At 72.7% G+C, this 114,345-nt stretch carries 97 protein-coding genes and 3 pseudogenes (1 of these 100 only partly in view); 71 read left to right on the forward strand and 29 right to left on the reverse strand.

Annotated elements, in window-relative coordinates; genetic code table 11:
• The 6 genes and pseudogenes from ACFPZN_RS16080 to ACFPZN_RS16105 all read left to right on the forward strand — a co-directional run.
• Positions 1-320, forward strand: a pseudogene (locus ACFPZN_RS16080) (hypothetical protein); the annotation flags it as partial.
• Positions 320-1,525: a beta-ketoacyl-[acyl-carrier-protein] synthase family protein gene (locus tag ACFPZN_RS16085; protein ID WP_378282768.1), complete on the forward strand. Its 1,206-nt coding sequence runs from the start codon at positions 320-322 to the stop codon at positions 1,523-1,525. The pseudogene ACFPZN_RS16080 and the gene ACFPZN_RS16085, both read left to right, overlap by 1 nt.
• Positions 1,522-2,415, forward strand: a complete 894-nt coding sequence (locus ACFPZN_RS16090) for a beta-ketoacyl synthase N-terminal-like domain-containing protein (protein ID WP_378282769.1) — start codon at positions 1,522-1,524, stop codon at positions 2,413-2,415. The genes ACFPZN_RS16085 and ACFPZN_RS16090 overlap by 4 nt, the downstream gene beginning before the upstream one ends.
• Complete coding sequence (locus ACFPZN_RS16095; RefSeq protein ID WP_378282770.1) at positions 2,412-3,212, forward strand: SDR family oxidoreductase; 801 nt, start codon at positions 2,412-2,414, stop codon at positions 3,210-3,212. The genes ACFPZN_RS16090 and ACFPZN_RS16095 overlap by 4 nt, the downstream gene beginning before the upstream one ends.
• 28 nt (positions 3,213-3,240) lie before the next feature.
• Complete coding sequence (locus tag ACFPZN_RS16100) at positions 3,241-3,945, forward strand: SDR family NAD(P)-dependent oxidoreductase (RefSeq protein ID WP_378282771.1); 705 nt, start codon at positions 3,241-3,243, stop codon at positions 3,943-3,945.
• The gene (locus tag ACFPZN_RS16105; protein ID WP_378282772.1) at positions 3,942-4,997 is read left to right on the forward strand and encodes an LLM class F420-dependent oxidoreductase; all 1,056 of its coding nucleotides are present in this window, start codon (positions 3,942-3,944) and stop codon (positions 4,995-4,997) included. The genes ACFPZN_RS16100 and ACFPZN_RS16105 overlap by 4 nt, the downstream gene beginning before the upstream one ends.
• Positions 4,998-5,009: 12 nt before the next feature.
• On the opposite strand, the gene ACFPZN_RS16110 is transcribed toward ACFPZN_RS16105, so the two are convergent.
• Genes ACFPZN_RS16110 through ACFPZN_RS16140 form a run of 7 tightly spaced genes read right to left on the reverse strand, consistent with a single transcriptional unit; the run spans position 5,010 to position 13,347 of the window.
• Positions 5,010-6,185 carry a nucleotide disphospho-sugar-binding domain-containing protein gene (locus ACFPZN_RS16110; protein WP_378282773.1) on the reverse strand — a complete coding sequence of 392 codons (1,176 nt, stop codon included), beginning with the start codon at positions 6,183-6,185 and terminating at the stop codon, positions 5,010-5,012.
• Entirely contained in the window at positions 6,170-7,174 is a 1,005-nt protein-coding gene (locus tag ACFPZN_RS16115; protein WP_378282774.1) for an NAD(P)-dependent oxidoreductase, read from the reverse strand. The genes ACFPZN_RS16110 and ACFPZN_RS16115 overlap by 16 nt, the downstream gene beginning before the upstream one ends.
• Positions 7,161-8,726, reverse strand: a complete 1,566-nt coding sequence (locus tag ACFPZN_RS16120) for a carbamoyltransferase C-terminal domain-containing protein (protein WP_378282775.1) — start codon at positions 8,724-8,726, stop codon at positions 7,161-7,163. Before ACFPZN_RS16120 ends, ACFPZN_RS16115 begins: the two co-directional genes overlap by 14 nt.
• A gap of 4 nt (positions 8,727-8,730) precedes the next feature.
• Positions 8,731-9,861: an aminotransferase class I/II-fold pyridoxal phosphate-dependent enzyme gene (locus tag ACFPZN_RS16125; RefSeq protein WP_378282776.1), complete on the reverse strand. Its 1,131-nt coding sequence runs from the start codon at positions 9,859-9,861 to the stop codon at positions 8,731-8,733.
• Positions 9,858-10,865: an agmatinase gene (gene speB / locus ACFPZN_RS16130; RefSeq protein ID WP_378282777.1), complete on the reverse strand. Its 1,008-nt coding sequence runs from the start codon at positions 10,863-10,865 to the stop codon at positions 9,858-9,860. Before speB ends, ACFPZN_RS16125 begins: the two co-directional genes overlap by 4 nt.
• Positions 10,862-11,887 (reverse strand): methyltransferase domain-containing protein, encoded by a 1,026-nt coding sequence (locus ACFPZN_RS16135; protein WP_378282778.1) that lies wholly within the window; start codon positions 11,885-11,887, stop codon positions 10,862-10,864. The genes speB and ACFPZN_RS16135 overlap by 4 nt, the downstream gene beginning before the upstream one ends.
• A 47-nt stretch (positions 11,888-11,934) precedes the next feature.
• Positions 11,935-13,347: a 4-hydroxyphenylacetate 3-hydroxylase N-terminal domain-containing protein gene (locus ACFPZN_RS16140; protein ID WP_378282779.1), complete on the reverse strand. Its 1,413-nt coding sequence runs from the start codon at positions 13,345-13,347 to the stop codon at positions 11,935-11,937.
• A gap of 228 nt (positions 13,348-13,575) precedes the next feature.
• Here ACFPZN_RS16140 and ACFPZN_RS16145 point away from each other — a divergent pair, with 228 nt between their 5' ends.
• From ACFPZN_RS16145 to fabG, 4 genes are read left to right on the forward strand one after another with little or no spacing between them, the layout of a single operon-like run.
• Complete coding sequence (locus ACFPZN_RS16145; protein WP_378282780.1) at positions 13,576-14,715, forward strand: beta-ketoacyl-[acyl-carrier-protein] synthase family protein; 1,140 nt, start codon at positions 13,576-13,578, stop codon at positions 14,713-14,715.
• Entirely contained in the window at positions 14,715-15,752 is a 1,038-nt protein-coding gene (locus ACFPZN_RS16150; protein ID WP_378282781.1) for a beta-ketoacyl synthase N-terminal-like domain-containing protein, read from the forward strand. Before ACFPZN_RS16145 ends, ACFPZN_RS16150 begins: the two co-directional genes overlap by 1 nt.
• Positions 15,749-16,018 carry an acyl carrier protein gene (locus ACFPZN_RS16155; RefSeq protein WP_378282782.1) on the forward strand — a complete coding sequence of 90 codons (270 nt, stop codon included), beginning with the start codon at positions 15,749-15,751 and terminating at the stop codon, positions 16,016-16,018. The genes ACFPZN_RS16150 and ACFPZN_RS16155 overlap by 4 nt, the downstream gene beginning before the upstream one ends.
• Positions 16,015-16,761: a 3-oxoacyl-ACP reductase FabG gene (gene fabG, locus ACFPZN_RS16160; RefSeq protein ID WP_378282783.1), complete on the forward strand. Its 747-nt coding sequence runs from the start codon at positions 16,015-16,017 to the stop codon at positions 16,759-16,761. Before ACFPZN_RS16155 ends, fabG begins: the two co-directional genes overlap by 4 nt.
• 309 nt (positions 16,762-17,070) lie before the next feature.
• On the opposite strand, the pseudogene ACFPZN_RS16165 reads toward fabG, so the two are convergent.
• A pseudogene (locus ACFPZN_RS16165) lies at positions 17,071-17,724 on the reverse strand (LmbU family transcriptional regulator); the annotation flags it as partial.
• 191 nt (positions 17,725-17,915) lie between these two features.
• Here ACFPZN_RS16165 and ACFPZN_RS16170 point away from each other — a divergent pair.
• The 10 genes and pseudogenes from ACFPZN_RS16170 to ACFPZN_RS16215 form a co-directional block, all read left to right on the forward strand.
• A complete protein-coding gene (locus ACFPZN_RS16170; protein ID WP_378282784.1) occupies positions 17,916-18,764 on the forward strand; it encodes an acyl-CoA thioesterase in 849 nt (282 codons plus the stop codon).
• A 136-nt stretch (positions 18,765-18,900) separates the two neighbouring features.
• Complete coding sequence (locus ACFPZN_RS16175; RefSeq protein ID WP_378282785.1) at positions 18,901-20,409, forward strand: ABC transporter substrate-binding protein; 1,509 nt, start codon at positions 18,901-18,903, stop codon at positions 20,407-20,409.
• Positions 20,409-21,344, forward strand: a complete 936-nt coding sequence (locus ACFPZN_RS16180; protein ID WP_378282786.1) for an ABC transporter permease — start codon at positions 20,409-20,411, stop codon at positions 21,342-21,344. The genes ACFPZN_RS16175 and ACFPZN_RS16180 overlap by 1 nt, the downstream gene beginning before the upstream one ends.
• Complete coding sequence (locus tag ACFPZN_RS16185; RefSeq protein WP_378282787.1) at positions 21,341-22,144, forward strand: ABC transporter permease; 804 nt, start codon at positions 21,341-21,343, stop codon at positions 22,142-22,144. The genes ACFPZN_RS16180 and ACFPZN_RS16185 overlap by 4 nt, the downstream gene beginning before the upstream one ends.
• Positions 22,141-22,977, forward strand: coding sequence for an ABC transporter ATP-binding protein (locus ACFPZN_RS16190; RefSeq protein WP_378282788.1), 837 nt, complete (start codon positions 22,141-22,143; stop codon positions 22,975-22,977). The genes ACFPZN_RS16185 and ACFPZN_RS16190 overlap by 4 nt, the downstream gene beginning before the upstream one ends.
• Positions 22,968-23,759 carry an ABC transporter ATP-binding protein gene (locus tag ACFPZN_RS16195; protein ID WP_378282789.1) on the forward strand — a complete coding sequence of 264 codons (792 nt, stop codon included), beginning with the start codon at positions 22,968-22,970 and terminating at the stop codon, positions 23,757-23,759. Before ACFPZN_RS16190 ends, ACFPZN_RS16195 begins: the two co-directional genes overlap by 10 nt.
• Complete coding sequence (locus ACFPZN_RS16200) at positions 23,756-24,958, forward strand: aminotransferase class I/II-fold pyridoxal phosphate-dependent enzyme (protein WP_378282790.1); 1,203 nt, start codon at positions 23,756-23,758, stop codon at positions 24,956-24,958. The genes ACFPZN_RS16195 and ACFPZN_RS16200 overlap by 4 nt, the downstream gene beginning before the upstream one ends.
• A gap of 70 nt (positions 24,959-25,028) precedes the next feature.
• Positions 25,029-27,005: an asparagine synthase (glutamine-hydrolyzing) gene (asnB, locus tag ACFPZN_RS16205; RefSeq protein WP_378282791.1), complete on the forward strand. Its 1,977-nt coding sequence runs from the start codon at positions 25,029-25,031 to the stop codon at positions 27,003-27,005.
• Between the two features lies 1 nt (position 27,006).
• Positions 27,007-28,422, forward strand: a complete 1,416-nt coding sequence (locus ACFPZN_RS16210; RefSeq protein WP_378282792.1) for a pyridoxal phosphate-dependent decarboxylase family protein — start codon at positions 27,007-27,009, stop codon at positions 28,420-28,422.
• 122 nt (positions 28,423-28,544) lie between these two features.
• A pseudogene (locus ACFPZN_RS16215) lies at positions 28,545-29,228 on the forward strand (SAM-dependent methyltransferase); the annotation flags it as partial.
• A gap of 145 nt (positions 29,229-29,373) precedes the next feature.
• Here ACFPZN_RS16215 and ACFPZN_RS16220 read toward each other — a convergent pair.
• From ACFPZN_RS16220 to ACFPZN_RS16245, 6 genes are read right to left on the reverse strand one after another with little or no spacing between them, the layout of a single operon-like run.
• Complete coding sequence (locus ACFPZN_RS16220) at positions 29,374-30,693, reverse strand: glutamine synthetase family protein (protein ID WP_378282793.1); 1,320 nt, start codon at positions 30,691-30,693, stop codon at positions 29,374-29,376.
• Positions 30,690-31,568 (reverse strand): type I pantothenate kinase, encoded by an 879-nt coding sequence (locus ACFPZN_RS16225; protein ID WP_378282794.1) that lies wholly within the window; start codon positions 31,566-31,568, stop codon positions 30,690-30,692. Before ACFPZN_RS16225 ends, ACFPZN_RS16220 begins: the two co-directional genes overlap by 4 nt.
• Positions 31,558-32,301 (reverse strand): HAD family hydrolase, encoded by a 744-nt coding sequence (locus ACFPZN_RS16230; protein ID WP_378282890.1) that lies wholly within the window; start codon positions 32,299-32,301, stop codon positions 31,558-31,560. Before ACFPZN_RS16230 ends, ACFPZN_RS16225 begins: the two co-directional genes overlap by 11 nt.
• The gene (locus ACFPZN_RS16235; protein WP_378282795.1) at positions 32,291-33,112 is read right to left on the reverse strand and encodes a transglutaminase-like domain-containing protein; all 822 of its coding nucleotides are present in this window, start codon (positions 33,110-33,112) and stop codon (positions 32,291-32,293) included. The genes ACFPZN_RS16230 and ACFPZN_RS16235 overlap by 11 nt, the downstream gene beginning before the upstream one ends.
• Positions 33,109-34,365 (reverse strand): ATP-grasp domain-containing protein, encoded by a 1,257-nt coding sequence (locus tag ACFPZN_RS16240; RefSeq protein WP_378282796.1) that lies wholly within the window; start codon positions 34,363-34,365, stop codon positions 33,109-33,111. The genes ACFPZN_RS16235 and ACFPZN_RS16240 overlap by 4 nt, the downstream gene beginning before the upstream one ends.
• Positions 34,362-35,375 carry a ketoacyl-ACP synthase III family protein gene (locus ACFPZN_RS16245; protein WP_378282797.1) on the reverse strand — a complete coding sequence of 338 codons (1,014 nt, stop codon included), beginning with the start codon at positions 35,373-35,375 and terminating at the stop codon, positions 34,362-34,364. Before ACFPZN_RS16245 ends, ACFPZN_RS16240 begins: the two co-directional genes overlap by 4 nt.
• A gap of 250 nt (positions 35,376-35,625) precedes the next feature.
• Here ACFPZN_RS16245 and ACFPZN_RS16250 point away from each other — a divergent pair, with 250 nt between their 5' ends.
• The 3 genes from ACFPZN_RS16250 (at position 35,626) to ACFPZN_RS16260 (ending at position 38,472) form a co-directional block, all read left to right on the forward strand.
• Positions 35,626-36,975, forward strand: a complete 1,350-nt coding sequence (locus ACFPZN_RS16250) for a tetratricopeptide repeat protein (RefSeq protein WP_378282798.1) — start codon at positions 35,626-35,628, stop codon at positions 36,973-36,975.
• An 82-nt stretch (positions 36,976-37,057) separates the two neighbouring features.
• Complete coding sequence (panB, locus tag ACFPZN_RS16255; protein WP_378282891.1) at positions 37,058-37,927, forward strand: 3-methyl-2-oxobutanoate hydroxymethyltransferase; 870 nt, start codon at positions 37,058-37,060, stop codon at positions 37,925-37,927.
• On the forward strand, positions 37,924-38,472 hold the full coding sequence (locus ACFPZN_RS16260) for a flavin reductase family protein (RefSeq protein WP_378282799.1): 549 nt from the start codon (positions 37,924-37,926) through the stop codon (positions 38,470-38,472). The genes panB and ACFPZN_RS16260 overlap by 4 nt, the downstream gene beginning before the upstream one ends.
• Positions 38,473-38,636: 164 nt before the next feature.
• On the opposite strand, the gene ACFPZN_RS16265 is transcribed toward ACFPZN_RS16260, so the two are convergent.
• Positions 38,637-39,686, reverse strand: coding sequence for a P1 family peptidase (locus ACFPZN_RS16265; protein WP_378282800.1), 1,050 nt, complete (start codon positions 39,684-39,686; stop codon positions 38,637-38,639).
• A 136-nt stretch (positions 39,687-39,822) separates the two neighbouring features.
• Between ACFPZN_RS16265 and ACFPZN_RS16270 the strand changes: the two genes are divergently transcribed.
• The 4 genes from ACFPZN_RS16270 to ACFPZN_RS16285 all read left to right on the forward strand — a co-directional run bounded on the left by ACFPZN_RS16270 (position 39,823) and on the right by ACFPZN_RS16285 (position 43,437).
• A complete protein-coding gene (locus ACFPZN_RS16270; RefSeq protein WP_378282801.1) occupies positions 39,823-40,197 on the forward strand; it encodes a DUF4440 domain-containing protein in 375 nt (124 codons plus the stop codon).
• A gap of 115 nt (positions 40,198-40,312) precedes the next feature.
• Positions 40,313-41,755: a cytochrome P450 gene (locus ACFPZN_RS16275; RefSeq protein WP_378282802.1), complete on the forward strand. Its 1,443-nt coding sequence runs from the start codon at positions 40,313-40,315 to the stop codon at positions 41,753-41,755.
• A gap of 34 nt (positions 41,756-41,789) precedes the next feature.
• Positions 41,790-42,782 carry a TauD/TfdA family dioxygenase gene (locus ACFPZN_RS16280; RefSeq protein WP_378282803.1) on the forward strand — a complete coding sequence of 331 codons (993 nt, stop codon included), beginning with the start codon at positions 41,790-41,792 and terminating at the stop codon, positions 42,780-42,782.
• Positions 42,783-42,837: 55 nt separating this feature from the next.
• The gene (locus tag ACFPZN_RS16285) at positions 42,838-43,437 is read left to right on the forward strand and encodes a dTDP-4-dehydrorhamnose 3,5-epimerase family protein (protein ID WP_378282804.1); all 600 of its coding nucleotides are present in this window, start codon (positions 42,838-42,840) and stop codon (positions 43,435-43,437) included.
• 67 nt (positions 43,438-43,504) lie between these two features.
• On the opposite strand, the gene rfbD is transcribed toward ACFPZN_RS16285, so the two are convergent.
• The 9 genes from rfbD to ACFPZN_RS16330 all read right to left on the reverse strand — a co-directional run bounded on the left by rfbD (position 43,505) and on the right by ACFPZN_RS16330 (position 55,413).
• Entirely contained in the window at positions 43,505-44,350 is an 846-nt protein-coding gene (rfbD, locus tag ACFPZN_RS16290; RefSeq protein ID WP_378282805.1) for a dTDP-4-dehydrorhamnose reductase, read from the reverse strand.
• Between the two features lie 55 nt (positions 44,351-44,405).
• Entirely contained in the window at positions 44,406-45,473 is a 1,068-nt protein-coding gene (locus ACFPZN_RS16295) for a glucose-1-phosphate thymidylyltransferase (protein WP_378282892.1), read from the reverse strand.
• Between the two features lie 44 nt (positions 45,474-45,517).
• Positions 45,518-47,101 (reverse strand): cation:proton antiporter, encoded by a 1,584-nt coding sequence (locus ACFPZN_RS16300; RefSeq protein ID WP_378282806.1) that lies wholly within the window; start codon positions 47,099-47,101, stop codon positions 45,518-45,520.
• 73 nt (positions 47,102-47,174) lie between these two features.
• Positions 47,175-48,092, reverse strand: coding sequence for an EamA family transporter (locus ACFPZN_RS16305; protein ID WP_378282807.1), 918 nt, complete (start codon positions 48,090-48,092; stop codon positions 47,175-47,177).
• Position 48,093: 1 nt separating this feature from the next.
• Positions 48,094-50,871 (reverse strand): glutamate synthase-related protein, encoded by a 2,778-nt coding sequence (locus ACFPZN_RS16310; protein WP_378282808.1) that lies wholly within the window; start codon positions 50,869-50,871, stop codon positions 48,094-48,096.
• On the reverse strand, positions 50,868-51,857 hold the full coding sequence (locus tag ACFPZN_RS16315; RefSeq protein ID WP_378282809.1) for an asparagine synthetase A: 990 nt from the start codon (positions 51,855-51,857) through the stop codon (positions 50,868-50,870). Before ACFPZN_RS16315 ends, ACFPZN_RS16310 begins: the two co-directional genes overlap by 4 nt.
• Positions 51,854-53,179, reverse strand: a complete 1,326-nt coding sequence (locus ACFPZN_RS16320; RefSeq protein WP_378282810.1) for a methylaspartate mutase — start codon at positions 53,177-53,179, stop codon at positions 51,854-51,856. Before ACFPZN_RS16320 ends, ACFPZN_RS16315 begins: the two co-directional genes overlap by 4 nt.
• The gene (locus ACFPZN_RS16325; protein WP_378282811.1) at positions 53,154-53,678 is read right to left on the reverse strand and encodes a cobalamin B12-binding domain-containing protein; all 525 of its coding nucleotides are present in this window, start codon (positions 53,676-53,678) and stop codon (positions 53,154-53,156) included. The genes ACFPZN_RS16320 and ACFPZN_RS16325 overlap by 26 nt, the downstream gene beginning before the upstream one ends.
• 619 nt (positions 53,679-54,297) lie before the next feature.
• Positions 54,298-55,413, reverse strand: a complete 1,116-nt coding sequence (locus ACFPZN_RS16330) for an aromatic ring-hydroxylating oxygenase subunit alpha (RefSeq protein WP_378282812.1) — start codon at positions 55,411-55,413, stop codon at positions 54,298-54,300.
• 178 nt (positions 55,414-55,591) lie between these two features.
• Between ACFPZN_RS16330 and ACFPZN_RS16335 the strand changes: the two genes are divergently transcribed.
• The 7 genes from ACFPZN_RS16335 (at position 55,592) to ACFPZN_RS16365 (ending at position 66,247) form a co-directional block, all read left to right on the forward strand.
• Positions 55,592-57,211 (forward strand): 4Fe-4S binding protein, encoded by a 1,620-nt coding sequence (locus ACFPZN_RS16335; RefSeq protein ID WP_378282813.1) that lies wholly within the window; start codon positions 55,592-55,594, stop codon positions 57,209-57,211.
• On the forward strand, positions 57,208-59,382 hold the full coding sequence (locus ACFPZN_RS16340; protein ID WP_378282814.1) for a molybdopterin-containing oxidoreductase family protein: 2,175 nt from the start codon (positions 57,208-57,210) through the stop codon (positions 59,380-59,382). The genes ACFPZN_RS16335 and ACFPZN_RS16340 overlap by 4 nt, the downstream gene beginning before the upstream one ends.
• A gap of 277 nt (positions 59,383-59,659) precedes the next feature.
• Positions 59,660-61,105, forward strand: a complete 1,446-nt coding sequence (locus ACFPZN_RS16345) for an aldehyde dehydrogenase (protein WP_378282815.1) — start codon at positions 59,660-59,662, stop codon at positions 61,103-61,105.
• Positions 61,106-61,201: 96 nt separating this feature from the next.
• Positions 61,202-62,728: a class I adenylate-forming enzyme family protein gene (locus ACFPZN_RS16350; protein WP_378282816.1), complete on the forward strand. Its 1,527-nt coding sequence runs from the start codon at positions 61,202-61,204 to the stop codon at positions 62,726-62,728.
• A complete protein-coding gene (locus ACFPZN_RS16355) occupies positions 62,728-63,465 on the forward strand; it encodes an SDR family oxidoreductase (protein ID WP_378282817.1) in 738 nt (245 codons plus the stop codon). The genes ACFPZN_RS16350 and ACFPZN_RS16355 overlap by 1 nt, the downstream gene beginning before the upstream one ends.
• Before the next feature lie 41 nt (positions 63,466-63,506).
• Complete coding sequence (locus ACFPZN_RS16360) at positions 63,507-64,718, forward strand: CaiB/BaiF CoA transferase family protein (RefSeq protein ID WP_378282818.1); 1,212 nt, start codon at positions 63,507-63,509, stop codon at positions 64,716-64,718.
• A complete protein-coding gene (locus ACFPZN_RS16365) occupies positions 64,715-66,247 on the forward strand; it encodes a class I adenylate-forming enzyme family protein (protein WP_378282819.1) in 1,533 nt (510 codons plus the stop codon). The genes ACFPZN_RS16360 and ACFPZN_RS16365 overlap by 4 nt, the downstream gene beginning before the upstream one ends.
• A gap of 40 nt (positions 66,248-66,287) precedes the next feature.
• On the opposite strand, the gene ACFPZN_RS16370 is transcribed toward ACFPZN_RS16365, so the two are convergent.
• The gene (locus tag ACFPZN_RS16370) at positions 66,288-66,941 is read right to left on the reverse strand and encodes a TetR family transcriptional regulator (RefSeq protein WP_378282820.1); all 654 of its coding nucleotides are present in this window, start codon (positions 66,939-66,941) and stop codon (positions 66,288-66,290) included.
• A 210-nt stretch (positions 66,942-67,151) separates the two neighbouring features.
• Between ACFPZN_RS16370 and ACFPZN_RS16375 the strand changes: the two genes are divergently transcribed.
• The 11 genes from ACFPZN_RS16375 to ACFPZN_RS16425 all read left to right on the forward strand — a co-directional run bounded on the left by ACFPZN_RS16375 (position 67,152) and on the right by ACFPZN_RS16425 (position 79,669).
• Positions 67,152-68,750: an AMP-binding protein gene (locus ACFPZN_RS16375; RefSeq protein ID WP_378282821.1), complete on the forward strand. Its 1,599-nt coding sequence runs from the start codon at positions 67,152-67,154 to the stop codon at positions 68,748-68,750.
• Complete coding sequence (locus ACFPZN_RS16380; RefSeq protein WP_378282822.1) at positions 68,747-69,586, forward strand: enoyl-CoA hydratase/isomerase family protein; 840 nt, start codon at positions 68,747-68,749, stop codon at positions 69,584-69,586. Before ACFPZN_RS16375 ends, ACFPZN_RS16380 begins: the two co-directional genes overlap by 4 nt.
• A 30-nt stretch (positions 69,587-69,616) precedes the next feature.
• Positions 69,617-70,663 carry an LLM class F420-dependent oxidoreductase gene (locus ACFPZN_RS16385; protein ID WP_378282823.1) on the forward strand — a complete coding sequence of 349 codons (1,047 nt, stop codon included), beginning with the start codon at positions 69,617-69,619 and terminating at the stop codon, positions 70,661-70,663.
• Between the two features lie 114 nt (positions 70,664-70,777).
• Positions 70,778-71,764, forward strand: a complete 987-nt coding sequence (locus ACFPZN_RS16390) for a PDR/VanB family oxidoreductase (protein ID WP_378282824.1) — start codon at positions 70,778-70,780, stop codon at positions 71,762-71,764.
• 72 nt (positions 71,765-71,836) lie between these two features.
• Positions 71,837-73,030, forward strand: coding sequence for a thiolase family protein (locus ACFPZN_RS16395; protein WP_378282825.1), 1,194 nt, complete (start codon positions 71,837-71,839; stop codon positions 73,028-73,030).
• 5 nt (positions 73,031-73,035) lie between these two features.
• Positions 73,036-74,013 (forward strand): DUF2889 domain-containing protein, encoded by a 978-nt coding sequence (locus tag ACFPZN_RS16400; RefSeq protein ID WP_378282826.1) that lies wholly within the window; start codon positions 73,036-73,038, stop codon positions 74,011-74,013.
• A 15-nt stretch (positions 74,014-74,028) separates the two neighbouring features.
• Positions 74,029-74,877 (forward strand): glucose 1-dehydrogenase, encoded by an 849-nt coding sequence (locus ACFPZN_RS16405; protein WP_378282827.1) that lies wholly within the window; start codon positions 74,029-74,031, stop codon positions 74,875-74,877.
• A 262-nt stretch (positions 74,878-75,139) separates the two neighbouring features.
• The gene (locus ACFPZN_RS16410) at positions 75,140-76,222 is read left to right on the forward strand and encodes an ABC transporter substrate-binding protein (RefSeq protein ID WP_378282828.1); all 1,083 of its coding nucleotides are present in this window, start codon (positions 75,140-75,142) and stop codon (positions 76,220-76,222) included.
• Positions 76,223-76,255: 33 nt separating this feature from the next.
• Positions 76,256-78,241 (forward strand): ABC transporter permease, encoded by a 1,986-nt coding sequence (locus ACFPZN_RS16415; protein ID WP_378282829.1) that lies wholly within the window; start codon positions 76,256-76,258, stop codon positions 78,239-78,241.
• 1 nt (position 78,242) lies between these two features.
• A complete protein-coding gene (locus ACFPZN_RS16420; RefSeq protein ID WP_378282830.1) occupies positions 78,243-78,944 on the forward strand; it encodes an ABC transporter ATP-binding protein in 702 nt (233 codons plus the stop codon).
• Positions 78,941-79,669, forward strand: coding sequence for an ABC transporter ATP-binding protein (locus tag ACFPZN_RS16425; protein WP_378282831.1), 729 nt, complete (start codon positions 78,941-78,943; stop codon positions 79,667-79,669). Before ACFPZN_RS16420 ends, ACFPZN_RS16425 begins: the two co-directional genes overlap by 4 nt.
• 56 nt (positions 79,670-79,725) lie before the next feature.
• Here the strand turns inward: ACFPZN_RS16425 and ACFPZN_RS16430 are convergent, their stop codons facing one another.
• Complete coding sequence (locus ACFPZN_RS16430; protein ID WP_378282832.1) at positions 79,726-81,132, reverse strand: MFS transporter; 1,407 nt, start codon at positions 81,130-81,132, stop codon at positions 79,726-79,728.
• Positions 81,133-81,343: 211 nt separating this feature from the next.
• Between ACFPZN_RS16430 and ACFPZN_RS16435 the strand changes: the two genes are divergently transcribed.
• The 7 genes from ACFPZN_RS16435 to ACFPZN_RS16465 all read left to right on the forward strand — a co-directional run bounded on the left by ACFPZN_RS16435 (position 81,344) and on the right by ACFPZN_RS16465 (position 87,164).
• Positions 81,344-82,798, forward strand: coding sequence for an aldehyde dehydrogenase (locus ACFPZN_RS16435; RefSeq protein ID WP_378282833.1), 1,455 nt, complete (start codon positions 81,344-81,346; stop codon positions 82,796-82,798).
• A gap of 16 nt (positions 82,799-82,814) precedes the next feature.
• Positions 82,815-83,990: a thiolase family protein gene (locus ACFPZN_RS16440; protein ID WP_378282834.1), complete on the forward strand. Its 1,176-nt coding sequence runs from the start codon at positions 82,815-82,817 to the stop codon at positions 83,988-83,990.
• Positions 83,987-84,403, forward strand: coding sequence for a Zn-ribbon domain-containing OB-fold protein (locus ACFPZN_RS16445; protein ID WP_378282835.1), 417 nt, complete (start codon positions 83,987-83,989; stop codon positions 84,401-84,403). Before ACFPZN_RS16440 ends, ACFPZN_RS16445 begins: the two co-directional genes overlap by 4 nt.
• 107 nt (positions 84,404-84,510) lie before the next feature.
• The gene (locus tag ACFPZN_RS16450; RefSeq protein WP_378282836.1) at positions 84,511-85,152 is read left to right on the forward strand and encodes a TetR family transcriptional regulator; all 642 of its coding nucleotides are present in this window, start codon (positions 84,511-84,513) and stop codon (positions 85,150-85,152) included.
• A gap of 100 nt (positions 85,153-85,252) precedes the next feature.
• Entirely contained in the window at positions 85,253-85,558 is a 306-nt protein-coding gene (locus ACFPZN_RS16455; RefSeq protein ID WP_378282837.1) for a hypothetical protein, read from the forward strand.
• A complete protein-coding gene (locus tag ACFPZN_RS16460; protein ID WP_378282838.1) occupies positions 85,555-85,983 on the forward strand; it encodes a Zn-ribbon domain-containing OB-fold protein in 429 nt (142 codons plus the stop codon). The genes ACFPZN_RS16455 and ACFPZN_RS16460 overlap by 4 nt, the downstream gene beginning before the upstream one ends.
• A complete protein-coding gene (locus tag ACFPZN_RS16465; RefSeq protein WP_378282839.1) occupies positions 85,980-87,164 on the forward strand; it encodes a thiolase C-terminal domain-containing protein in 1,185 nt (394 codons plus the stop codon). Before ACFPZN_RS16460 ends, ACFPZN_RS16465 begins: the two co-directional genes overlap by 4 nt.
• A gap of 102 nt (positions 87,165-87,266) precedes the next feature.
• On the opposite strand, the gene ACFPZN_RS16470 is transcribed toward ACFPZN_RS16465, so the two are convergent.
• Entirely contained in the window at positions 87,267-88,421 is a 1,155-nt protein-coding gene (locus ACFPZN_RS16470; protein ID WP_378282840.1) for an acyl-CoA dehydrogenase family protein, read from the reverse strand.
• A 161-nt stretch (positions 88,422-88,582) separates the two neighbouring features.
• Here ACFPZN_RS16470 and ACFPZN_RS16475 point away from each other — a divergent pair, with 161 nt between their 5' ends.
• The 11 genes from ACFPZN_RS16475 (at position 88,583) to ACFPZN_RS16525 (ending at position 102,005) form a co-directional block, all read left to right on the forward strand.
• A complete protein-coding gene (locus ACFPZN_RS16475) occupies positions 88,583-89,752 on the forward strand; it encodes an aromatic ring-hydroxylating oxygenase subunit alpha (protein WP_378282841.1) in 1,170 nt (389 codons plus the stop codon).
• Complete coding sequence (locus ACFPZN_RS16480; protein ID WP_378282842.1) at positions 89,749-90,594, forward strand: hypothetical protein; 846 nt, start codon at positions 89,749-89,751, stop codon at positions 90,592-90,594. Before ACFPZN_RS16475 ends, ACFPZN_RS16480 begins: the two co-directional genes overlap by 4 nt.
• 132 nt (positions 90,595-90,726) lie before the next feature.
• Complete coding sequence (locus tag ACFPZN_RS16485) at positions 90,727-92,247, forward strand: class I adenylate-forming enzyme family protein (RefSeq protein ID WP_378282843.1); 1,521 nt, start codon at positions 90,727-90,729, stop codon at positions 92,245-92,247.
• 580 nt (positions 92,248-92,827) lie between these two features.
• Positions 92,828-93,721: an SDR family NAD(P)-dependent oxidoreductase gene (locus tag ACFPZN_RS16490; protein WP_378282844.1), complete on the forward strand. Its 894-nt coding sequence runs from the start codon at positions 92,828-92,830 to the stop codon at positions 93,719-93,721.
• A 56-nt stretch (positions 93,722-93,777) separates the two neighbouring features.
• The gene (locus ACFPZN_RS16495) at positions 93,778-95,016 is read left to right on the forward strand and encodes a cytochrome P450 (protein WP_378282845.1); all 1,239 of its coding nucleotides are present in this window, start codon (positions 93,778-93,780) and stop codon (positions 95,014-95,016) included.
• A gap of 71 nt (positions 95,017-95,087) precedes the next feature.
• The gene (locus ACFPZN_RS16500) at positions 95,088-95,282 is read left to right on the forward strand and encodes a ferredoxin (RefSeq protein ID WP_378282846.1); all 195 of its coding nucleotides are present in this window, start codon (positions 95,088-95,090) and stop codon (positions 95,280-95,282) included.
• Positions 95,283-95,941: 659 nt separating this feature from the next.
• Positions 95,942-98,377 carry a sensor histidine kinase gene (locus ACFPZN_RS16505; protein ID WP_378282847.1) on the forward strand — a complete coding sequence of 812 codons (2,436 nt, stop codon included), beginning with the start codon at positions 95,942-95,944 and terminating at the stop codon, positions 98,375-98,377.
• Between the two features lie 35 nt (positions 98,378-98,412).
• Positions 98,413-98,811 carry a roadblock/LC7 domain-containing protein gene (locus ACFPZN_RS16510; protein WP_378282848.1) on the forward strand — a complete coding sequence of 133 codons (399 nt, stop codon included), beginning with the start codon at positions 98,413-98,415 and terminating at the stop codon, positions 98,809-98,811.
• Positions 98,812-98,821: 10 nt separating this feature from the next.
• Entirely contained in the window at positions 98,822-99,196 is a 375-nt protein-coding gene (locus ACFPZN_RS16515; RefSeq protein ID WP_378282849.1) for a DUF742 domain-containing protein, read from the forward strand.
• Positions 99,197-99,278: 82 nt separating this feature from the next.
• On the forward strand, positions 99,279-99,812 hold the full coding sequence (locus ACFPZN_RS16520; protein ID WP_378282893.1) for a GTP-binding protein: 534 nt from the start codon (positions 99,279-99,281) through the stop codon (positions 99,810-99,812).
• A gap of 87 nt (positions 99,813-99,899) precedes the next feature.
• Positions 99,900-102,005 (forward strand): molybdopterin-containing oxidoreductase family protein, encoded by a 2,106-nt coding sequence (locus ACFPZN_RS16525; protein ID WP_378282850.1) that lies wholly within the window; start codon positions 99,900-99,902, stop codon positions 102,003-102,005.
• 705 nt (positions 102,006-102,710) lie between these two features.
• Here ACFPZN_RS16525 and ACFPZN_RS16530 read toward each other — a convergent pair.
• Both ACFPZN_RS16530 and ACFPZN_RS16535 read right to left on the reverse strand, forming a co-directional pair.
• Complete coding sequence (locus tag ACFPZN_RS16530) at positions 102,711-103,604, reverse strand: HpcH/HpaI aldolase/citrate lyase family protein (protein ID WP_378282851.1); 894 nt, start codon at positions 103,602-103,604, stop codon at positions 102,711-102,713.
• A 62-nt stretch (positions 103,605-103,666) separates the two neighbouring features.
• Positions 103,667-104,533 (reverse strand): IclR family transcriptional regulator domain-containing protein, encoded by an 867-nt coding sequence (locus ACFPZN_RS16535; RefSeq protein WP_378282852.1) that lies wholly within the window; start codon positions 104,531-104,533, stop codon positions 103,667-103,669.
• A 340-nt stretch (positions 104,534-104,873) separates the two neighbouring features.
• Between ACFPZN_RS16535 and ACFPZN_RS16540 the strand changes: the two genes are divergently transcribed.
• The 8 genes in view from ACFPZN_RS16540 to ACFPZN_RS16575 are tightly spaced (at most 59 nt apart) and all read left to right on the forward strand, a layout consistent with a single transcriptional unit that may run on beyond the window.
• Positions 104,874-106,310, forward strand: coding sequence for an MmgE/PrpD family protein (locus ACFPZN_RS16540; RefSeq protein WP_378282853.1), 1,437 nt, complete (start codon positions 104,874-104,876; stop codon positions 106,308-106,310).
• Positions 106,307-106,840, forward strand: a complete 534-nt coding sequence (locus ACFPZN_RS16545) for a MaoC family dehydratase (protein ID WP_378282854.1) — start codon at positions 106,307-106,309, stop codon at positions 106,838-106,840. Before ACFPZN_RS16540 ends, ACFPZN_RS16545 begins: the two co-directional genes overlap by 4 nt.
• On the forward strand, positions 106,837-108,093 hold the full coding sequence (locus ACFPZN_RS16550; RefSeq protein WP_378282855.1) for a CaiB/BaiF CoA transferase family protein: 1,257 nt from the start codon (positions 106,837-106,839) through the stop codon (positions 108,091-108,093). The genes ACFPZN_RS16545 and ACFPZN_RS16550 overlap by 4 nt, the downstream gene beginning before the upstream one ends.
• 12 nt (positions 108,094-108,105) lie before the next feature.
• Positions 108,106-109,269 (forward strand): acyl-CoA dehydrogenase family protein, encoded by a 1,164-nt coding sequence (locus ACFPZN_RS16555; protein ID WP_378282856.1) that lies wholly within the window; start codon positions 108,106-108,108, stop codon positions 109,267-109,269.
• Positions 109,270-109,328: 59 nt separating this feature from the next.
• Entirely contained in the window at positions 109,329-110,525 is a 1,197-nt protein-coding gene (locus ACFPZN_RS16560) for an alpha-hydroxy acid oxidase (RefSeq protein WP_378282857.1), read from the forward strand.
• Positions 110,526-110,554: 29 nt separating this feature from the next.
• On the forward strand, positions 110,555-111,391 hold the full coding sequence (locus tag ACFPZN_RS16565) for an amidohydrolase family protein (RefSeq protein WP_378282858.1): 837 nt from the start codon (positions 110,555-110,557) through the stop codon (positions 111,389-111,391).
• 15 nt (positions 111,392-111,406) lie between these two features.
• The gene (locus ACFPZN_RS16570) at positions 111,407-113,038 is read left to right on the forward strand and encodes a thiamine pyrophosphate-binding protein (RefSeq protein ID WP_378282859.1); all 1,632 of its coding nucleotides are present in this window, start codon (positions 111,407-111,409) and stop codon (positions 113,036-113,038) included.
• 44 nt (positions 113,039-113,082) lie between these two features.
• Positions 113,083-114,345 carry the 5' portion of an MFS transporter gene (locus tag ACFPZN_RS16575; RefSeq protein WP_378282860.1) on the forward strand. Its footprint extends 45 nt past the window's final position, so only the first 1,263 of its 1,308 coding nucleotides appear in the window; its start codon is at positions 113,083-113,085; its stop codon lies off the right edge, out of view.

Genomic DNA, 114,345 nt, shown 5'->3' on the forward strand with positions numbered 1-114,345 from the left:
GCGTCCCGCCGCGTGCCGCGCCGGACGCCTTCGGGCGGGCTCCGGACCTGCCGGCGGGGGTGCGGGCGGGCGCCCGCGGGCCCGTCGGGATGCTGCTCGCCGCCGAGGGCGCGCGCGGAACCGCGGTCCTGGAAGGCGTCCCGGTGCTGGACATCCCCGCCCGGCTCGGCCGCTGCTCGGGCGCCCTCGGCGTGCTGCAGTGCCTGGCCGCGGTGGCGCTCTTCGACCGCGGCGAGGCAGGGACCCTGCTCGCCACCTGCGGCGGTGCCGAACGCGACGACGCGGCCGCGGCACTGGCGCTGACCCCTGCGGAGGTGTGATGGACGGCCGTGACGTGGTGATCACCGGGCTGGGGGCGATCTGCTGCCTGGGCCGCGGCGTCCCCCGGTTCTGGGACGGGCTGCTGGCCGGCGGCGGTGACCCGGCGCGGGTCCCCGACCCGCTGGCGCACATGAAGTCGCCGCACAAGTACCTCGTGCCGGAGGAGGCCGTGCCGCGGGAGCCGGTGGCCGTCGCGCACGCGCCCCTGGGCGCCGGGCCCCGCATGGGGGCGGCGGCGGCACGGGAGGCGGTGGCGGACGCGGGACTGGACGCCGCCGCCCTGGAGCGGGCCGCCGTGGTGGTCGGGGTCGAGATGGGCAACGCCGAGATGCACGAGGGCGACCGTCCCGGCCAGGGCCCCGACGGGACGCGGTGGCGGTCGATGACCGTCACCACCGCGGCCGTCAGCGCCGCGGTGGGCTCGGCCGGGGAGAGCCTCAGCGTGGGCAACGCCTGCGCCGCCAGCGGCTACGCGCTCTCGGTGGCGGCCGACATGATCCGCGCCGGGGAGGTGGAGGTCGCGGTGGCGGGCGGCGCCGACGGCGGGTCGCGGGCGGCGCTGGGCGCCTTCAACCGGATGCGGGCGATGGACCCGGTGCGCTGCCGCCCCTTCGACCGGGACCGGGCGGGCACCGTCTTCGGCGACGGCGCGGCGATGGTCGTGCTGGAGTCCGCCGAGCACGCCGCACGGCGGGCCGCGCCCGTCCGCGCCGTGCTCGCCGCCGCCGAGTGGAGCTGCGACGCCCACCACATCACCGCGCCCGAGCCGGGCGGCCGGGAGATCGTCGACACGATGCGGCGCGCGCTCGGCTCGGCGGGCCTGGCGCCCGGTGAGATCGCGGCGCTGATCCCGCACGGCACCGGCACCCCGCTGAACGACGTCATCGAGAGCCGCGCGCTGCGCGCGGTGTTCGGCGACCACTGCGACCGGCTGCCGCTGCTCAACCTCAAGGGGATGATCGGGCACACCGGGGGCGCGGCCGGCGCGTTCGCCGTGATGGCGGGGGTGCTGGCGCTGCGGGACGGTCTCGTCCCGGCCGCGGACCCGCCCGTGGACCAGGACCCCGAGTGCGAGGTGCTCCTGCCCAAGGGCGCGCCCGCGGCCGTCGAAGGGCGCGCCGTGATGGTCAACGCCTACGCGTTCGGGGGCACCAACGCCTCCCTCGTCCTCACCAGGGGCTCCGGAGCGGGAGGTGCCCGATGACCCGGCTCGCGGTGACCGGTGTGGGGCGCGTGCTGCCGCCCGGTGACGAGAGCGGCTGGTTCGACGTCACCGCCGAACTGCCCGGACGGGGGTACGGGCGGCTGCCCCGGGCGGTCCAGTACCTGCTGGCGGCGGCGAACCGGGCCGTCGAGGACCGGGGCGGCCTGCCGGACGCCGGCCGCGCCGCCGCGATCGGCACCAACAACGCCTGCACCGCCATGCTGCACGCGATGAACCGGACGATCATCGAGACCGACGCCGCGCGCATCAGCCCGCTGGCCGCGCCGTTCTTCGTGGTCAGCCTGCCCGCCGGGCGGCTGGCGATCGAGCTGGGGGTGCGCGCCTTCAGCATGACGCTGACCTCGCCGCGGACCGCGGGCCTGGACGCCCTGCGCACCGGGGCGCGGGCGCTGGCTGCCGGGCGCGCCGGGATCCTGCTCGCGGGCGCGACCGAGGACCTGCTCCCGCCCGAGGAGCCCGGCCACGAGCACTCCGACGAGGGCGCGGTGACGCTGGTGTGCGAGGACGCCGCCCGCGTCCCGGACGGCGCCGTGGTGCGCGGCTACTGCGAGACCGCCGCCGGGTTCGTGGGGCCGGACCGTCCGGCCGCCCCCGTGCTGGAGCGCATGTGGGCCTCGGTCGGCGGGGATGGGAGCCGGCTGCCCGTGGAGGCGGTGCTGGACGACTCGCCCGTCGGCGAGCGCGTCGCGGACTGGTTGAAGGAGCGGGTGCCGGGGGTGGCGATCGTCAGCGCGCCCGCCGGCTGCCTGACGCCCGTCGAGCGGGTGGCGCGGACGCTCGGCGACGCGGGGGTGGTCCTGACGGCCGCCGCCGAGGGAAACGTCACCCTCTGCCGGGTGAGTCCGCCGACGGAAAGGAACGGGCAGTGACACTGGTCTCCCTGCGGGGTTCATGGTCGCTGGTGCTGGGCGTCTCGGGCGGGATGGGCGCGGCGATCGCGCGCGCCCTCGCCGCCGAGGGCGGCAACGTCATCGGCGTGCACTTCGACCGGGCCGCCGGCCGCGAGCAGGCCGCCAAGCTGGCGGACGAGCTGCGGGAGTCGGGCGTCGAGGCGCACTTCCTCAACCTCAACATCGCCGCGCCGTCCACCCGGGAGGCCGTGGTGGCCGAGATCGCCGAGCGCACCGGCGGCGCGGGCGTCCGGGTGCTGGTGCACTCGGTCGCCTTCGGGTCGCTCGTACCGTTCCTGCCGGCCGAGGGCGCGGCCAAGGCGATCACCGACCGGCAGATGGCGATGACCGTGGACGTGATGGCGCACAGCCTCGTCTACTGGGTCCAGGACCTGCACGCGGCGGGCCTGCTGCCGAGAGGGGCGAAGGTCTACGGGCTCACCAGCGCGGGCAGCGTCAACGTGGTGCCCAGCTACGGGGCGGTGTCGGCCGCCAAGTCCGCCCTGGAGTCGCACGTGCGGCAGCTCGCGGTGGAGCTGGCGCCCGCCGGGGTCGCGGTGAACGCGCTGCGGGCCGGCACCACGCTCACCGCCGCGCTCGACAAGATCCCCGGCAGTGCCGAGTACGCCGAGCGGTGCCGGGAGCGGAACCCGCACGGCCGCCTGACCGAGACCTCCGACGTGGGGGAGGCGGTCGTGCTGCTGTCGTCGTCCGACTCGTCGTGGATCACCGGCAACGTCATCGGCGTCGACGGCGGCGAACTGGTCGTCGCCTGAGCGGCGCCGCCCTGGAGGGAGAAGGGACATGCCCCTTGTACTGGTCACCGGCGACCCCGCCGGCGTCGGCGGCGCGGTCGTGCCGCGCCTGGTCGCGGCGGGCCACGAGGTGGTCTTCGCCCACCGCGGCGGTGCCGCGGAGGCCGTGGCCGAGATGGCGGCGATGGCGGCCGCCGGCGGCGGGGCGGTGCTGGCCCGCGAGCTGGCCGCCGACGACGAGCCGGAGCTGCGCGCGATGGTCCGCGAGGCGGAGGAGGAGATCGGGCCGCTGGCCGCGGTGGTCGCCTGCGCCGTCGACCGCGTGACCGAGGGCCCCGCGACGGCCGGCCCGGCGGAGGCGGCCGACGCCGTGTCCGGGCCGGGCACGGAGGTCTGGGCGGCCGCGACGGGAGGCATGGACGGCGCCTACCACGCCGTCCGCACGGTGATCTTCTCGTTCGTGCGGCGCCGCGGCGGGCGCGTGATCGCGGTGACGTCCGCCGCGGGCCTGGACGGCGACCCCGACCGGCCGCTGGAGTCGGCCGCGGCGGCGGGCGTCGTGGGCTTCGTCCGCTCGGTCGCCAAGGAGTACGCCGGGTACGGCGTCACCGCCAACGCGGTCGCCGCCGCCCCCGCCGCGGCCGGCGCCCCCGAGACGGCACAGGTCGCCGACGTGGTGGCCTTCCTCGTCTCGGACCAGGCCGCCTCGCTCACCGGCCAGGTCCTGCGCGCGGGCGCGGAGCCGGCCGCGTGAGGCTGGGGGTCAACCTCGGGTACCTGCGGCCCGGACGGCGCCCCGAGGACGTCCTCCTCGTCGCGGAGGAGGCCGAACGGCTCGGCTACTCGGTCGGCTGGGCCGGGGAGGCGACCGGATCGGACGCGGTGTCGCTGCTGGCCTGGCTCGCCGCGCGCACGACCCGGATGGACCTCGGCGCGGGCGTGATGCAGATCCCCGCCCGCAGCCCCGCGATGACCGCGATGACCGCCGCGACCCTCGACACGCTGTCGGCCGGCCGGTTCCGGCTCGGGCTGGGCGTGTCCGGCGGCCAGGTGTCCGAGGGCTGGCACGGGAGCCGCTTCACCGACCCCCTCGGACGCACCCGCGAGTACGTCGAGATCGTCCGGATGGCGCTGGCGCGCGGTCCCGTCGAGTACGCCGGGCGGCACCACACCCTTCCGCTGCCCGACGGGCCCGGCCGCCCGCTGCGGCTCGGGATCCGCCCGCCGCGCGCGAGGGTCCCCGTCTACCTGGCGGCGCTGGGCCCGCGGAACCTGGAACTCACCGGGGAGATCGGCGACGGCTGGCTGGCCCTGTTCCTCGACCCCGCGACCGCCGGGAAGCAGCTCGCGCCGATCCGCGCGGGACGGCGCAGGGCCGGGCTCGGCATGGACGGGTTCGACGTGGCGGCCACCGTGCCGCTCGCGGTCGGCGACGACGCCGAGGCGTGCGGGCGCCACGTCCGCGCCTTCACCGCGCTCTACCTCGGCGGCATGGGGACCCGGGGGCAGAACTTCTACACCGGCCTCGCCGCCCGCATGGGCTACGGGGAAGAGGCCCGCCGCGTCCAGGACCTCTACCTGGCGGGGCGGACCAGGGCGGCGGCGGACGCCGTCCCGCAGGGCTTCCTCGACCGCACGTCGCTGCTCGGGCCCGCCGACCGCCTCGCGGCCCGGCTGCGGGAGTACGCCGCCTGCGGCGTCACCACGCTGTGCGCCATGCCCCTGACGGGGACCGCGGAGGGCGACGCCGCGGCGCAGCGCGTCCTGGCGGACGCGCACGCGCACGCGGCGGTAGTAACACTCTGAGGGGGCGACCCCTCAGACTCCCCGGCGAGGGCGGGCCAGCTTCTCCAGCTCGGGCACGATCTGCGCCGGCGTAGGCAGCGCCGCGACCTCCTCCGCGAGCCGCCGCGCCGCCGTCCGGTGGGCGGGGTCGTCGAGGAGGGCGCGGATCGCCTCCCCGATCGCCCTGATGTTGCCCTGGCCGACGACCCGGCCGATGCTGCGTCCCGCGCCCACGGCCGTGAGCCGCTCACCGAGCGCGAAGGTGTCGCCCCACCCGGGGAGGACCAGTTGCGGGACCCCGATCTCGGCGGCCGTCATGCACGTGGTGGAGCCGCCGTGGTGCACGATGGCGTCGCAGGTGCCCAGGAACAGCTCCAGCGGGACGGGCGCGACCACCCGGACCTGGGACGGCACCGGCCCCAGCGCCTCCTGGAACTCGGGCTCCAGCGTCAGGATCGCCTCCACGTCGGGGAGGCCCGCCACCGCGTCGACGACCCGGCGGACCAGCGGGAGGCCGTTCAGGCTCGTGGTGAGCCTGCCGAAGCTCAGGCACACGCGGCGCCGCTCCGGCGGACGCAGCGCCCAGGCGGGCAGGGGCCCCGAGCCGTTGGCGTGCACATGCCTGATCGCCCGCGCCGGCGGGGCGCCCTCGATCTGGAGCGACGGCGGGGTCGGGTCCAGGGTCAGCACCGGGCCGGGCAGGTCGTCCGCCCCCAGGTCGGCCATCGTCATCGGCAGCGCGCGCCGGGCCAGCCCGTCGGCCTGCTCGGTGAACACGTCCACGCCCCAGCGGTGGTGGACGACGGGCACCTCCAGCAGCGCCCCGATCATCCGCCCGCTGAACTCCAGCGGATCGGTGATGATCAGGTCGGGGTCCCAGGCCCGCGCCAGCTCCAGGTACTGCCGCACCATGGCGCGCGCGTCGTCCACCCAGATCTTGTTGAGCGCGTCCCAGTTGCCGTTGACGTCGCGGTAGACGCCGAGCTCGATGGGTCGGCGCCCGTCCACCAGGTGCCCGGCCATCTGCTCCCGGATGTAGAAGGGCGCGCCCACCGGCCAGGTCGGCAGCCCGGCCCGCTCCGCCACCACGACCACGTCCGGATGCCCGGCCGCCAGCACCCGGTGCCCGGCGCTCTTCAACGCCCAGGCGGTCGGGAAGATCGGGGTCAGGTGGGTCGTGACCGGGGTCGTGATCAGCAGTACGCGCATGCCTCTCCTCGCTGTCCGAAGGCGCGGACCGCCGCACGGGCCCGCTCGTCCGTTCCCGCCGCGACCGCCTCCGCGGGCGGCGTCCCGCGTTCCCGCAGCCCCCGCCAGAGCGCGCCGAAGTCCTCGGTGAACGCGGCGTCGCTGCGCCGGCTGCGCCAGGCCACGTGCGGCGACAGGCGCACCCCGGGGAGGGAGCGCAGCGCGTGGCCGGGTGGGAGCGGCTCGGGATCGGTGACGTCGAGCGTCGCGTGCATCCGGCCCTCCGCGCACAGCCGCGCCAGCGTCCGCTGGCACACGATCTGCGCGCGGCTGATGTTGACCAGGTGCAGCCCGTGCCGCGCCCGCGCCAGGACCTCCGGGCCGAACAGGCCGCGGGTCCCGGTGTTCAGCGGCAGCGCCACGACCGCGTGGTCGGCGTCCAGGACCGCGGTGGGCGACGTCGTGTGCTCGATCCTCCCGGACGGCGGACGCGGGGTCCGGCTGAGCACCAGGACGGAGGCGCCCAGCGCCGCCGCCACCTCGGCCACCCGGCGGCCCGTCTCGCCGTAGCCGGCGACCCCCACGCGGGCGTCCCACAGCCCGGCGTCCGCGGCCACCTCCCGGCCGTCCCAGGGCGACCCGTCCCGCCACTGGTGCAGGAGCATCGCCCCGAGCGCGTACTCGGCCAGCGGTGCCGCGTAACACCGCCAGCTGCGGGTGAGCAGCCGGTCGGCGGGCCAGCGCGGCAGGTCCGCGAAGTCCGCGCCCGCCGAGGTGAGATGCACCCAGGACCAGTCCGCGGCCCCGAGCACGGCCGCCAGGTCGCCCGGCAGCCCGCCGTTGCCCATCTCGTGCGCCGCCACCAGCAGGACGTCGCCCCGCCGCGGCCCGTCCCGCCAGTCCCGCGGCACCGGGCCGCCGGGGCCCAGCTCCGCGGCGAGCCGCGCCCGCGCCTCCCCGGCCAGATGCCGGGGCAGCGCGGTGCGCAGCGCGACCTCAGGTGGCGGCATACCAGTCCCGCCCGACGACCATGTGCGTGATGCCCCGCGACTCGCAGTACTCCACCAGGTGGGACATCCGGTTGATGAACCCGTGGCCGTTGAAGTTGAGGCTGGTGTTGCACAGCACGCCCGTCCCGGTGCGCCGCGCGAACGCCGACAGCAGCGCGTGCTGGGCCGGGTTGCCCTGGGCGGAGACCGTCTGCACCCGCGCCGAGCCGTCCACGTGCGTGACCGCCTTGAGTCGCCGGTCCCTGACCCGCCGGAAGTAGAGCATGTGCGGGTCCTCGAAGTCCTCCTGGAAGGCGTCCCCCAGGTCCTCCACCCGGGCGCACGGCGCGATCGGCCGGTACGGCTCGCGCTGCTTGATGTCGTTCAGCAGGTCGTGCGTCTCCCGGCGGAACGGCTCGGCCAGCAGCGACCGGTTGCCGAGCGCCCGGGGCCCGATCTCCCACCGGCCCTGCACCCAGGCCACCACCGTGCCCCGGGCGATCTCGGCGGCGAGGGCGTCCTCGTCCAGGGGGCGGTGCCGCCACCGGGCGGGGTCGGGCGCGGTGTCCCGCACGAACTCCAGGCCCCCGTACACGTCCCAGTCGATGTACGGGTCGCCGGTGGCGGCGGCATAGGCGTCGATGGCCGTGCCGAGCGCGGAACCGGAGTCGTTGGTGCACGGCGGCACGAACACCTCGGAGAAATGGCCGAGGGCGCGCCACGCCGCGTTCCAGTCGCAGTTGAGCCCGCACCCGCCGGAGATCCGCAGCGGGATCCCCTCCGGCAGGTGCTTGACGGCGGCGTCGGCGAACACGCGGAACAGCCGGTCGGTCAGCACCGCCGCGGCCGTCTTCGCCAGTTCGGACTCCACGCCGCAGTCGTACAGCGGGGAGTCTCGGAACTCGGCCTTCGGGACGGGGAAGAGATTGTCGAGCTTGAGGAGCCGCTCGACGACCTGCGCCACCTCCGGGTCGTCGCTGCCGGGATCGCCGAACGCCGCCAGCGCCATCAGCTTCCCGCTGTCGTTCAGCCGGACGAACCCGCCCGTGAACGTGGGGTCGCAGATCCCGAACAGGGCGGCGAACCGGGCGCCCGGCTGGGCCAGCACGGGGACGGTCCGCACGACGCGGTGGCGGTCGTCCACCAGGTAGAAGGACCCCGTGATGCCCTCCCAGACCAGCACCGCCTGGAGCGGGTGCTCGCCGCGCGGGGCCATCCCGATCGCGCCGTAGATGTGCGACCGCTCGTGCGAGGAGGAGAAGTAGCGGACCGGCTTGCCGAAGAACGAGCTGTCCCTGGCGACGACCGCGTCGGTCCCGAAGTAGCCGGCGCCGAAGCTCCCCCGCACGTGCAGGGCCGAGCGGCCCGCGTCGACCTTGGAGTTCCAGCCGCCGATCGCGACGACGTCGGGCAGCTCGCCGAGATGGTCGGCCAGTTCCAGCAGCGTGACCGGGGTCAGGGTGGAGAAGCGGGCGAAGGAGTCCTTCTCCGACTCCAGCGACATCACCAGGCGGCCGTCGCCGACCGCGGCGACCGCCCCGTCGTGCCCGGGCTTGAAGGCTATGACGAGCATGTCCTCACCTCCGCTCGTCCGCGCGCGTGCGGGCGCTCACCTCGGCCAGCGCGGTCGCGGCGGCCCGGACCTCCTCGGGCGCCCGCGCGAGGGCGACCCGTACGTCGCGGCCGCCGTCGCTGTTGCGGGCCCAGTGGAACGCCTCGCACGGCAGGACGTGCACGTTGTGTTCCAGTAGCCGGATGTAGAACTCGGTCGCGGTGCCGCAGGACTCGGGCAGCTCCAGCTGCGCCACGCTGATCCGGGAGTCGGGCTCCTTCATCACCAGGCCGGCCGGGCCGGTGATCTCGCCGAGCGCCCGGCGGTTGCCCTCCAGCAGCCGGGCCAGCTCGGCGTAGCCGCCGTCGGACGCGTCCCGCGCCAGCCGCGTGATGAGCAGCAGCACCAGCGGGGAGACCGAGAGCAGCACGTCGTCGAATGCCTCGGCGATCTCCAGCTCGGTCCGCTCGCCCCAGGCCAGGAACCCGGCCTTGAGCTCCAGCATCGGCCACAGCTTGCCGGTGTCCTCGATCACGACCCATTCGGCGCCGCTGTCGTCCAGGATCCGGTAGGTGTCGTACTGGGCCCGGACGTCCTGGCCGCGGAAGCAGGTGTCCATCGCCAGGATCCGCCCCGTCTCGGCGCACCAGGAGGCGAGCCGCTCCAGGGGCCCGGAGCCGAGCACCCACCCGGTGGGGTTGTTCGGCGTGGTGACGAACACCGCGCCGACCTCGGGCGGCAGGTCGGCCAGCCCCTCCTCGAAGCGCCGCTCGGCCACCGGGACCAGGTCCAGCCCGCGGGCCAGCAGCAGGTCGGGGATGTTGTCGAAGGTGGGGTGGATCAGCGCCACCGAGCCGGTCCGCTCCGCCAGCGTCCGCGCCACGATGTCCATCGCCACCGAGGAGGAGTAGCAGCTCAGCAGCCGCTCCCCGCCCACGGGCGCGCCGTGCTGGCCGAGGCCGTGCAGGAACGCGCGCTGGGCCTCCTGCTCGATCTCGTGGAACGGGCGCTTGGCCGCCTCGTCGAACAGGTCGCCGAGCTCGGCGACGATCGCCCGCTGGCCGCGGGTCAGCGGCATCCGCGGATGCCCGTCGGAGACGTTGAGGCCGTGCGCGATGGCCCGGTTCTCCAGGGTGGTCAGCTTGCCCGCCGTCATGAGAGCGACCCCGGCCGCGCCGGCACGGCCGCCTCGGGGCGGCGGACCGCCGCGACCTGGCCGAGCAGCTCGAAGGCGACCACGCTCGCCAGGTGGCTGGTGATGTCCGCGTGGTCGTAGGGCGGCGCGACCTCGACGATGTCGATGCCCCGGTAGTCCAGCGGGCCGAGCGCGCGCAGCAGCTCCAGAGTGCGGTCACTGCTGGGGCCGCCCACCTCGGGCGTGCCGGTGCCGGGCGCGTACGCGGGGTCGACGAAGTCGATGTCGAACGACACCATCACGGGACGGTCGCCCACCCGGGCCCGCACCCGCCGGCCGAACTCCTCGGGGTCCAGGCGGGCGAGCTCGCGCCACCGGATCACCTCGTAGCCGAGGGCCTCGGCCGATCCGACGTCCTCGGGATGCACCGAGCCGCGCATCCCCGCCTGGATGCTGCGCGAGGCGTCCACGACGCCCTCCTCCACGGCCCGGCGGAACATGGTGCCGTGGAAGTGCTTGACCCCGTAGTAGTCGTCGAGGACGTCGCCGTGCGCGTCGAAGTGCACCACCGAGACGGGCCCGTGCACCCTGGCCATGGCGCGCATCTCGGCCATGACCAGGCTGTGGTCGCCGCCGAGGAGCAGCGGGAGGACGCCGCGCTCGTAGAACGGCAGCAGGTGCGCCTCCAGCCGCTCGAGGGTGAGGTCGTGGTAGCCGGGGACCACCGGCGCGTCCCCCGCGTCGACCATCGACAGCCGGGTGACGTCGACGCCCGTCTCCGGATTGTGGTCGCGCAGCAGGATGCTGGCCGACCGGATCGCCTCGGGGCCGAAACGCGCCCCGGAGCGGTAGCCGACCGCCGAGTCGGTGGGGACGCCCACCACGGCGACGTCTATGCGGCCGGTGGCCGTCAGCGGGTCCTGGACGTGGGGGAGCCGCATGAACGTCCGGGGCCCGGAGGCGAACCGCGGGCGCCGCATGCTGTCGACGGGCCGGTAGTGCCCGTCCGGGGCACCGGTGCTCATGACGCGCGCCGCCGCAGCAGCCAGCCGACTTCCATGCCGGTGGAGTCCATCGCCGGATCGGTGAGCGAGGACGCGGCGATCTCCAGCCCGCAGTCGGCGAACAGCGCCTCCCACCACGCGCGCGTCTCCAGCCGCTGCCGGGTGAAGGGGTGCATCAGGTAGTAGGCGTTGTAGTAGTTCTGTGCCAGCGGGTGCTTCATCGCCGCCTCGTCGGACGACTGGAGATCGATGTCGACGATCACCAGGTCCAGATCGGGCGCGGCCTCGAACAGCTCGGTGAGCAGCCGCCGCACGCCCTCCTCGCCCTCCTGGCCCAGGACCTCGTGGATCACGAAGGCGAGGACCGCCAGGTCCGGCCGTTCCGCACCGGAGGCCAGCCACTCCAGCGCCCCGGCCTGCTCGACCCGCACCCGGTCGGCGGTGGGCTGCGTGGCGACCCACTCGCGCGCGGCCTCCACCGCCGCCGCGTCCGGCTCGATCCCGACGGCGCGCATCCGCGGGTGGTCGCGGCACAGCTCGGTGAGGTAGACGCCGCTGCCGCAGCCCAGGTCCACCAGCATCCGGTAGTCCCGGCCGGTGGTGGCGAGCAGCTTGCGGACCAGCGGGATCGAGTCGTGCATGCTGATGCCGCAGCTCCCGCTCCCCACGAAGCGGCCGACCCGGGGAGCCGGCGGGGAGCCCTGGCCCAGATGCTCGCCCAGCTCCAGGAACGTGATCCCGTAGCCGCCGATCATCATCTCGTACCAGGGCCGCGCCTCCCCGAAGCGGCGCCCGAGCGGGGTGAGCGTCAGCCGCCCGCCGGGATCGCGCGCGATCACCTGCGCGGCGGCGAGGTAGTCGACGAGGGCCGCGGTGCGCGCGCGGTCCAGACCGCCCCGCGAGGCCACCAGTTCCTCCAGCGTGGTGCCGCGCTCGAAGTCCTCGTCCAGCCCGTGCCGGTGCATGGCGAAGATCATGGAGCTGAGCACGAAGCCCTTGAAGGGCTCCAGGCAGTCGGTCAGGACCCTCTCCTGGATCGGCATGGGCCGTCTCCTTTGCGGTGGGGATGGTCGTGCGGTGGGGATGGTCGCTACGGCTCGCCGCCTCCCGCCGCCAGCGGTCCGCGACCGGCGGAGTCCGGGCCTCGCGCGGCGCCGTAGATGTCGAGGAACTTCCCGGCGAACACGTCCGGCGGCCCGACGAACACCCGTTCGTACAATGCCTGCCGGGCGCCGAACCGGTCGAGTGCGAGGTCGGCGGCGATGCGCAGCAGCCGGCCGTGCTCGGCCGCGCCGACCGTTTCCCGGGAGAAATACTCGGCGTAGAATTCGCGCGCCTCCGAGGAGGGCGCGTCGTCGCCCGGCGAGGGATGCATCACCAGCCCGCTGGAACCGATGGTCTGCACGATCTCCACCGCGCGCGGATAAAGCCGCGAATTGAGCATCGCCGCGCAGGCGAGCGGCGTCAGATCGCAGATCCGGTGGCCGTTCGCGCCCTTCCGCGACCCCGCCTCCGCGGCGGTCACCAGGGAGCGCAGCGTCTCGGCGATCCCGGCCAGCTCGCCCAGCGCGGACCGGGCGGGCGGTGTCCCGTGCCGGCCGGACGCCCGCGCGCACCGATCGGCGACGGCCCACAGGAACTCGGCCTTGACGAACGCGCGCACCGACGACTGGTGCCAGGCGTAGGCCGTCATCTCGGTGCCCGCGCGCAGCCCGTTGGCGGTCTCCAGGTCACCGGCGATGAAGACGCGCGGCCACGGCACCCGCACGTCGTCGAACACGCACAGCGCGTCCATCTCGTCGTAGCGGCGCGCCAGCGGACCGCCGCCGCCCGCCAGCGAGGGCCGGCAGTACAGGGTCAGCCCCGGCGCGGCCACCGGCACCGCGAAGCAGACGGCGCGGGCCTGCTCGTCCTCGCCGAGCGGGCGGTAGGGGTAGATCAGCAGCTCGTCGGCGAACGGGGCCAGCGTGGCCAGCATCTTGGTACCGCGCACCACGATGCCGTCCGCGTCCTCCCGCACGATCCGCAGGATCCCGGCCAGGCCGTCGTCACGCCCCGCCGGCGGGTCGCTGATCGCGTGGGTGAGCACCCGGCGGGCGTCCCGGCTCTCCGCCCAGTAGGCCCGCACGTTGCCGGCGTACGGCCCGAAGTGGTCCGCGGCGCCGGCCCAGGCGGTCACGATGGTCGCCAGGAAGTCGGGGCTGCGCCCGAGCAGGCCGCCGCTGCGCCGGGCCACGGCCTCGAACGCCCGGCCGCGCGCGGCGACCTCCTCCGCGGTCGCGGCCAGCGAGTAGGCCCGCGACAGCCAGTCGCCCGCCCCGCCCGCCCCGCCCGCGTCGTCCAGGAGGCCGGCGAGCTCGCGCGCCATCCCGGCGGTGGCCTCGTCGGTGGCCACGTCCCGGACGGAACGGCCCTCGACCACGACCCTGCGCCCGTCGTCGAGACCGCTCAGATATTGACGTCCCGTACGCGGGAAAGGGAACGCCCCGGCTGTGCTCGACACGATCGGGAACACTCCATTTCTCGTTGATTCGCCCGCGGCTGAAATGCCGCCGTGGCAGGCTAACAAGCGGCCCCGGTGAAAGGCTCGCGGCAGGACCCGGCACCGGTGTTCCCTCGAGTACCGAAGGGTGACCGTCCCGCCGGCGAGACAGCGGGACGACCCGATCCCTTTTGCGCGCCCGGCGGCGCGCATATTGTTCGATGCGCGTTCTGCCGCGCTGGAGAAGCGATGATTTGGGATATCACAGGAATCGGGGCGGTCAGCAGTATCGGAGGCGATCCGGAGGAGATATTCGCCGCGCTGTGCGCGGGCCGGAGCGGGCTGGCCGAGCTGCGCGCCTTCGACCGCGGCCGCTTCCGGGCGACCCGCGCCTACGAGATCGACGACCGCCCGGCCTCCGGCCTGGACGAGCCCGGCCGGGCGACCCGGTGGCTGTGCGCGGCGATCCGGCAGGCGCTCGACGGCGCCGGCCTGGACCACGACCTCACCGGGATCCCGGTGCTGGTGGGCACCACGTTCCGGGAGCAGCGCTCGGCGGAACTGTGGTGGCGGGGGCGGGCGCCGCTCGAGCCGGCCGGGCTCTACTTCGGACCGGCGCTGCGCTCGGAGTTCGGCGCCTCGGTGACGTACACGCCCGCCAGCGCGTGCGCCGCCTCGCTGTACGGGCTGGCGATGGCGACCGACCTCATCGCCCTCGGCCTCGCCGAGACCGCGGTCGTGGCGGGGACCGACGCCATCCCCGAGAGTGCGTTCGGGGCGATCGACCGGGTGCAGAACCGCACCCCCCAGGCGCTGCGGCCGCTGGACCGGGACCGGAGCGGGATGCTGATGGGGGAGGGCGCGGTCGCCGTCGTCGTACGAGCCGCGGACGGTCACGGCGGCCCCGTCGCCGGGCGCGTCCGGGGCGTGGGCGTGAACTGCGACGGCCACCACGCGACGCGTCCGTCCGGGGCGAGCATCGGCCGGGTGATCCGCGACGCCCACGGCCGGGCGGGCGTGAAGGCGGACGACATCGACCTGGTCATGCTGCACGGCACCGGCACCCCGCTGAACGACGTGACCGAGATGGCCGCGCTCGCCGAGGTCTTCGCGGGCCGCGAGGCCCTGCCGTACGTCACCGCCATCAAGTCGATGACCGGCCACACCTGCGGCGGGTCGGGGCTGCTCAGCCTGGTCACCGCGCTGCTGGCGATCAGACGGGGCCGGATACCGCCGATCGCCGGGCTGGTGTCCCCGATCGACGAGGCGGCGGGCTTCGGGATCCCCGTCGGGTGCGTCACCGGTGCCGAGCTGCGCACCGTCCAGGTGGACGCCTTCGGGTTCGGCGGGCTGAACGCCGTCGCGGTGGTGGAGGGGGCGACGCCCTGATGGACCGTCCCACAGTGTCGGTCACCGGCATCGGCGTCTGCGCGCCGTGGGGGGAGGGCCCGGCCGCCGACGGCCTCACCGGGCTCCTGGCCGGCGACATCCCCGCCGCCGCCGAACTGCGGGCCGGCCCCGGCGGGCCCGGAGCCGAGGACGAACGCGGCACCCGCTACCGCGACCGGGCGTCCGAGCTCGCGCTCCGCGCGGTCGGGCCGGCGCTCCGCGACGCCGGGCTGGCGGACGCCCTCGCGGACGGACACGGCGGCGACTCCGTGGCGACCGTCGTGAGCACCGGCTACGGTGCGCTGGAGAACGTCTGCGCCGCGGTCGACACGATCGACGAGCGCTCCTCCACCGCGCTCAGCCCGATGACCGCGCACGCGATGTCCAGCCACGTGGTGGGGTCGTGGGTCACCATCCGGTACGGCCTGCGCGGGCCCTGCCTGACGCTCTGCGACGGCCCGCCCGGCGGGCTCGACGCCCTCTACTGGGCGCGCAACCTGATCCTGATGCGCCGGGCCGAGGCCGCGGTGGTGATCGGCGTGGAGCCGGACACCGCCCCGGTGAGGCGGCTGCTCGGCGACTCCGCCCCCCGCTTCGACGGGGCGGTGGCGGTGGTCGTCGAGTCCCGGGACGCCGCACTGGAGCGGGGCGCCCGCCCCTACGCCGACCTGGGCGGCTACGCGCGCGGAGCCGGGCCGGCGGAGGCCGCCTCCGCGGTGTGGCAGGGCCCGGTCGACCTGTGGCTGCCGCCGGACGCGCCGCCGGACGGTGTGCCGGACGACGGCACGGCGCCGGTCGCGGCCGCGCGCACCATCGATCTCGCGGCCCGGCTCGGCCGGTCCGCGGGCGCGCTCGGCGTGCTGCAGTGCGCGGTCGCCGCGCTGCTCGTCGACGGCGGCGCGGCACGCAGCGCGCTGGCCCGCGGCGGCGGCGCCCAGGGCGCCGACGCGGCGGGCCTCGCCCTACTCGCCCCGCCCGCTCCGGAGCCGGGGCGTGCCCATGCCCGGGCAACCACCGAAGAAAGGGACCCATCATGACGCAGCCCACCGGAAGCACCGCCCAGCTCGACGACGAGGAACTGCGCGGGCTGGTCGCCGAGGCGCTCGAACTGCCCGTCGCCGACGTGACCGACAAGGCCGAGTTCGTCGAGGAGCTCGGCGTGGACTCCCTGATGATCATGGAGATCATGGTCCGCGTCGAGCAGCGGTACGACGTGCAGGTCGAGGACGAGGAGTTCGCCGACGTGCGGACCTTCAGCCACGTGCGCACCCTGCTGGCGGACAAGCTCGCGGCGGCGCGATGACCGACGGCGGCGCGCGGGTCGCCCTGGTGACGGGCGGGTCGCGCGGCATCGGCGGCGCGGTGGTGACCCGGCTGGCCGAGGACGGCTACGACGTCGCGTTCTGCTACCGCGCCGACGCCGGCGCCGCCGAGCGGGCCGCCGAGGCCGCCACCGCCGCCGGCGCCCGCGTGCTCGCCGTCCGGGCCGACGTCTCCGACGGCGCGCAGGCCCGCGCGTTCGTGGAGCGGGCGGCCGAGCGGCTGGGCCCGCCCTCGGCCGTGGTCACCTCCGCGGGCGTCACCCGCGACGCCCTGCTCGCGCGGATGCGGCCGGAGCAGTGGCGGGAGGCCGTCGACATCAATCTCGGCGGGACGGTCAACGTGTGCCAGGCCGCCGTCGGCGGGATGCTCCGGGAGGGTTCCGGGAGCATCGTGACGCTGTCGTCGGTCGCCGGGCGGTACGGCAGCGCGGGCCAGGCCAACTACGCGGCGGCCAAGGCCGGGATCATCGGGTACACCCGTTCCCTGGCCCGGCGGTGCGCCGGGCAGGGCGTGCGGGCCAACGTCGTCTGCCCCGGGCTCGTCGAGACCGACATGACCCGCGATCTGGACGCGCGGGCCCGCGAGGGCATCCTGGGGCGGGTCGGGCTCGGCCGGATCGGTTCCCCCCGCGAGGTCGCCGATCTGGTCGCCTTCCTGCTGTCGGGTGCCGCGGGCTACATCACCGGCCAGGTCGTCGGCGTCGACGGCGGGCTCTCGGGCTAGAGGGCCCCGGGTACGGAAGACCGCGAATGTCCGGGGCGGGGCCCGCGGGGCCCCCCCCCGTGACGCGTCCTTGGCCGCGGACGCCGCGCCGGCGGGGTGGTGCCTGGGGATCCGGGCACGGTGGTCGGACGGTCGGTGGTCCGGCGGACGGTGGTCGCCGGGGTGCCGGGCCGGACCGTCGGCGGCGGCCGGGTGGTGCAGGGCGCGCGGACCGGGCACGGGACGCGACGCCTCCAGCGTCCGCTCGGCCGCCTGGTCGAGCACCTGCGCGATCCAGCTGGTCAGCCCGCTGCCGCGCCGCTCGGCGGCCCGGAGCCAGCGTTCGTGGCGTCCGGAGGGCACCTTGAGGGCCAGCGTGCCGTCGGGCCCGGAGCCCAGCCGGCGCCCGCCCGCCTCATGGTCCTGCAGGTGGCGCCGCAGCCGGTTGCGCGACCACCCCTCCCGCTCGGCGCGGTCCAGCCACTCGTCCTGGTCCTCCTCCGACAGCGAGGCGACCTCGGCGTGGTGCTGCAGGCTCAGCCGCGCGCGGCGCCGTCCCGGCGGGAACCTGCGGGCCACCCAGGCGTAGTTGCGCAGTGTCTGGTAGTCGAGTCCGGAGTCCTCCAGGGCGTACTGGTAGCGGTCGGGGTAGCGGTCCTGGCCGTAGACCAGCCAGTCCCCCTGCCACCAGGTCGCGGAGTCCCACAGGACCGAGAGCTCCGCGCCGATCTCCTTCCAGGCGTCAAGGGGCAGCCGCGGCGGCAGGACCAGGCCCGTCCGCGTGGTCAGTATCTTGCCCGGGGCCGACGGGGGGCGGCCCGGGGGGACGGGGCCGGCGGTCGTCGGACGTGTCGTCGGGAGCGACATGCTGCGATGCCTCCATCGAATTTCTGGCCCGGCACGTTCGGTGCCGGGCCGGAGTTCTCGGTGTCTCGGAGCACATGACGGGGATTTCCCACGCCGAAGATAGGGAGTCCCTGTCATGGGCCTGTCAACTGGACGTCAACGCGCGCGTCGGCGCAGTTGAGGCGGTCGGCGGGACCGGCGGGCAGGACCGCGCGGCCCTCCTTGCACCCCGCTCGGCGGGCGGGGGAGGGTTGCCCAGGAGGGCGGCCGGCAGGCGGAGCACCGGGGCGCTCGCATGGCGCCCGAGCCGGTGGACAGGGAGTGCGAGGATGGCGGATCTGGCGGGAGACACCCAGGTGACCGGTGGGTCCGGCAACTGGAACGCCAAGGTGAGCGACGAGTGGGACCTCTGGGGCCCCAACGGCGGTTATCTGGCGACCATCGCCCTGAGAGCCGCCGGCGAGCACGTTCCAGGGATGCGCCCCGCGAGCCTGGAGTGCCACTTCCTGCGCAGTCCCGCCCCCGGGGGCGTCGAGCTGACGACCGTGACCCTCCGCGCCTCCGGCCGGGCCCATTCGGTCCGCGTGTCGATGACCCAGGCGAACGCGTTGATCCTGGAGGCACTGGTCTGGGTCGTCGAGCCCGGGCTGGACGGCCTTCCGCCGCGCAGCGTCAGCCCGCCCGGGGGACCGCGCCCCGAGGGGCTCGAGTCCTACGAGCGCCTGCTGCCGCCCGCCCACCAGTACCGCGAGCCGTTCTGGCGCCACGTCGAGGAGCGGCCGCTGGACCAGACCCGCCACCTCATGTGGCCGGAAGACCCGAGAGAGGAGTCCATCCGCACCTCCTGGCTGCGGTTCCGCCCCGAGCCGTGCTTCCCCGACCCCTACCTGGACGCCGGGCGGTCGGTGATCGCCGCGGACGTGTTCCCCTTCCTGGCGGCCGTCATCGCCCTGGAGCCCGGCCCCCTGACCCACATCGCCCCCACGATCTCGCTGTCGGTCTCCTTCCACGCCCTCCGGCCGGAGTCGGAGTGGCTGCTGGTCCACACCGAGAGCCCCGCCGCCGGCGACGGCCTGCTCGGCGGTCGCACGTCCATCTGGGCCGAGAACGGGGATCTGGCGGCCTCCAGCCGCGTCCAGATGCTCTGCCGCTCGCTGCGCGGCGCGCGGCGAGGCTGATCCCCGCCCGAGGCCGATCCCCCACGCCCGCCCACCGACCCGCCTTCCGTCCCGCCGGCGAGACACCGCCGGCGCAACCCCGCTACCGAGCCGCGGGCCATCGGCCGCGGCCGCTCCCCGTGGAAGGACCGACATCGTGAAGCGGAGCGCCCGCCTGCGCCTGGCCGCCCTGACGGCCGTCGGCGGCTGCCTCTTGACGGCCTGCTCCCCGGCGGCCGACGGGACGGGCCCGGAAGATCCCGGAACCCTGGTCCTGGGCGGCGTGACCGAGCCGCAGACGCTCGACCTGACCGTGACGCCCAACGCGTCCATCCCCTCGATCCTGCTGGGCAACGTCTACGAGACCCTGGTCGAACGGGACCAGAACGGGGCCGTCAGACCGGGCCTCGCCTCCTCGTGGGACGTCGAGCGGGACCGCCGCCGCTACGTCTTCCACCTGCGCCAGGGGGTGAAGTTCGGGAACGGCGAGCCGTTCACGGCACGCGATGTCGTGTACAGCTTCCGGCGGGTGACCGCCGCCGGGTCCCGCCACCCGTTCCGGCAGCAGTTCGCCGCGGTCTCCGGCGTCGAGGCCAGGGACGACCGCACCGTCGAGGTGAACCTGAAGCGCCCGAGCAACCTGTGGCTGCTCAACCTGGCCGGCCCGGTGGGCGTCATCCTGAACGAGAAGGCCGTCGGCTCGCTGGCGGACCGGCCCGTCGGCACCGGCCCGTTCCGGTTCGACCGCTGGGACCGGGGCAACCGGATCGTCCTGGCCCGCAACGACGCCTACTGGGGCCCCAAGACCCAGTTCAGGAGCGCCTCCTTCCGGTTCTTCAACGACCCCAACGCCCTGAGCAACGCGATGCTCGCCGGCGAGCTCGACATCATCAGCAGCGTCCCGGCGCCCCAGTCGCTGCCGCAGTTCCGGAGCGGGAACGCCTTCCGGGTCACGACCGGCCACACCAACGGCGAGGTCGTCCTCGGCTTCAACGAGTCCCACCCGGCGCTGCGCGACCGGCGGGTCCGCCAGGCCATCACCCAGGCGATCGACCGCGCGGCGCTGCTGAAGACGGTGTGGGCCGGCTACGGGACGCTGATCGGCAGCATGGTCCCGCCCACCGACCCCTGGTACGAGGACCTCTCCAAGCGCCTCCCGTACGACCCCGCCGCCGCCAAGCGCCTGCTGCAGTCGGCGGGGCACGGGGACGGCCTGCGGCTGCGGTTCCGCGTGCCGACCCGCCCGTACGCGACGCAGGCGGCGCAGTTCGTGGCCGACCAGCTCGGGCGGGTCGGCGTGCAGGCGAGCATGGAGCAGGTGGAGTTCCCCGGGCGGTGGCTCGACGAGGTCTTCACCAAGGGCGAGTACGACATGACGCTCATCCTGCACAGCGAGCCGATGGACATCGTGCAGTACGGCGACCCGTCCTACTACTGGCACTACGACAACGCCCAGGTCCGCCGGGCCCTGGCGGACGCCGACGCGGGGACGCCGCAGGAGCAGGTGGCCGGGATGCGGGAGGCGGCCCGCACGATCGCCGACGACGCGGCCAGCTGCTGGCTCTGGCTGATGCCCAACCTGCAGGTCACCACGAAGAGCGTGACGGGCGTCCCGCTCAACGTGGTCTCCGGCGGGTACGAACTCGGCTCCATCCGGAAGTCCTGATGCCGTGGGTGGTGCTGCGCCGCACGCTGATCATGGCGGCGACGGTGCTCGCGGCGTCGGCCGTGGTGTTCGCCGCCTGCTCGGTGCTGCCGGGCGACACGGCGACCGTCATGCTGGGCGAGCGCGGCGACCCGGCGTCGGTGGCGGCGCTGCGGCAGGAGACCGGGACGGACCGGCCGCTGGCCGTCCAGTACGCCGACTGGGCCGCGGGCATGCTCGGCGGCGACTTCGGCACCTCGGTCGTGACCCGCACCGCGGTGTGGCCGCAGATCGCGGACAGGCTCCAGGTCACCGCCTCCCTGGTGGTGACCGGCATGGGGCTGGCCGTGCTGCTGGCGGTGCCGCTCGGCGTGCTGGCGGCGCGGCGGAGGACCGGGCCGCTGATATCGGTGTTCAGCCAGGCGGGGATGGCGATTCCGGTGTTCGTGGCCGGGGTCCTGCTCGCCTACGTGTTCGCGGTGCGGCTGAGGGTGCTGCCCGCCGGGGGCTACGCGTCCCTGGCCGACCCCTACCGGTGGGCCCGGCACATGGCGCTGCCCGCGCTGTCCCTCGGGCTCGTCCAGGGGGCGGTCCTCGTCCGGTACGTGCGCGGCGAGGTGCTGGAGGTCATGGAGCAGGAGTACATCCGGACGGCGCTGGCGACGGGCCGCACGTGGTGGGGCGCGCTGTGGCGCCACGGGCTGCGCAACGCCGCGGTCCCGGTCCTGACCGTCATCGGCGTCCAGTTCGCCGTGCTGCTGTCCGGGGCGGTGATCGTGGAGGCGGTGTTCACGCTGCCCGGCGTCGGCCAGATGCTGCTGCGGGCCGTGGAGGGCAGGGACCTGCTGCTCGTGCAGGGGGTCGTCATGATCCTCGTCGCGCTGGTCCTGGTCATCAACTACGCCGTCGACCTGCTCTGCCTCGCCGTCGACCCGAGGCTCCGGAGGGAACGATGAGACTCGCGGGCTTCCTGCTGGTCGGCCTGGTGGTGGCGGCCGGCCTGGCGTCCCTGGTGTGGGCGCCGCACGACCCGGCGCGGGTCGATCCCGCGCACGCGCTGCTGCCGCCGCTGCGGGACGGCCACCTGCTGGGCACCGACGGGCTGGGCCGCGACGTCTTCAGCCAGGTCCTCGTCGGGGCCCGCGCCACCCTCGCGGTGGGCGTGGTGGCGGTGCTGATCGCGTTCGCCGTCGGGGTGCCGTTCGGGATCGCCGCCGGGATGGCCGGCGGCTGGCCGTCCGAGGTGGTCATGCGCGGCGCCGACCTGATGCTGGCCTTCCCGGCGCTGCTGCTGGCGCTGATCCTGGGCGCGGCGTTCGGCGCGTCGGCGGTCACCGGGATGGTCGCGGTCGGCATCTCCTCGGTGCCGATCTTCGCTCGGGTGGCGCGCGCCGCGACGCTGCGGGTGATGGCCCAGGACTACGTGACGGCGGCGCGGGCCTGCGGGCGCCGCGCCCCGGGCGTCGCGGTGCGCCACGTGCTGCCGAACGTGGCGCCGGTGCTGCTGGTCCAGGCCACGGTGGCGTTCGCGATGGCGGTGCTGGCGGAGGCGGCGCTCTCCTACCTCGGCCTGGGCGTGCAGCCTCCGACGCCCTCGTGGGGGCGGATGCTGCACGAGGACCAGGCGTACCTGTTCACCCACCCCGAGCTGGTCTTCTGGCCCGCGCTCGCCATCGCGCTGACGGTGCTGGGCTTCAACCTGGCCGGGGACGCCCTGGGCGACCGCCTCGATCCCGCGCGGCGGAGGCGGCCATGAGCGGCGCGGAGGGAGTGCCCGATCTGGAGGTCTCCGACCTCGGGGTCCGTTTCGGCGGGACGGCCGCCGTGTCCGGGGTGTCGTTCACGCTGGCGCCGGGGGAGCGGGCCGGCCTGATCGGCGAGTCCGGGTGCGGGAAGTCGGTCACCGCGCTGGCGATCATGGGGTTGCTGCCGTCCGGTGCGCGCGCGGAGGGACGGGTCCGGGCGGCGGGCGAGCCCGTCCTGAACCGGCCCGACCGGGAGGTCGCGCGGCTGCGCGGGGCGTGGATGGCCATGATGTTCCAGGAGCCGCGGACCGCGCTGGACCCGCTGAAGCGGGTGGGCCGCCAGATCGCGCTGTCGGCCAGGGCGGGCCGCGCCGAGTCCCGCGCCCGGGTGCGGGAGCTGCTGGAGCTGGTCGAGACCGATCCGGACGTGGCGCGGGCCTACCCGCACCAGCTCTCCGGCGGGCAGCTCCAGCGGGTGCTGCTCGCGGTCACGCTGGCGCGCGACCCGCGGCTGCTGATCTGCGACGAGCCCACCACGGCGCTGGACGCGCTGGTGCAGCAGCGCGTCCTCGCCCTGATCCGGCGCGTGTGCGCCGCGCGGGGCACGACGCTGCTGTTCATCTCGCACGACCTCGCGGTGGTGTCCGACCTGTGCGACCGCGTGATGGTGATGGACGGCGGCCGGATCGTCGAGAGCGGCCGCACCGCGCAGGTGTTCGACGACCCCGCCCACCCCCGCACCCGGGCGCTGCTCGCGGCGGGCGATCTGGCGGCCTTCGGGCACCGCGAACGGGTGCCCGCGGGCACCGCCGAGGCGGAGGAGGAGCGGGAACGATGGCCCTGACGCCCGTCATCCGGGTGAACGAGGTCGTGCGCGAGTTCCGGCGGCCGCGCGAGTCGCCGTTCGGGCCCCGTCCGGTGGTGCGGGCCCTGGACGGGGTCAGCTTCGCGGTGGAGCCCGGCGAGGCGTACGGGATCGTCGGCGAGTCCGGCTCGGGCAAGTCCACGCTGTCGCGGCTGATCCTCGGGCTGGACCGTCCCACCGGCGGCGGCGTGGAGTTCGAGGGGCGGCCCGTGCTGGAGGTGCCGGCCCGCGATTTGCGCTCGGCCCTCCAGCCCGTCTTCCAGGATCCCCGCTCGTCGCTGGACCCGCGGATGAAGGTCGGCGCGATCATCCGTGAACCGCTGGAGGCGCTGCGGCTGGACGTCGACCGGGCGGAGCGCGTCGCCGAGGTGCTGGAGATGGTGCGGCTGCCCGCGGCGGCGGCCGGCCGGTACCCGCACGAGTTCAGCGGCGGCCAGCGGCAGCGGATCGCGATCGCCCGCGCGCTGGCGCCGCGGCCGCGGGTACTGGTGGCCGACGAGCCGACCTCGGCGCTGGACGTCGGCGTGCGGGCGCAGATCGTCAACCTCCTGCTCGATCTGCTCGACCGGCTGGAGCTGACGCTGGTCCTGGTCTCCCACGACCTCGCCCTGGTGCGGCACGTCACCGAGCGGGTGGCGGTGCTGCGCGGCGGCCGGCTGGTGGAGGAGGGGCCGACCCGGGCGGTCCTGGTGGACCCGGAGGAGGAGTACACGGCACAGCTGATCGCCGCGACCCCGGCGGTCACCTGGAGGAGGCGATGAGCGCGGTGGAGCGCTTCGGGAACACGATATTCGCGGAGATGACCGAGCTCGCCCGGCGCACCGGCGCGCTCGACCTGGGGCAGGGGACCCCGGACGATCCGGGGCCGCCGGGCGTCCTGGAGCGCGCCCGCGGCGCCATCACCGAGGGGATGAACCAGTACCCGCCCACGCGCGGGCTGCCGTCGCTGCGCGAGGCCGTGGCCCGGAGGCGGGCCGCCGACCGCGGCACCGAGTACGACCCCGAGCGCGAGGTGCTGATCTCCTTCGGCGCCACGGAGGCCATCGCGTCGGCGCTGCTCGCGCTGTGCGGGCCGGGCGACGAGGTGGTGATGTTCGAGCCCTTCTACGACTCCTACGGCGCGGGCGTCGCGCTGGCGGGGGCGCGGCGGCGGGTGGTGACGCTGCGCCCCGGGCCGGGGCGGTTCGTCTTCGCCGAGGACGAGCTGCGCGCCGCGTTCGGCCCGCGCACCCGGGCGCTGGTGCTCAACAGCCCGCACAACCCGACCGGGAAGATGTTCGACCGCCGGGAGCTGGAGCTCATCGCCGCGCTGTGCGTCGAGCACGACGTGGTCGCCATCACCGACGAGGTCTACGAGTACCTGGCGTTCGGCGACGTGCCGCACCTGTCGCTGGCGGCGCTGCCGGGCATGCGCTCCCGCACCCTCGCGGTGTCCTCGGCGGGCAAGACGTTCTGCCTCACCGGATGGAAGATCGGCTGGCTGTGCGGCCCCGCGCCGCTGGTCGACGCCGTCCACGCCGTCAAGCAGTACCTCACCTTCTCCGGCTCCGGCCCCTTCCAGGCCGCCGTCGCGGAGGGCCTGGCGGATCCGGGGCCGTGGCTCGGCCCGTACCGGGAGGGGCTGCGCCGCCGCCGCGACCTGCTGGCCGGGACGCTGGCGGAGGCCGGTGTGCGCTGCTTACCGTCTCAGGGCACCTACTACCTCCAGTTCGACACCCGCTCGTTCGGATACGACGACGCGGGCGAGTTCTGCCGCGACCTTCCGCGGCGCGCGGGCGTCGTGGCGATCCCGAGCGGGGTCTTCTACGACTCCGCGGACACCGGCCGGCACCTGGCACGCCTGTCCTTCTGCAAGAGCGAGGCGACCGTCTCGGCCGCCGCGGGCCGCCTGGCCGACTTCGCCCGCGCCCTCAGGGACGGCCGGCCCGACCCGGGGGCACCGGCGCCCGCCTACCTCTGACCCCTCCACGACCGCGGCAGGCGCCGCACCGGCCGGCGCGCCGCTCCAGCCTCACGAAAGGGGCGATCCGATGTGCGGGATCGTTGGCTTCGTTGGACTCGACCTCCCGGCAGACCGGCGGCTGGAGATCATCCGCCGCGGCATGCGGGCCATCGCGCATCGCGGACCCGACGAGACCGGCGTCTACCACAGCCGCGACTACACCCTCGGCACGGTGCGCCTCTCGGTCATCGACCCGCTGCTGGGCCACCAGCCGATGGTGACCGACGACGGCCGGTACGTGGTCGGCTTCAACGGTGAGGTGTTCAACTACATCGAGCTGCGGCGGGAGTTGCGGGACGCGGGGATCCGGTTCCACACCAACTCCGACACCGAGGTGCTGCTGCAGAGTCTCGCCCACTGGGGGCGCGGCGCGCTCGACAGGCTGAACGGCCAGTACGGGCTGGCCTTCTACGACCGGTTGACACGCGAGCTGGTGCTGGCCCGCGACCCGTTCGGCGAGCGTCCCCTCGTCTACACCGAGACCGGCGGCGGCCTCGCCTTCGCCTCCGAGATCAAGGGGCTCTTCGCGCTGCCGGGGGTCGCGCGCGAGATCGATCCCGGCGCACTCCGCCGGGCCGCCCGCTACTGGAGCCCCTTGGCGGGGGAGACGTGCTTCCGGGGCGTGGCGTCGATCCCTCCCGGGCACCTGCTGTCCATCCGGGACGGCCAGGCCGAACTCGTCCGCTGGTACCGCGGGCTGGACGAGCGGGGCGCGCCGCCGGAGACGTTCGAGGAGGGCGTGGCGGGCCTGCGCGAGCGGATGGCCGACTCCGTCCGGCTGCGGCTGCGCGGCGACTACCCCCTCGGCGCGTACATCAGCGGAGGCGTCGACAGCGCGGTCACCGCCTCGCTCGTGGGCCGGCTGCACGACGAGCCGCTGCGGACCTTCTCGCTGGAGATCCCCGATTCGCCGGTCGACGAGGAGCCCTACCAGCGCGCCCTGGTCGACCGGCTCGGCTCGCGGCACAGCACGGTGAAGGTCACCGGCGCCGACGTCAGGGAGCGGTTGCCCGGCGTCGTCCACCAGTGCGAGCAGCCGTTCCACCTCACCGCGCCCGTGGCGTACGCGATCCTGGCCGGGCACGTCGGGGCCTCGGGGACGCGGATCATGCTGGGCGGCGAGGGCGCCGACGAGATCCTCCTCGGTTACGACATCGCCAAGGAGGCCATGATCCTGGATCGGCTCCGCGACACGGCGCCCGCCGAGCTCGCCCCGCTGCTGGAGGGCGTGCTGAGCGACGTCCGGCACAGCGACAGCACCCCGGCCGCGGAGATCCTCTCCTTCTACGCCGGCCGGCTGGGCGGCGAGGACGCGGCCCTGGGCGCGCATCTGCGCCGCTTCGAGGCCGAACCGGTCGACGAGCTGTTCACCGCGGGGGAGGACGCGGGCGGGCACGCGGCGCTGCTGGCGTCGCTGCGCGAGGCCGTGCCGGGCTTCGACCGGGCCGCCCCGGCGGAGCGGTCGGCCCTGGTGGACCTCTACACCTTCCTCATCGGCTACGGCATGACCTGCCTCGGAGACCGGGCCGGGACGGGGTGCGGCGTCGAGGGCCGCTACCCCTTCCTGGACCGGCGGCTGGTCGAGTACGCCTACGCCCTGCCCCGCGAGTGGAAGCTGAACGACGCCTACCGGGAGAAGCACATCCTGCGGGCGGCGTTCGCCGACGAGATCCCGGCGCCGATCGCCGCCCGCGGCAAGTTCGGCATGCGGGTGCCGGGCGTGGAGGCGCTGCTCCCGAGCGGGGAGGACGACTGGGTGTCCGACGTGCTGGCCCCGGAGTCGGTCCGCGCGACGGGCTTCCTGGACGCGGCGGCGGTCGACCGGCTGGCGCGGCGGGTGGCGGAGGGCGTGCCGGACGGCCGCTCCGCGGCGGCCGGCCTCTACGTGCGCGTGCTGACCATCCTGCTGATGGAGCGGTCGCTGGTCCGCGACTACCGGGTCCCGGACGCCGACATCGACTCGATCATGAAGCGGTGCGTGGACGGCGACGAGGAGGTGCGGTGACATGGGCGATCCCGGCATGGACCCCGGCCTGGACGATCTGCGCGACACCGCCGGCGCCGTTCTCGACGAACTGGTGCGCTTCCTCGCCGACTCGCGGTCGGGCGAGCGCCCGGTGGTCTCGACGGCCCCGATCGACGAGGTGGAGAAGCTGCTGGAACTCGGCCGGTGGACCCGTGAGGGGGGCATGGACGCCGAGGACCTCGTGCGGTTCGTGCGGACGTACTGCGGCCTCGGGGCGGCCTACCACCATCCGGGCTACCTCGCCCACCAGATCGCCCCGTCCGACACGCCGGGGATCGTGGCCGACCTGGTCCAGTCCGTCCTGAACAACGCGCCGCTGATCTACGAGCTGACCCCGCCGGGCGCCGCCGTCGACCGCGCGGCCTGGCGCTGGATGCTGGCCAGGGCGGGCTGGGGCGAGAGCGGCACCGGCACCCTCACCCACGGCGGGAGCCTGGGCAACCTGATCGCCCTGGTGGCGGCGCGCGGCCGGGCCGACGAGGACTCCTGGCGGCGCGGCAACCGGGGCCGCCTCGTCGTGCTGGCCGCGCCGAGCGGGCACTACTCGCTGCGCAAGGCCGCGGCCGTGATGGGGCTCGGCGCCGACGGGGTGCGGCCGCTCCCCGTCGACGCCCTCGGCCGCATCCTGGTCGACCGCGTTCCCGAGGAGATCGCGGCGGCGCGGCGGCGGGGCGAGCGGCCGATCGCGCTGGTCGCCAACGCCTGCGCCACCGGCACCGGCCTGTACGACGACCTGGCCGGTCTGGCGGGCGTCTGCCGCGAGCACGCCCTCTGGCTGCACGTGGACGGCGCGCACGGCGCGTCGGCGCTGGTCTCGGACCGGTACCGCCACCTCATGGCGGGCCTGGAGGGAGCCGACTCGCTCACCTGGGACGCGCACAAGATGCTGCGCGCGCCGGTGCTGACCACCGGGGTGCTGTTCCGCGAGCGGGAGTCCTTCGACGGGCTGTTCGAGCAGGACGCCAGCTACCTCTTCGAGCCGCGGATGCGGGACGTCGACCCCGGGCAGCGCACGTTCGAGACCACCAAACCGCCGATCGGCCTCCGGATCGTGCTGGCGCTGGCGATGCGCGGCGAGCGGGGGCTCGCCGAGTACGTCGACCGGCAGTACGACCTCGCGCACCGGGCGTGGGAGAGCCTGCGGGAGACGCCCGGGTTCGAGCTGCCGTACGAGCCGGAGAGCAACGTGCTGTGCTTCCGCTACGGGCCGGCGGGGGACCGGCAGCTCGACCTTCGCCGCCTGATCAACGAGGACGGCGGCTTCTACCTGTCCTCGGTCCGGATCGGCGAGGCGGCGCACCTGCGGGCCGCGTTCATGTCGCCCACCACCGGCGCCGAGGACGTCGACGCCCTGGGAGCCGCCACCGCCAGACTGGCCGCCGCCCTGCGGCCCTGACCGCGCCCGATCGAACCAGCCCGCGACCGCCCTGACCAGCACCGTCCGTACTGGAGGACCGGCCCGTGTCCAGTTTCCCCGAAGGCCCCCCGAGCCACCTCGCGCCCGGGATCGACCCGCACGTGGCGAGCATCGCCCGCATCTACGACGCCTACCTCGACGGCAAGGACCACCTGCCGGTCGACCGGGAGACCGCCGAACGCGTCGCGCGGCGGACGCCGTGGGCCAAGCCCGCGGCCCGGTACAACCGCATGTTCATGGTCCGCGCCGTCGAGGACGCCGTCCGCGGCGGGATCCGGCAGGTCGTCGACATCGGGAGCGGGATGCCGACCGAGCCCAGTTCGTTCAGCGTCGCCCGCGCCGTCGACCCGGCCACCGTCGTCGTCGGTTTCGACAACGACCCGGCCGTGCTGGCGCGGGCACGGGGACTGGAGGATCAGGGCGTGCGGATCCTGGAGGGCGACATCAGGGATCCGCGGCGGATCGCGGCGGGGCTGGAGCCCCTGATCGACTGGACGCGCCCGGTCGCGCTGGTGGCCACCGCGGTGCTGCAGTTCGTGCCCGACCGGCTGGACCCGGTCGGCCTGCTGCGCGTGCTGAGCGACCGGCTGTCGCCCGGGAGCCGGCTGGTGTTCTCCCACTCCTCCACCGACGGCACCGCCCCGGAGGTCGTCGCCGGCGTGGAGGAGGTCTACGGGCGGAGCGCGACCGCCCCCATCACCTACCGCAGCGACGAGCGGATCATGGAGTTCCTCGCGGGCATGAGGCTCCTGGAACCCGGGCTCGTCGCCGTCCAGGACTGGCTGGGGCCCGACCGTCCCGCGCCCCCGGCCGGCCCGGCCGTGCGCGTCGCGGCGGCCGTCGGCGACCTGGACGGTTGGCGGGCGCCCGGCCCCGCACGCGAGGCCGCCCCGGGGGAGCACCCCCGGGGCGGCTCGCCGGCACCCGCGGTCAGACGGCGCTCAGGTAGCGGCCGCGCTCCCAGTCCGACACCTGGGACCGGTACGCCTCGTCCTCCCGCCGCGCGATCGCGCACAGCAGCTCGACGTACTCCTTGCCGAGCACCTCCTGCGCGAACCGGCTGTCGCGCAGCCGCCCGGCCGCGTCGGCCAGATGGATGGGGAGCGGCTCCGCCCCCGGCGCCGTGTAGGCGTCCGTCGACGCCTGGGGGTCCGGCTCGGTCCGCTCGGCGATGCCCGCCAGCCCGGCGGACAACTGGTACGCCTGGACCAGATAGGGATTGGCGTCGGCCGCCGCGACCCGGCTCTCCCACCGGGTGCCGTGGGCGTGCCGGGCCAGGCCCCGGATCGCCACCGAACGGTTGTCGATGCCCCACGTCAGGTTGACCGGGGCGAACGAGTGCTCGGCCAGGCGCTTGTAGGCGTTGGGAGTCGGCGCCGCGATGAGATGCGCTTCGCCCGAGTAGCGCAGCAGGCCCGCCGCGTAGTGCCGCGCCGTCTCGCTGAGCCCCTCGCCCTCGGCGTCGTAGAAGACGTTCTCGGTCCGGCCCGGGCGCCACAGGCTCTGGTGGACGTGCAGACCGCTCCCCGACAGGTCCCCGAACGGCTTGCCCATGAAGGTGGCCAGGCGGCCGTGCCGTTCGGCGAGCTGCTTGACGGCGTAGCGGAAGAACAGCAGGTCGTCCGCCGCCGAGAGCGGGTCCGACGGGGTCAGGTTGATCTCGACCTGGCCGGGCGCGTACTCGCCCCCGCACGCCTCCACCGGCACGCCCGCCTCCTCCAGCGCCGCGCAGATCTCCGCCAGCAGCGGCTCCAGCCGCACGTTGTCGTGCAGGCTGTAGACGGGATTGCGGTCGGAGTCGGGCCGCAGAGTCTCGCGGTCGAGGACGTAGAACTCGGTCTCCAGCGCGAAGAACGGGTCGTAGCCCGCCTCCACGCAGCGCCGCTGCGCGTCGCGCAGGACGGTGCGGGGCGAGAGCCGGACCGGCCCGCCGCGGCCGTCCACCAGGTCGCAGAACACCAGCGCGGTACGGGGCTTCCACGGGACCGTCCGGAGCGTTCCCAGGTCGGGCCGCAGGAAGACGTCGGAGTACCCGTTCTTCCAGTCGTAGTCGCTGATCTCCAGGACTTCCATCGCGTAGTCCCAGGCCAGCACGGCCGAGGAGAGGCCGACATCGCCGGCCAGCCCGTTCTCCCGGAACGAGGCGAGAGGGAGCCGCTTGCCGCGCAGCGCACCGGTCACGTCCGGCGTCGCCAGCTCCACGGTGTCGATCCCGTGGGCGGCGAGGAACTCGTCATGGTCCTGAGTCATCCCGTCCCGCCCTTCCGAAGGGGACCGTGGTCCCGGAGCCGTACGGAGGAGACCGAGTGGTCGTCCCTCTTGGTCACCAGCAGATCGGCGAAGCCCCTGCTGGGGACGATGTTCTCGCGGGCGTTGACGATGTTGACCTCTTCCCAGACGCGCTCGACCATCGCTCTCGACTCCTCCCGGGTCATGGTCCACGCGGGCTGGGTCACTTCCCGCATGCGCTCGGTAATCAGTTGCATGGCGCGGTCAAGGTACCAGGCGCGCACGGCGTCGGGGGCGGCGTCGAGGTAGAGCGTCACGTCGAAGGCACCCTCGGCGACCGCCTCCGCCGTGTCCGGCCGCATCAGCGTGGCCACGTAGACGCCCTCCACCAGGACGACGTCGGGGTCGCGGAGGTGCTGCGCGGCGTCCGGGACGATGTCGTACGAGTGGTGCGAGTACACCGGGACCCTCACCTCGGGCGCGCCGCGCCGCAGCTCGTCCAGGAACTCGCCCGCCCGGCCCAGGTCGTAGGACTCGGGGAACCCCTTGCGGTGCATGATGCCCCGCTCCCGCAACTCGCGGGCCGGCAGGAGGAACCCGTCGGTGGCCACGATCTCGATCCGGCACGGCGCGGCGCCGCTGTCCATCAGCCGGGCCAGGATCCGGGCGGTGACGCTCTTGCCCACGCCGACCCCGCCCGTCAGGCCGATGACGAACGGGCGCCGCGCGCCCGCGCCGCCGGCCCGGGCGGCGCGCGCCGCCTCGGCCAGCCGGGTCAGGTGCCGGGCGACCGGGGCGTAGGTCACGGCGACCGCGGGGGCCACCCCGTCCACGGCCGCCGCGGCGTCCAGCTCGGCGGGGGTCGGCGCGGCGCCGGTCGCGAACTCAGTGGGCACGGTCCCTCCCCTCGGAGCCGGCGCCGGCCTCCTCGGGGACCGGGAAGTGCCCGTCGAGGGCGCGCTCGGTGGCGGCGCGGCTCTCGTGCAGCACGCCGATCATCCCCGCCCGGGCCGCCCCGGCGACGTTGTCGGCGAGGTCGTCGACGAAGACCGCCTCGTGCGGGGCCACCCCCAGCCGCCGGGCGGCGTGCCAGAAGATCTCCGGCTGCGGTTTGCGCAGGCCGATCTCGCCGGAGATCAGCACCTGGTCGAAGGCGCCGTCGATCAGCGTCCGGGGGTAGTCGTTGCCCCAGCTGTTGGACAGCAGCGCGGTGCGGTGGCCCCGGTCGCGCAGCCGCCGCACCGCGGCCAGCAGCCGCAGGTCCACCTCGAAGTGGCCGAACAGCCGCCCCATCAGCCCGGACGGCTCCACGGCCACCCCCGAGACGCGGCGCAGCCGCAGGGCCAGCGCCCGCTCGAAGGTCTCCGGGCCGACCTCACCGCGCTCCAGCGCCGTGATCATTCCGCTGCCGGCCTGCTCGCCGACCCCCGCCCCGCGCAACTCGGCGAGGACGTCCATGACCGCCGCCACGTCCAGTCCCTCGCTGCGCGACCATGCCGCCACCGACGACTCGAAGCCGGTGGTGAGCACGCCCACCCAGTCGATGACCAGCGCGCGCGGCCGTACCGCCGTCGCTGTGATGATGCCCTCCGCTCCCGTCCTTTCGGACGCTCTGCGATCACGGGTAATGCGTCACCAGGTCCGGATACAGCCGCACCATCTCGGTCGCCAGGAACCGCGCGGGCACGTCGTGGAACGTCCCGTGCGTCTGGACGTAGCTGAGGAAGCGCTGCCCCGAGTTGTCGAACTGCTGCAGCATCGCGTCGGACTCGCCGTCGAACTCCAGCGGCGGCACGCCCGCGCGCCGGCACATGGCGCTGTCGAAGATCGGGGTGACCTTGACCCACCGCCCGTGCAGGAGCACCTCCGCGTAGCCGTGCCAGGCGAACACGTCGGTCCGCATCGCCTTGCGGAGCCGCCGGTTGCTGAGGTGGTTGCGGACGTCGGCGAACGCGGGCCTGGCCGCCAGTCCGGACGCCCGGCACAGCGCCGTGTAGACCGCCGACTTCCCGACGCAGTAGCCGAAGCCCGCGGCGAGCACGCTGCTGGCCCGGTAGGTGGACAGGTCGCGGAAGTAGTCGGCGGTGGTCTGGGCTCCGGGCCCGCGCTCGCCGGGCGGGAACCCGTAGCGGATGTCGTCGCGGACGGCGTAGTAGAAGGCGCGCGCCTTCTCCGCGGGCCCGGTGGCCGGGCCGGCGATCGCCTCGGCGGCGGCGCGGATGCTGGGATGGTCGCTGTCGACGTATTCCGCCGGCCTCCGGTACACCAGGACGCGGTCGGTCTGCAGGGCGTCCTCGTTCCGCGTGCCGCCGCCCTCACGCGTGCCGCCGTCGGTTCGCGTGCCCCCTTCGTCCCGCGTGCCGGTCTCGGCCCGCCTTCCCCCAGTGCCGGCAGCGCCGCCGGGTGCGCCGCTGTCGGGTGTGCCGCTTTCGGTCCTCACGAGGTCCTCCTCGCCTCGGCTTGCCGGTGCCGCGGGAGGGCGCCCGCCGCCTGGAACCAGGCGGCCCCCCGCGCGCCCTCGACGTCGTCGAGCAGTCCGGCCAGGTCGGTGTTCCACAGGAGCAGGGATACCCCGAGCACGGCCTGGCGGTTCTGATGGCCGTCGCGGCCCGCCCGGGTGAGGTGCAGCCGGTGCCCGGCCGGCAGGGTGGGCACCTCGGCGGGACGCTCACCGGCCCTGACCGGCACCCACAGCCAGGCGGCCAGCGTGCCGCCCGGACGGGGCGGCGGGACCTCCAGGCCCGCCTGCATCCGCAGGTTCGCCACTTCGAGGTTGGTCCCGGCGTGCACCCGGGCCATCTCCGAGAGCAGGGCCCCCGGGGCCCGCGCGGCGGTCTCCAGGACGACCGGCTCGCCGGAGCCGGTGAGCACGAACTCGGTGTGCGCGACGAAGGAGCCGTCCGCGCCCAGCGCGTCGATGACGCGCGCGTTCAGCTCCCGGGCCTGCGCGGTCAGAGGGTGGTCCGCGGGCACCGTGTACCCGCCGTAGCGCACCCCGTCCTCCAGCCCGAGCAGCGGACCGAGGTAGCCGCCCGCCTGGACGTGCTCGATCCGCCCGTCCCGCACCAGCGCGTTCACATGGTGCAGGCTCCCGTCCAGGTGTTCCTCGACCTGCCAGCCGGGCTCGCCGTCGTGCGCGGCCAGCCAGTCCGCGAGCGCGGACTCCGAGGCGATGATCTCCACGCCGCGCGAGTTCGCCTCGCGGCACGGCTTGACCACCGCGGGCAGGCCGACCGCGCGCGTCACCTCCGCGCGAGCGTCCGGCGAGTTCCGGACCGCGGGGGCGAACGGGAGGAACCTGGGGACCCGCACGCCCGCCGCGCGGAGCCGCTCCTTCATCAGGACCTTGTCGAGGTAGTGCGCCGGGACCGCGGGGTGCCGCGCCGGCAGGCCGAGGGCGGCCCGGAGCCGCGCGCACGCCTCGACGCAGTACTCGTCGTTGGCGACGACCTGCAGTGGCCCTTCCGACGCCATCCGGCGGAGGAGGCCCTCCCAGCCGTCCCGGTCCGCCGCGACGACCTCGGGCACGGGGCCGGGGGCGTCCTCGCGCACGACCGGCCCGGACGTCCCGTCCCGCAGCACGAGGACGCTGAACCGGTCGGCGGGGAAGGCTTCGCGCAGGTCCGCGGTCAGCGGCTGCCGGGACTGGAGCACGACGATCCGCTCCCCGGCCCCCCGCGCCCCGGGAGTCATGGGCCTTCGATCCTCAGGACGGCGCAGGACCAGCTGAACCCCGCTCCGACACCCAGCAGCGCGACCGTCTGGCCCGGTGCCAGAAGCCCCTGCGTGTGCAGCCGGTGCAGCCCGGCGATCTGGTCTCCGGCGCCCAGGTGGCCGACGGTGCGGCCCCAGCTCCACAGGGTGGACTCCAGCGGGATCTCCAGCGGATCCAGGTAGTAGGTGCGCAGCTCGTGGAGCCCGATGAAGGGCAGGACCCAGTGGTCGATCTCCTTCTTGTGGACCTTCGCCTCCTCCAGGGCGGGGGCGACGGTGGCGGCGGCTCCGGCGGTGAACCTGCCGGCCACCTCCTTGAGGTCGTTCCTGGACAGGTACTCGCGCTTGCGCTGCCGGAACGACGGCGTGAAGTCGGAGTTCGGCCGCTCGACGTACCCCGCGTCGCCGCGGTGCAGCCCTTCCAGCGAGGAGTCGCAGCGGATGGTCAGGGAGAGGATCCGGGCGAAGCCGCGTTCGCGCGAGAGCAGCAGCGCGGTGGCGCCGTCGCCGGGGATCAGCCCGTCGTCGTAGTTCCAGCGGCCGCCGGGCAGGTCCCCGAACCGGTCCCCGGTGGTGACCAGCGCGGCGGAGCCGCCCCGGGCCTGCAGGTACGCGACGGCCAGGTCCAGGGAGGTGAGGCCGCCGTTGGACCGCTGGCCCACCTCGAGCACGGGGGAGTGGCCGCCCACGGCGGACCGGTGCACGTACGCGCCGGCGTGCCATCCGCTCAGCCCCTGATTGGAGATGAAGGCATAAAGCGTCAGCGCCACGTCCTCGGGCGCGTGCGATGAGGCGGCGATCGCGTCCCTGGCGGCCTGCGCCGCCATTTCCGCGGGAAATCCCTCGTTGCTGACGGCAATGGATTCCAGCTGCGTTTCTTCGAGGTCCTCGGCGGAGTAGAGCCCGTCGGCGACGACCTGGCTGAGCGGTATAGACGGTGGTATGCGCACTCCCGTGCCACCGATATGGAAGTCGCTCAGAACCATCATCGCCCTTTCGAAGTACGGGAATGGTGGCGCAAGGCTAACCAGGGGCGGTTCCGCCAGTCGAGATCTTCGGCGGGCGGAACGCGGCGGCCGTCCGAGCCGCCGCGCAATTGTGTCAACCGCCGGGCGGTGCGGGTCCCGCCGGCGGGACGGCCCCGGCGGCGCCGTGTGGGTCCGGGGCGCCGGGGTTAGTGTCCTCCGGGAGAGGGGCCGCCCCCGCGGACTCCCGGAAAAGGAACGGAGGGGGCCGCACATGCAGACCGATGAGTACGATCTCCCGCTCAACGCTCCCGACGCCGCCGCCGTCACCGCGCTCCGGCGGTCGGTCGGCCGACTGCTCCGCTTCCGGCACGGAATGCTCGATCCCGTGGAGCCGTGGACGGCCGCGGGCGAGCCGTTCCCTCTGGCCTCGGTCCTGGACGCCTACGTCGGCGCGCTGAGCACCGAAGCGGGCATCGCGGCCGAGTCGGGCGCGAGGTTCGCGGCCGCCCGCCGCGGCTTCGCCGGGCTGGCGCTGACCGACCGCGAACGGGACCACGTCGAGGCGGCCGGGCTGCTGCTGGCGGGCGACCTCGGCGCCGCGGGCGCCGTCCTGGCGCGGATCTCGATGCGGCACCCGCGCGACCTCATCGCCCTGGCGGTCGGCCACCAGGTCGACTTCCTGCGCGGCGACGCGGTCGCGCTGCGCGACCGGATCGGGGCGGTGCTCCCGTTCTCCGGGGAGGATGATCCGCACTACGGGTGCCTGCTCGGCATGTACGCCTTCGGCGCCGAGGAGAACGGGCACTGGGAGTACGCCGAGGAACTGGGCAGGCGGGCCGTCTCCCTGGACGCCGAGAACGTCTGGGCGATCCACGCGGTCGCGCACACCTACGAGATGCGGGCCCGGGGCGACGACGGTCTGCGCTGGATCGAGGAGCGGCGCGGTCAGTGGGACGGCGACAACTACATGCGCCTGCACATCGCCTGGCATCATGCCCTGTTCCTGCTGGAGGCGGGGGACGCCGACGCCGTGCTGCGGATCTACGACCGGACGCTGGCGCCGGAGAAGACCTCCGGGACCGCGCTGGAGATCCTCAACGGATCCTCCCTGCTGTGGCGGCTCCACCTGGCCGGAGCCGACGTCCACGACCGGTTCACGGAGCTGGCGAAGGCGTGGCGCCCGCGGGCGGGCGAACCGTGGTGCGCCTTCAACGACTGGCACGCCGCGATGTGCTTCGCGGGCGCGGGCGACGCGGACGCCGCCGCCGAGCTGCTGCGCTCCCGCGAGAGGTACGCCGCGGAGGCCGGGAGCGCGGAGGCCGAGAACGCCGCCGTCACCGCCGCCGTCGGGCTCCCGGTGTGCCGGGCGATCGTCGCCTTCGCGCGCGGCCGCCATCGGGAGGTCCTCGACCTGCTGATGCCGGTCCGGCGGGAGCTGTACCGGTGCGGCGGCAGCCACGCGCAGCGCGACGTCGTCCACCAGACGCTGCTGGAGGCGGCGCTGCGCGCGGGACGCCGCGACGAGGCCCGGACGCTCGTCGGGGAGCGGCTGGCCGTCCGGCCCGCGAGTCCCTTCAACCGGCGCAAGAAGCTCGAGCTGACCGCGACGGCGGACGCCTGAACGGCGGATGCCCGCCCCGGAATTCCTGAACTCTGAACGGCCGATACGCGTGAACAGCCGACAGGAGGATCGTTCGATGACCATGTCCACGACTGGGACGGGCGGGGCCGAGACGCAGGCTCCGTACGGTTCGGGCGCGGCGCAGGCGACCAGCCGCAAGCGCGTCCGCGTCCACCATTTGCGGCAGATGAAGGAGCGGGGCGAGGTCTGGCCCATGCTCACCGCCTACGACATGTACGTCGCGAAGATCTTCGACGATGCGGGCATCCCGGTGATGCTCGTCGGCGACTCGGCCTCGAACAACGTCTTCGGGTACGAGACCTCCCTCCCGGTCACCGTCGAGGAGCTGCTGCCCCTGGTCCGGGCCGTGACCCGCGCGACCTCCCGGGCCCTGATCATCGCCGACCTGCCGTTCGGGTCCTACCAGGCGTCCCCCGAGCAGGCGCTGGCCGCGTCGGTCCGCTTCATGAAGGAGGGCCGGGCGCACGCGGTCAAGCTGGAGGGCGGCCGCCACTACGCCGAGCACGTCGAGGCGCTGGTCGCCGCCGGCATCCCGGTCGTCGGGCACCTGGGGTTCACCCCGCAGAGCGAGCACATGCTCGGCGGCTACCGGGTGCAGGGCAGGGGTGACTCGGGGGAGGAGATCCTCGCCGACGCGCTCGCCCTCGAACGGGCCGGCGCGTGCGCCGTGGTGCTGGAGATGGTGCCGGCCTCGGTCGCCAAGCGGGTGACGGCGGAGGTGCGCATGCCCACGATCGGGATCGGCGCGGGCCCCGACTGCGACGCGCAGGTGCTGGTGTGGCAGGACATGGCGGGCCTGCGCACCGGCAGCCTCCCCCGGTTCGTCAAGCAGTACGCCGGGCTCGCCGAGACGCTGTCCGACGCGACGCGGCGGTTCGCCGAGGACGTCCGGGCCGGGACGTTCCCCGGCCCAGAGCACTGCTTCGAATGACGTCCGTCGACAACGCGGCGGGGCCGACCCAGTCGGCGTTCCGGCGGGTGATGGGCGCCTTCCCGACGGGGGTGACGGTCCTGGCCGCGATGGCCGGCCGCAGCCCGCGGGGCATGACCGCCAACGCCGTGCTGTCCCTGTCGCTGGACCCGATGCTCGTGCTGGCCGCGGTGAAGCGCGGCGGGCGCTTCGCGAGCACCATGGCGGGCGTCCGGGAGTTCTCCGTGAACGTGCTGGCCGAGCAGCAGCGGGAGATCGCCGACTGGTTCGCCTCGCCCGTGCGGTACGAGGCGCCCGACGAGTTCGCCGCGGTGGCGTGGCGGCGGTCGCGGCGCACCGACGCCCCGCTGCTGGAGGGCGCCGCCGCCCACCTGGACTGCCGCGTGGTGGAGCTGACGCCGGGCGGCGACCATGTCGTGCTGGTGGGCGAGGTTCTGGACTGCGCGGCCGACCATGACCGCAGCCCGCTGGTGTGGTTCGGCGGCGGGTACTGCGGCCTCGACCGTGCGGCGGGAGTCCGCGGGGACGGCGGCCCGCGGGCCTGACCGCGGCGGGCCGAACGGCGAGCCCGTCCCGCCCGGGTGGGCGGGACGGGCTCGTTGCCGCGTCCGGGGCTCCGCCCGCCGTCCCGCTGGCGGGACGGTGCCGGAGATTCTCACGGCCGCGCAGCCGTACGCAGCCGTGCGCGGCCGTACGTGAAAACCGCCGCTCATTCCGGAAAGGCGCTCGGGTAGGCGTCCCTGTAGCTGGGCACCCCCGGCCATCCCTCGGCCCGCAGGAGTCCGCCCAGCGCCGCGCGGACGAAGACGTCCCCCGCCACCGCGAGCAGATCCTGGAAGGCGGCGAAGTCCGGCTCCCTCTCGCCGAGCGACGCGGCGAACGCCGCGTCGCCGTCGGTCAGGGTGTGGACCGGCCGGAGGGTGCGGGCCATGCCGTCGTGGGCGGCCGTGGCCAGCCTGCCGCACCGGCCCCGATCGAGGCGCGCGTCGGTGGCGAGCACCGCCAGCGTCGTGCTGCGCGGCACCCTCCGGTACCCGGTCGTCACCGCCGCCGGTTCCGCGGACCGGGGACGGCGCAGTCCGGCGAACGCGCCCGGCAGCCCGTAGCGCGCCCCGTACAGCTCCCCGGTGCCCGGGTCGACCGGGGAACCGCTGGCGTTCACCACCGCGAGCGCGGCGACGGTGAAGCCCGCCGGCGTGATGGCGCTGGCGGTGCCGACGCCGCCCGCCAGACCGCCGGCGACGGCGCCCGTGCCGGCCCCGACCGAGCCCTGCGCGACCGGCCCGTCCGTCGCCTCCTCGCAGGCGCGGGCGCCCATGGCGGCGTCGGGCGCGGCGCGGAACCGCCCGCCGCGGCCCAGATCGAAGATGCTGGCCCCCGGCACCAGCGGGATCCGCTCGGTGCGGTCGGGGCCGGCGACCAGGCCGTGCCCGTGGTCGGCCAGCCAGCCGGTGACCCCGGCCGTCGCGGCCAGGCCGAAGACCGAGCCGCCCGACAGGCTGATCGCGTGGACGCGCTCCACCAGGTTGCGCGGATCGAGCAGGTCGGTCTCGTGGGTGCACGGCGCTCCGCCGGACACCTCGACCCCCGCCACCGCCCCGTCCGGCGGGAAGAGGACGACCGTCACCCCCGTCCGCCACCCGTCGCCCCGGCGCTGGACCTGGCCGACCCGCACACCCGCCACGTCCACCAGCGAGTCGGCGGGACCGGTCCGCGGCATGGCGACCTCCCCGCCCTCGGTGCCCTTCGTCGTCGGCATCGCCGGCCTCCCGCCCGCTCCGTCGTTTTCTCGTCCCGCCAATGGTGCAAGGATGCGATACGGGACGAGAAGGCATTTCCCGTCGAACCGGTGATTCCGCCGCCCGCCATTGCGGACATCGAGCGAAGAGGGCCTGATGGATTTCGCGGAGACGCTGATTTCCCTGGAATACGAACTGTGGACCGCGATGACCGCGCCGACCCGCCGCGAGGCGTTCTTCGAGGAGCGCCTGATCGACGAGGGCGGCCTCACCGTCATGGCACCGCTGTGCATGATCGACCGGGAGACCGTCCTCAAGGAGGCGGCGGCGGCACCGCCGGTGCTCGAGTTCGAGCTCGACGACCCCCGCGTCATCCGCCAGACCGACGACAGCGCCCTGGTCGTCTACATGATGACCCACCGCCGCGAGGGCCATCCGAAGCTGGTCGGGGGCGTGACGAGCGCCTACCTCCGCCGCGACGGCAAGTGGTGGCTCGCCTACCACCAGGTCACCCCGTACGGCGAGGCGTGAGGCCCCGTCCGCCCGGCCCGGCCGGCCGAGCGGCCGGAACGATCGCGCCCGGTCCGGCGGTGTCTCGCCGGCGAGACACCGCTCCGCGGGCCGGGGCGGATACGGAGGTGGAGCCGTGACCGAGCAGACCGTCCGCCCGCGCAGGGCGCCCGGACCGCGGGGCCTGGAGACGCTGCGGGCCGCGGGGCTGATCCGCACCGATCCCCGCGCGGCCTTCGAGGGGCTCGCCGGCCGCTACGGGGACGTGGTACGGCTCGATCCGCCCGGAATGCCGCCGTACTTCCTGGTCAACGGCCCCGAGGCCGCCGCCCGCGTGCTGGTCTCCGAGCAGGGCCGGTACCGCAAGACGCCCAACGCGCGGCTGCTCGCGCGCGGCCTCGGGCAGGGACTGCTCGCCAACGACGACGCGTCCTGGGCGGGGCAGCGGCGCGCGGTCCAGCCCCTGTTCGCGCGGCGCCACATGGGTCGCTTCGCCGCCCACATGGCCGCGGCGCTGGCGAGCGCGACCGCGGAGTGGGACGGCCGGCCGGACGGCGAGCGGATCGACATGACCGAGGAGATGAACGTCCTGTCGCTGGGCGTGGCCGGCCGCGCGCTGTTCGGCACCGACCTGACCGGCGACGCCGAGGCGGTCCACGAGGCCATCGACGACGTGCTCCGGGCGATCGGCGACGCGATGCGGTCGGTGCTCGCGTGGTGGCTGCCCGCGCGGTTGCCGGGCGTGTCGCTCGACCGGGCCCTGCGGCTCCAGACGGTGCGCTGGCGCCGTCTCGACCGGGCGTCGGCGGCGCTGGACGCGATCGTCGGGGGCATGGTGGAGGAGCGGTCCACCGCCGCCGAACCCGATCCGGGCGACCTGCTCGGGCTCCTGCTGCACGGCCGGGACGCCGCCGGCGCACCGCTGATGAGCCGGGCCAGGGTCCGGGACGAGCTGAAGACGTTCCTGCTGGTCGGGCACGACACCACCGCCACCGCGCTGGCCTGGACCTGGTACCTGCTCGCGCTGCACCCGGAGGCGCGGTCGCGGCTGGAGGCCGAGGTCGACGGGTTCTTCCGCGCGCGGGAACGGTCCGGCCGGGAGCGGCCGGTCGAGGACGCGGCGGAACTGCCGTGGACGGCCGCGGTGGTCCAGGAGTCGATGCGCCTGTTCCCGCCGTCCTGGCTGATCGAGCGGCAGTGCGCGCGAGCCGATGTGATCGGCGGGTTCGCGGTGCCGGCCGGGGCCACGGTGGCGGTCTGCCCGCATCTCCTGCACCGCGACGCCCGCGTCTGGCCGGATCCAGGGACCTTCGACCCGGCGCGCTTCCTGCCCGGCCAGGACGCGGACAGGGACCGCACCGCCTACATCCCCTTCGGCGCCGGGCGGCGCCAGTGCATCGGGCTGGGTTTCGCACTCCTCCAGGCGACGCTGACGGTCGGGACGCTGTCCCGGCGGTTCGCCTTCGACCTGGTGCCCGGGACCGAGGTCGAGGCCGAGGCGACGCTCACGCTCCGCCCGCGAGGCGGCCTGCCGATGGTGCTGCGGCGGCGTCCGGACGGGGCCGCCGCCGGCCGATGAGGCTTTCGGATCGAGTGAAGGGGGACTCGCCCATATGCGGATCTGCACGCGGCGCATCACCGGCCCCAGCGCGTGGGTGGGGGCGGATTTCCAGCCGTCGGACTGGGTGGTCACGCTCGAGCCCGCCGAGCGCGACGAGCTCCTCCAGGCCCTCCGCGGCCTGCCCGCGGACCGGCCGCCGGCGCAGGTGACGGCCGCCGACTTCCCGCTGCCCCGCCTCGCGCCGAAACTGGCCGAGCTGGTGCGGGAGCTGGAGTTCGGCCGCGGTTTCGCCGTGCTGCGGGGCGTCCCGATCGACCTGCCGCCGGCCGAGCAGTACCTCCTGTACTGGGGGATCGTGGCGCACATGGGCACCGCCGTCACGCAGAACGCCCGCGGCGAGCTGATCTCCCACGTGACCGACTACGGCAAGGGCGACCTGAGCGACAACGCCGTCCGGATCTACGAGACCAGCGCGGTCGTGCCCTTCCACACCGACAGCTCCGACATCACCGGCCTGCTGTGCCTGCGCGACGCCAGGGAGGGCGGCGCCAGCGTGCTCGCCTCGTCCACGACGATCCACAACCGGCTGCTGGAGGAGCATCGCGAGCTGCTGGGCGTCTACTACGTCGGGTTCGTCTACGACCGCCGCACCGAGGAGGAGAGCGGCGAGGCCCCCTATTACCGCAATCCCGTCTACGGGTATTTCGGCGACGTGCTGAGCTGCCGCTACTACATCCGCCACTACATCGAATCCGCGGTGCGGAAGTCGCGCATCCCGCTGACCGATATGGAGCGGCTGGCGTTGGACCTTTTCGAGGAGATCGCGCACACCGAGCGCAACCAGGTGAGCATGGAACTGCGTCCTGGCGACCTCCAGTTCGTCAACAACAACGTCGTCGTGCACTCGCGGACGGCCTTTCGTGACTCGCCCGGCCACCGCCGCGACCTGCTGCGGATCTGGTTCAATACCCCGCACGCCCGGAAGATGCCGGAGGGTTTCGCCAGATTCCGTTTCGGCATGCCGCTCATCGCGGAGAACGAGTGAGCGCCGCCTGGTCGCCGATCTTCGCCCGCGGTCGGGAACATGACATTCTGTCGCTGTGGATCCACTCAGCATCGAAGGCGCGTTTCTGTTCACTCCGCGCGTGCATTCCGACCATCGCGGTTCGTTCCATGAGGTGTTCCGGGCGGGAGAATTCAGCGAGGCCACCGGTCACTCGCTGACGACGGCGCAGACGAACTTCTCCGTCTCCGCCCGCGGCGTCCTGCGCGGCGTGCACGTCGCCGAGGTTCCGCCCGGTCAGGCCAAGTACATCACCTGCGTCCACGGCGCGATCCTGGAGGTGGTGGTCGACCTGCGCACCGGTTCCCCCGGGTTCGGGCGCTGGGAGGCGGTCCGGCTGGACGACGAGAACCGCCGCTGCCTCTACCTCGCCGAGGGGCTGGGCCGCGCCTTCATGGCCCTCACCGACGACGCGAAGATGCTGTACATGTGCTCGGAGCCGTACGCGCCCGGGCGCGAGCACGCGGTCGATCCGCTGGATCCCGAACTCGGCATCCGGTGGCCCGAGGACATCGAGCCGATCCTGTCGGCCAAGGACGCGGCCGCGCCCTCGCTCGCCGCCGTGCAGGAGTCGGGAGTGCTGCCCGGTTACAAGGACTGCCTGGAGTACTACGCCAGGACCGGCAGCCCGGCCTGACGGGCCGGGCCGACCGACCGGCCCGGCCGGCCGCCCGGCCTGAACACGCCCCCGGCCCGCGTTCCGCTCAGCGCAGCGCGGGCCACGCCTTGTGGAGCATGTCGCGCCAGTGCGGCATCGGCTCCAGCCCGGCCTCCGCCCAGCGGTCGTGTCCCAGCACGCTGTAGGCGGGACGGGGCGCCGGACGCTGGAAGTTCGCGCTCGTCGTCGGGCGCACCCGGTCCGGGTCGAGCCCCAGCAGGGCGAAGACCTCGCGCGCCAGCCCGTACCAGGTCGTGCGCCCCGCGGCGGTGCCGTGGTAGACGCCCGCAGGGGCGTCCGACAGCGCCAGCGCGATGATCTGGTCGGCGAGAGCGCCCGTCCACGTCGGCTGGCCGTGCTGGTCGTCGACCACCTCCACGGTGTCGCGCTCGGCGGCCAGGCGGATCATCGTGCGGACGAAGCTGGGGCCGTGCGCCCCGTACAGCCACGCGGTGCGCACCACGTGCCCCTGCCCGGTGCCCAGCACGGCCATCTCGCCGGCGAGCTTGGTACGGCCGTAGGCGTTCACCGGCGCGGTGGCCGCGTCCTCGGGGTAGGGGGAGTCGCAGCGGCCGTCGAGGACGTAGTCGGTGGAGATCTGCACCAGCCTGGCGCCGCTGTCCGCGCATGCCGCCGCCAGGACGCCCACGGCGGTGCCGTTGACGGCCAGCGCGGCGTCCTCGTGGGCCTCGGCGTCGTCCACGGCCGTCCACGCCGCGCAGTTGACCACCACCGCGGGCCGGACCCGCCGCAGCGCCTCGTGCACGCCGTCCGGCTCGCACAGGTCGAGGTCGGCGCGGGCCATGGGGGCGACCTCGTGGCCGCGCGCCCGCAGCCGGTCCACCAGGTCCGTGCCGAGCATCCCGGCCGCTCCCGTCACCATCCACGTCATGTGCACCCTCCAGGTCGTTCGGGCCGTCGCCGCGCCGGCCGGTTCCGCCGCGCGGTCATCTGCTGATCTGCACCCTGCTGTGGTCGCCCAGGACGAGCCGGTGCGCGTTGGGCACCCGCGGCGCCGGGACCACCCGGGCCTCCCTGCCGATGAGCGACGACTCGATGCGGCCGACGCCGTCGATGCGGGCGCCGCGCAGCACGATCGAGTACTCGATCTCGCTCCCGATGACGGCGCAGTCGCGGTCGATGGAGGTGAACGGCCCCACGTAGGAGTCGCGGACCAGCGAGCCCGGACCGAGCACGACCGGGCCGACGACGCGCGAGCCGAGGACGCGGGCGCCCGGCCCCACCTCGACCCGGCCGATCAGCTCGCTGGCCTCGTCCACCTCGCCGTCCACCGACGGCTCCAGGCCCTCCAGGACGAGCCGGTTGACCTCGAGCATGTCGGCGACGTTGCCGGTGTCCTTCCAGTACCCGGAGACCAGCGTGGACTCCACCCGGTGGCCGCGGTCGATCAGCCACTGGACGGCGTCGGTGATCTCCAGCTCGTTCCGCCGGGACGGGCGGAGCGCGGCCACCGCCTCGTGCACCGCGGGGCCGAAGAGGTACACCCCCACCAGGGCCAGGTCGCTCCTCGGCCGCTCGGGCTTCTCCTCCAGCCTCACCACGCGGCCGTCGGCGTCCAGCTCCGCCACGCCGAACGGGCGCGGATCGGCAACCTTGGTCAGCAGGATCTGCGCGTGGGGCCGCTCCCGCCGGAACCGGTCCACGAGGTCGTCGATGCCGCCCACGATGAAGTTGTCGCCCAGGTACATGACGAAGTCGTCGTCGCCGAGGTACTCGCGGGCGATGAGGACGGCGTGCGCGAGCCCGCGCGGCGCGTCCTGGCGCAGGTAGGTCACCTCCAGGCCGAACCTGGACCCGTCGCCGACCGCGTCCCTGATCTCTGGTTCCGTGGCGCCGACGACGATGCCGACCTCGCGGATGCCGGCGTTCCGGATGGCCTCCAGCCCGTAGAACAGCACGGGCTTGTTGGCCACCGGCACCAGCTGCTTGGCGAAGCTGTGGGTGATCGGCCTCATCCGGGAGCCGGAGCCGCCGGCCAGGACGAGGGCCTTGATCCGGCGTCCCGCCGCGGGGCGCGCGGGTCCGTCGACCGTGGACATCACCGGCCTCCTTCACTGGGTTCTCGTGCGGTCGCGGTCGTCGTCAGGGTCTTCGGGACGGTCGTGTCCGGGGGAGCGGGCCCGGCCCGGCCGGCGACGCCGGCCCGCGTCAGCCGTCCGGCCTGCGGCGCGGTCATCGCCGTGGTCACCAGCGTCATGATCACGAGGATGCCGAAGAGGCCGGGGGAGATGATCCCGGCGTCCACCCCGATCTTGAGCAGGATCAGCTCCGTCACTCCGCGGCAGTTGAGCAGCAGCCCCAGGGCCAGCGCCGTGGTCCAGGGCCAGCGGTCCGCGCGGGCGGCGAGGGCCGCGCCGCCCAGCTTGGTGGTGATCGCGACGGTGACGAAGGCCAGGCACCACAGCCAGTGCCCGGTGCCGCCGCCCGCGCCGGTCAGGTCGGTGCGCATGCCGATCTCCAGGAAGAACAGCGGCAGCAGGGCCGTCGCGGAGAACCGGCCGAGCCGCTCGGCGGCCCGCACGGCGCCGGGGGAGCGGCGGGGCAGGACCGCCCCGAAGACGAACGCGCCGAACGCGGCGTGCACCCCGATGGCCTCGGTGGTGGCGGCGGCGATCACTCCGCCCGCCATGACCACCGTCAGCGCCACCGCCGACCCGTCCTCGCCGACCGGCCCCGGCCGTTCCAGGACGCCGCGCAGCGCCGCCCGCACGGCCGTCACCATGACGGCGACGAACAGCGCCGCGAGCAGGACGACCGTGGCGCCCGACCCCCCGCCGGTGGCCGCCAGCCCCAGGCAGATCGCCGCCAGCGACCACACGACCAGGTCGGTCGCGGCGGCGGTCCCGAGCGCGAACGAGCCGATGGGCGTGCCGCTCAGTCCGGTGTCGGCGAGGATGCGGGCCAGGACCGGCAGGGCGGTGACGCTCAGCACCGCGCCGAGGAAGATCGCGTAGACGGGGAAGGCGATGCCCCGCCCCGCGTAGACGGCGTAGGTCGGCACGGCGATCAGCAGTCCCGCGGCGAGCGGGAACCCCAGCGCCGCGTAGCCGACGGTCATCAGCGACCGGCGCGCCGTCCGCAGCAGCCCGAGATCGAGTTCGGCCCCGGCCGCCACCATGAACAGCACCAGGCCCAGCTGGGCGAGCCCTCCCATCTTCTGCAGGGATTCCGCGGGGAAGATCCACTCCATGGCGTCCGGCGCCACGGCCCCGAGCAGCGAGGGGCCGAGCAGGAGGCAGACCGCGATCTCGCCGAGCACGGCGGGAGCGCGGAACCGCTGCGCGACCATTCCGCCCAGCCGCGCCGCCCCGAGCACCACCGCGATCGCCAGGAGCAGGTGGAAGCCCTCGCCACCGGGCACGCCGGCCCCCGTGAGGGCGTCCGGGCCGTCCCGTCCGGCCGGTGCCAGCCACCACGCCACGCCCGCGGCCACGACGACCAGCACGGACGTCCCGGCGAAGACGAGGGCGGGGGAACGCCTGCCCTTCGAGGCGGCGCGCGGCGATTCCAGCGTCATGGCGACGTTCTCCTGGATGAGGCGGGTCCGGATGCGGCTCGGCCCGCGGAAGGGGGCACGATCGTGCGGTGTCCGGGTGAGGGACGGCGCCGTGCCGTCCCTCACCAGAGATACGGGATGGCAGAGGCGCGGCGCCACAGCGGCGACGCCGGCGGCGGGCCCCGGCCGGTCGTCCGGCTCATGGCGCTCGCGCCTCCTCCTGGTGCCGGACGGGCGGCGGGACCGCCCGGGCCCGCCGGGGCGGCCGGACGACCAGGGCGAGCCCGAGCAGGATCACCGCGGCCCCGCCCAGCTCGGCGGCGCCGGGCCGCTCGCCGAGCCAGACCCACGCCGCGCTCATGCCCACGACCGGCACCGCCAGCGAGAAGGGCGCGATGAGGCCCGCCGGATAGTGCCGGAGCAGCGTGTTCCACGTGCCGAACCCCACCAGGGTGGCCAGGGCGACCAGGTACGCCAGCGCCAGCGTCGCGCCCGGCTCGAACGAGGTCAGCGCACCGGCGACCGCGTCATGCCCCTCCACCAGGTACGACAGGGCGGCCAGCGGCAGCGGCGGGATGACGCTGGACCACACCAGGAGCCCGAGCCCGGCGGGGGCCCCGGAGGCGCGCGTGCACACGTTGGCGGCCGCCCAGCACACGGCCGAGGCCACCACCAGCAGGAACGGGCCGAGGGGCACCGAGTCGCCGCCGCCGGCCGCGAACAGCCCGAGGTCGGCGGTGGCGACGGCCGTACCGGCGACGTGCCGGCGGCCGAGGCGCTCGCCCACCAGCACGGCGGCCATCAGCAGGGTGAACATCGCCTGGGACTGCAGCACCAGCGAGGAGAGCCCCGCGGGCATGCCCAGATTGATCCCCAGGAACAGCAGCCCGAAGTTGCCGACCCCGAGGAGGAAGCCCACGGCGACGATCCACCGCCACGCGACCGGCGGGCGCCGGACGAACAGGATCGCGGGCACCGCCGTCAGGGCGAACCGCAGCGCGGCCAGCAGCAGCGGCGGGAACTCGCGCAGCGCGACGTCGATGATGACGAAGTTGACGCCCCAGATGACCACCACGACGGCGGCCAGGCCCGCGTGGCGCGGCTGTACGCCGTCCACCTCATCTCCCGGACACGCGCTCGGCCACCTCCGGTCCGTCCGGCCGGTGCCGCGTCGTGATGACCGCCTGGTGCGGGTCGCCGTCGAGGATCACCGCCGGCAGTCCGCCGCCACCGCCATCGCCGGCACCGGCACCGGCACCGGGCCGGGTCAGCTCCCGGTCGTGCAACGTGCGCAACTGTTCCAGCGACAGGCCGCTGACGCGCTCCAGATCCCGGACGAGATCCTCCGTGTCCGGGCCCGGCCGCCGTTTCCCGCCGAGCAGCTCGCGGACGAGGCCCGCCCCGGCCGCCAGCTGCGGCTGCTCCTGGGCGAGGTACCGGTCGAGCCCGGCGGCACGTTCGGCGAAGGGCGAGTACACCATGCAGACGAGCTGCTCCTCGGTGAGGCCGAAGACCGCGCGCGCGTACTCCCCGGCCTGGGCCCGCTGCTTCTCCGCGGCCCCGGGGCCGCGGTACCGCTCCTCCACCATCTTGAGCAGGACCTCGGGGATGTCCTTGCTCCGCATCAGCCCGAGCGCGAACTCGACGTACTCCTCGAGCCCGGACGCGTAGTCCCGCTGGTAGAGCCGCTCGGCCTTCAGCGCGCGCAGGTGCGCCATCAGCGCCGGGTTGCGGCAGTCGGACTCGGTGAAGTTGAACGCCGACTCCTCGAACTCGAACCCCAGGAAGCTCGTGAGCAGGTCCCAGTGGTCGCCCGCGGCGTAGGCCGTCTCGTCGTAGATGGAGAAGAAGGTCAGGTGCTCGGGCACTCCCTCGCCGACCGGCTCCTCGATGTGCCGGGGGCCGTGGACGTCCTCGAAGTAGTGCTGGGCGAGCGCGTCGATGGTGGTGAGGACGCCGGGGAAACCGCGTCCGCGCCGGTGCCGCACGTCCGGGACCAGCCGGCGCCCGAGCCTGTTGATCCACACCGCGTAGGAGCGCTGCTCCTGGGGCGAGTCACCGGTGATGATGACGTCGACGCCGTCCCCGTACGAGGCCGACAGCCCCATGGCCTTGGCCACGCTGATGTTGCAGGCGTTGCAGAAGGTGGGGCGGCCGTCGCCGAAGGTCCGGTGCCCGCTCATGAGGATGTCCTCGCGGTTGCGTTGCACGAGATCGGGCGGCAGCGGCCGGTCCACCGAGTACGGGGCCACCTCCGTGCCGTCGACGAGCAGCGGCTCGCAGTCGGGATCGTCCAGCAGGCCGAGCGCCCGGTAGGAGCGCTCGATGTTGTGCATGACGGCCGGTGAGACCCCCGCGTGCCGCATCGTGACGATCCGCAGCGGGAACGTCTCGCCGTACAGGGCGTGCAGCGCCAGCTGCATCGTCCGGACGTAGGCGAGCGTGTAGGCGCTGTCCTTGCCGCCCCCGTACGCGACCAGCACCCGGCTGCGGCCCAGGGGCCTGCGCTCGACCAGGTGGGCCCGCAGGCGCAGCGCGCTGCGCATGGCGCCCTCCAACTCGCCCTCCGGCATGGCCTGCCGGAGCCGCTTCCAGACGGCATCGCGGCGGTCCGCCCCGGAGAGGGCGGTCTCCTGCGCAGCGTTGACGGGCGTGCGCGTGGGCGGATGCGTGGCGGCGTGGGGCGTCCACAGGTCTTCCCGGCCCAGTCGGCCGGGCGCGTACTTGCCGACGGCACTGGTGAGCAGGCGCAGCTCGTAGCCGATGCTCTCGGCCAGCCGCCGCAGCCCGTCCTCGCCGTCCTCGTCGGCCGCGATCAGCGCGGCCCTGCCCAGCCCCACGGCGTCGGCGCCCTCGGCCAAGCGCGTGGCCGCCCCGACGCCGTTCCAGATCCGTCCCGACACCAGAAGGCATCCACCCGAGGGATCGATGCGGCTCAGGCATTCCGTGAGAGGCAGCCCGACCGCGTCGAGGAAGGCGACGGGGGCCCAGCCCGTGCCGCCTTCCGCCCCGTCGACGGTCACGGCGTCGGCACCGGCCTCCCAGGCCGTGGCGGCGGCCTCCGCGATGTCCCGGGTGGGCGGCAGCTTCACCCAGACGCGGCACCGCGGGTAGTTGTTGCGCATCAGCCGGATCTGGTGCCGGAGGATCTCCGAGGTGAAGGTCCCGGGGCTGCTGCCGCGCAGCACCGGCCCCCGCTCCCAGAGCCCGTCGATGGAGTAGCGCTCCATGAGGGCGCCCGCGGCGGCCTCGTCCAGCAGCGTCATCCCCCCGAGCCCCGGCTTGGCGCCCTGCCCCACCTTGAGCTCGAACCCGAGCCTGCCGCTCTCGAGCAGCTCCCGCGTCGCGGGGTGGCTGTAGAGCAGGTTCCAGACCTCGGCGTCGGCGTCCTCCGTGCTCTGCTGGACGACGACGCCGCCCAGCTCGGGCGGCAGGCCTTCGGCGTAGGCGGCGATACGTCTCACCACCGGCTCCACGGGGCCCGCCCCCTCGTGGCCGCGTGCCCGCACGGGGATGACGTTCTCGCCGATGACCATGGGAACGCCGAGACGGCCCGCCTGCCGGGCCACGGCCAGGCCGTGGTCGCTCTCGGCGACGTCCGTGGACCCGAACGCCGAGACGTAGAGCGGCAGAGCCGCCGCGAAGCCCCCGACCGACGCGGTCAGGTCGACGTCCGCGGGCAGGGGCTCCCGGCCCAGGTCGTACAGCTTCTCCAGGCGTTCCGGCACGAAGACCGGCGGGACGATCCTGACGGAGGTCTCCGGGTCGCCGGAGGATCCGGCGCCGAAGACGGTCCGTCCGTAGTCGCCGGGCCCGGGGAAGACCGCCGCGGCCCCCTCGCGGGCCCGGCGCCGGACCAGGCCCTCCGGGAATCCGGGCGCGCTGAGCCGCTTCACGGCGCCATCACCCCGGGGACCTTCGGGTACGCGCTGGCCTGCCAGACGGCGTCCAGCCCGCACGCGTACCGGGTGAACCGCTGCACGCCGAGCCCGAACCCCGCGCTGGGAGGTATCCCCTGCCGGAGGACGTCCAGGTACCAGCCGTACTTGGCCGGGTTCTCGCCCGTCTCGCGGATCCTCGTGAGCACCCTGCGGTACTCGTGCTCGCGCTCCCCTCCGCTGCACAGCTCCCCGAAGCCGCCGGGCGCGAGCAGGTCGAAGTTGCGCAGCATCCCCGGCCTGTCGGGATCCTCGCGGTCGTAGAAGCCGCGGGACCCCTTGGGGTAGTCGGTGACGAACGCCGGCCCGGCCAGGTCGCGCGACAGGAGCTCCTCGCCCTGCCAGTCGATTTCGGTGTGCGGATCCTGCGGGTGGCCGAGATCCTGGAGGCGCTTGACCGCCTCGTCGTGGGTCATGCGCTCGAACGGCCTCCCCGGAGCGGGCCGGCCGTCGGCGGCGGACCCCGTCTCGTTCTCCCACCACGGGCCGAACCGCTCGAACATGGCGCAGACCAGACCTTGCGCGACCCGCATGGCCTCGTCCCGGCCGGCCTCGCCGACCTCGACGTCGATCTGGTGGAACTCGGCGAGATGCCGGTGCGTCGCGGCCGTTTCCAGCGGCTCCATCCGGACGTTCGGGGCCACGGTGAAGACGCGGTCGAAGGTGAGGAGCGCGGCCTGCTTGTAGAGGATGCCGCTCGTCATCAGCTTGTAGCGGTGTCCGTAGTAGTCGATGTCCACCTGCTTGGCGCCGCGTCCCCCCGGATCGGTCACCGGCCCGATCAGCGGGGGCAGGATCTCGACGAAACCCTCCCCGTGCAGGTAGTCGCGGGCGGCCTGGAGCAGCCGGTCCTGCGCCTGGAGCGCCCGGCGGGTCCGGGGGGAGAGCAGATGGTCGCGAGGCGTGTCGGTGAGCGGCTCGGGCGGTGCCTGGGGAGAGGTCATGAAGAACCACCAAGGGTAGGAGAGCCTGATGTCGGGCCGCCCGCCGCCGGGGAGGCGGCCGGGGCGTCGTACTTCCGCTCCATCTGCGACAGAGCGTCGAGCAACTCGTCGGAACCGGGGGCGCCCGCGCCGGACCGTTCCGCCGGCGGGACACGGATCGGCATGGCGCCGGTGTCGGCCCACCTCAGCCGGCCGCCGCTGATCCTGCTGGTCGTGCCCCCGCGGTTGTCCGGATGCAGGCAGTAGGGCACGTCCAGGTACCCGTTGGCGAAGGCGCGCCGCAGCGCCGTGCCCATGTCGGCGTGCAGCTCCAGCACCGCCTCGACCAGTGCGAGGGCCTCGCGGTAGGTCTCGGTGTCGCCGGTCACCGGCGGGAACGCCGGCGACCGGGCGGCGGCATCGTGCGCCACCACCAGCGCCTCCACGTTCTCCTCGATCGTGGGGATGCGGTGCGCCTCCGCGACCGTCTTGACGATCAGCCGGTCCGCGGCGCTGCCGGCGGCCAGTTCCGCCGCGTCGCGCAGAAGCCGCAGCGCACCGGTGCGAGTCCGCGGATAGACCCCCATGTAGGCGTAGACGACGATATGCCAGCGGGCGGTCGGAAGCAGGCGGGCGGCCAGCCTGTCCAGCGCGGCGACGGCCTCCCGGTCCTGTTCGGGATCGATCTGCTGGGCGTAGCTGAGCGACACGTCACGCAGCCCGCGCTGCACGAAGAACAGCGCCTCCAGGACGGACAGGGCGACCAGCAGACCCGGCGGGCACAGCTGCCCGAGCATGCACCCGCCGAAGGTCTCCACGTGCGGGTGGCGGCCGGAGTCCTGGAGGCCCGCCAGCGTCTCGCAGGCCCGCGCCCACCGATCGACCGAGTCGCGCAGCGGGGTGCGGCCGTAGGGCAGGCAGTACGACACCGGCCCGCCCTCGGTCGCGTCCAGCCCGGCCGCCAGCATCGCCGCGATGATGGGCTCGGGGTCGGAGCTCCCGTGGCGCACCTGTACCGGGAAGTCCTGGTCCGCCAGGCCGTGGACCAGTTCCCGCGTCACGTCCCGCGCATGGGCCGTGATCGGGTAGCCGTTGAGCCTGCTGCCGTTCCGCAGGGCCCGCCGGGCCGCCTCGTGGTCTCCGATCCGCGTGTAGCTGTCGACCGTGATCGTCCCCACCGTGGTCGCGGGGGCGTCCCGCACGGCCGTCAGGCCGCGCCGCATCGTCGCGGGATCCTCGAAGCCCATGCGCGGCTGCACCACTAGCCGTCCCGCCGCGCGGGCCGCCTCGACGCGGGAGCCGAACCCGCTCCGGCGCTCAGGCTCCGACGAGCCGCGGGCCATCTGCGTCCGCCTTGGTCTGGAGCTCGCCGAGGTAGCCGAGGAACCCGTGGACCGAGCCGTCCGGGAACACCCGGTCGAACCCGGCGGCGAGCAGCCGGGGCGCCAGCGTCCCGTTCTCCGCGCCGAGCGTGCCGAGCTTCCCCCCGATCACGGCCGGCGTGCGCGCCAGCTCCGGGACGCGCCGGATCCTCCGGATGACGCGCATGCCGTCGATGGCGCCGTGGCCGTTCACGCTGCTGAGCACGATCAGGTCGGGATGCGTGGACGCGCATTCGTCGACGAGGAGGCCGTCCGGAGGGCAGGGCCCCACATTCGTCACCGAACAGCCCGCCTCCTGCAGCAGCTTATCCAGATACACGAGATTCCAGGTGTGGGAGTCCGAGGCGACTCCGCTGAGCAGGACGTGAAATGACGTGCGTGCCAGTGCCCGTCCGTGCGAATCGTCCGCGTGGACGGCGAGGTCATTCTCAATCCCGGTGCTTGGGGCCACCGTGGACACTCCTTATGTTGAGACCAGTCAAGGCGCATGGCCGGACACAAGTTACTTGAGTCGTGACAGGTCCCCAAGGGAGCAGCCCTGGCCGGAGGCCGCGCGTGCGACGCACGTCGCGCGGGCGTTACGGCGGCGGATGCGGCGCGACCTCGCCCTATTTTCGGTCCCCCGCGTAACCGATGTTTGGGATTGCTTGCAGGGGAGGGGGCGTCCGATGAAAGAGAACATGGCGCACCGGCGACGCGCAAACAGACTGCAGGCGATGAAATCCCCGCGTAACATGAATCCGGGCGGAACGGGCACGGCCCGGATCTGGAACGTTCCCGTCCGGTGCTGGCCGAGCCCGCCCCACGGTGGAGCGCCGCCGGGAGCACGGCGGCCTGGAAGGTCCTGCGCGAGCCACGCTGCCGCCCTTTCGCGCCGGCTGGATCGCCACAACCATCCACACTTTTCAATTCCGCGAAACCGCGGCATGCCGAAAAGGTTCACTGCGTTAATGAATTAATCGCCCGTGGGCTGAAGGGCGCATCGAATCACACGCGCAAGTCTGCCGTTCTCTTGCGAAACAACGGCTTTCTCGGCATCGGCAGAATCACGCGTTCGGCCTAGCCCGCAAGCCCGGGACTCAGTCGCGGACTTCGGCCATCTCGAGCGCGAGCCGGCGGTGGAGGTGCTGGCAGGACTGCTCGTTACGACCGTAGAGGTAGGTGCCCTGCGGCCAGGCTTCGGAATTCTTCTGGATCGTCACCTCCATCGGCCAGTCCTCCTCGGAGGCGGCCTGCTCCAGGATCTGCCAGCTCTTGTTGAGCCGGGCCTCCATGCGCTCATCGAGGATCTCGGGCCGCACCAGGAAGCGGATCTCGGTGGTCGAACGGCCAGGGTCGACCGGGTCGGGCCAGACGCTCCAGAACTCGACGTGGTCCGGGGCGGCGATCACGGACGCGTTGGGGTAGAGGAAGAGGTTGCTGCCGATCAGCTTCCACGCGGCCTCGGGCTCCTCGCCGGCTCGGGCGAGGTCACCGAGCTTGGTGCGCGGGCTGAACGACTGACCGTGGGGGCCGTAGCCGCGCCAGACGCTGGTGTTGGTCTCGATCAACTTGCCGACGCCGCCGGGGTGGAGGAACTTGGGGTGGAGGACGTCGATCGCGCCGTCCAGGACGAGCTTCCAGTTGATGTCGAGCGTGAAGGACTTGTGCAGGAAGATCTCGGAGTCGGCGACCCCCAGGTCCTCGAGCTGGGCGGTGACGTCCGGCCCCATCCAGTCGTCGATCGGCTGTCCGGGGTCGCCGGCGAGGTTCACGAAGAGGAAGCCCTGCCACTCCCTGGTCCAGACCACGTTGAGGCCGTGCGTCTCGCGGTCGACCCGCGTGTAGAACTCGTCGTACGGCACGCCACGGAGCTCTCCGCTCTCACAGGCATAGCTCCAGCCGTGGTAGCCGCAGGTGAAGAAGCGCTTCGTCCCCGACTCGGCGTTCTCGACGCGACCGCCGCGGTGCCTGCAGATGTTGACATATGACGCCACGCCGCCGTCGGCCTTCCGCACCACGATGAGCGGGACGCCCAGCACCTCGCGGGTGATGAAGTCGCCCTTCTTCGGGATCTCGGAGCCGCGCCCGACGATCAGCGGCCTCCGCGTCAGGACCTGACGTTCCCGTGCGGCGTGCTCAGGGCTCACGAAGTGGGAGACGGGGACGCGGAGCTCGTCGCCCATGTCCGTCGTGCCCTCACGCAGGTGCTGCATGAGGTGTCTCACCACTGATTCGTTGATGGCTGTCATGGTGGAGCTCCCGGTCGGTCCTCGGTGGGCATCGGCTTGAAGGGTACCGCGTCAAATCTAACGAGCGTAGATTAAAGCTTCAATGCGACTTGCTCGATTAACCGAATAACGTTAGGTTTGGGGCGGATCGTGAGGAGTGCCCTTGACCCACGTCATCACCCAGGCCTGCTGCAACGACGCCGCCTGCGTGCCGGTCTGCCCGGCCGACTGCATCCATCCGGCTGAGAGCGAGCCGGGCTTCGCCTCCGCGGAGATGCTCTGGATCGATCCTGAGGAGTGCATCGACTGCGGTGCCTGCGCCGACGTGTGCCCGGTGGACGCGATCTACCCGGAGAACCGGCTTCCCGACGATCTGCAGCCGTTCGTGGAGATCAACAGCATGCTGGCCCATCTCCGGCGCGGGTCCCTGACACGGGGTGGTGCCCAGAACGCGCCCACAGGACGGCGCGCCGGGCCGAGCGGCCGGGTCGAGGTGACGAGTGGGCCGTTGCGGGTCGCGATCGTCGGCACCGGGCCGTCGGCCGTCTTCGCGGCCGAGGAGCTTCTGGCGACCGCGGGCCCCGGCGTCCGGGTGTCGATCTTCGACCGCCTGCCGGTGGCCGGTGGGCTGATCCGGTTCGGAGTCTCACCCGACCATGTCCACACCAAGCGCGCCCTGCGCCGGTTCCCGCAGGTCGCCCAGGATCCCAGGGTCTCGCTCTTCCTCAACGTCGAGATCGGCGGTCACATCCAGGTGGCCGAGCTCCTCGAGCACCACCACGCCGTGATCGTCGCGGTCGGCGCGGCGGGCGACCGGAAGCTCGGCGTCGCCGGCGAAGACCTGCCCGGAAGCCACGCGGCCCGGGAGTTCGTGGCCTGGTACAACGGCCATCCCGACCATGCCGACGCCGTCTGGGACCTGTCCGGCGAACGCGTCGTGGTCATCGGCAACGGCAATGTCGCCCTCGACGTCGCCCGCGTCCTCACCGCCCACCCTGATGAGCTGGCCGCGACCGACATCGCCGAGCACGCGCTCCGGGCCCTTCGCGAGAGCAACGTCCGCGAGGTGGTGGTCGTGGGGCGCCGCGGCCCCGAGTCCGCGGCGTTCACCTTCCCAGAGCTGGTCGGCCTGAGCCGGCTCACGAGCACGGCGGTGCGCGCCTCCGGCGTCGAGCCGGCCGACGCGGTCGCCACACCGCGGGATCCCGCTGGGTTCCCCTCAGCGCTCAAGACCGGCCTGGTCGCCGACCTGGCCCGGCGCCGGCCTGACGATCGCCGCACGATCGAACTGCGCTTCCTCCGCAGCCCCGACGCGATCCTCGGCAGTGGATCGGTGACGGGCGTCCGGCTCGGCCTCAACCGGACGACCGCGGACGGCATCGAGCCCACCGGCGAGACGGAGGTCCTGAGCTGCGGCCTCGTACTCCGATCCATCGGGTATGAGGTGGTTCCGATGCCCGGCCTGCCCTTCGACGAGCACCGTCGGACGATCCCGCATGCGGCCGGGCGGGTGACCGATCCCGGGACCGGTGAGCCCCTCGCCGGTCTTTACGCCACCGGTTGGGTGAAGCGCGGCCCGAGCGGCGTGATCGGCACCAACCGCCCCGACGCCCGCGAGACGGTGGCCGGCCTGCTCGATGATTTCAGGTCCGGTCACCTGGCACGGCCCGCGAAGGAGGAAGGCGAACTCGCCGCGCTGGTCAGCGAGCGCCGGCCGCGTGCGGTCGACCTGAAAGGCTGGCTGGAGATGGAGCGGATCGCCTGCGGCGGTGGACGGCCGTGACCCTCGTGAAGTCCTACTGCCGCTTCTGTGCCGCCTCCTGCGGAACGCTGGTCGAGGTCGTGGACGGCCGGATCGGAGCGGTCTTCGGCAACAAGGACCACCCGCTCTCCAAGGGCTTCACCTGCCCCAAGGGCCGCCGGGCCGGCGCGCTCCTGCAGGGCCCCCACCGGCTCACCAGCTCGCTGCGGCGGAGCGGGAACGGCGAGTTCGAGCCGGTCGACGGCCTGGCGGCGTCCCGGGAGATCGGTGAGCGGCTGCGGCGGATCCGCGCCGAGCACGGGCCCGACTCGATCGCGCTCTTCATGGGCACCCAGCAGGCGTTCACCGCGCTGACGCCCTTCGTGGTGAAGTCCTGGCTGCGTGCGACCGGGTCGCACAAGCTCTTCTCCACGATGACGATCGATCAGTCGGCCAAGTGGCTGGTGCCGCTGCGCATGGGCGAGTACCTCGGCGGCCCCCAGCCGATGACCGACGCCGATGTCTGGATGCTCTCGGGCAACAACGTGGTCCTCACCGCGTCGGGAGGCGACGGCGACGGCCCGCTCGTCACCGACCCCGCGACCCAGATCAAGCGTGCGCGCCGGCGCGGCATGCGGCTGATCGTCATCGACCCTCGCCGCACCGAGACCGCCGAGCTGGCCGACCTGTTCCTGCAGCCGCGTCCGGGCACGGACGCGCTGCTCCACGCGGGCCTGCTCCGAATCCTTCTCACCGAGGGCCTGTACGACGCCGCGTTCTGCGACGAGTACGTCGACGGGCTGGAGGAGCTGCGGAGGGCGGTCGATCCGGCCACCCCTGAACGCGTCGCACGCGAGTGCGACGTACCGGTCGAGGACCTGTTCCTCGCGGCCCGCATGTTCGGCGGCGACAAGCGCGGGCGGTTCACCACCGGCACCGGTGCGAACTTCGGTCCGCACTCCAACGTCGCCGAGCATCTCGCCGACACCGTCAACATCATCTGCGGCAGGGTGCTCCGGGAGGGAGAGCCCGCCTGGGGCGGATCGGTGCTGATGCCCGAGCGTCCGGCGGTGGCGGCGGTGGCGCCGCCGCGAAGGACCTGGGAGTCGGGCTTCACCAGCCGGGTCGGTGGATGCGGCCGGCTGAACGGTGAGTTGCCGTCGGCGATCCTGCCGGACGAGATCCTGATGCCGGGGCCCGACCGGGTCCGCGCGTTGGTCGTCTCCGCCGGCAACCCGATGGTCGCCTTCCCCGACGAGGCCAAGATACGCCGCGCGCTGGAGCACCTCGAGCTGCTGGTGGTGATCGATCCCTTCCTCACCGAGACGGCCAGGCTCGCCGACTACGTGATCGCACCGGCGATGTCCTACGAGCGCGCGGACCACACCGTCCTCATGGAGTTCTTCTTCCCGCGGCCCTTCGCGGGCCACACCCCCGCCATCGTGGCTCCCCCCGCGGGCGTCATCGAGGACTGGGAGTTCTTCTACGAGACCGCTGTGGTGATGGGGCTCGAGATGAAGGTCGCCGGTCGGCCGCTCGACCTGCGGCACAAGCCGACGTCGGAGCAGATGCTGGAACTGGTGGCGTCGAGAGGGCGCGTCGATGTGGCTTCCCTGCGTGGACGACCCGACGGCGTGCTCGTCCCCGGAACCGGTGCCGTGGTCGGGCCTCGGGGCGACGACACCACCCGGCTCCAGCTCGTGCCGCCTGACGTCCTCGCGGAGATCAGGGCCGCGCTGGACGACGTCGTGGAGATCCCGGCCGGCGGCTTCCAGCTGATCTCACGCCGGCTCAAGGAGGTCATGAACTCTCTGGGCCGGGGGATCCCGGGCCTGGCTCTCCACGACTACAATCCGGCGTTCCTCAGGCCGGAGGATCTGGCACGGCTCGGTGTGCGGCCCGGTGGCGGCGTGGTCATCACCTCTGCCTTCGGGTCGGTCCGGGCGGTCGCCCAGCCCGACGAGACCCTGCGGCCCGGAACCGTGGCGTTGCCCCACGGGTGGAGCGGCGAGGTGTTCCCCGGCGCGCGGGGTGAGGGCGCCAACGTCAACGCCCTCACCTCCGGTGACGAGGACCTGCAGACGATCAACCGGATGCCGCGGTACACGGCGATCCCGGTGACCGTCGTCGCGCTGGGGACTCGCGCGGGGCCCGCCGCCGGAAGCGCCCGGCGATCCGCAGATCCGCGGCGAGCGGTCGACGACCCCGAGTGACCGAGGTGATTCGCACCCCGGTACGGACCGGAGCACCCTGGCGCCGTTCCGGGCGGGCTCTTGCTCATTTTATCTACTGTCATTAGGATATGGGGGTCGGTGATTCGCCGCCAGACCTGCTCGGACATGGGCAAGGAAGGGGTCGCTGGATCGGCGACACCGTCCACGAAACACCTGACGACCTGATCGGGCCGCGTTCCTTCTGGGTTCCGCGCGAGGCCGGGCCCTGAGCTCGCGGCGCCATGGCTTCGATCTGTCAGCAACCGAGGACTGGGACATGGATCGCAAGGAATTCTTCATCGATGGCGCCTGGACCGCCTCGCTCGACGGCGGCGCGCACCAGGTGGTGGAGGCCGCCACGGGACGGCCCCTGGCCGAGGCCGCGATGGCGGGCGCGGCCGACATCGACGCGGCGGTCGGCGCCGCCCGTCGTGCGCTGGCCGGACCCTGGGGTGAGCTCGGCAACCCCGGGCGCGCCGACCTGCTCGACAGGTTCGCCGATGAGCTCCAGGCGAGAGGCCGGGAGACGGCTGAGACGGTGACCCGTGAGAACGGTATGCCGATCAAGATGTCGAAGTCGGTCAACGGCTACGGCCCGGCGTTCATGGTGCGCTACTACGCCAAGCTGATCCGCGGCCTCGGCCTCGAGGAGAGCCGGCCCAGCGCCGCGGGCGGACGGACCATCGTGCGGCGCGAGCCCGTGGGTGTGGTCGCCGCCATCACGCCGTGGAACTACCCGCAGCCGCTTGCCGCGATGAAGCTGGCGCCTGCCCTGGCGGCCGGGTGCACGGTCGTGCTCAAGCCGTCCCCGGAGACGGCGCTCGATGCCTACGCGTTCGCCGATGCGGCCGTGGCGGCGGGTCTGCCCGCCGGTGTCGTCAACGTGGTGCCGGGCGGGCGTGAGGCGGGCGCCCACCTGGTCCGGCACCCGGGTGTGGACAAGGTGGCGTTCACCGGCTCGACGGGTGCCGGACGCGCCATCGGCGAGATCAGCGGGCGCCTGCTCCGCCCGGTCACGCTGGAACTCGGCGGCAAGTCCGTCTCGCTGGTGGCCGACGACGCCGACCTCGACCTCTTCACCGCACGGCTGCTCGACGTCTCCCTCCCGAACAACGGTCAGACGTGCCACGCCGGCACCCGGATCCTGGCGCCCCGCACGCGGTACGGCGAGGTGGTGGACGCGATCACCGAGACGGTGCGCGGCTACCGGGTCGGGAATCCGCTCGACCGGGGCACCCAGATCGGGCCGATGGTCAGCCGGGCGCAGCGGCGGCGGGTGCTCGACTACATCGGGATCGGCAAGGCGAGCGACGCGCGCCTCACGGTCGGTGGCGGTGTCCCCGCCGGCCTCGCGGAGGGCTGGTTCGTGGAGCCGACCGTGTTCGCGGACGTGGACAACGGCGATGTGATCGCCCGGGAGGAGATCTTCGGTCCGGTGCTCGCGGTCGTTCCGTACGGCACGATCGACGAGGCGATCGCGATCGCCAACGACTCGGACTACGGCCTGGGCGGCAGCGTCTGGACCGCCGATGAGGAGCGGGGCATCGAGATCGGTCGAAGGATCCAGACCGGATCCTTCGGGGTGAACCACTACGAGTTGGACCTCGACGCGCCCTTCGGCGGCGTGAAGGGCAGCGGCCTGGGGCGCGAGCTCGGACCCGAGGGCCTCGGGCCGTACCTGGTGCACAAGTCCATCTACCTCGCCGCTTCCGCGGCCTCCTGAACCTCTCCGGCCCGCCGGCCTCGCAGAGGAAACCCGGGTCTTGTCCGAATAACCTAGAGGTATTAGTTTAACGGGACGCGAAGTGGAGGAGGAAACATGAGCGGCACCGTCGTCGACGCCCTGTCCTGGTGGGCGCGCAGCACCCCCGACTTCGTCGCCATCGACTTCGACGGTGATCGGGTGACCTATGCCCAGCTCGACACGTGGGCCGATGGTGTCGCCGCCGGCCTGGCGGCCGACGGCGTCCAGGCCGGGGACCGCGTCTCGATCGCCGGGGTCAATTCCCTTGAGTGGTGCGTCGCCGCGCTCGCCGGCTTCAAGGTCGGTGCGATCGTGGCCCCGTTCAACAACCGGATGGTGGCGCGTGAGCTCGCCGACTTGATCGAGGACTGCGAGCCGGCGGTCGTCTTCGCCGACGAGGGCGCGATCGAGGAGCGCGTTCGGGAGGTCCAGGACGCCGGCGCGAAGTTCCGGCTCAAGACCCTTCAGGGCGATGTCCGGCCGCTGCGCGGCGGCGCGCACGCGGCGATCCCGAACCGCGCCGTGGACCCGCGGGATCCGACCGCCATCGTCTACACCAGCGGGACCACCGGCAAGCCCAAGGGCGTCATCTTCACCCACGCCACCATCGCCGGTGAGATGCACGAGTGGCACCTGATCGAGCCGATCCGGCCGCAGGGGCTGCGGACCCTCCTGGTCCTTCCCCTGTTCACGGCCGCCGGCATCATCTGGGGCATCTCCCGGGTCACGTTGCACGGAGGAACCCTCTTCCTCCAGCCGCGCTTCGTGCCCGACCGTGCGCTCGAGGTGATGGCCGCCCACAAGGTCACCACCCTCACCGGCCCGCCGATCCTCTTCGAGCAGATCTCCCGCGTCGACGGCTTCGACGAGGCCGACCTCTCGTCGCTCACCACGGCGCACTGCGGCGGCGCCCGAGTGCCGGCCGACCTGCTCAAGGCCTGGTTGAAGAAGGGCGTCGCGCTGCGGCAGATCTACGGCCAGACCGAGATCGGCGGCTCGGCGACGGTCACGCCGCGTGCCGAGGCTCACCTGCATCCGGAGAAGTGCGGCTTCGGCGGCATCTTCACCAAGATCCGCGTGGTCGATTCCGCGGGCAACGACCTCCCGCCGAACGAGCAGGGGGAGATCCTCCTGCGGGGGCCGGGCATGATGCCGGGCTACTGGCGCAACGAGGAGGCGACCCGCTCCGCCATCGTCGCCGGCTGGCTGCACACCGGAGACATCGGAAAGCTGGACGAGCGGGGCTACCTCACCTACGTCGACCGCGCCAAGGACATGATCATCTCCGGCGGCCTCAACATCGCCCCCCTGGAGATCGAGCAGGTCATCCAGGCCCTTCCGGGCGTCAGGGAGGTCGCGGTCATCAGCGTCCCCGACGCCAAGTTCGGCGAGACGCCGGCCGCCCTGATCGGCGCGGAGGCGCCGCTCGACGCCGCCGACGTCATCGCGTGGTGCGACGAGCGGCTCGCGGACTACAAGGTCCCGCGCTACGTCGTCTTCGTCGACGGCGACCTGCCCCGGATGGCCAGCGGCAAGATCGCCAAGCGCGCCCTGCGCCAGGAGTACGCCGCCATCCCCCAGACGACCGCGAAGGTGCGCTGATGCCGATCGACAAGGTCGCCCTGGTCACCGGGGGCGGGCGGGGCATCGGTGGGGCGGTCTCCCGGCGCCTGGCCGAGGAGGGGTTCGCCGTCGCGGTGAACTACTCGCGCAGCGCCGACGGCGCACAGGCCGTGGTCAAGGAGATCGAGGCCCGCGGAGGGCGCGCGGTCGCCGTGCGCGCCGACATCAGTGTCGCCGAGGAGGCGGCCGGCCTGGTCGCCGCCACGACCGAGCTGCTGGGCGCGCCGACCGTGCTGGTCAACAACGCCGGAATCAATGAGAACGCCTCGGCGCGCTCCCTCGGGCCCAGGGCGTGGGACCGCGTGCTGGGCGTGAACCTGCACGGCGCCTACTACTGCACCCACGCGGCCCTCCCCGGCATGTACGCCGCCGGCTGGGGACGGGTGATCTTCTTCGGCAGCCCCAGCGGCGGCCGATCCATCGCCCCGACCATGACGGCGTACGCCGCGGCCAAGGCCGGGATCGTGGCGATGACCAAGGTGCTCGCCAAGGAGGTCGCCCGCCGGGGCATCACCGCGAACACGATCGTCCCGGGTTTCGTCGACACCGACATGGTCCGGGACGCCGGCGGCGGAAGCAGCGACATCATGCACGAGACCTGGCCGGAGATCCCCGCGGCCGCCATCGCCGACGCCGTGGCCTTCCTGGTGAGCGATCAGGCGGCCTACGTGTCCGGCGAAGAGCTCGGCGTCTGGCTCGGCGGCCCGGTCCGCTGAGGTCCGCCCCCGACTTCTCACTCCGAACTGGAAGGGCACCCATGCCGGGCTACTCGTTGCTCAACGGGATTCGCGTCCTGGAGGTCGCACAACTCGCGCCGTCTTCCGTCGGCGGGCATCTGGCCGATCTGGGCGCCGACGTGATCAAGGTCGAGTCGGGTCCCGGAGACGGAGTGCGCACAGGCGGCGCGGCCGCGGTGGGCACTCCCGGCGGGCCGGCCTTCATGCACCTGCGCTGGAACCGCGGCAAGCGAAGCGTCGCCCTGGACCTGCGCGGCGAGGAGGGCAAGCGGTCCTTCCTCGCCCTCGCCGAGCAGTCCGACGTGGTCATCGAGGGCACCCGCTCGGGATACCTGGCCCGGCTCGGCCTGGGACCCGACGTGCTCGCCGAGCTGAAGCCCTCGCTGGTCTTCTGCGGCATCTCCGGCCTCGGCTCCGACGGGCCCTACAGCCGGCTGGGCTCGGGCGGCCCCGTGTTCGACGGGTACGCCGGACTCCGCAAGGTGGACCTGCCCGAAGAGCCGCCCAAGGAGGGCGTGGCCGGGTCGACCCACCCGAGCATCGCCATGTACGCGCTCGGCGCGTACGGCGCCATGGGCGTGCTCGCGGCCATCCTCGACGCGCGGCGCACCGGCGCCGGCAAGCGGATCGAGGTGTCCGGGGTCGATGTCGCGGCCGGCTGGATCCCCGACGAGATCGACGCCGCCCTGAACCGGGACCGGACCGTGCTGCGCGACGGATGGCTGCCCGACGGGCGCCTGCCCGACTGGCCCCGCCTGGAGGCCTACCGGACGAGCGACGGAGGAGCCATGATCTTCGGCGCGCACGTCGAGAAGTTCTGGCGGAGCTTCTGCGCCGGCGTGGGACGCGAGGACCTGCTCGGCCACGACCTCGCCACCGTGGACGGGGGATCGGCCGATCGCGCCGAGCACGTCTGGCGGGAACTGAAGAAGATCTTCGCCGGGCGGACCCGCGCCGAGTGGATCCGCTTCTTCCTCGACCACGACATCGCCGGTGGACCCGTCAACACGGTCGACGAACTCGTCCGTGATCCGCACTTCACCTCCCGTGCGAACACCTACCGGCTCGTCACCGACCACGGGGAGCTGGAACTGGCCGCCTCCGCGGTGCGGGTGGCGGGGGAGACCTTCTCGCCGGAGCAGGCCCCCGCGCTCGGTGCCGATACCGAGGCGGTCCTGGCGGAACTCGCCCCCTCGATCCTTCCCGACCCTTCGCCCCAGGACGGCTCATGAACATCAACCAACTCGTCCGGTACTGGGGCCGCACCCGCCCTGACCGCGACGCGATCATCTTCAACGACACCGCCATGACCTGGGGTGAGCTCGACGCGGTCTCGGACGCGTTGGCGCGCGGCCTGGCCGGCAGGGACGTACGGCGGGGCGACCGCGTCGGCATCCTGATGACCAACAAGCCCGAGGTCGCCGCCCTGATGCTGGCGACCGTGAAGCTGGGCGCGATCTGCGTCCCGCTCAACTTCCGGCTCCGGGGCAACGAGCTCGCGCCGCTGCTCGAGGACGCCGCCCCGAAGGTCGTCATCGCCGACGGCGACCTGGCCGGCCTCCTCGAAGAGGCCCGGCGGACCGTCGAGTTCGAGATCTTCGCGCTGGGCGGCAGTGACGTGCCGCCGTACTCGGACCTGCTGGTCGAGGACGGTCCCGTGCCGCTCGCCGACATCGGGGACACCGATCCGGCGTTCATCTGCTACACCTCCGGCACCACCGGTGTCCAGAAGGGCGCCCTGCTCACGCACGCCGGCATCCTCTCGGTCGGTCAGGCCGCGGCGGTCGCGCACGGCCTGACCGGCAGGGACCGGGTCCTCGCCATCGCGCCGCTGGTCTACACCGGGTCGGGGATCTCGGTCTTCATGCAGTTCGTGGTCTACCCGGGCTCGACCATGGTGCTGCTCCAGGACTTCGACGCCGAACGCGCTCTCGACATCCTCGAGGACCACCGGATCACGGCCACCACGATGGTGCCGGTCATCTGGGAGCGGATGGCGATGCTGCCGAAGTTCGGCAAGGCCAGGCTGGCGGACTTCACCTTCGCGGGCGCCGGCGGCGCACCGGTCCGGTTGGATCTGCTCGAGGCGTTCCGCTCGCGTGGGATCCCGCTGACGCAGGTCTACGGCCTGACCGAGGCGTCCGGTCTGGCGTCCTCGATGCGCTACGAGGACGCGGTCAGCCGCCCGGGCTTCTCCGGTCTGCCGCTGGTCGGGACCGACATCCGCATCGCCGCGGCCGAGGGCGGCTTCGCGGCCCCCGGCGAGGTGGGCGAGATCCTGATCAAGGGCCCGCACGTGATGAAGGGCTACTGGCGGCGGCCCGGGGCCACCGCGGAGACCGTCGTCGACGGCTGGCTGCGCACCGGCGATGTCGGACTCCAGGACGAGGACGGCTTCCTCAAGCTGGTCGACCGGAGCAAGGACATGCTGATCTCGGGGGGACTCAACGTCTACCCGGCCGAGATCGAGCGGGCGCTCGCCGGCGTGGACGGGGTGCTCGAACTCGCCGTGATCGGCGTGCCCGACGAGTCATGGGGCGAGGTTCCGCTGGTCGTGTTCGGTTGCGACGGCGACCCGACGGAGGTGGCGTCCCGGCTGGCGACGGTGTCCCAGACGCGGCTGGCGGGCTTCAAACAGCCCCGCTACGCGGTCGTGAACGATGGGCCGTTGCCGCGCACGTTCTCGGGCAAGCTGGCGAAAGTGGTGCTGCGAGAGCGGTTCGCCGCCGTCCCCGAGCACGCCATCACGCTCAAGCGATGACGGACGAGCGGTACGCGAACGACGCCCGGCGCGTCCGACCTCAGGCGCTGGTGAGGGTTGCGCTGCCCTTGGCCGGATCGGCGTCCAGCTGGACGACGCCGTGGAGGAAGCTGCGGATCATGTTCTCGAAGACCCGCTTCTGGGTGAACGTGTTGGCGGCGACGGCGGCGGCCAGTCGCGGCTGGCGCTCGGGATCGAGGTGAGGGAACGACGGCTTGCGCGACGTCGTCGCCTTCATCGCCTCGGTGAGGGAGGCGCCCAAGGTGATCGTCTCCATGCCGTCGAGGATCTGGACGTGCAGGTGCGCCGGCACACCGCTCTCGGTCAGGAACTCGGCGGCGTCGTCGTAGCCGGTCAGCTGCAGCCGGGGGCGGTACTGCAGCAGCAAGGGGGCCGCGTTGCGGTGCCGGAGCACGACGGTGCGGAAGTTGAGGCTCATCTGGACGAACCACTCCGGCCAGTTCTCCGGCGCCGGCTTCCGGGGGACCTTGACCTCGGAGACGATCGAGCGGGAGACGGCCGCGAGGATCGCCGACTTGTCCTCGAAGTGGTGGTACAGCGAGGGCGCGCTCACTTTCATGTCGCGCGCCAGGCGCGGCAGCGAGAGCGCGTCGAGCCCCTCGGTGTCGATGATGCGCAGTGCCGCCGCGACAGCGGCGCTGCGACTGATCAGTGGCTGCCGGGGCCGGGCCATTGCGATCTCCTGATGACGAACTCGTTGGGTGCGATGTTACCGCTTGTTTTATCTAACGCTTATATTTTCGGCGGGCGGCGCGCGTCGCAGGTGGGGCGGCTCCATCGTAGCGGAGCGCCCGGGGCCCTTGCTTCTTTAATCTATCGTCATTAGGATAATTTCCCCTGGTGCCGTCCAGGGCGCGACTGCGTCACTCCTGAAAGGGGCTCCATGGCCGACTGGGACTTCGCCGGCGTCTTCGAGGCGGTCTCACGCGTTCTCCCCGACCGGGTCGCCCTGGTGCACGGCGACCGGCGCACCACGTGGTCCGAGCTCGACGCCAACGCCTCCGCGCTCGCCGGCGCCCTCGACGCCGCCGGCCTTCGCGCCGGCGACGTCGTCGCGGAGTATCTGCGCAACGGTCCCGAGTACATCGAAGCCTTCTACGCCGCGAGCAAGGCCGCGCTCGCGCCGATGAACACCAATTTCCGGTACGTCGACGACGAGTTGGTCCAGATCTGGACCGACGCGGAGGTGAAGGCGGTCGTCTTCGCGGCGGAGTTCCGCGACCGCGTCGTCAGGGTCCGCGAGCGGGTGCCGAGCGTGCGCGCCTGGATCGAGGTCGGCGGGAAGGGCGCACCCGACTGGATCACGCCCTACTCCGCCGCCCTGGCCGCCTCGCCCCGCCCGCACGGCGGGGGGAGCGCCGACTCCCTGATCCTCATCTACACGGGGGGGACGACGGGACACCCCAAGGGCGTGATGTGGCGCCAAGCGGACATCCTTTCCCTGCTCAACTCGCAGAACGCCTCCCCCCTGCCCGACCACGGCGACACCGCGGCGATCGAGTCCCATCTGCGGGAGAAGAGCCGCGAAGTGCGCGCACTCACCGCGAGTCCGCTCATGCACGGGGCCGGGCTGTTCTACGCGATCGCCGCATTGAGCGCGGGCGCGACGGTGGTCACCCTGCCCGGTGAGAGCCTCTCGGCGGAGGAGTTGCTCGACACCGTCGAACGCGAGCGGGTCAGATCGCTGGCGATCGTCGGCGACGCGTTCGCCCGGCCGCTCCTGGCCGCGCTCGACGCCGAGCCCGGACGCTGGGACCTCTCCAGCCTGACGTTCGTCTTCTCGTCGGGCGTCATGTGGAGCAGCGAGGTCAAGGCCGGACTGCTGGTCCACCTCCCGCGAGCGCGCCTCCTCGACGGGCTCGGCTCGTCGGAGGCGTCCGCGGTCGCCTCGACCGTGTCGACGGCGGGGGCCGTCGCGGACACCGCGTCGTTCCGCCCGTCCGACCGGGCCGCGATCCTGCTCGATGACGGCACGCTGGCCCGGCCGGGCGACGGCCGGACCGGACGGCTCGCGGTGACCGGCTGGATCCCGGTCGGCTACCTCAACGACCCCGAGAAGTCCGCCCGGACCTTCATCGAGGCGGCGGGCCGCCGCTGGTCCGTCCCCGGTGACCTGGCCCGGCTCGAAGCGGACGGCAGCATCCGCCTGCTCGGCCGCGGTTCGAGCGTGATCAACACCGGCGGCGAGAAGGTGTTCGCCGAGGAGGTCGAGGAAGTGCTCAAGAAGCACCCCGCCATCGCCGACGCCGCCGTGGTCGGCGTACCCGACGACCGCCTCGGAAAGAAGGTCGTCGCCCTGGTCGAGGCCAGCGGTGAGGAGCCCCCGCTCGAAGATCTCCTGACCCACGCCCGGTCCCTGCTGGCCGGTTACAAGGTCCCGCGCGAGATCGGTTTCGTCGACACCGTCGGGCGCGGCGCCAACGGGAAGCTCGACCACCGCTCGCTCACCGCGCTCGCCGAGAAGAAATGGAGCAACGCATGACCGTCACCGCCGGTGCGCCGATCGAGGTGCGGGACGTCGTGACCACCGAGGAGGTGCGCCCCGGCGTACTTCTGATCAGGCTGAACCGGCCCGATCAGCTGAACGCGATGACCGCGGACCTCATCCAGCGACTGCGTGACATTCTCCACGAGGTGCGCGACGACGCCGGGGTCCGCGCGATCATCCTGACCGGCAACGGCTCGGCGTTCTGCGCCGGGCTCGACCTGCGCGGCTACGGCCAGGCCCCCGGCAACCGCGGCGTCGAGGGACGCCCGCAGGCGGGGCTGCGCGTGCAGAAGCACATCGCGGACCTGCACGAGGCGTTCCGCGGGGCTCGCGCGCCGGTCATCGCGGCCATCAACGGCGCGGCCGCCGGCGGGGGGATGTCCCTCTCGCTCTTCGCCGACATCCGGATGATGGCGAAAGACGCCAAGCTGCACGCGGCCTTCATCAAGCGGGGCCTCTCGGCGTGCGACATCGGCGCGAGCTGGCTGCTGCCCAGGATCGTGGGCTTCTCCCGCGCTTCGGAGATCCTGCTGACAGGACGCGACATCGATGCCCGGGAGGCCCTCGAGATCGGCCTCGCCTCCAGCGTCCACGAGCCGCAGGACCTGCTCGCCGCCGCCATCGAGAAGGCCGAGCTGATCGTCTCCAACAGCCCCATGGGGGTGTGGATGACGAAGGAGGTGCTGTGGTCGAACCTCGAGATCCCGAGCCTGCGCGCCGGGATCGACCTCGAGAACCGCACGCAGATCCTCTGCTCGCTCACCAAGGACCACCGTGAGGCGGTCAGCTCCTTCCTCGAGAAGCGCCCGGCCGAGTACCTCAACAGGTGACCGATTCCCTCGGGGATCGAAAGGAGCACAGTGAAGATCGGTCTTTCCGTCGGGTACTGGAGTGCGGGACCGCCGAAGAACGTCGAGCGCCGCCTGGCCGAGGCCGAGGAGGTCGGCGTCGACAGCGTGTGGACCGCCGAGGCCTACGGATCCGACGCGATCTCCCCGCTCGCCTGGTGGGGCTCGCGGACCGAGCGCCTCAAGCTCGGCACCGCCGTCGCCCAGATCTCCGCACGCACCCCCACGGCCATGGCCATGGCCGCGCAGACCGTCGACCACCTCAGCGGCGGCCGGATGATCGTCGGGCTGGGCGCGTCGGGGCCGCAGGTCGTCGAGGGCTGGTACGGCGCGCCGTTCCCGCGTCCACTCGAGCGCACGCGCGAGTACGTCGACATCATGCGCCGGGTGTGGGCCCGCGACGGGCCGGTCGAGTTCTCCGGGCGGCAGTACCGGCTGCCGTATTCGGGCGATGCGGGCACCGGTCTCGGCAAGGCGCTGCAGTCCACCGTGCACCCGCTCCGTACCGACATCCCGGTCTATCTGGGCGCCGAGGGGCCGAAGAACGTCGCCCTCGCCGCCGAGATCGCCGACGGGTGGCTGCCGCTGTGGTTCTCACCCAGGTCCGACGCGTTCTACCGGGCCGCCCTGGCCGAGGGCTTCGCCGTCCAGGGGGCTCGGCGGACCGAGGAGACCTTCGACGTGGCCGGCGTGGTCTGGACTGTGGAGCACGACGACGTGGAGGTCGCCGCCTCGCGGATCAAACCGATCATCGCCCTGTACGCCGGCGGCATGGGCGCCAAGGGCGCCAACTTCCACAACGACGTCTTCGTGCGCATGGGCTGGGGGGACGTCTGCGGCAGGCTGCAGGAGCTCTACCTGGCCGGGCGCAGGCAGGAGGCGGTCGACGCCATCCCTCTGGAGATGGTCGAGGATGTCGCACTCGTCGGCCCGGCGGACAAGCTGGTCGACGACTTCGCGAAGCGGTGGGCGGACACGTGCCTGACCACCTTGATCGTGGGTGGCAATCCCCGGCAGGCCACCCTCGCCAGGCTGGTCGACGTGGGCGCGGCCAGCTGATCCCTCTCTTTCCTGTGGTCGTCATCACGTGTCCTGACGGGCTCTGGAAGCGTCGGTCCGGGTTACATTAATCTAATGGGATAAGGTTTATGGAGTGGGGAAGGGGGACCCGCGGTGAGGGCCGGAGATGTCATCGCCCAGGCGGCGGTCGCGGGGGACGCCCGCCGTGAAGCGCGCATGATCGTTGCCGCGAAGGAACTCCTGGCGAGTGACGTGGTCCAGTTGACGCTGGTCGCCGACCGGGAGTTGCCCGAATGGCGTCCGGGTGCGCACATCGACCTCGTCCTCGGCGACGGCCTGGTGCGGCAGTACTCGCTGTGCGGCGACCCCGCGGACCGCACCCGGCTCCAGGTCGCGGTCCTGCGCGAGCCGGCGGGGCGTGGGGGATCCCGGTACGTCCACGACCGGCTCGCGGTCGGTGACGAGATCGGCGTCCGCGGGCCGCGCAACAACTTCCCCCAGGTGCCGGCTTCCGGGTACCTGTTCGTGGCCGGCGGCATCGGCATCACCCCGCTCATCCCGATGATCGAAGCGGCAAGGGCCCAGGGCGTCTCGTGGCACCTGCTGTACGGCGGGCGCACCCGCTCCTCGATGGCCTTCGTCGACCGGCTTCAGGGACTCGACGCCGCCGCCGTCGAGATCCGCCCGCAGGACGAGTTCGGGATGCTCGATCTCGATTCCGCCCTCGACGCCGCTCCCGCTGACACCGCGGTCTACTGCTGTGGTCCCGAGCCGCTGCTGCGGGCGATCGAGGGGGCGGTGGCCGAGCGCCCCCGGTTGCGGCTGCACCTCGAGCGCTTCAGCGCCCCTGAACGGGATCCGGACGCCGCCGACACCGCTTTCGAGGTCGAACTGCGGCGGTCTGGTCAGGTGCTCCAGGTGGACGCCGGCACCCCGCTGCTGGACACGTTGACCGCTGCCGGGGCCGACATCGACTTCTCGTGTCGGGAAGGCACCTGCGGCACGTGCGAGACCCGCGTCATCGCGGGTGTCCCGGACCATCGGGACTCCCTGCTGACCGGCGAGGAGAAGGCCGCGAACGACGTGATGTTCCCCTGCGTCTCGCGCTGCCTGTCTCGACGCCTGGTCCTCGACCTGTGAACCCGCCCGCCGAAGAGCAAGCCGGTCATCGCGGCCGTGAACGGCGGTCGACCCCCGACCTCAAGGAATCCCATGCGTGACGCTGTGATCATCGACGTCGTCCGGACCGCCTCCGGCAGGGGCAAACCCGGTGGAGCCCTCTCGGGCACCCACCCGGTGGACCTGCTGGCCGAGGTGCTCGCCCGGCTGGTCGAGCGAACGGGCGTCGACCCCGAGAACATCGACGACGTCATCGCCGGCTGTGTGGTCCAGGCTTCGGAGCAGGCTCTCAACATCGGTCGCAGCGCGGTGCTCGCGGCGGGCTGGCCGGAGAGCGTCCCGGCCACCACCATCGACCGCCAGTGCGGCTCCAGCCAGCAGGCCGCGCACTTCGCCGCCCAGGCCGTCATCGCCGGTGCGCAGGACGTCGTCGTGGCGTGCGGAGTCGAGGTGATGAGCCGCGTTCCCATGGGCACCAGCCCGATGGGCCGGGACACCGCCGGTCTCAGGGTCGCGGCCCGCTACCCGGAGGGCCTGGTCGGCCAGGGCATCTCGGCGGAGCTGATCACCAGGAAGTGGGGTTTCAGCCGGGCCCGGCTCGACGAGTTCTCCGCCGAGTCCCACGCCAAGGCCGTCGCCGCCACCGAGGGCGGGCTGTTCGCCAACGAGATCGTGCCCGTCCCGGTCACCGCCGCGGACGGTACGAGCACCGCGCACACGGTCGACGAGACGATGCGTGCATCGACGACCGCCGAAGGACTGGCCGGTCTCCAGCCGTCCTTCCGTACGGAGGAGATGGACGCCCGCTTCCCGGGCCTCGCCTGGTCGATCACTCCCGGGAACTCCTCGCCGCTCACCGACGGTGCGTCGGCCGTGCTGATCACAAGCGGCGAGAAGGCGAGGGAACTGGGGCTGAAGCCGCGGGCTCGCTTCCACGCGTTCAGCGTCGTGGGCTCTGACCCGATCTCCATGCTCACCGGGCCGATCCCGGCGACCGAGACGGTGCTCAAGCGTGCCGGGCTCTCCATCGCCGACATCGACGCTTTCGAGGTGAACGAGGCCTTCGCCCCCGTGCCCCTCGCATGGGCCGCCGAGACCGGCGCCGACCTCGCGAAACTCAACCCGCGCGGTGGCGCGATCTCCCTGGGCCACCCTCTCGGCGCCTCCGGGACCAGGCTCCTCGCCACGCTGGTCAACCATCTTGAGCAGACCGGCGGGAAGTACGGCCTCCAGACGATGTGCGAGGGCGCCGGCATGGCCAACGCCACCGTCATCCAGACGCTGTGAGCCCCATGCCGTCGCCCAATGCGGGGCCGGACGCCGTGCCCGACGGTGCCGCCCCGCCTCGGCTCGCCGGAAGCGTCCGGCGGACGACGAGCCTGCACATGCAGTGGCCCGGCGAACTCGGGACGGCCCTGACGATCGACGGATTCGCCCGCGACCTGGTGACATCGCCCGACGGTTCCGCCCGGGTCCGTGATCAGGATCAGATCTCACTCCGCGTCGACCCCGACACCCGGGTCGTCCAGAGGATCGAAGGGCCTGAGCGGGTGCCGCGGCTGGGCCGGCTGGTGGGGGCGCGCTGCGGGGGAGGTCTGCGGGCCGTCCTGGCAGACGTCGTGCCGGAGGAGAGAGAGGCCGGTACGGCGCTCCACCTGCTGCTGGACGACCTCGCCGGTGCGTCGTTGATCGCCCCCTTCGCGCTGACCCGCTTCCTCTCCGACGACCGGTGGCGGGCGCGTTTCGGCCCGAGGAAGCTGCCCCCCGGTGTCTGCCTGGGATGGGGCGAGGGCACGACCGCGCACCGGCCGGACGAGCCCGCCGACCGGACCCGGGACGCCGGCCGCGTGCCCGACCCGGCCGACCCGCTCGGCTGGCACGAGTTCCCCGACCACGACGTGCCGACGACGCGGCGGTTGCGCCGCATCGACATCCGGCTCGAGCAGGAGATCCAGGTGGACGCCTGGTTCCAGGACAGCGCGTCCGAGCCGGCCGGTGGCCGGGTGGCGGTGCACGAGTACCGCGTGCGGGCGACCGCTGACCGGGACACCGGCGCCCTGTTGACCCTCGACGCGGTTCCCAGGGTTCTTCCATACCCGGAGTGCCCCCTGGCTGTGGGCAACCTCGGGCGACTCCTGGGCACGCCGTTGACGGAGCTGCGCGGCCTCGTCCCGCGGACGCTGCGTGGTGTCGAAGGGTGCACCCACCTGAACGATGCCGTACGCGCGCTGGCGGACGTGCCCGCGCTGGCCGCGGCACTTGGATCCTGAACGAGAGGGACCGGCATGCAACTGGACGGTAAGGCGGCCGTGGTCACCGGCGGTGCGAGCGGCATCGGGGCGGGGGTCTGCGAGCGGCTCGTCGCGGAGGGCGCGCGGGTCGTCATCGCCGACGTCGACCGGGAGCGCGGGCAGGTGCTCGCGGGCAGGCTGGGCGAGGCGGCGGTGTTCCGCACCGTCGATGTCACGGTCGAGGACGACATCGTCGCGGCCATCGATCTCGCGGTCGAGACCTTCGGGCGCCTCGACGTGATGGTCAACAACGCCGGCCGGGTCGGTGTGTGGAGCTTCCTCGAGGACACCGCCACCCAGGCTTGGGACGACGCGTTCGCCCTGCTCGCCCGCAGCGCGTTCATCGGCACCAAGCACGCCTCCCGCGCGATGCGGCGCACCGGCGGCGGATCCATCATCAACACCGGTAGCGTCGCCGGCATCCGGGCAGGCTACGGGCCCCACCAGTACGGTGCCGCCAAGGCCGCGCTGCTCGGCCTGACCAGGAGCGCCGCGGTCGAGCTCGCTCCGTACGGCATCACCGTCAACACGGTCATCCCAGGCGGCGTCGCCACGCGGATCGTCGGCCACGGCGCGCGGCTCGAAGGTGAGGCCCTCGACGCGAGCGTCGCCGCCGTGCGCGAGAGCCTCGCCGGTTTCCAGCCCATCCCGCGCGCGGGGGAGCCCGAGGACCTGGCGTCCGCGGTGGTGTTCCTGGCCGGCGACGGGGCCCGCTTCCTCACCGGCCAGGAGATCGTCGTCGACGGCGGGCTCTCGGCGGGCCGCCCGTGGCCCGAGGAGATCCAGGTTCACGCCCGCAAGGCCGCCGTCCGCCAAGGCCTGGAGCCCAGCTCTTCCACCTAAAGGTCGTAGATAAAATCCTTGACGTGATCCGGGTCACCTATTAGCTTTAGGTTTCCGCCCGAGTCCGGGCGGATGTGCTGGAGGCCTGCGAGGCACGCGCCCCGGCCCCCGACCACGAAGGATCGATATGCGAACTCCACAGCGACCCCGGGCGGCACTCGGCCTCGTCCTGGGACTGGCGGCCCTGGCCCTCTCCGCCTGCGGTCAGTCCGCGGCCACCGGAGACAAGGTCGAGGGCAGGAACCCTGCGAGCGGTGCACCGGTGAAGGTCGGATACATCAACCAGGAGCAGGCGGCCACAGGTTCGTTCCCCGAGCTTCGGGTGTCGACGGAGTCGGCCTTCCAGTACGTCTCCAAGGACCTCGGGGGCGCGGGCGGCCATCCGATCGAGCTGATCAAGTGCACCGTCGACGGATCCCCCGAGTCGGCGCAGAAGTGCGCCAACGAGATGGTCCAGAAGAAGGTCGTCGCGGTGGTCAGCGGCATCAACTTCAGCGGCCCGTCCTCCTACGAGGTGGTCACGGCCGCCGGGATCCCCTACATCACCGCCGCCCCGATCCAGGGCACCGACTTCAACGGGAAGAACACGTTCGCGCTGCTCGGCTCGTCGCCCGCGCAGTTCACGGGTGAGGCGAAGTTCCTGGTCGGCAAGGGGGTCAAGAAGGTCTCCCTGATCCTGAACGACACCCCGTCGGGCCAGGCCGGCGCGGACATCCTGATCAAGCAGCTGCGGGCCGGCGGGGTCACCGACGTGACCCAGGTCAAGGAGTCCCCGACCGCGACGGACTTCACCGGAGCCGTGTCCCAGGCCGCCAGGAACTCCCCGGACGCGATCGCCGTCCTCTTCGTCGCGCCCGCCTGCGGCCAGATCGTCCAGACCGCCAAGTCGCTCGGCGTCAAGGCGAACATGGTGCTCACCACCGGCTGCTCGTCCCCGGCCGTGCTCGACGCGATGGGGGCGGCCGCCGAGGGCGTCCACTTCGTCCAGGAACTGCTGCCCGCCGCGGCGCACAAGAACCACCCGCAGGTGAAGGAGTACATCGAGGCGATGCACCGGTTCGGCGGCATCGCCGAGAAGGATCTCACCGCACTGCACGCCAACGGCTTCGCCGTCGCGATGGAGGTCGCGGCCGTCATCGGTCGTTCAGGAGCCACCCCCACCGCCGCCGGCGTGACCAGGACCCTGAGGGATCCGGCCGGCGGCAAGGGCTTCATGGACAGCGACTGGGTCTGCGACGGGTCGGCGCTCAAGGACTACCCGAGCATCTGCAACGCGAGCACTCGCGTGACCACCATCAAGAACGGACGCCAGGTCGAGGTCACCTCTGACTGGCTCGGGTCCTGACCGCGTACTCCGCGCCACCTCGAGGAATCTGTCATGGATCTGCTGTTGTTCGCCCTGCTGGGCATCGGCACCGGTGCCGTCTACGCCGCCTTCGGGCTCGGCCTGGTGCTGATGTACCGGTCCTCCGGAGTCATCAATTTCGGCTACGGTGCCACCGTTCTCTTCGGCGTCTACCAGTTCGCAGATCTCACGAAGACGGGCAAGCTGGTCTTCCCGATCGGTTCGCTGCAGCTCGGCGGGCCGATCGGGGCCTGGCCCGCGATGGCGATCGTGCTGGCGCATGCCGCGGTGCTGACGCTGGTCGTCTACGTGCTGGCCTTCCGGCCACTGCACCAGGCGCCACCGCTGGCCAAGGCCGTGGTCTCGGTGGGAGTCATGCTCGCCGTGCAGGCGCTGATCCTGGTGCGTTTCGGGTCCGACCCGCGCTCCATCGCCCCCATCCTCCCCAATGACGCGATCGACGTGGCGGGCGCGACCATGCCGCGCGACCGCCTCTATCTCGCCGGCATCGTCGTCCTGCTGGCCGTCGTCCTCCACGCGTTCCTGACCTACACCCGCACCGGCATCGCCTCAAGGGGGGCGTCGCAGAACGAGAAGGGCGCCGTCCTCCTGGGGCTGCGTCCCACGCGGCTGGCCGCCATCAACTGGATCATCGCCGGCGTCGGCGGTACGGCGCTCGGCGTCCTCATCGCGCCCATCATGTCGCTCGAGGTCGGCACCTACACGCTGCTCATCGTGCCGGCGCTCGGGGCGGCGCTGATCGGGCGCCTGTCCTCGATCTCCGCGGTCGTCGCCGGCGGCATCGCCCTCGGCGTCGTGCAGTCGGGCTTGATGCAGGCCACCACGCAGTACACATGGCTCCCGCAGAACGGACTCAAGCAGGGCCTGCCCTTCCTGGTGATCATCGCCGTGCTCGCGCTCTACGGAAAGAGCCTGCCGGGACGCGGCGCCCTCGAGGAGAAGCTGCCGCCGGCCGCGTCGGGACCGATCCGCCCCTGGCTGATCGTGCTGCTCGTCGCCGTCGCCGCGGTGGCCATGCAGGTCTTCTCGCCCACCTGGCGGCTCGGCCTGATCACCAGCCTCACGGCCGTCGTGGTCTGCCTCTCTCTCGTCGTGCTCACGGGCTTCGTGGGCCAGATCTCGCTGGCCCAGATGTCGTTGGCGGGTGTAGCCGGTTTCACGCTGTCCAAGTTCGGGGACGCGTGGGGCATTCCCTTCCCGATCGCCCCGCTGCTGGCGGCTCTGGTCGCCACGGCGGTCGGCGTCCTGGTCTCGATCCCGGCGATCCGGGTCCGGGGTCTGCACCTCGCCGTGGTCACGATCGCGGCCGCGGTCGCGATCGAGGAGTTCATCTTCAAGAATCCGAGATTCACCGGCGGCCTCGCCGGGTCACCCGTCCCGCAGCCGGAACTCTTCGGCGTCTCGCTGGGCATCCGCGGAGGGCCGACCGACTTTCCGCGGCCCGCGTTCGGGTACCTCGTGCTGGCGGTCGCGGTCGCCGCGGCCCTCGGCGTCGCCCTGCTGCGCCGCAGTGACCTGGGGCGCCAGATGCTGGCCGTCCGGAGTTCGGAGCGCGCCGCCGCCGCGGCCGGGCTCAACACGGCGCGGATCAAGCTGATCGGTGCCGCCCTCTCCTCCTTCCTGGCCGGGGTGGGCGGCACGCTGATGGGTTACCAGCAGGGCCAGCTCTCGTTCGAGACGTTCAGCGTGTTCACGTCGCTGGGCCTGCTCGCCGTGGTGTACATCGGTGGCGTCTCCAGCGTCTCGGGCGGGCTGGTCGCCGGCGTGATGTTCTCCGGTGGCCTGATGTCCACGGCCATCGACCAGTGGTTCGGGCTCGGTGACTACGAGACGCTGATCCTCGCCCTCGGCCTGGTGCTCGGTGCGGTCGCGAACCCCGAGGGCGTCGCCGGGATGGTGTTCCGGACGAGAGCCCGCTTCCGCCAGGCGTCGCCCTCCCGGTCGGAGACGGCCGAACCGGATCTCGAAGAGCGCGTGTTCGTCACGGACGGAGCCTGACATGCTGTTGCAGACCAGGGACCTCGCGGTCCACTTCGGAGGCGTCAAGGCCCTTGACGGCGTCGATCTGGCCGTCGACCGGGGCGAGGTGGTCGGCCTGATCGGCCCCAACGGCGCCGGCAAGACCACCTTCATCGACGCGGTCACCGGATTCGTTCCCCACCGGGGCGAAGTGCTCCTCGACGGCGTGGACATCGCGCCCCAGCCGGCGTACAGGCGGGCGGGGCGCGGCGTGATCCGCACCTTCCAGCAGCTCGAGCTCTACAACGACCTCTCGGTGATGGAGAACCTCCTGGTGTCGAGGCGCGGCGCGCGCTCCGAGCACCACGAGCGGGTCCACAGGCTTCTCGACCGCTACGGCCTGCACGAGGTGAAGGACAGTTTCCCCGAGGACCTGTCGCACGGACGTCAACGCCTGGTGAGCCTGGCGCGTGCGCTGGCGTCCGATCCGCGGCTGGTCCTGCTGGACGAGCCCGCCGCTGGGCTGGACAGCAAGGAGTCGCTCGGTCTGGCGGATCCGGTCCGGGGCCTGGCCCGAGACGGTGCCGGCGTGCTCCTGATCGACCACGACGTCGATCTGGTCCTCTCGGTCTGCGACCGCGTCTACGTCCTGGACTTCGGCAAGGTCATCTTCGCCGGACCGGCCGCCGACATCAGCGGGTCCGACGCCGTGCGGACCGCCTACCTGGGAGTGCCCGCATGAAGGCCACGCTGAGAGTGGACGACATCTCCGCAGGCTACGGGCGCGTCCTCGCGGTGAAGAACCTTTCCCTCAGCGCAGCCGCGGGGGAGGTGGTCAGCATCCTCGGGCGGAACGGAGCGGGCAAGACCACGACGCTGCTGTCCGTCTCCGGTCTGGTGAAGCCGCGCTCGGGTCGGGTGTCGGTCGACGGCACGTCGCTTCGCCTGGGAAGGCCGCACGCCGCCTCGAAGGCGGGACTGATCCAGGTGCCGGAGGACCGGGCCCTTTTCACCGGTCTCACGGTGAGGGAGAACCTCGCGGCGGCCGGCGCGCGTCGCAAGGCCGACCTCACGATGGTCACGGATCTGTTCCCCGAGCTCGAGCCGCTGATCGGACGCCGCGCCGGACTGCTCTCCGGAGGGGAGCAGCAGATGCTCGCGCTGGCACGGGCGATCACGTTGCGGCCCAAGGTCCTGCTCGTGGACGAGATGAGCCTGGGCCTGGCCCCGGTCGTCTGCCAACGGCTCTCCTCGGTGATCCGCGGCCTGGCCGACGAGTCCGGCGTCGCCGTGCTCCTGGTCGAGCAGCATCTGTCGCTCGCCCTGGAGGTCGCCGATCGCGGGATCGTCCTGCACAAGGGTTCGGTGGCGATGGAGGGTACGCGCGCCGAGCTCACCGCCAAGCGCCACGAGATCGAGTCGTCGTACATGGGCGGTGCGGGCACCGTGGAGGATCCCGCGGCCTGAACCGCGGCCTCTGGCACACCCTTTGCCGGACGAAGCAGCGTCCGGCAAAGGGTGTTTCAGGCCGTCGGCTCGGAGGGAGCGTGCCGGCGTGACCACGCCAGCACGGCCACCGAGACGAGACTCGCTCCAGCGGCCAGCCAGAACATCAGCACCTGCGCGTCGTACGACGGCAGCGTGACCCCGGGCGCGGTCTCCATCACCATCCCGCTGATGGCCGAGGCCGTGGCCGCGCTGCTCACGACGCTGCCGACGGTGCGCAGGAGATGGTTGAGGCCGTTGGCGGCCGCGCTCTGGGACGCGGGAACGTCGCTCATGACCACGATGGGAAGCGCCGCGTAGGTCAGGACGGTGCCGAGGGACACGGCCACGGAACCGGCGACGACCTGGGCGAGGCCATCGCTGAGATAGACCCGTCCGACGTAGGAGACGGCCATCACCATGGCCCCGAGGCCGACCGTCGTCTCGGCGCCCCAACGGCGGACGACCACCGGTGCCGCCGGCGCGAAGATGCCGAACGACAGCGCCATGGGAACCAGCCAGAGGCCGGCCGTGGCCGCATCCAGCCCGAGCCCGTAGCCGGTGTCGGCCGGTTGCTGGAGCAGTTGGGGGGTGACCATCATGTTGGCGTAGGCGGCGAAGCCCAGCAGCAGCGACACCGCGTGTGCGGCGACGAGCCGGGGCCGGGCGGCGAGGCGAAGGTCGACCAGCGGGGCGGGCGACCTGAGTTCGACTACGCCGAAGAACGCGAGCACCGCAAGCCCGCCGACGCCCAGCAGCACGGTGTCCATCGAGATCCAGCCCCAGGCCGAACCGTGGGAGAGGGCGAGAATCACCGCGCAGAGGCCGGAGGACAGGAGCAGGGCGCCCCAGGGGTCGACGCCGCCGCCACCCCTGACGGGGGACTCGGGAAGGGCGAGGACGACCGCGCACAACAGGACGGTGCCCGCGATGGCCGGGATCCAGAAGATCCACCGCCAGCCTGGCCCGTCGACCAGCGCCCCGGACAGCGGAAGTCCCGCGCCCGCTCCGATGGCGAGCGTGCTGGACAGTGCCGCGGTGCCGAGGGGGAGCCGGGCGGGTGGCAGTTCGTCCCGCATGACGGCCAGCCCAAGGGGCAGTAGCGCGATCGCCGCCCCCTGGACGGCTCGGGCGGCGATCACGACCGCGAAGGAGTGGGTCAGCCCGCCGACCAACGACCCGACGACGAGGGCTCCGATCGTGATCAGGATGAGTCGCCGCTTCCCGTACACGTCCCCGAGCCTGGTGAGCACCGGCGTGGACACCGTGCCGCTCAGCAGGCCGGCGCCGATCAGCCAGGTGGTGTTCCCGGGGGCGGTGTGCAGCTCGTCCGGCAGGTCGGCCATGAGCGGGATCGCGAGCGTCTGCTGGAGCGAGACCAGGAATCCGCCGGCGCAGAGCAGGACCAGGGTCAGGGGGGCACGCCGATCGGCCGTGGCTTCCACTGTGTCGGAGACTCCGATCTAAACCTAATGGCGATAGGTAGCCTACCGCGTCCCCGTCCGGCCGGGGCTATGGACCCGAGTAATCTAATGCCTATAGGCTGACACGGTGTCGGTCCGGATCGGGCGGCGCCCTCCGGGCCGGGTGCGGGAGCGCGGCCCCGGTCGCGTCGGCACCGCTTTCCCTGACGGCTGAGTGCGAAAGGAACCGGGCATGATCACTCGAGCGGGACTCCTGATCGACGGTGAGTGGCGCCAACCGGTCTCGGCCGCCAGGACCCACGTGGTGTCCCCGTCGACCGAGGAGGTCATCGGGGTGGTGCCGGACGCCGGCGGGGACGATGTCGACGCGGCCGTCGGCGCCGCGCGGCGCGCCTTCGAGGCCGGGGCATGGCGCGGCCTGACCGTCGCCGAACGGGCCGAGATCATCGAGCGCGCCCTGCGGATCCTGGAGTCGCGGATCGGGGAGATCGGGCGGCTGGTGACCCTGGAGATGGGGCTGCCGGTCAGCGCGGCCGCGGTCCAGATCCCGGGGGCCCTGGACACCGGGCGCTACTTCCTCGACGTCGCGCGGAGCGACGCGACCAGCGAGGTCCGGCGGACCCGGGCGGGAGCGGCCGCCGTGGTCAAGGAGCCGGTGGGCGTCGTGGCGTCGATCGCCCCCTGGAACGGCCCCTTCAACATGGCGATCGCGAAGATCGTCCCGGCCCTGGTGACGGGCTGCAGCGTGGTCTACAAGCCCGCACCGGAGACACCGCTCGACGCCTTCCACATCGCCGAGGCGTTCGTCGAGGCGGGGATGCCCGCCGGCGCGTTCAACCTGATCACCGGCGACCGGGACGCCGGGCGGGCGCTGGTGGCCCATCCCGAGGTCGACAAGGTCAGCTTCACCGGGTCCACCGCGGCGGGCCGGGAGATCGGCCGGGAATGCGGCGGGAGCTTCAAGCGGCTCCAGCTCGAGCTGGGCGGCAAGTCGGCGGCGATCGTCCTCGACGACGCCGACATCGCCACCACCATGCGGGGGCTGGCGGTCGGGTCGTTCTTCAACACCGGCCAGGTGTGCGCGGCCTACAGCCGCGTGGTCGTGCCGAAGAGCCGCTACGACGAGGTCGTCGGAGCCCTGGTGGCGACCGCGGAGTCGTTCGTGGTGGGCGATCCGCTCGACCCGGCCACGACGATGGGCCCGCTGGTCTCCGCGCGGCAGCGGGAGCGGGTGCTCGGATACATCGAGGCCGGGAAGGCCGAGGGCGCCGTGATCGCCACCGGGGGAGGCGTGCCCGAGGGGCTGGACAGGGGCTACTACGTGCAGCCGACCGTGTTCGCCGGCACCGTCAACTCGATGCGCGTCTGCCGCGAGGAGATCTTCGGCCCGGTGGCCTCGGTGCTCGCCTACGACACCGTCGAGGAGGCGATCGCGATCGCCAACGACTCCGAGTACGGCCTGCACGGCGCGGTGTTCACCGGCGACCCCGAACGCGCCGCCGATGTGGCCCGCAAGGTCCGTACCGGGACGTTCAGCGTCAACTCGTTCACCTACAACACCGAGGCGCCCTTCGGCGGAGTGAAGAACTCGGGCATCGGTCGCGACACCGGCCCGGAGGCCGTCCAGGCCTACTACGAGCTGAAGACGGTCAACCTGGGCGAGGGCATGGAGTCTCTGTTCGCGTGAGCGCCAAGGAGGGACGATGACCGACGCGGCGATCGCCGGGCTCGGGATGACCGAGCTCGGCAAGGTCTATGGACGCTCGTCGACGGATCTGGCCGCGGAGGCGGTGCGGCTCGCCGTCGCCGATGCCGGTCTGGCACTCGGCGACGTGGACGGGCTGCTCGTCAGCGCAGGCGTCAAGCAGGACGTCGGAGTCGCCCTGGCCGCCGTGCTCGGCCTTGGCGACCTGGGCATCCTGAGCCAGGTCAACGCGTTCGGCGCCACCGCGGGAGTGATGGTGGCCCAGGCGGTCCAGGCCATCGCCGCCGGCTCCGCCACCGCGGTGGCCTGCGTCTTCGCCGACACCCCGTTGAAGCCGGAGCGCTCGGCGGGGGCGTCGTGGCGGGCACCGTCCGCCGCGCGGGCATTGCGCGGCCTGGCGGGCTGGTCCCTCGCCTCGGGAGCCGCCAATCCGAACATCCTGTACGCGATGTGCGCGCGACGGCATATGGAGCGCTACGGGACGACCTCCGAGCAGCTCGCCGAGATCGCCGTCGCGCAGCGGGCGTGGGCCGCGGGCAACCCGCTGGCGCAGTTGCGCCGGCCCCTCACCGTCGCCGGCCACCAGGCGTCGCGGTGGATCGCCGAACCGCTGCACCTGCTGGACTGCTGCCTGGTCAGCAACGGCGCCATCGCCGTCGTGGTCACGGCCGCCGACCGGGCGGCGGACCTGCGCCGACCGCCCGTGCACGTGTGGGGCCATGGGCAGGCGCACGCGCCGCGGCGGATGAGCGCCGGGTCGGACTGGGGCGTGGTCACCCCGGCGGCGCGCTCGGGGCCGCAGGCCATGCGGATGGCCGGCATCGGGGTCGCCGACGTGGACGTGGCCGAGTTGTACGACTGCTACACCTACACCGTGCTCGTCACGCTGGAGGACTACGGCTTCTGCGGCAAGGGGGAGGGCGGCCGTTTCGTGGGCGGCGGCAGGCTGGCGCCCGGCGGCGATCTCGCGTGCAACACGGGCGGCGGGCAACTGTCCGGGTACTACATGTGGGGCATGACGCCGCTGTCCGAGGCGATCATCCAGGCCCGTGGGGACGGCGGCGCGCGGCAGGCGCCCCGCAACGACATCGTGCTGGTCAGCGGCAACGGCGGCATTCTGGAGCACCACTCCACGTTGGTGCTCAGCCCGCACCGGCGTGAAGGAGCGGCATGAGCGAGACGTTCCCGGTGGTCGAACGCGATCGGGGCAGCGCGGCGTTCTTCGACGCCGCCGCGCGCGGCGAACTGCTGGTGCGGCGGGCCCCGGCCTCGGGGACCGTGCTGGGGCCCGAGGCCCGGACGGACCCGGCGAGCGGATCGGCCGACCTCGAACCGTACACGGCCTCGGGCAGGGGCACGCTCGTCACCTGGGCCGTCGTGCACCGGGCGCCGCTGCCCGTACTCGTCGAGGCGGTTCCCTACGTCAGCGCCGTCGTGGAGCTGGAGGAGGGGCCGTGGCTCATGGTCCGGCTCCTGGCCGCCGACCTCTCGGCGCTGCGGGCGGGGGTGCCTGTTCGCGTGCGTTTCGTCCGGTCGGGCGCCGAGGGGGAGGGCGGCGAGACCCTGCCCGTGTTCGAGGTGGCCTGAGGGCGGTCGCACCGTCTTGGAACATCGGGAGCAGATGCAGCGGTGTGCCGCCGTTCAGACCTCAACGCGGCCGGGCGTGCAAGGAGGGTGAACTAGGATCGGGTGCCATGGCCCGTCCGCGTCAGCCGCTGATCCGCCGTGCCGGTGCGGTGGCCGCGGCCATCGAGATCATCGACACCGAGGGCCTGGACGCGCTGAGCCTGCCGCGCCTGGCCCGCCACCTCAACGTCCGGGCCCCCTCGCTTTACCACCACTTCGAGGACAAGTCGGAGATCCTCGGCGCGGTGGTCACGACCATCGTGTCGGAGACCGTGGTGCCCAGGAAGCCGCCGCCCGAACGCTGGATCGACTGGTTCGTCCAGCTCAGCCTGAATCTGCGCCGGGTGATCCTGCGCCATCGCAACGCCGCTCCGCTGCTGCTGCAGTTCCCGCCGAGGGACATGCTCGCCGACCTCTACGAGGACGCGGCCCGCTTCCTGCACGACAGCGGTGTGCCGGCCGACGTGCATGTGCAGATCCTCGACAGCATGGACACCGTGGTCCTGGGGGCGGTGATCTCCGAGGCGGCCCGGACTCCGGCGGCCCGCCGGGCGATCTTCCCGAACGTCGACGACGAGCGGCAGCCCACCCTCGCGCGCGCTCTCGCCTCCAACGAGTTCACCGCGAACCAGCTGTTCGAAGAGATGATCCGCAGCTTCCTTCGCGGGGTCGTGCTGCTGGCCGAGGAGCGCCGGGCCGCGGTCTCCTGACCCCCGGCCCGGTCACCCGGAATCATCCTGAGGTGGGATCTTGTCGCAATTAATCTAATGGCGTTAGCCTAAGGGGACTTCCCGGCGACTTGGAGGGCCCATGTCCGACTTCCGTGCCCGCTACGAGCGGCACGTCCAGCACGTCCTCAACGGGGACGTCAGGTCAGCGCTCGCGGAGATGGTCCAGGAGAACCTGCCGCAGGTGTTCGAGGGGGTCACCGTGCCCGGCCGCGTCGTGCACTCGCTGCGGATCGTCGACGTCCGGCAGGAGGGCGACACCTGGGTGGGGGAGACCGTCTACACCACGCCCGAGGGAAAGATCGGGCTGCGCTCGATCTGGGAGGAGCACGGCGGCGAGTGGCTGGCGGCCCGGCTGGAGAACTTCCCCGTCCAGGACGCCTCGTGATCCCCTGCGGTCCGGCCGCCGACGGTCTGGACGCGCCGTACTGGGACGGCCTGCGCTCGGGTGAGCTGCGGATCCAGCGCTGTGCCGGCTGCCGCACGTGGCTGTGGGGCCCGCGCCGGATGTGCCCGGAATGCCATGGTTTCGAGCTGGTGTGGGAGGGCGTTCCCGCGACCGGGACCGTCTATTCGTGGTGCCGCACGCACCACCCGTACATGGCGGAGTTCGCGGAGCTGACCCCGTACGTGACCGTGGTGGTGGAACTGCCGCACGCGGGCGGCGTGCGCCTGCTCGGCCTGCTGACCGGTGAGGGGCGGGACGTGCGCATCGGCGACCGGCTGGCCGGGCACGTCGAACGGCCCGCCGATGCCGCGTGGCCGCTGCTGCGCTGGCGGCTCGCCTCCCGCACGGAAGGGGCGCTCGCGTGACCCCCTCGCCGATGCGCGGCGCGGCGGCCGTCGTGGGCGTCGCGGACCTGCACTACAAGCGGGGGCAGGCTCCGGCGGGCGAGCACCGCCTGGTGCTGGAGGCGATCGTGGAGGCGTGCCGCGACGCCGGGATCTCGCCCCGCGAGATCGACGGTTTCGTCTCCTACGCCGGGGGGGACCTCAGCGGCCCGGTGCTCGGCGCCGATCTCGGCATCCGCGAACTGCGCTGGTCGACCATGGTGTGGGGCGGCGGAGGGGGCGGGGCCGCGGCCGCCGTGACCACCGCCGCCACCGCGATCGCGACCGGCCAGGCCGAGTGCGTCGTCGCCTACCGGCCCATGGCCCAGAGCGACACCGGGCGGCTGGGCTACGCCAAGTACTTCTATGACCACCACTACCTGGCCCACGGTGTCGGCGCGCCCGCACAGGTCTGCGCGCTTCGCACGCAGCGGATGCTGGAGCATGAGGGGGTGCCCGCGAGCGCCCAGCGCGCCCTGGTGCTCGCCGCCTACCACCACGCCCAGAACAACCCGTCCGCGGCGGGCTACGGGCGGCCGCTCGACGAGGAGGGGTACGCCGCCGCCAGGATGATCGTGGAACCGTTCCGGCTGTACGACTGCTCGCGGGAGAGCGACGGGGCGGTCGCGCTGATCCTCGTCTCCGCCGAGCGTGCCCGCGCTCTGCGTCCCGACCCCGCCTATGTCATCGGCGGAGCCCAGGGAGCCCCGGGCGGCTACTCGTCGCAGACCGAGAACGACACCGACTACGCGACCGCGGGATACGGCGAGCGTACCGATTGCAGGGGAGTCGCCGGGCGGCTGTGGGACGCGACCGGGCTGGGCCCGGGCGACGTCGACGTCGTCCAGGCGTACGAGAACTTCAGCGGTGCGGCCGTCGCGTCGCTGATCGACCACGGGCTCTGCCCGCCGGGGCCCGCCGCGGGCGAGGTGCTCACGTTCGAGAACCTCATCGCCCAGGGCGGGCGGCTGCCGGTCAACACCGGCGGCGGCAACATCGCCGACTCCTTCGTCAACGGCATGGGCCTGGCGGTGGAGGCGGTCCGCCAGGTGCGGGGGACCTCGGTGAACCAGGTGGCGGGCGCGAGGACCTCGCTGTTCATCGGCGGGCCGATGGCGCCGCTGGTCAGCTCAGTGCTCTTCGGTCACGAGGAGGTGCTCTGAAGGCGGAGAACGGGCCCGAGGGCCGGGAGCCGCACCACTCGGGCAAGTCGATCCACCTGGCCGGGCGGTGGCCGGCTCCCGGCCCCCGCTGATCGGACGGTGCTACGGCCGTCCGATCAGCTCGCGCTGGATGATCTCCTTCATGATCTCGTTCGTGCCGCCGTAGATGCGCTGGATGCGCGCGTCGACGAAGGCCCTGGCCACCGGGTACTCCAGCATGTAGCCGTACCCGCCGTGCAGTTGCACGCCGGTGTCGATGACGTCGTGCTGGAGGTCGGTCGCCCACAGCTTGGCCTTGGCGGCGTCGGTGGCGGTGAGCGTCCCCGCGTTGTGGGCGCGGACGCAGCGGTCGAGGTAGGCGCGGGAGACCTCCACCGCCGTGCTCAGCTCGGCCAGCCTGAAGGCGGGCGCCTGGAAGTCGCCGATCCGGCGGCCGAAGGCCCGCCGCTGCCGGACGTACTCGACCGTCCACTCCAGCACGGCCTCGGCGGAGAACTGGGCGGCCAGCGCGATGCCGAGCCTCTCCAGCGGCAGGCTGCGCATCAGGGCCGGCAGCCCCTCGCCGACCTGGCCGAGCAGGTTGGCCCCGGGCACCCTGGCACCGGTGAAGAACAGCTCGGCGGTGTCCTGGGCGTGCAGGCCGACCTTGTCGAGCTTGCGGCCCCTGCTGAAGCCGGGCGTGCCGTCCTCCACCACGAACAGGCTGAACTCGCGCGATCCGTGCTCCCGTCCGGTGCGGGCGAACACGATGACCAGGTCGGCGAGGATGCCGCTGGTGATGAAGGTCTTGGAACCGTCGAGGATCCAGTCGTCGCCGTCGCGGACCGCCGTGGTCCCGATGCCGCGCAGGTCGCTGCCGGCGCCGGGCTCGCTCATGGCGATCGCGCCGATCGTCTCGCCGGTGGCGAAGCCGGGCAGCCAGCGCCCGCGCTGCTCCCGGTCCGCGTGGCGCAGCAGGTAGCTCAGCGCGATGTCGTCGTTGGTGGTGAACCCCGACTGCAGCGCCGCCGCGCCGACCCGGGCGATCTCCTGCATCACCACGCACCGGTAGCGGTAGTCGCGCTCGCCGGCCCCGCCGTGCTCCTCGGGGACGGGCAGGCCCAGAACGCCCTGCCTCCCGGCGGCCCGCCAGGTCTCCAGGTCGATGAGCCGATCGGCGTCCCACTGCTCCATCCGCGGCACGACCTGCCGCTTGACGAACTCGCGGACGGTCCGCCGGTAGTCCTCGTGGTCGGTCTCGAAGAGGTCGCTCTCCACAGCACGCTCCCTGGGGCGTATACGGGGTCGGGTCAATCTAACGTTAGTAGGTTTTCGGTTGTCATAAAAGCTGGAAGACGGGCCTTCCGTTCGCGCCATCTTGCCCTATAAATCTCAAGGTATTAGGTTTGTGGGGTAGGCATCCACAGAAGGAGGCGCCCATGGCCCCCGGCGACAGGCAGGACCGCATCGGGCGGCTGCTCAATCTGCTGCGCGCGGACGACACCGACAAGCTCGAGGCGACACGGCCGTTCGGGCCGCGCGAGTTCACCGACCCCGAGGCGGCGGCCAGGGAACGGGACCTGATCTTCGGGCGGGTGCCGTCGATCGTCGCGCACTCCTCGGAACTGGCCCGCCCCGGTGACTTCCTGACCCTCACGATGCCCCGCAACCGGGTCATCGTGGTCCGGCAGCGCGACGGCGGCGTCAAGTCGTTCGTCAACGCCTGCCGGCACCGCGGGGCGCTCCTGGAGGAGCGGCCGTCCGGCCGGTGCCGCCTCTTCTCCTGCCCGTACCACCGCTGGTCCTACGACACCGACGGCAGCCTGCGCTCCGTCACCTACGACCACACCTTCGGCGAGCTGGACCACGCGGCCTCGGGCCTGGTCGAACTGCCCACCGAGGAGCGGCACGGTTTCGTCTGGCTGGTCGACTCGGCCTCGGCCGCGATCGACGTCGCCGCCTGGCTCGGCCCCGAGATGGACGCGGCGCTCGCCGGCTACCGGATGGAGGCGCTGGTCAACTACCGGGCCGAGGGCTTCGACGAGCCGGTCAACTGGAAGATCATGCAGGACGCGTTCCTGGACGGCTACCACATCAAGTTCGCCCATCCGAACACCGCCGGGAAGATCATCCACACCAACGTCCTGGCCGTCGAGGACTACGGCCGGCACGCCCGGTTCCTGTCGCCGCGCAAGAGCATCGACCGCTTCCTGGAGGAGGACCCCGGCGACGCCGACCTCGGCCGCCACGTCACCGAGTCGCACTTCGTCGGCCCCAACAGCACCCTGCTGCGCCAGCCCGACCACTTCCAGCTGCTCACCTTCCGCCCCCATCCCGCCGATCCCGGGCGGAGCCGGATGGAGATGCGGGTCCTGGTCCCGACCGTGGAGGCCTCCGGGTTCAGCGAGGCCGAGTGGGAGAAGCGCTGGAACAAGAACTGGCAGATCCTGCTCGACGTCCTGCACGCCGAGGACTTCCCGCTCCTGCGCGCCAGCCAGACGGCGGTGTCCAGTGCGGACGCGGGCGGCATGGTGCTGGGCCGCAACGAGGTGGTCAACCAGATCTTCCACCGGGAGGTGAGACGGCTCACCGAGTCCGGCACGCGGTGATCGGCACGTTCTGGCGCCGCCACCTGACGGGCGGCGAACTGGAGGAGGCCGAGGACCTGGCCCGCGCCTGCTCCGAGTACGACCAGGAGGCGGGGTTCTCCCGGATCGTGCCGCCGGCCCTCCGCACCGGTGCCCGCCACCTGCTCGTCCGCCTTGACGCACCCGCCGCGCCGCTCGTCGCCTACCTGCACCTGGACGGCGCGGAATGCGGCACCCTGATCGTCCATCCCGACGCCCGTTCCAACGGCGTGGCCACCGCCGTCCTGGAAAGCGCGGGGCTGCCGGGCGCCCATGGCTGGGCGGAGGGGCACCATCCCGCGGCGGAGCGGCTCGCGAGGCGGTTCGGGTGCACGGAGAGGGCGCGGATCTGGCGAAGCGTGCGGCCGCTGTCCGGGCCGCACGCCGCGCCGCTGCCGCCGCCCGCCGTGCCCCTCACCGAGAGCGCCGATCCCGGGCCCGCCCGCCGGTTGTGGCGGGCGGCCGGACTGCCGGAACGCTACCGGCCGCCCGGCGACGGCTCCGCCCGGCTGCTCTATGCCGGCGGTCCCGGCGGCGCACCGGCCGGGTACGCCTGGCTGGAGCGCGGGACCCGGACCGTCGAACGCCTGCGGACGGGCGTCCTGCGCGCCGTCGTCCCCGCCGTCCAGGGCGCCGGTACGGGGTCGGCGCTGGCCGCCGGCGCCCTGGCACTGCTGCGCGACGAGGGGGTCCAGGCCGTGGAGGCGGGCCTGGACCCGGCGCTGCCCCGGGCGGTGCGGTCGGCCCGCCTCCTCGGCTTCCAGCGGACCCAGGACGATGTCCTCTACGCCGTGAGCAAGCCCCGTGAGCTGGGTAAATCCTAAGAATCCCGGCTTGGGTATTGCCAACCTCGGCTAATGCTTTTAGATTCACTGCCGTGTGAGGCAGAGCACATTCCGGGCCGCCCGCCGACGGCGCCCCTCGGATCGAGCCTGCCTGAAGGCAGGGGAGGAGCCATGAGCGGAACGGTCAACGACGCGCTGGTCTGGTGGGCCCGCATCGTCCCCGACGCCGTCGCGGTCGACTTCGACGGCGACGCCGTCACCTACCGCGCGCTGTCGCACTGGGCCGACGGCGTCGCCGCCGAACTGCGGGCCAAGGGCGTCGGCCCCGGCGACCGGGTGGCCATCCTGGGAGGCAACAGCCTGGAATGGTGCGCGGTGGCCCTGGGCGCGTGGCGGCTCGGCGCGATCGTCGCTCCGTTCAACCACCGCATGCTGTCCCGCGAGCTGACCGCGCTGGTCGAGGACTGCGAGCCGGCCGCCGTCTACTGCGACGCCGCCCTCCGGGACCGGCTCGAGGAGGTGCACCGGGCGCGGCCGACGTTCGAGATCGGCGTCCTCGAGGACGTGGCGAGGCTGCGCGACGGCGGCCACGGGCCGGTCGCCGCCCCGGTCGGCGAGCTCTCCGAGCCGACCGCGATCATCTTCACCAGCGGCACGACCGGGCGGCCCAAGGGCGTGATCTTCACCCACCGCAGCATCGCGGGCGAGATGCACGAGTGGGCGCTGATCGAGCCGATCGAGCCGAACGGGCTGCGCGTCCTGCTGGTGCTGCCGCTGTTCACCGCCGCCGGAGTCATCTGGGGCCTGGCCCGCTGCCTGCTGCACGGCGGCACGCTGCTGCTCCAGCCCTCGCTCGCACCGGCCCGGGCGGTCGAGGTGATCGCGGAGAAGAAGGTCACCACCATCACGGGCCCGCCCATCGTCTTCGAGCAGATCGCCGCGGCGCCCGGCTTCGCCGAGGCCGACCTGACCAGCGTCACCACGGCCCACGTCGGCGGCGCGCGGGTGCCGCCGGGACTGCTGCGCACCTGGCAGGAGAAGGGCGTCTCGCTCCGGCAGATCTACGGGCAGACCGAGATCGGCGGCTCGGCGACCGCGATGCCCCGCGACGAGACCGCCGCGCATCCGGAGAAGTGCGGCTGGGGCGGCATCTTCACCAAGATCCGGGTGGTCGACCTCCAGGGGGCGGACTGCGCGCCGAACGTGCCGGGCGAGATCCTGCTGCGCGGCCCCGGGATGATGCCCGGCTACTGGGGGAACGAGCAGGCCACCAGGGAGGCCCTCGTGGACGGCTGGCTCCGCACCGGCGACCTGGGCGTCCTGGACGAGAACGGCTACCTGACCTTCGTCGACCGCATCAAGGACATGATCATCTCCGGCGGGCTCAACATCGCGCCGCTGGAGATCGAGAACGTGCTCCAGGAACTGCCGCAGGTGCGCGAGGTCTCGGTCATCGGCGTGGCCGACCCCAAGTTCGGGGAGACGCCGGCGGCTCTGATCCGCGCCGAGGGCCCGCTCACCGTGGCCGAGGTCGTCGAGCACTGCAATGCCCGGCTGGCCGACTACAAGGTGCCCCGGTACGTGGTCCTCGTCGACTCCGATCTGCCCCGCATGCCCAGCGGGAAGATCGCCAAAAGGCGGTTGCGCGAGACCTACGCCGATCTTCCGCGGACCCACCCCAAGGTCCGCTGAGACGGCGAGCACGCGCGGCACCGCGGATCTCCCGCGAGGGCCTGGCCGCCGTCACTCGCTGCGAGGAAGCCAGGAATCGGCCCGGCGATGCCGGGCTGCCCCTGGCCGGAACGCGGATCCGCATCGGCGCCCCGACCGACGCGACCGCAGTCGCGCCTCCGGCGGTGCCGACGGCCGCTGTGGCCATGCCTGGCTCCGGTGAACTCCTTCGCCTCTCGGACCGGTCGCGAAATCGGTCTCTCGCCCGCACGTGCCGCAGTACCGGAACCGGTCGAATTCCCGAGACGCCTTGACGCTCTAAAACTATAGGCTTAAGTTAAATTCGCAACGCGACGGCGCGCGGGCGAACGGGCGCCGTTCGGCCGGGAGCCCGTAGCGCCGCCGCCCGACAGCGAACCTGGTGCGAGAAGGGGACGCGAGTGTCCAATTCCGACGACGAGGCCGGAAATCGCATCGAGAGGGAATAGGCCGGCTTCGCCGCGGGACCCGGTGCGCAGACGAAGATCCTTATGCCGCCGTTCGGTGTCCATTCTGTCGTGCAGTGTCCAGTTCGCCGTGTGTCGTACCGAGAAGAGGTGCCATGAAACTCGAAGGCAAGGTCGCCGTCATCACCGGTGGCGGATCGGGGCTGGGGCGGCGGACCGCGCAGCTGTTCGCGGCCGAGGGCGCGAAGGTCGTGGTGTTCGACATCCTGGCCGGGCGCGCCGAGGAGACGGTGAAGCTGGTCGAGCAGGCCGGCGGCACGGCCGTCGCCGTGACCGGTGACGTGGCGGTCGAGGCCGACGTCGCGCGGGCCGTCGCCACCGCCGAGAGCGAGTTCGGGAAGCTGGACGTCATGTTCGCCAACGCGGGCGTGGTGTCGCGCGGCGGCGTCCCCTCGGTCGCGGGCGGCGAGCACGTGGAGTTCGAAGACCTCACCGACGCCGACTGGCAGAAGGTCCTCGGGGTCAACCTCACCGGGGTCTTCTACTCGTGCAAGCACGCCGTCCCGGCGATGCGCCGCAACGGGGGCGGCGCCATCGTCGCGACCTCGTCCGCGGCCTCGCTGGTCGCCTACCACAACATCGCGCTCTACAGCGCCACCAAGGCCGGCGTGAACGGCCTCGTCCGCGGCCTGTCGCTGGACCTGGGCAAGTACGGCATCCGCGTCAACGCCCTCCTCCCCACGCACGGGATGTCGCCGAACTTCCTGATGGAACCGGGCGCCCCCGTCGTCGGCCAGTCCTACGAGGAGACGGCCGGCGAGTGGAACCCCGCCTACTCGCCGATCCCGCTGAAGCTGGGCCGTCCGCCGTCGCTGCTGGACAACGCCAAGGTCGTGCTGTTCCTGGCCTCCGACGACTCGGCCTACATGTCGGGCGTCTGCCTGCCCGCGACCGACGGGGGCACCCTGTCACGCGTCGCGATGGTCTTCGAGGAGGACGGCCCGCACGCGGCGGCCGCCGCGGCCGCGGCCGTCGACGGCGGCCAGTAGGAGCGCCCGGCGAACGTCGAACAGGCAACCTGCAGGCAGACGAAGGAGCGGAAAGAATGACCACCGGCATCACCGACGCGCCCGAGCACCTGAGGGTGGACTTCGACATCTACGACCCCTCGCTCGCGGCCCCCGTGGACGTCATGCAGGAGAGGATCGCCGAGCTCGCCGCGCGCGGCCCGGTCGTCTACTCGACGGCGCACGGAGGCCACTGGCTGGTGACGGGCTACGGCGAGGTGCACGAGGTGCTCCGCGACCCGGCGACCTTCTCCAGCCACCCCAACAACCTCGTGGACGCCGGGGCGGGGAAGTTCATCCCCCTCGAACTCGACCCGCCCGAGCACACCGCCTACCGGCAGGCGCTCCAGCCGCTGTTCAACCCGGTCCGCATGAAGGCCCTGGAACCGCGGATCCGCGGGATCGTCAACCGGCTCATCGACGGCTTCGCCGCGCGGGGCGAGGCGGAGTTCGTCTCCGAGTTCGCCCACGAGCTGCCGACGTCGGTGTTCCTGACGCTGATGGGCTGGCCGCTGGAGGACGCCCCGATGTTCAGCGAGATGACCGACATCGCCCTGATGGGCAAGCCGGGAGCGAGCGAGGAGGAGAGCAACGCCGCGCGGCAGGACGCCGCGCAGCGGATGTTCGGCTACTTCGCCCAGGTCATCGCCGAGCGCCGCGGCATGGACGATCCCGGTGACGACATCACGGCGGCGATCATCAACACGCCCCTCAAGGCGGACGGCGGGGAGCGCGTCCCCACCGACGAGGAACTGTCCAGGATGTTCTTCCTGCTGCTCATCGCGGGTCTGCACACCGTGCAGGGATCGCTCGCCTGGGGCGTGATGCACCTGTCGGCCAACCCTGAGCAGCGCCGTGGCCTCATCGACGACCCCGCCCGCGTTCCGGACGCGGTGGAGGAGATCCTCCGCCTGGAGGCGGCGGTCGCCGCCGGGCGCCGCGTCACCCGCGACACGGAGCTGGGCGGCGTCCGGCTCAAGGCCGGAGACCAGCTGCTGGTCCTGCTGGCCGGGGCCAACCGCGACGCCGGGGAGTTCGCGGAGCCGGAGGCGATGCGGATCGGCAGGTCCCCCAACCGGCATCTGGCGTTCGGGTCCGGTCCGCACCGCTGCCTGGGGTCGCACCTGGCCCGGGTGGAACTGCGCATCGCCCTGGAGGAGATCCACCGCCGCATCCCCGATTACCGCCTGGATCCGCAGCGGCCTTCGGTCTCGCACTCCAGCCAGGTCCGCGGAGTCGTCCAGCTGCCGATCGTCTTCACGCCCGAGCAGACCTGACGCTGACCCCGCCCCAGCAAGGCGTGAGAGGGAGGAACGGGCCGATGCCCCAGCAACATCATGCTCCGCGTGTGACGGTTGATCGCGACGCGTGCGCCGGGCACGGACGGTGCTACGAGGCGGCTCCGAGCATCTTCGAGCCCGACGAGGAGGGCTACCCGGTGGTCGTCGCCGAGGCCGCCGACGCCGCGTCGCTGGACGACCTGAGCAGGGCGCGGCGGAACTGCCCCGAGCGCGCCGTCCTGGTCGTCGCGACCGAATCCTGAAGTCGGCGCCGGCAACGTGGTAGGGCAGCCCTCTCTGGACGACCCGGCGCCGTTCTGGCGCCGCTCAACAGCAGGTTCCGGCCCGCCGGACTGCACACCGGCCTGGACGACTCGGGCGCCGGGTTCCTGCTCGACGCCGACGAGCCCGCCGAGGTCGCGGGAAGGGCATCCGCGCTCGGCGCGGCTCCACCTCGCTCCTGGCCCCGCCGCCGTGAGAGGACGGCTCGGATGCGGAGACTCCCGCGGCCGTCCTGGGCGGCTGGGCCAGGTGCCGAGAAGCGCTGCCCGCGCGGCCGGCGAGCAAACGTGGGCGATGAGATTAAAAAGGGCGCGATCATCGAGATCAGGCCGCGTCGGCTCCGATGCCTTCGCCGGTTTCGAGTCGGAGCTCAATGTAGCGACCGGGTAGGCGCAGCGCCCGCGGTCGAGCGACTGGCCAGGAACGGTCACATGCGGGACGGCGAATGCGCTGCCCGCGCACATTGCCGCTCCTGGCGCAGCGTTGCGCGGCTCGGTTGCAGATTGTCGCCCGAAGCGTTCATTGGTGGAGCTCCCGCTCTTCTCGCCGCCACGTGAAGTCACCGCTTGCATTCTATTGGCTTTAGGTGAAACATGTGGCGTCCAGAGCTGTGGGCCTGTCGGATCCATGGAGTTTTCACGTGCCGAAGAACGAGGAAGAAGGCGGTTCCGCCGAACGGGTCCGGTTGCGTCCCGTCGGGCGCCGGATCGGTCTGCTGCTGGTCGTTCCGCTGCTCTCGCTGGTGGGGTTGTGGGCCTTCGCGGCGGCCGTCTCCCTGGGGGCGGCGCTCGACCGGATCGAGTTCACCAGAACCGTGGACGACGTGGCCCGCCCGATCGGGCTGGTGGGCAACGCGCTGCAGGTGGAGCGGACCGCCGCAGCCACCGTTCTCGGGACGCGGGGAGCGCAGGGCGCCGATCAGCTTCGGGTAGGGCAGCGGGGCACGGACGGCGCGTTGGCGGCCTTCCGCGCGAAGTCCCTTCCGGCGGCCGGGGACGTCGCGGACGGCAGGACGCTCCGCTTCCTGCGCGACCTCGACCGCGAGTACGGCAGGCTCGGTCCGCTCCGGGCCCAGATCGCCTCGGGCGGTATCGCGCCCCTGGCGGCCATCGGCCAGTACAACGCCCTGTTCGACAGTACCAACAGGGCGCTGAGCAATCTGGCCACGGCCGATGACGTTGAGGTGCACCAGACCACCCAGACGCTGGTGGACGTCAACTGGGCGCAGGATTTCATGATGCGCGAGGACGCGCTGCTCCAGGGGGCCCAGATCCGTGGAGGGCGCATCCCGGCCGCCGCGCACACCGCCTTCGTCGAGGCGGCCGCCAACCGCCGCCATCTGACGGGCGTCTCGTTCGCGGGCCCGAGCGCCGCCGTGCGCCAGGCCTTCGATCGGCTTTCCCGGTCGCCGCAGTTCGCCCGCTACCAGCGGCTCGAGCAGGCGATCGCGGCCTCGCGCGACCGCAGGGTCTCCGAGGCGACGCTGGCCGAATGGCGCGCCACGCAGCCCGCGGTGATCAAGGAGTGGTGGCAGGGCACCCTCGCCGCCACCGCCGAGCTGACCGAGCAGACCGAGTCGGCCGGCCGGGGCGTGGTGTACCGGCTGGTGCTGGTCGGCGGGCTGGGGCTGCTGGTGGTCCTCGCCTCCGTCGTGCTGTCGCTGAAGTTCGCCCGGGGCCTGTCCCGCGAGCTGCGCGGTCTGCAGAAGGCGGCCCAGGAGCTGGCCCGCGAACGCCTGCCCAGGGTCGTCGCGCGGCTGCGCCGCGGCGAGGAGGTCGCGGTGGCCGACGAGGCACCGCCGATCAGGACGGGGCGCACCAAGGAGATCGCCCTGGTCGCCGACGCCTTCACCACGGTGCAGCGCACGGCGATCGAGACCGCGGTGGGCGAGGCGCAGGTGCGGGCGGGCATCAGCCGGGTGTTCATCAACCTGGCCTGGCGGAGCCAGTCGCTGCTGCAACGGCAGCTGCGGATGCTGGACGCGATGGAGCGCCGCGCCACCGATCCCGACGAGCTGGAGAACCTGTTCCGCCTGGACCACCTGACCACCCGCATGCGGCGGCACGCCGAGGGCCTGGTCATCCTGTCCGGCCAGGAGAACGTCCGGGGCTGGAAGGAGCCGGTCCCGGTGGAGCACCTGCTGCGCGCTGCGCTGGCCGAGGTCGAGGACTACGCCCGGGTGGACGTGATGGCGCTGACGCAGGCGCGGGTGCAGGGGGCGGTGGCCGCCGACGTCGTGCATCTGCTGGCCGAGCTGATCGAGAACGCGACCGCCTACTCGCCGCCGACGACCGAGGTGCTGGTACGCGCGGAGCTCGTGGGCAACGGGCTGGCCGTCGAGGTGGTGGACCGCGGCGTCGGCATGGACCCGGACGATCTGGCGGAGACCAACCGGCGGCTGGCCGACCCGCCGGAGTTCGACCTGGCCGACAGTGACCGGCTGGGGCTGTTCGTGGTGGCCCGGCTGGCCGTCCGGCACGGCATCAAGGTCGTCCTGCAGCGGTCGGCGTACGGGGGAGTGACCGCCGTCGCGCTGCTGCCCACCGACCTGCTGGCCCCTGGTGAGGCGCCCGCCGTGCACGGAGCGGCCACAGGGCGGGAGCCGAGGCAGATCGAGCACAAGGGGGCCGCCATCGGCGGTGGCGCGGTCGCGGCCCTGGCGCCCTCCGGCCCCGCGGAAGGGCGGTTCGAGGTCGACGGGCGGCACCACGCCCCCAGGCCGTCCTCGCCCCCGGTCGCCGTCGCGACACCCGAGTCCGAGGACGCGGGCCACGATGAACGGCCCTCAAAGAACGGCCGCCGGGGCGGGGGCTTCGACGCCGAGACCGGTGGGCTGCCGCGGCGCAGCCGCCAGCGGCACCTGGCCCCGCAACTGCGCGCCCCCGGACCGCGTCACCGCAGGTCGGCGTCGCGTCCCGGGTGGGAACCGGCCCTGGACGAGACACCAGGGGAGAGGCCGGCGGAGCACAACCGCGATCTGCTGTCCTCGCTCCAGGCCGGGTGGTCGGCCGGCCGTGAGGACGACGAGGACGCAACGACGGTGTTCGAGGAACGACTGGACCGGGGTGACCTGTGACGCAGCAACGTACGACCCGACCCACGACGGCGGACATGAGCTGGCTGCTGGACGACCTGGTGGATCGTGTCGATGAGGTGAGGCAGGCCGTCCTGCTGTCCCGCGACGGTCTGGTGATGGGGGTCTCGCGCGGGGTGGGCCGGGAGGACGCCGAGCATCTGGCCGCGATCTCCTCCGGGGTCAACAGCCTGGCCAACGGCGCGCGCGAGCACTTCGGGAAGGAACTGGTGCGGCAGACCATCGTGGAGATGGAGGACGCGCTGTTCTTCGTCTCGTCGGCGGGCAGCGGAAGCTGCCTGGCCGTGTTGAGCGACGCGGGCGGCAATACGGGCATGGTCGCCTACGAGATGACGATGCTCATCAAGCGCATGCGCAAGCAGCTGTCCACCGCGCCCAGGGCGGGCCTGGCCGGCTCGTCGCGCGACGCGACATGAGCGCCCGGACATGGACACGCCGAGAGAACGAAGGCCCGATGCCGACACCGGGCCGTTCGTGCGCCCCTACGCGTTCACCCGAGGCCGCGCCAGGGCCCAGGGCATCCGCCTCGACCTGATCACGATGCTGGTCGCGACCGGCAGGTCGCCCGGGGAACGGGCCCGGCCCTCCTACGAGCAGCGGCTGATCCTCGAACGGTGCCGTGCCCCGGTGGCGCTCGCCGACCTGACCTCCGAGCTGGACCTTCCGCTGGGCGTGGTGCACGTGCTGCTGTCCGACCTCCTCCAGCAGGGACTGCTGGAGGAGCAGCGTTCGGCCCCCCTCGCCGAACGACCGTCCCCCGAAATCCTCCAGAGAGTTCTCGATGACCTCCGCGCCCTCTGACACCCCTTCGTCCCTGTCCGCCTCCGATCCGCTCGGCACCGGTGACTGGCGGGAGTCCCTGCCCGCCGCGGGCGGCCACCATATGGCCTTGAAGATCCTGGTGGCGGGCGGGTTCGGCGTCGGCAAGACCACGCTGGTGGGGGCGGTGAGCGAGATCCGCCCCCTGCGCACCGAGGAGGCGCTCACGAACGCGAGCGTCGGCGTGGACGACCTGCGAGGGGTGGAGGGCAAGACCACCACCACCGTCGCCATGGACTTCGGCCGCCTGGCCTTCAACGACGGGATCGCGCTCTACCTGTTCGGGACACCCGGCCAGGAGCGGTTCTGGTTCATGTGGGACGAGATGGTCTACGGGGCGATCGGCGCCGTGGTGCTGGCCGACACCCGGAGACTGGCCGACAGCTTCGACTCCATCGACTTCTTCGAGCAGCGCGACATCCCGTTCGTCGTGGCGGTCAACTGCTTCGAGGGCGCCCGCAGCCACACGCTGGGGCAGATCCGCACGGCGCTGGACGTGGATCCGCGGATCCCGATCGTGCTGTGCGACGTGCGGCAGCGGGCATCGGCCAAGAGCGTGCTCATCAGCCTCGTCGAGCATGCCCTGGATCTGGCCTAGAAGGGGCGCCTTCCTTGCCTCCGCCCCGTCCGGGGATTACAGTGACAATAATCTATAAGCTTTAGTTTTTGGCGCCCGGAGGCCCTCATGGACGAAGTGCGCGTGCACACCTACTGCCGAGTGTGCGAACCGTCCTGCGGGCTGATCGCGACCGTGGAGGACGGGGCGCTGCGCGCCCTGGAACCGGACCGCGACCACCCCATGTCGCGCGGCTTCGCCTGCCGCAAGGGACTGGCGGGCGTCGACATCCACCACGACCCGGACCGCCTCGACCATCCCGCGCAGCGCACAGGCGGACGGCTCGTCCGCCGGACCTGGGACGAGGCGATCGGCGCCGTCGCCGCCGGGCTGTCGGAGGTCCACCGCCACCACGGCCCCGAGGCCATCGGCCTCTACCTCGGCAACCCGGCGAGCTTCAACAGCATGATCGGGATCGCCCCGCCCGAACTGTTCCAGCGGCTGGGCGTCGAGCGGGTCTTCAGCTCGGCGACCCAGGACTGCAGCAACAAGTTCGCCGCGAGCACCGCGATGTTCGGAACGTCGGCACTGCACCCGCTCCCCGACGTCCGGCACACCGACGTGCTGCTGCTCCTCGGCTCCAACTGGCGGGTCAGCAAGGGCAGCTTCATCTCCATGCCCAACGCCTACCGGGAACTGACCGACGCCGCCGCGCGCGGTGCCCGGATATGGTTCGTCAATCCGCGCGACACCGAGAGCGCGGGCCGCCGGACCGGCACCACGATCCCGATCAGACCCGACACCGACGTCTACTTCCTGGCCGCGCTGCTGTGCGAGATCGAGCGCACCCGGGGCTTCCCCGGCGAACTCGCGGAACACGGCGCCCATCTGGACGGCCTGCGCGCCTTCGTGCGCCGCTACCCGCCCGAACGGGTCGCACCGGTCTGCGGGCTGGACGCGGACCTGATCGCGCGGGTCGCCCGGGAGTTCGCCGAGGCCCCGCGCGCCGCCGCGCATATGTCCACCGGGGTCAACATGGGCCGCCAGGGCATGCTGGCCTACTGGCTGATGACCATGCTGGTGTTCGTCACCGGCAACCTGGACGCCCGCGGCGGCAACATCGCCGGCCGCGAGGTCTACCCCGCCGCCCGAAAGGCCCGCGGCGACCTCGCCGACGACATCGTGAACGGCGAGTTCGGCACCATGCGCCGCGGTCACCTGCCCGGCACCCTGCTGGCCGACTACGTCCTGCACGCGACCGAGCCCATCCGGGCGCTGGTGGTGCTGGCGGGCAACCCGCTGCTGAGCCTGCCCGGAGAGGCCGCCCTCCGCCGCGCCCTCTCCAGGCTCGACCTGCTGGTCTCCATCGACCTCTACCCGAACGCCACCGGCGAGTACGCCCACTGGCTGCTCCCGGCCGCGGACCAGTTCGAGCGCGAGGACGTCAACCTCTCGACGCTCGGCATGCAGCAGCCGGGCACCTTCGTCCACTGGACACCGCGCGTCTCCGAACCGCGCTTCGAGCGCCGCGAGGAATGGTGGATGTTCGCTCGCATCGCCCAGGAGATGGGACTGCCCTCGCCACTGGACGCCCCCGATCCCGAGCAGGTGCGTTGGGGCCGGGTCGAGCACATGCTGCGCGCGGGCGGGCTGACCCGCGAGCGGGTGACGGCCGGCCCCCGCGGCGTCGAGGTCGGCCCGCCCGAACCGGGGACGCTCTTCGAACGCCACGTCCAGACCGCCGACGGGCGCGTCGACTGCCGCCCGCCCTCCTTCGACGCCGCGATCGACCGCTGCGCGAAGATCTTCGACGAACTCGCCGCCGAGGAGCCCGCCACCATCAAACTGATCAGCCGGCGCGACGCCCGCATGCACAACTCCTGGTACGCCAACCTTCCGCACACCAAACGAGGCGACCGCAACCGCCTGGCCGTCAACCCCGCCGACGCCGCCCGGCACGGCATCACCGACGGCGCGCTGGTGGAGATCCGGTCGGAATGGGGGCACACCCAAGCAGAGGCCGAGATCGACCCCGCCCTGCGCCCGGGCGTGGTCTCCATGGAACACGGCTGGGGCCTCCAGCCCGGCCTCCGCCTGTCGCGAGAGCACCCCGGAGTCAACGTGAACGCCCTCATGCCCCACGGCCCGGGAAGCTACGAACCCGAGTCGAACATGGCAAGGCTCACCGGCATCCCAGTGAAACTAACCGTCCGCGACCGAAACCCCGCGTCATAACGGTCACCCACACGCGTTGCCAGGCAGCAAGCCCGCCTGAGTTGGCCTCCGGCCCAGAACACGCGCCTGACCAGGACCTGGTGATTACCGGAGAAGTCATTTCCGTGCATCCGGCCACATCGAACGGAGCCCAACGCTCTGAGGCAGTCCTATCTTTCGGAACTTGATAGCGGATCATGCGGACGCCTTCGGCGTTCCGCCGGGCCACCGCAGTTTCTGCCTGCATACTGAGCTTGAACACTTGATATCGTCATGTTGATCCCCTCAGAGGTGGCACGTTCGGTCGCTGGTCGTCCAATTCCTTCTCTCGGTGCTGGTCAGCCGACCCGACTCGCCGCCCTTGTCGTCGTCGGCGTCGGCCTGATTTACCCGGTAAGCGGGAACGACTGGTACCCAGGTCCTTGGCGAGCTGGATGAGCGGCTTGCCGCCCTGGTGCGCCGGCTCGACGGAACGGCCGCCGGGTGTGGCGAGGGGATGACGGACATCCCTCTTGATGATCAAGGGTGACCTCAGGTCAGGTGTCCGTGCCGTGGGGGGAGCTCACCGTGGCACCGCTCGCCGGCGGCGGCGTTTCCACCAACTTCGCCTTCAACGCCTTGGGCCGCCTCACGACCGTGTTCGGGGAGGTGTCCGGACCCCGGAGCGGCGCGGGCGCCATGAGCAGGAACGGGCTGAATCCAGGGCAGCGGCACCGGAAACGACCGTCATGCGCGTCCCCTCGATGCCAGCAGCGCCCGCGCGCGGGCGAGGTGGGGACGGTCGAGCATGGCGCCGTTGAGACCGATGGTTCCGGCGCCGGGGTTGGCGGCGAACAGATCGACGATCTCTTGGGCCGCCGTCAGTTCCTCCTCGGTGGGCGCGAAGGCCGCGTTGATCACCTCGACCTGCGAGGGGTGGATGGCCAGCATGCCGCGATAGCCGTCACGGCGTACCTTCTCGGCCCGGTCGCGCAGGCCTTCCAGATCACGGAAGTCGCCTTCGATGGTTTCGACGGGTGTCACTCCGGCGGCGGCCGCACCCAGCAGGCACAGGCTTCTGGCCAGCTCATAGGTGAAGCCGTAGCCGCCGTCGGGGTTGCGGTTGCCACCGGCCCCGACGGCATCGGCGAGATCTTCCGCACCCCAGGTCATGGCGACCAGGCGCGGCGCGCCCTTGTAGGTGCCGGCGGTGAACATGGCCTCCGCCGTCTCGGTCAGCAGGGCGATGACTTTTGTCGAACCTTGCTCGATACCGGCGGAGACTTCCAGAGCCGAAAGGTAGTGGTCGAGCAGCTCCACGTCCTCGCGGCCGCGTGACTTGGGAAGCATGATGCCGCCGGGCCGGGCCGGCATCACCGCTGCCAGGTCGGCCAGCGCGTGGGGGCCGTCGAGAGGATTGATCCGCACCCAAAGCCGGCTCCTGTCCTTCACCGGCCGGGTTTCGAGAAAGGCCGGGACCATCGCCCGGGCCGTGCCCTTCTCCGTTTCCGCGACCGCGTCCTCCAGATCGAGCAGGACGATGTCCGCAGGGCAGGCGGCGGCCTTTTCCATCTTCCTTTCGCTGTCGCCCGGGGCGAACAGCCAGGAGCATGCGCTGAAGTTCTCTGCGGTGCGGGTCATTCGCGCCGTGACTCCTCGTGTCGATGCCGTGCCGGTTTCCCCGGGACCTCCGGAGAACCCGATCAGTCGTCGTTCAGACGGAATACCGGTGACAGGGCCTCCGCGGTCTCGAGCAGGGCCGGAACATGCTTGCGCAGGTCCGAGATCATGGTGCGGGCGGAGATCGTGGAGACGCTCACCGCCGCGACCACCCGGCCGTCCGCGCCGGCGATGGGGGCGGCGATGGCGCGCAGACCCGTCTCGAGCTCCCCGTCGACGAGCGCCCAGCCCTGCCGTCTGGTCTCCATCAGCTCGCGGCGCAGGTGCGCGGGGTCGGTGAGAGTCCGCTCGGTGTACTCCTGGAGCGGCTCCTCGGCGAGCCAGGCGTCGAGTTCGCCGTCGTCGAGGTGGGCGAGCAGGGCGTGGCCCATCGCGGTCGCGTGCGCGGGCAGCCGGGAACCGATCCGTCCCCTGATCGTGGTGATGCGGCGGGTGAAGGCGCGGGCGATGTAGACGATGTCCCGCCCGTCGAGCAGCCCGACCGAGCACGACTCGTCGATCGCCGTCCGCAGGTCGTTCAGGACGGGCTGTACCGCCTCCTCCAGGTTGAGTGAGGCGAAGAAGCTCCAGCCGAAGTTCAGCACCTTCGGGGTCAGGGAGAACTGGCGGCCGTCCGCACGGACGTAACCCAGCGACTTCAACGTCAGCAAGATCCGCCGTGCGGTGGGGCGCGTGGTGTTGGTGAGGGCGGCGACCTCGCTCAGCGTCAGCGACGGGTGGGCGGCGTCGAAGACGGCCAGGACGGCCAGTTGCCGTTCGAGCGACTCCAGCGCCTCGGGGGCCTTGGCCGGTCGGGCGGCCGTGGTCGCCTTGGCGGCCTTGGGGGCCCGCCGTGACGCGGCCGCCGGCCGGACGGCCGCCTTGTCGCCGGCCGTTGCCTCGTCGTCCACTGTGGCTCCAGTTCGTCCTCATCGTCGTGGGGATCCGCGACGTCTCCCGCTCGCCGTTCGTGCTGCCGTTCCCGCTGGGCTGCCGTCGCGGCCGGTGTCCGTGTTGCAGTGTACGACCAACTGTTCGCTGGGTGGCACCCGGCCCGGTGGGACTGTCATTACCGCAGGTAGCCTACGTGAACACCGATTTCGGCCACACCGTTGACATCGCGGTCGCAACCGATTTAATGTCGGCCAGCGTACAAACGACCGTTGAGCGAACAAGGGGAGTCGCGAAGACCTCCCACCGGATCAGAGGCGTGGTCGCGGGTGACCCGTCAGGCAGGAAGGACCGTGGTAGATGAGTCACTCGGCGGAGTCGGTGTCACAGCGGCTCGCTCGGTTCGTCGTCGCCCTGGACGTTGAGGGGCTGCCGGCGGACGTCCGGGCCGCGGGCGCGCTGCACGCCCTCGACGCGATCGGATGCGGGGTCGCGGCCTTCGCCCTCGGGGAGGCGCCGTACGTGTCGGCCGCCGCCGACGAGGCGGGGGTCGGCGGGCCCAGCACCGCGATCGGCGGCCGCGGGCTGCCCTCGACCGAGGCCGCGATGATCAACGGGACGCTGTGCCACGCCCTGGACTTCGACGACACCCACCCGGACTCGGTCGTGCACGTCAGCGCGGCCGTGACCCCGGCCGCGCTCGCCGCGGCCGAGGCCCACGGCGCGTCCGGCGCCGACACGCTGGCCGCGATCGTGGCGGGCAACGAGGTGTCGACGCGCGTCGGCGCCGCCGCGGGAGGGGTGTTCCACAAGCGCGGCTTCCACCCGACGGGGATGGCCGGGGTGTTCGGGGCGACGGCCGCAGCCTGCCGGGTCCGCCGCCTCGACGCGGATCGCACCGCCCACGCTCTCGGGATCGCCGGCAGCATGGCCGGCGGCCTGCTGGAGTTCCTCGCCGACGGCGCCGAGACCAAGAAGCTGCACCCCGGCTGGGCCGCCCAGGCGGGACTGACCGCGGCCCGCCTCGCGGCCCACGGAGGCACCGGCCCCGCATCGGTCTTCGAGGGCGCCCGCGGGTACTACGCCACCTACGCGCACGGGTTCGGTGAGGCGCTCGGACGGCTGGAGGCGCTGGTCGGCGAACTGGGCACGGTGTGGGAGACCCCGCGGATCGCGATCAAGCCCTACCCCGCCTGCCACTACGCCCACGCACCCGTCGACGCGCTCCGCGAGATCCTCGCCGAGCACCCGATCACGCCGGAAGAGGTCGACAGCATCACCGCCTTCTCCGACGAGACGGGCGTGGCGCTCGTGCTGGAGCCGGCGGCGGACAAGGTGCGCCCGCGCACGCCCTACGACGCCAAGTTCAGCCTCCCGTACTGCCTGGGCGCCCTGCTGGTGCACGGCAAGGTCGACGTGACGAGCTTCCTGCCCTCGGCGGTACGGGACGAGCGGGTGCTCGCGCTCACCCCGAAGGTGGGCTACGAGCTCAAGCAGTACTCGCCGCGTCCGGACTCCTTCGGCGGCGGTGTCACGTTGCGCACCACCGACGGGCGCACCCACACAGCGGAGTTGCGCTACCAGCGGGGAGGCGAGGAGAACCCCATGTCCGTGGACGAGATCGTCGCGAAGTTCCGGGCGAACGCCGCGCTGGGCCTGGACGCCGACGGCGTCGCAGTGCTCGAAGGCGGCGTGCTCGGCCTGGGCGGCGCGGGCGACCTCGGCTTCCTCTCCGTCCTGGGCGCGGTGTCGCAGGCACCGTCGTCCCCCGGCGCCATGGCGGGGGTGCGGGCATGACGACGCCGCGTCCAGGGCGGTTCCTGGAGGACTTCGAAGTGGGGGCGGTCTACCGGCATCCGCTGGGCCGCACCATCTCCGAAGCGGACAACACCTGGTTCACGCTCCTGACGATGAACACCCACCAGTCGCACTTCAACGCCCACTACTCCGAGGGAACGCCGTACGGACGGCCGCTGGTGAACTCCGGTTTCACGATCGCGCTCGTGCTGGGCCAGACCGTGTCCGACATCAGCCAGAACGCCGTCGCCAACCTGGAGATGACCGACATCCGGCTGACGCACCCGGTGTTCGTCGGGGACACCCTCTACGCGGAGTCCATCTGCACAGGGGTGAGGGAGTCGAAGTCGCGTCCCGACGTCGGCATCGTCTCCACCTACACGCGGGGGCTCAACCAGGACGGCGAGAAGTGCCTGTCGTTCCGGCGCTCGGTGATGGTGAACCGCCGCTCCTCCGCGACGGCCGGGACGCCCTTCCCCGAGCCGCGTGCGGGCGCGCTCACCCTGGACGGCCTGGAGGAACGGCCATGAGCGGGGGGCGGCTGCCGCTGCAGGGGCTGCGGGTGATCGCCGTCGAGCAGTACGGCGCGGGCCCGTTCGGCTCGCTGCACCTGGCCGATCTCGGCGCCGACGTGATCAAGATCGAGGACCCGGCCGTGGGCGGTGACGTCGGCCGGTTCACCCCGCCCTACACCACCGGAACCCAGCCCGGAACCCAGGCCGGTGCCGAGGACCGCGGGCCGGACTCGCTGTTCTTCCAGAGCATCAACCGCAACAAGCGGTCCGTCGTGCTCGACGTCCGCAACCCCTCCGGAAGGGAGGTGTTCGAACGCCTCGTCGCCAACGCGGACGCGGTCTACTCCAACCTGCGCGGCGACGTCCCGGAGAAGCTGGGCATCACCTACCGGCAACTCGCCCACGTCAACCCGCGGATCGTGTGCTGTTCGCTGAGCGGGTTCGGGATGAGCGGGCCGAGGCGGAGCCAGCCGGGCTACGACTACCTGCTGCAGGGGCTGGCCGGCTGGATGAGCCTCACCGGGGCCCCCGACGGGCCGCCGACGAAGTCGGGCGCCTCGCTGGTGGACTTCGCGGGCGGTGTCACCGCGGCACTGGCACTGCTGGCCGGGGTGCACGGGGCGCGGGAGACGGGGATCGGCACCGACTGCGACGTCAGCCTCTACGACACCGCGATCTCCATGCTGAACTACCTGGCCGCCTGGCATCTGACCGCCGGGCACGAGCCCGCGCGCACCGCGAACTCCGCCCACCCGAGCCTGGTCCCGTTCCAGAACTTCCGCACCGCCGACTCCTGGATCGTCGTCGCGTGCCCGAAGGAGAAGTTCTGGCGGCGCCTGGTCACGGCGCTGGGCGAGCCCGAGTGGGGCGCCGACCCGCGGTTCGGAGACTTCGCCGGGCGCGCCGACCACCGCGAGGAGGTGCTGGGGCTGGTGCAGAAGGCACTGATCGCCCGCACCACCGCCGAATGGCTTCCGCTGCTCGAAGAGCACGGGGTGCCGTGCGCGCGGGTGAACACCGTCCCCGAGGCCCTGGCCGAGGAGCACTCCGCCGCCCGCGGCCTGGTGCTGGAGGTCGACCACCCCGTATGGGGCCGGGTCCGCCAGGTCGCCACGGCCGCCCGGGTCGGCGAACCCCGCGACCGGCACCGCCGCGCGCCCGCGCTCGGGGAGGACAACGGTGCCGTCCTCACCGACCTGTGCGGCTACACCCCCCGGGAACAGGACGCCCTGCGCGCCGCCGGGGCTTTCGGGACCACCGAGAACTGACAGGACGAGAGCATGGACTTCGCACTCACCGACGAGCAGCGCCAGTTCCGCGACAGCGTGCGGGCGTTCGTGGACAAGGAGATCATCCCGGTCGCCCGGGACGCCGAGCACTCCGGCCGATACCCGACCGAGATCGTCGAGACGATGAAGGGACTCGGCTTCTTCGGCGCGCTCATCCCGGACGAGTACGGCGGGATGGACGTCGACTTCGTCTCCTACTCCCTGCTGTTCGAGGAGATCGCGCGGGGCTGGATGGGCATCGCCGGCATCCTGGGCAGCCACACCCTGGCCACCTGGATGATCAACCGGCACGGCACCGAGGACCAGCGGCGCCGCTACCTGCCCGAGCTGGCCACCGGCGCCCGCCGCACCGGCATCGCCCTGACCGAACCCGACGCGGGCAGCGACCTCCAGGGCATCACCACCCGCGCCCGCCGCGACGGCGACCACTACATCGTCACCGGCACCAAGACCTGGATCACCAACGCCCGCTTCGCCGACCCGCTGCCCGTCCTGGTCAAGACCGACCCGAAGGCCGACCCGGCGCACCGGGGCATGAGCATCCTGCTCGTCGACGCCGCCAGCCCCGGTTACGAGGTCGCCCGCGACCTGCCCAAACTCGGCTACAAGGGCCCGGAGAGCTGCGAGGTCACGCTGGACGAGGTCCGCGTGCCCGCCGCGAACCTCCTCGGCGGCACCGAGGGCAGGGGCCTGCAGCAGGCGCTCTCCGCGCTGGAGGTCGGCCGCATCAACGTCGCCGCCCGCAGCCTCGGCATCGCCCAGCGCAGCTACGACGAGTCCCTGGCCTACTCCCGCGAGCGCCGCACGTTCGGCAAGCCGATCGCCGAGCACCAGGCCATCCAGCTCAAGCTCGCCGACATGGCCACCACCCTGCAGGCGGCGCGGCTGCTCGTCCGCTGGGCCGCGGTCGCCAAGGACGACACCGACCGCGCCGACCTCGAGACCGGCATGGCCAAGCTGTTCGCGTCCGAGGTGGCCGTGACCGCCGCGCAGGACGCGATGCGCATCCACGGCGGCTACGGCTACTCGCAGGAGTACGAGGTCGAGCGGCTGTTCCGCGACTCCATGCTGATGAGCATCGGGGAAGGCACCAGCGACATCCTGCGCACCGTCATCGCCAAGGCCGTCGTCTCCGGACGCGGCAAGGTCACCTGACCCCGCGGCACGCGACCGCGACCCCCGCCCCACATTCGCCGCTCATACAGGAGCCCCCTTTGGAACTCTTCGGCTTCGACGTCCGGTGGACACTGCCGGAACGGCTGCTGAGCATCGAGGACTACCGGCGCGCCGCGCGGAGGCGGCTGCCGGCGATGGTGTGGAACTACATCGACGGCGGCGCCGACGACCTCGTCACACTGCGGGACAACCGCTCGGCCTTCGACCGGTGGTCACTGGTCCCCGGCGTCCTCAAAGGGATCGAGGACCACGACACCGCCGCGACCGTCGCCGGCATCCCGCTGGCACTGCCCGTGCTGCTGGCACCGACCGGCGCCTCCGGCATGGCGCACTGGAGGACGGACCTGCTCGCCGCCGCCGTCGCCGAACGGATGGGCACCCGGTACGTGGTCAGCACGGCCTCGTCCTGGTCGCTGGAGGAGATCGCCGAGGCGGCCCGCGAAGCCCACCTGTTCCAGCTGTACCCGCGCGCCGGCACGGTGACCTCGTCGCTGATGCGCCGGGCCTGGAGCGCCGGCTACCGGACGATGATGGTCACGGTCGACGTCCCGGTGAAGGGCAGCCGCGAAGGCGAACGCCGTACCGGGATGCGCGGCAACGGCCTCCCGCCCATCCTCACCCCGCGCACCGCGCTGAACTTCGCCCGCCACCCCCGCTGGACCTACGACGTGGTACGCCACCAGCGGTTCGGCGGCTACAACTTCGTCGAGCAGACCGGGATCGCCGCGGCCGTCGAGTCCCTGCACATCCAGGAACGCGAGCTCATGCAGTCGACGCTGAACTGGGACGACGTCGCCTGGATGCGGGACCAGTGGAAGGGCGCCCTCTACCTCAAGGGAATCCTGAACCCCGAGGACGCCGAGCAGGCCGTCCGCCTCGGATTCGACGGCGTCGTGGTGTCCAACCACGGCGGCCGGCAGCTCGACTTCGCCCCCGCCAGTCTCGACGCCCTGCCCGACGTCGCGGCGGCGGTCGGCGGTAAGGCCGAGGTGCTGCTGGACGGCGGCGTCAGACGGGGCAGCGACGTCGTCAAGGCGCTCGCGCTCGGCGCGTCCGCCGTCATGATCGGCCGCCCGTACCTGTACGGCGTCGCGGTGTCCGGTGCCGCGGGCGTCCGGCACGTCCTGGAGATCCTTCGCGAGGAGATCGTCCGGACGCTCACCCTCATGGGCGTCGCGTCCGTCGGTGACCTCGACCGCTCGTCGGTGACCCCGCGCCACCACGAGTTCAAGTAGCGCCTGATCCCATGAAGGGAGCCACCCCCATGTCCCTGGTCATCGACGCGCAGGTCCATATCTGGGGACCTTCGACCCCGGAGCGGCCGTGGCCGCCCGGTCACGGCGAGCCCCAGCGCGCCGAGCCCCTGTCCGGCGACGAACTGCTGTCGGACATGGACCGGTGCGGCGTGCACCGGGCGGTGCTGGTGCCGCCGTCGTGGCAGGGCGACGGCAATGACTTCGCGCTGGAGGCGGCGCGCGCGCACCCGGACCGGTTCGCCGTCATGGGCCGGTTCGACGCGCTGAGCGCGCCCCGTCCCGAAGCACTGGAGACCTGGTGCGACGACCCCGCGATGCTGGGCGTCCGCCTGACGCTCCACACCGAGGACGGCATCCGCGCCCTGGCCCGCCGGGAACTCGACTGGTTCTGGAGGGCGGCCCAGGAGCACGCGGTCCCCGTCATGATCTACGCCCCCGGGAACCTCGCCGCCGTCGACGACCTGGCACGCCGGTTCCCGCGCCTGGTGCTGACGGTCTGCCACGCGGGCCTGCCGCTGGAGGACCTGGGCGACCGCGTCTGGGCCGAACTCGAACATCTCTGGCCCCTGGCCGAACACGACAACGTCGCCGTCAAAGCCGCGTCGCTGCCGTACTACGTCCGCGAACCCTGGCCGTTCGCCGAGCTGCAGGGGGTCGTGCGCCGCATGGTCGACGTCTTCGGGCCGCGGCGGGTGTTCTGGGGATCGGACCTCTCCCGCCTGCCCTGCGCCTACGACGACCTCGTGAGGTTCTTCCGCGACCTGGACTTCCTCTCCGCGGACGAGCGCGACCAGGTACTGGGTCGCGGCATCGCGGAATGGCTGCGCTGGACGACCGACGACTGAGGAGAGGCTCCACCCATGACGATCAAAGGCCACCACTGCGTCGCGCGAGCGCTGCGCGACCACGGAGTCGACACCGTCTTCGGGCTGCTCGGCGACGCCAACATGCTGCACGTCCACGACTACACCGAGCACGAGGGCGGCACCTTCGTGTCCGCCGTCGACGAGCGCGGAGCGGTCAGCATGGCCGACGGCTACGCCCGCATCCGCGGCACGGCCGGCGTCGTGACCGTCACCCACGGCCCCGCCACGACCAACACGATCACGGCGCTGGTCGAGGCGGTCCGCGCCGACAGCCCGATCCTGCTGATCACCGGCGATCCGGTCAGCAAGCGCTACTTCCCCCAGGAGATCGACCTGGAGGGACTCGCCCGGCTCTCCGGCGCCGACTACTGGCGCGTGCGCACCCCCGAGCACCTCGTCGACGACCTCGCCATGGTGCTGGCCAAGGTGGAGCTCACCCGGCGGCCCCTGGTGCTGAACATCCCGTTCGACTTCCAGTTCGCCGACCTGGAGTACGCGCGATCACCGTTCCGTCCGGTGGAACCCCAGGTCACAGGACCTGACGAGGCGGCACTGGACAGGGCCCTCGGCGTGCTGGCCAGCGCCCGGCGCCCGGTCGTGGTCGCCGGACGGGGAGCGGTGCTGGCCGACGCGGGCAAGGAGCTGGTCGGGCTGGCCGACGCTCTCGGCGCGCCGCTGGCGAGCACCGCCGGAGCCAAGGACCTCTTCTCCGGGCACCCGTATGACATCGGCATCATCGGCACCGTCGCCCGGCCGAAGGCTCTCGACGTGATCAACTCCAGCGACTGCCTGATCGTCTTCGGGGCGGGGCTCAACGACCACACCACCGTCGGCGGCGCGCTGCTGCGGGACAAGGCGATCGTCCGCTGCGACCTGCGCCCGGAGAAGCTGCTGCGCGCCACGCCCGCCGATGCGGTGGTCCTCGGCGACGCCAAGGCCATCGCCACCGAGATGCTGGACCGCCTCAGGGAGGCGGAGCTGGAACCCGGCACCTGGCGGATCAGCGCCCTCGGGCCGGCCGGCATGCCCGGCGTGCCCGTGAGCGAGGACTTCACCGACCGGAGCGGCCCCGGCGGCATCGACCCGCGCACGGCGATGATCAGGCTGGACGAGATCCTGCCCCGGCCGCGCCAGGTGGTCACCGACGTCGGCCGCTTCGTCACCGCACCCTGGCGCTACCTGCACGCCGACGCGGGGACCCGGTTCTTCCAGACCGGAGGGAACTGGTCGTCCATCGGCCTGGGAGTCGCGGCGGCCATCGGAGCCGCGTCCGCCGCCCCGGACCATCTCACGGTCGCGGTGGTCGGCGACGGCGGCGGAATGATGGGGATCGTCGAGTTCTCCACGGCCGTGCGCAACCGCATCCCCTTCCTCCTCGTCGTGGTCAACGACCGGTGCTACGGCGCGGAGTACCCGAAACTCATCAACCACGGCGTGGACCCCGACTACGCCAGCCTCGGCTGGCCCAGCCTGGCGGGCGTCGCCCGCTCGCTCGGCGGGGCGGGGCACACCGTGCGAACGCCGGCGGAGCTCGACGCGGCCGTCGCGGCGATCCGGCACCCCCTCGACACCCCCACGCTGATCGAGCTCGAAGTCGATCGGCGCATCGAACCCTCGGAAAGCTGACCCCCTACTCGCGTATCGCCCCACCCTGAACGAAGGCGACAGCAATGGCACTCACCGCAGAGACGGACGCCGCAGGCGCGCGTTCGCACGAGAACTCACGAAGATCACTCATCGCCTCGTCCATCGGCAACCTGCTCGAATGGTACGACTTCGCCGCCTACGGCTACATGGCCGTCGTCATGGGCTCGCTCTTCTTCCCCAGCGGGAGCGAGGCCACCTCCCTGCTGCTGTCGTTCGCCACCTTCGGTGTCGCGTTCGCCATCCGCCCGCTGGGCGGTGCGATCATCGGCCCGCTCGGTGACAAGATCGGCCGCCGTACCGTCCTGTGCATCGTGGTGCTGGGGATCTCGGCGGCCACCTTCGCCATGGGGCTGCTGCCGACCTACGCCTCGATAGGGATCGTGGCGCCGATCCTGCTCGTGCTGCTGCGCATGGTCCAGGGCTTCTGCGCGGGCGGCGAGGTCGGCGGGGCGATCACCTTCGTCGCGGAGGCCGCCCCGACCGCGCGGCGCGGCTACTACGCGAGCTGGATCCAGTCCTCGGCCGTGCTCGGGTTCTTCCTGGGCCTGTCGACGCCGACGGTGCTCAGCGCGGTCCTGCCGGGGGACGCCCTGGAGTCGTGGGCCTGGCGGGTCCCCTTCCTCGTCGCCGGACCGCTGGGCCTGATCGGCCTCTACATCCGGCTGAAGCTCGAGGAGACCCCGAACTTCAAGGAGCTCGAGGAGTCCGGCAAGGTCGCCGACAGCGTGACGCGCGAGGTCTTCGGCCGCAGCTGGGGCAACATCTTCCTGGCCGCCGGGATCGGTATCCCCCTCCAGATGGGGTACTTCATGATCCTCACCTACGTGCCCTCATACCTGAAGACCGCCCTGGACTACAGCTCGACCACGGCCTACTTCGCGACGGGCACGGCCATCGTGGCCGACCTCCTCGTCATCCCGTTCGCCGCGGTCCTGTCGGACCGGGTGGGCCGCAAGCCCGGCATGCTGGTCGCGGCGATCGCGTTCGTCGTCGGCGCGGTCCCCCTGTTCATGATGATCCAGGGCGGTGGGATCCCCGCGTTCGTCGCGCTCGGTATCCTGGGCGCGCTGCACGGCGTCTACCTGGGCTTCTGCGGTGCCGCCCTGGCCGAGATCTTCGCGACCCGCAACCGCTACGGCGGCCTGTCGGTCGGGCACAACATCGGCGCCGCGGTCTTCGGCGGGGCGACGCCGTTCATGGCGACCTTCCTCGTCGACCGGACCGGCAACAATCTGATGCCGGCGTTCCTCATCCTCGGCTGCTGCCTGCTCTCGCTCGTCGCGATC

Origin of the sequence: Actinomadura rugatobispora, from assembly GCF_042656285.1 — a bacterium.
Classification (GTDB): Bacteria; Actinomycetota; Actinomycetes; order Streptosporangiales; family Streptosporangiaceae; genus Spirillospora; species Spirillospora rugatobispora.

Coding starts and splice junctions, on each gene's coding strand:
- ACFPZN_RS16250 (WP_378282798.1), top strand. CDS start 35,626: ATGCAGACCGATGAGTACGATCTCCCGCTCAACGCTCCCGACGCCGCC.
- ACFPZN_RS16210 (WP_378282792.1), top strand. CDS start 27,007: ATGGGCGATCCCGGCATGGACCCCGGCCTGGACGATCTGCGCGACACC.
- ACFPZN_RS16185 (WP_378282787.1), top strand. CDS start 21,341: ATGAGACTCGCGGGCTTCCTGCTGGTCGGCCTGGTGGTGGCGGCCGGC.
- ACFPZN_RS16085 (WP_378282768.1), top strand. CDS start 320: ATGGACGGCCGTGACGTGGTGATCACCGGGCTGGGGGCGATCTGCTGC.
- ACFPZN_RS16485 (WP_378282843.1), top strand. CDS start 90,727: ATGAGCGGAACGGTCAACGACGCGCTGGTCTGGTGGGCCCGCATCGTC.
- ACFPZN_RS16155 (WP_378282782.1), top strand. CDS start 15,749: ATGACGCAGCCCACCGGAAGCACCGCCCAGCTCGACGACGAGGAACTG.
- fabG (WP_378282783.1), top strand. CDS start 16,015: ATGACCGACGGCGGCGCGCGGGTCGCCCTGGTGACGGGCGGGTCGCGC.
- ACFPZN_RS16145 (WP_378282780.1), top strand. CDS start 13,576: ATGATTTGGGATATCACAGGAATCGGGGCGGTCAGCAGTATCGGAGGC.
- ACFPZN_RS16360 (WP_378282818.1), top strand. CDS start 63,507: ATGCCGGGCTACTCGTTGCTCAACGGGATTCGCGTCCTGGAGGTCGCA.
- ACFPZN_RS16510 (WP_378282848.1), top strand. CDS start 98,413: ATGAGCTGGCTGCTGGACGACCTGGTGGATCGTGTCGATGAGGTGAGG.
- ACFPZN_RS16350 (WP_378282816.1), top strand. CDS start 61,202: ATGAGCGGCACCGTCGTCGACGCCCTGTCCTGGTGGGCGCGCAGCACC.
- ACFPZN_RS16100 (WP_378282771.1), top strand. CDS start 3,241: ATGCCCCTTGTACTGGTCACCGGCGACCCCGCCGGCGTCGGCGGCGCG.
- ACFPZN_RS16090 (WP_378282769.1), top strand. CDS start 1,522: ATGACCCGGCTCGCGGTGACCGGTGTGGGGCGCGTGCTGCCGCCCGGT.
- ACFPZN_RS16405 (WP_378282827.1), top strand. CDS start 74,029: ATGCAACTGGACGGTAAGGCGGCCGTGGTCACCGGCGGTGCGAGCGGC.
- ACFPZN_RS16190 (WP_378282788.1), top strand. CDS start 22,141: ATGAGCGGCGCGGAGGGAGTGCCCGATCTGGAGGTCTCCGACCTCGGG.
- ACFPZN_RS16115 (WP_378282774.1), bottom strand. CDS start 7,174: ATGCCGCCACCTGAGGTCGCGCTGCGCACCGCGCTGCCCCGGCATCTG.
- ACFPZN_RS16110 (WP_378282773.1), bottom strand. CDS start 6,185: ATGCGCGTACTGCTGATCACGACCCCGGTCACGACCCACCTGACCCCG.
- ACFPZN_RS16545 (WP_378282854.1), top strand. CDS start 106,307: ATGACGACGCCGCGTCCAGGGCGGTTCCTGGAGGACTTCGAAGTGGGG.
- ACFPZN_RS16280 (WP_378282803.1), top strand. CDS start 41,790: ATGCGGATCTGCACGCGGCGCATCACCGGCCCCAGCGCGTGGGTGGGG.
- ACFPZN_RS16530 (WP_378282851.1), bottom strand. CDS start 103,604: ATGACCCGCACCGCAGAGAACTTCAGCGCATGCTCCTGGCTGTTCGCC.
- ACFPZN_RS16320 (WP_378282810.1), bottom strand. CDS start 53,179: ATGGCCCGCGGCTCGTCGGAGCCTGAGCGCCGGAGCGGGTTCGGCTCC.
- ACFPZN_RS16365 (WP_378282819.1), top strand. CDS start 64,715: ATGAACATCAACCAACTCGTCCGGTACTGGGGCCGCACCCGCCCTGAC.
- ACFPZN_RS16375 (WP_378282821.1), top strand. CDS start 67,152: ATGGCCGACTGGGACTTCGCCGGCGTCTTCGAGGCGGTCTCACGCGTT.
- ACFPZN_RS16330 (WP_378282812.1), bottom strand. CDS start 55,413: ATGCAGCACCTGCGTGAGGGCACGACGGACATGGGCGACGAGCTCCGC.
- ACFPZN_RS16455 (WP_378282837.1), top strand. CDS start 85,253: ATGTCCGACTTCCGTGCCCGCTACGAGCGGCACGTCCAGCACGTCCTC.
- rfbD (WP_378282805.1), bottom strand. CDS start 44,350: ATGACGTGGATGGTGACGGGAGCGGCCGGGATGCTCGGCACGGACCTG.
- ACFPZN_RS16170 (WP_378282784.1), top strand. CDS start 17,916: ATGGCGGATCTGGCGGGAGACACCCAGGTGACCGGTGGGTCCGGCAAC.
- ACFPZN_RS16400 (WP_378282826.1), top strand. CDS start 73,036: ATGCCGTCGCCCAATGCGGGGCCGGACGCCGTGCCCGACGGTGCCGCC.
- ACFPZN_RS16425 (WP_378282831.1), top strand. CDS start 78,941: ATGAAGGCCACGCTGAGAGTGGACGACATCTCCGCAGGCTACGGGCGC.
- ACFPZN_RS16520 (WP_378282893.1), top strand. CDS start 99,279: ATGGCCTTGAAGATCCTGGTGGCGGGCGGGTTCGGCGTCGGCAAGACC.
- ACFPZN_RS16380 (WP_378282822.1), top strand. CDS start 68,747: ATGACCGTCACCGCCGGTGCGCCGATCGAGGTGCGGGACGTCGTGACC.
- ACFPZN_RS16525 (WP_378282850.1), top strand. CDS start 99,900: ATGGACGAAGTGCGCGTGCACACCTACTGCCGAGTGTGCGAACCGTCC.
- ACFPZN_RS16435 (WP_378282833.1), top strand. CDS start 81,344: ATGATCACTCGAGCGGGACTCCTGATCGACGGTGAGTGGCGCCAACCG.
- ACFPZN_RS16200 (WP_378282790.1), top strand. CDS start 23,756: ATGAGCGCGGTGGAGCGCTTCGGGAACACGATATTCGCGGAGATGACC.
- ACFPZN_RS16540 (WP_378282853.1), top strand. CDS start 104,874: ATGAGTCACTCGGCGGAGTCGGTGTCACAGCGGCTCGCTCGGTTCGTC.
- ACFPZN_RS16445 (WP_378282835.1), top strand. CDS start 83,987: ATGAGCGAGACGTTCCCGGTGGTCGAACGCGATCGGGGCAGCGCGGCG.
- ACFPZN_RS16355 (WP_378282817.1), top strand. CDS start 62,728: ATGCCGATCGACAAGGTCGCCCTGGTCACCGGGGGCGGGCGGGGCATC.
- ACFPZN_RS16315 (WP_378282809.1), bottom strand. CDS start 51,857: ATGACCTCTCCCCAGGCACCGCCCGAGCCGCTCACCGACACGCCTCGC.
- ACFPZN_RS16550 (WP_378282855.1), top strand. CDS start 106,837: ATGAGCGGGGGGCGGCTGCCGCTGCAGGGGCTGCGGGTGATCGCCGTC.
- ACFPZN_RS16450 (WP_378282836.1), top strand. CDS start 84,511: ATGGCCCGTCCGCGTCAGCCGCTGATCCGCCGTGCCGGTGCGGTGGCC.
- ACFPZN_RS16475 (WP_378282841.1), top strand. CDS start 88,583: ATGGCCCCCGGCGACAGGCAGGACCGCATCGGGCGGCTGCTCAATCTG.
- ACFPZN_RS16220 (WP_378282793.1), bottom strand. CDS start 30,693: ATGACTCAGGACCATGACGAGTTCCTCGCCGCCCACGGGATCGACACC.
- ACFPZN_RS16265 (WP_378282800.1), bottom strand. CDS start 39,686: ATGCCGACGACGAAGGGCACCGAGGGCGGGGAGGTCGCCATGCCGCGG.
- ACFPZN_RS16440 (WP_378282834.1), top strand. CDS start 82,815: ATGACCGACGCGGCGATCGCCGGGCTCGGGATGACCGAGCTCGGCAAG.
- ACFPZN_RS16345 (WP_378282815.1), top strand. CDS start 59,660: ATGGATCGCAAGGAATTCTTCATCGATGGCGCCTGGACCGCCTCGCTC.
- asnB (WP_378282791.1), top strand. CDS start 25,029: ATGTGCGGGATCGTTGGCTTCGTTGGACTCGACCTCCCGGCAGACCGG.
- ACFPZN_RS16125 (WP_378282776.1), bottom strand. CDS start 9,861: ATGACGGCGGGCAAGCTGACCACCCTGGAGAACCGGGCCATCGCGCAC.
- ACFPZN_RS16270 (WP_378282801.1), top strand. CDS start 39,823: ATGGATTTCGCGGAGACGCTGATTTCCCTGGAATACGAACTGTGGACC.
- ACFPZN_RS16150 (WP_378282781.1), top strand. CDS start 14,715: ATGGACCGTCCCACAGTGTCGGTCACCGGCATCGGCGTCTGCGCGCCG.
- ACFPZN_RS16565 (WP_378282858.1), top strand. CDS start 110,555: ATGTCCCTGGTCATCGACGCGCAGGTCCATATCTGGGGACCTTCGACC.
- ACFPZN_RS16370 (WP_378282820.1), bottom strand. CDS start 66,941: ATGGCCCGGCCCCGGCAGCCACTGATCAGTCGCAGCGCCGCTGTCGCG.
- ACFPZN_RS16515 (WP_378282849.1), top strand. CDS start 98,822: ATGGACACGCCGAGAGAACGAAGGCCCGATGCCGACACCGGGCCGTTC.
- ACFPZN_RS16395 (WP_378282825.1), top strand. CDS start 71,837: ATGCGTGACGCTGTGATCATCGACGTCGTCCGGACCGCCTCCGGCAGG.
- ACFPZN_RS16120 (WP_378282775.1), bottom strand. CDS start 8,726: ATGCTCGTCATAGCCTTCAAGCCCGGGCACGACGGGGCGGTCGCCGCG.
- ACFPZN_RS16570 (WP_378282859.1), top strand. CDS start 111,407: ATGACGATCAAAGGCCACCACTGCGTCGCGCGAGCGCTGCGCGACCAC.
- ACFPZN_RS16245 (WP_378282797.1), bottom strand. CDS start 35,375: ATGATGGTTCTGAGCGACTTCCATATCGGTGGCACGGGAGTGCGCATA.
- speB (WP_378282777.1), bottom strand. CDS start 10,865: ATGAGCACCGGTGCCCCGGACGGGCACTACCGGCCCGTCGACAGCATG.
- ACFPZN_RS16240 (WP_378282796.1), bottom strand. CDS start 34,365: ATGACTCCCGGGGCGCGGGGGGCCGGGGAGCGGATCGTCGTGCTCCAG.
- ACFPZN_RS16490 (WP_378282844.1), top strand. CDS start 92,828: ATGAAACTCGAAGGCAAGGTCGCCGTCATCACCGGTGGCGGATCGGGG.
- ACFPZN_RS16260 (WP_378282799.1), top strand. CDS start 37,924: ATGACGTCCGTCGACAACGCGGCGGGGCCGACCCAGTCGGCGTTCCGG.
- ACFPZN_RS16180 (WP_378282786.1), top strand. CDS start 20,409: ATGCCGTGGGTGGTGCTGCGCCGCACGCTGATCATGGCGGCGACGGTG.
- ACFPZN_RS16415 (WP_378282829.1), top strand. CDS start 76,256: ATGGATCTGCTGTTGTTCGCCCTGCTGGGCATCGGCACCGGTGCCGTC.
- ACFPZN_RS16195 (WP_378282789.1), top strand. CDS start 22,968: ATGGCCCTGACGCCCGTCATCCGGGTGAACGAGGTCGTGCGCGAGTTC.
- ACFPZN_RS16495 (WP_378282845.1), top strand. CDS start 93,778: ATGACCACCGGCATCACCGACGCGCCCGAGCACCTGAGGGTGGACTTC.
- ACFPZN_RS16420 (WP_378282830.1), top strand. CDS start 78,243: ATGCTGTTGCAGACCAGGGACCTCGCGGTCCACTTCGGAGGCGTCAAG.
- ACFPZN_RS16135 (WP_378282778.1), bottom strand. CDS start 11,887: ATGCCGATCCAGGAGAGGGTCCTGACCGACTGCCTGGAGCCCTTCAAG.
- ACFPZN_RS16555 (WP_378282856.1), top strand. CDS start 108,106: ATGGACTTCGCACTCACCGACGAGCAGCGCCAGTTCCGCGACAGCGTG.
- panB (WP_378282891.1), top strand. CDS start 37,058: ATGTCCACGACTGGGACGGGCGGGGCCGAGACGCAGGCTCCGTACGGT.